The 115343-nt window shown below is 63.5% G+C and carries 84 protein-coding genes and 2 pseudogenes; 32 read left to right on the forward strand and 54 right to left on the reverse strand.

Features of this window, described 5'->3' with window-relative positions; translation table 11 throughout:
* Positions 1–310: 310 nt before the first annotated feature.
* The 13 genes and pseudogenes from BXU09_RS18390 to nagZ all read right to left on the reverse strand — a co-directional run bounded on the left by BXU09_RS18390 (position 311) and on the right by nagZ (position 15984).
* Positions 311–1009 (reverse strand): hypothetical protein, encoded by a 699-nt coding sequence (locus tag BXU09_RS18390; RefSeq protein ID WP_078305784.1) that lies wholly within the window; start codon positions 1007–1009, stop codon positions 311–313.
* A gap of 519 nt (positions 1010–1528) precedes the next feature.
* Positions 1529–1945 carry an ROK family protein gene (locus BXU09_RS18395; protein WP_078305785.1) on the reverse strand — a complete coding sequence of 139 codons (417 nt, stop codon included), beginning with the start codon at positions 1943–1945 and terminating at the stop codon, positions 1529–1531.
* Between the two features lie 72 nt (positions 1946–2017).
* The gene (locus BXU09_RS18400; protein ID WP_078305786.1) at positions 2018–2701 is read right to left on the reverse strand and encodes an N-acetylmannosamine-6-phosphate 2-epimerase; all 684 of its coding nucleotides are present in this window, start codon (positions 2699–2701) and stop codon (positions 2018–2020) included.
* Between the two features lie 216 nt (positions 2702–2917).
* Positions 2918–3430, reverse strand: a complete 513-nt coding sequence (locus tag BXU09_RS18405) for a substrate-binding domain-containing protein (RefSeq protein WP_168174675.1) — start codon at positions 3428–3430, stop codon at positions 2918–2920.
* A 509-nt stretch (positions 3431–3939) separates the two neighbouring features.
* On the reverse strand, positions 3940–4311 hold the full coding sequence (locus BXU09_RS22035; protein WP_346417606.1) for an FAD-dependent oxidoreductase: 372 nt from the start codon (positions 4309–4311) through the stop codon (positions 3940–3942).
* A gap of 10 nt (positions 4312–4321) precedes the next feature.
* Positions 4322–5533 (reverse strand): annotated as a pseudogene (locus BXU09_RS18420) (FAD-dependent oxidoreductase); the annotation flags it as partial.
* A complete protein-coding gene (locus BXU09_RS18425) occupies positions 5530–6207 on the reverse strand; it encodes a carbohydrate ABC transporter permease (RefSeq protein WP_205684187.1) in 678 nt (225 codons plus the stop codon). The gene BXU09_RS18425 and the pseudogene BXU09_RS18420, both read right to left, overlap by 4 nt.
* A 158-nt stretch (positions 6208–6365) precedes the next feature.
* Entirely contained in the window at positions 6366–7241 is an 876-nt protein-coding gene (locus BXU09_RS18430) for a sugar ABC transporter permease (protein WP_240501501.1), read from the reverse strand.
* Positions 7238–8467, reverse strand: coding sequence for a sugar ABC transporter substrate-binding protein (locus BXU09_RS18435; RefSeq protein WP_240501503.1), 1230 nt, complete (start codon positions 8465–8467; stop codon positions 7238–7240). Before BXU09_RS18435 ends, BXU09_RS18430 begins: the two co-directional genes overlap by 4 nt.
* Positions 8468–9166: 699 nt before the next feature.
* Positions 9167–9664: a glycosyl hydrolase-related protein gene (locus tag BXU09_RS20600; RefSeq protein WP_144012388.1), complete on the reverse strand. Its 498-nt coding sequence runs from the start codon at positions 9662–9664 to the stop codon at positions 9167–9169.
* Between the two features lie 17 nt (positions 9665–9681).
* Positions 9682–12390 (reverse strand): glycoside hydrolase family 38 C-terminal domain-containing protein, encoded by a 2709-nt coding sequence (locus BXU09_RS18440; protein WP_144012389.1) that lies wholly within the window; start codon positions 12388–12390, stop codon positions 9682–9684.
* A gap of 429 nt (positions 12391–12819) precedes the next feature.
* Positions 12820–14208, reverse strand: coding sequence for a hypothetical protein (locus BXU09_RS18445; protein ID WP_144012390.1), 1389 nt, complete (start codon positions 14206–14208; stop codon positions 12820–12822).
* A 285-nt stretch (positions 14209–14493) separates the two neighbouring features.
* Positions 14494–15984 (reverse strand): beta-N-acetylhexosaminidase, encoded by a 1491-nt coding sequence (gene nagZ / locus BXU09_RS18450; RefSeq protein WP_240501504.1) that lies wholly within the window; start codon positions 15982–15984, stop codon positions 14494–14496.
* Between the two features lie 165 nt (positions 15985–16149).
* On the opposite strand from nagZ, the gene BXU09_RS18455 reads away from it, so the two are divergent.
* The 11 genes from BXU09_RS18455 (at position 16150) to BXU09_RS18505 (ending at position 29587) form a co-directional block, all read left to right on the forward strand.
* Entirely contained in the window at positions 16150–16860 is a 711-nt protein-coding gene (locus tag BXU09_RS18455) for a putative N-acetylmannosamine-6-phosphate 2-epimerase (protein WP_240501505.1), read from the forward strand.
* The gene (locus tag BXU09_RS18460; protein ID WP_078305791.1) at positions 16857–17708 is read left to right on the forward strand and encodes a MurR/RpiR family transcriptional regulator; all 852 of its coding nucleotides are present in this window, start codon (positions 16857–16859) and stop codon (positions 17706–17708) included. The genes BXU09_RS18455 and BXU09_RS18460 overlap by 4 nt, the downstream gene beginning before the upstream one ends.
* A 213-nt stretch (positions 17709–17921) precedes the next feature.
* Positions 17922–19157, forward strand: a complete 1236-nt coding sequence (locus BXU09_RS18465) for a sugar ABC transporter substrate-binding protein (RefSeq protein ID WP_078305792.1) — start codon at positions 17922–17924, stop codon at positions 19155–19157.
* 79 nt (positions 19158–19236) lie between these two features.
* Positions 19237–21303, forward strand: a complete 2067-nt coding sequence (locus tag BXU09_RS18470; protein ID WP_240501507.1) for a beta-N-acetylhexosaminidase — start codon at positions 19237–19239, stop codon at positions 21301–21303.
* A 23-nt stretch (positions 21304–21326) separates the two neighbouring features.
* Positions 21327–22235 (forward strand): sugar ABC transporter permease, encoded by a 909-nt coding sequence (locus tag BXU09_RS18475; protein ID WP_078305885.1) that lies wholly within the window; start codon positions 21327–21329, stop codon positions 22233–22235.
* 204 nt (positions 22236–22439) lie between these two features.
* On the forward strand, positions 22440–23321 hold the full coding sequence (locus tag BXU09_RS18480) for a carbohydrate ABC transporter permease (protein ID WP_078305793.1): 882 nt from the start codon (positions 22440–22442) through the stop codon (positions 23319–23321).
* A complete protein-coding gene (locus BXU09_RS18485) occupies positions 23321–24688 on the forward strand; it encodes an FAD-dependent oxidoreductase (protein ID WP_078305794.1) in 1368 nt (455 codons plus the stop codon). Before BXU09_RS18480 ends, BXU09_RS18485 begins: the two co-directional genes overlap by 1 nt.
* A complete protein-coding gene (locus BXU09_RS18490) occupies positions 24685–25488 on the forward strand; it encodes an alpha/beta hydrolase (RefSeq protein ID WP_078305795.1) in 804 nt (267 codons plus the stop codon). The genes BXU09_RS18485 and BXU09_RS18490 overlap by 4 nt, the downstream gene beginning before the upstream one ends.
* Complete coding sequence (locus BXU09_RS18495) at positions 25473–26954, forward strand: DUF4127 family protein (RefSeq protein ID WP_078305796.1); 1482 nt, start codon at positions 25473–25475, stop codon at positions 26952–26954. The genes BXU09_RS18490 and BXU09_RS18495 overlap by 16 nt, the downstream gene beginning before the upstream one ends.
* Entirely contained in the window at positions 26951–27556 is a 606-nt protein-coding gene (locus tag BXU09_RS18500) for an ROK family protein (RefSeq protein ID WP_168174676.1), read from the forward strand. The genes BXU09_RS18495 and BXU09_RS18500 overlap by 4 nt, the downstream gene beginning before the upstream one ends.
* A gap of 1443 nt (positions 27557–28999) precedes the next feature.
* Positions 29000–29587, forward strand: coding sequence for an SMI1/KNR4 family protein (locus tag BXU09_RS18505; RefSeq protein ID WP_168174677.1), 588 nt, complete (start codon positions 29000–29002; stop codon positions 29585–29587).
* Positions 29588–29616: 29 nt separating this feature from the next.
* Here BXU09_RS18505 and BXU09_RS18510 read toward each other — a convergent pair whose 3' ends face one another.
* Complete coding sequence (locus tag BXU09_RS18510) at positions 29617–30357, reverse strand: DNA/RNA non-specific endonuclease (RefSeq protein ID WP_078305799.1); 741 nt, start codon at positions 30355–30357, stop codon at positions 29617–29619.
* A 365-nt stretch (positions 30358–30722) separates the two neighbouring features.
* On the opposite strand from BXU09_RS18510, the gene BXU09_RS18515 reads away from it, so the two are divergent.
* Entirely contained in the window at positions 30723–32642 is a 1920-nt protein-coding gene (locus tag BXU09_RS18515) for a hypothetical protein (protein ID WP_078305800.1), read from the forward strand.
* Entirely contained in the window at positions 32639–33103 is a 465-nt protein-coding gene (locus BXU09_RS18520) for a hypothetical protein (RefSeq protein ID WP_078305801.1), read from the forward strand. Before BXU09_RS18515 ends, BXU09_RS18520 begins: the two co-directional genes overlap by 4 nt.
* Before the next feature lie 58 nt (positions 33104–33161).
* Here the strand turns inward: BXU09_RS18520 and BXU09_RS18525 are convergent, their stop codons facing one another.
* Complete coding sequence (locus tag BXU09_RS18525; RefSeq protein ID WP_078305802.1) at positions 33162–34394, reverse strand: DUF790 family protein; 1233 nt, start codon at positions 34392–34394, stop codon at positions 33162–33164.
* Complete coding sequence (locus tag BXU09_RS18530) at positions 34381–35787, reverse strand: DEAD/DEAH box helicase family protein (RefSeq protein ID WP_078305803.1); 1407 nt, start codon at positions 35785–35787, stop codon at positions 34381–34383. Before BXU09_RS18530 ends, BXU09_RS18525 begins: the two co-directional genes overlap by 14 nt.
* Before the next feature lie 123 nt (positions 35788–35910).
* Between BXU09_RS18530 and BXU09_RS18535 the strand changes: the two genes are divergently transcribed.
* Positions 35911–36780, forward strand: a complete 870-nt coding sequence (locus BXU09_RS18535) for an HNH endonuclease (protein WP_078305804.1) — start codon at positions 35911–35913, stop codon at positions 36778–36780.
* A gap of 251 nt (positions 36781–37031) precedes the next feature.
* On the opposite strand, the gene BXU09_RS18540 is transcribed toward BXU09_RS18535, so the two are convergent.
* From BXU09_RS18540 to BXU09_RS20610, 3 genes are all read right to left on the reverse strand, one after another.
* Complete coding sequence (locus BXU09_RS18540; protein ID WP_078305805.1) at positions 37032–39881, reverse strand: S8 family serine peptidase; 2850 nt, start codon at positions 39879–39881, stop codon at positions 37032–37034.
* A 239-nt stretch (positions 39882–40120) separates the two neighbouring features.
* Complete coding sequence (locus BXU09_RS18545) at positions 40121–41134, reverse strand: MvdC/MvdD family ATP grasp protein (RefSeq protein ID WP_205684188.1); 1014 nt, start codon at positions 41132–41134, stop codon at positions 40121–40123.
* A complete protein-coding gene (locus BXU09_RS20610) occupies positions 41131–41751 on the reverse strand; it encodes a hypothetical protein (protein WP_144012392.1) in 621 nt (206 codons plus the stop codon). Before BXU09_RS20610 ends, BXU09_RS18545 begins: the two co-directional genes overlap by 4 nt.
* A 294-nt stretch (positions 41752–42045) precedes the next feature.
* On the opposite strand from BXU09_RS20610, the gene BXU09_RS18550 reads away from it, so the two are divergent.
* Positions 42046–43965 (forward strand): bacterial transcriptional activator domain-containing protein, encoded by a 1920-nt coding sequence (locus BXU09_RS18550; RefSeq protein ID WP_078305806.1) that lies wholly within the window; start codon positions 42046–42048, stop codon positions 43963–43965.
* 228 nt (positions 43966–44193) lie between these two features.
* Here BXU09_RS18550 and BXU09_RS18555 read toward each other — a convergent pair whose 3' ends face one another.
* Entirely contained in the window at positions 44194–44646 is a 453-nt protein-coding gene (locus BXU09_RS18555) for a recombinase family protein (RefSeq protein WP_078305807.1), read from the reverse strand.
* A 466-nt stretch (positions 44647–45112) separates the two neighbouring features.
* On the opposite strand from BXU09_RS18555, the gene BXU09_RS18560 reads away from it, so the two are divergent.
* A complete protein-coding gene (locus tag BXU09_RS18560; protein ID WP_078305808.1) occupies positions 45113–45358 on the forward strand; it encodes a hypothetical protein in 246 nt (81 codons plus the stop codon).
* A 312-nt stretch (positions 45359–45670) separates the two neighbouring features.
* On the opposite strand, the gene BXU09_RS18565 is transcribed toward BXU09_RS18560, so the two are convergent.
* The 6 genes from BXU09_RS18565 to BXU09_RS20615 form a co-directional block, all read right to left on the reverse strand.
* Complete coding sequence (locus tag BXU09_RS18565) at positions 45671–46276, reverse strand: transposase (protein WP_078305809.1); 606 nt, start codon at positions 46274–46276, stop codon at positions 45671–45673.
* A gap of 93 nt (positions 46277–46369) precedes the next feature.
* Positions 46370–47167: a transposase gene (locus tag BXU09_RS18570; protein WP_144012394.1), complete on the reverse strand. Its 798-nt coding sequence runs from the start codon at positions 47165–47167 to the stop codon at positions 46370–46372.
* 344 nt (positions 47168–47511) lie between these two features.
* Positions 47512–48033 carry a transposase gene (locus tag BXU09_RS21745; RefSeq protein WP_276205856.1) on the reverse strand — a complete coding sequence of 174 codons (522 nt, stop codon included), beginning with the start codon at positions 48031–48033 and terminating at the stop codon, positions 47512–47514.
* 69 nt (positions 48034–48102) lie between these two features.
* The gene (locus BXU09_RS21750) at positions 48103–48321 is read right to left on the reverse strand and encodes a hypothetical protein (protein ID WP_240501509.1); all 219 of its coding nucleotides are present in this window, start codon (positions 48319–48321) and stop codon (positions 48103–48105) included.
* Positions 48322–48612: 291 nt separating this feature from the next.
* Positions 48613–49044: a hypothetical protein gene (locus BXU09_RS18580; protein ID WP_144012395.1), complete on the reverse strand. Its 432-nt coding sequence runs from the start codon at positions 49042–49044 to the stop codon at positions 48613–48615.
* A 23-nt stretch (positions 49045–49067) separates the two neighbouring features.
* On the reverse strand, positions 49068–50735 hold the full coding sequence (locus tag BXU09_RS20615; protein WP_144012396.1) for a hypothetical protein: 1668 nt from the start codon (positions 50733–50735) through the stop codon (positions 49068–49070).
* Between the two features lie 805 nt (positions 50736–51540).
* On the opposite strand from BXU09_RS20615, the gene BXU09_RS18585 reads away from it, so the two are divergent.
* Together BXU09_RS18585 and BXU09_RS18590 are read left to right on the forward strand one after the other, a co-directional pair.
* Positions 51541–51780 carry a hypothetical protein gene (locus tag BXU09_RS18585; protein WP_078305812.1) on the forward strand — a complete coding sequence of 80 codons (240 nt, stop codon included), beginning with the start codon at positions 51541–51543 and terminating at the stop codon, positions 51778–51780.
* 38 nt (positions 51781–51818) lie between these two features.
* The gene (locus BXU09_RS18590) at positions 51819–53393 is read left to right on the forward strand and encodes a HEAT repeat domain-containing protein (protein WP_078305813.1); all 1575 of its coding nucleotides are present in this window, start codon (positions 51819–51821) and stop codon (positions 53391–53393) included.
* Between the two features lie 344 nt (positions 53394–53737).
* Here the strand turns inward: BXU09_RS18590 and BXU09_RS18595 are convergent, their stop codons facing one another.
* The gene (locus BXU09_RS18595) at positions 53738–54424 is read right to left on the reverse strand and encodes a recombinase family protein (protein WP_078305814.1); all 687 of its coding nucleotides are present in this window, start codon (positions 54422–54424) and stop codon (positions 53738–53740) included.
* Between the two features lie 262 nt (positions 54425–54686).
* Positions 54687–55091: a hypothetical protein gene (locus tag BXU09_RS20620; protein ID WP_144012397.1), complete on the reverse strand. Its 405-nt coding sequence runs from the start codon at positions 55089–55091 to the stop codon at positions 54687–54689.
* Positions 55092–55128: 37 nt separating this feature from the next.
* Between BXU09_RS20620 and BXU09_RS18600 the strand changes: the two genes are divergently transcribed.
* From BXU09_RS18600 to BXU09_RS18610, 3 genes are all read left to right on the forward strand, one after another.
* A complete protein-coding gene (locus BXU09_RS18600; RefSeq protein WP_078305815.1) occupies positions 55129–55968 on the forward strand; it encodes an IS5 family transposase in 840 nt (279 codons plus the stop codon).
* 200 nt (positions 55969–56168) lie between these two features.
* Entirely contained in the window at positions 56169–57005 is an 837-nt protein-coding gene (locus BXU09_RS18605) for an alpha/beta fold hydrolase (protein ID WP_078305816.1), read from the forward strand.
* A 302-nt stretch (positions 57006–57307) separates the two neighbouring features.
* Complete coding sequence (locus BXU09_RS18610) at positions 57308–57508, forward strand: hypothetical protein (protein ID WP_078305817.1); 201 nt, start codon at positions 57308–57310, stop codon at positions 57506–57508.
* A 54-nt stretch (positions 57509–57562) separates the two neighbouring features.
* Here BXU09_RS18610 and BXU09_RS18615 read toward each other — a convergent pair whose 3' ends face one another.
* The 5 genes from BXU09_RS18615 to BXU09_RS18635 form a co-directional block, all read right to left on the reverse strand.
* Complete coding sequence (locus BXU09_RS18615) at positions 57563–57964, reverse strand: HIT domain-containing protein (protein WP_078305818.1); 402 nt, start codon at positions 57962–57964, stop codon at positions 57563–57565.
* Positions 57965–58149: 185 nt separating this feature from the next.
* Positions 58150–59271: an HNH endonuclease signature motif containing protein gene (locus BXU09_RS18620; RefSeq protein ID WP_144012398.1), complete on the reverse strand. Its 1122-nt coding sequence runs from the start codon at positions 59269–59271 to the stop codon at positions 58150–58152.
* Between the two features lie 89 nt (positions 59272–59360).
* The gene (locus tag BXU09_RS18625) at positions 59361–61556 is read right to left on the reverse strand and encodes a nuclease-related domain-containing DEAD/DEAH box helicase (RefSeq protein ID WP_078305820.1); all 2196 of its coding nucleotides are present in this window, start codon (positions 61554–61556) and stop codon (positions 59361–59363) included.
* Positions 61557–61782: 226 nt separating this feature from the next.
* Positions 61783–62460 (reverse strand): metallophosphatase domain-containing protein, encoded by a 678-nt coding sequence (locus tag BXU09_RS18630; RefSeq protein WP_078305821.1) that lies wholly within the window; start codon positions 62458–62460, stop codon positions 61783–61785.
* Positions 62461–62680: 220 nt separating this feature from the next.
* Positions 62681–64465: a thiol-activated cytolysin family protein gene (locus BXU09_RS18635; RefSeq protein ID WP_078305822.1), complete on the reverse strand. Its 1785-nt coding sequence runs from the start codon at positions 64463–64465 to the stop codon at positions 62681–62683.
* Positions 64466–64782: 317 nt separating this feature from the next.
* Here BXU09_RS18635 and BXU09_RS18640 point away from each other — a divergent pair, with 317 nt between their 5' ends.
* The 3 genes from BXU09_RS18640 to BXU09_RS18650 all read left to right on the forward strand — a co-directional run bounded on the left by BXU09_RS18640 (position 64783) and on the right by BXU09_RS18650 (position 68784).
* Entirely contained in the window at positions 64783–67617 is a 2835-nt protein-coding gene (locus tag BXU09_RS18640) for a BTAD domain-containing putative transcriptional regulator (protein WP_078305823.1), read from the forward strand.
* Positions 67618–67906: 289 nt separating this feature from the next.
* Positions 67907–68443 (forward strand): hypothetical protein, encoded by a 537-nt coding sequence (locus BXU09_RS18645; protein ID WP_078305824.1) that lies wholly within the window; start codon positions 67907–67909, stop codon positions 68441–68443.
* Positions 68437–68784, forward strand: a complete 348-nt coding sequence (locus BXU09_RS18650; RefSeq protein ID WP_144012399.1) for a hypothetical protein — start codon at positions 68437–68439, stop codon at positions 68782–68784. The genes BXU09_RS18645 and BXU09_RS18650 overlap by 7 nt, the downstream gene beginning before the upstream one ends.
* Positions 68785–69148: 364 nt before the next feature.
* Here BXU09_RS18650 and BXU09_RS18655 read toward each other — a convergent pair whose 3' ends face one another.
* From BXU09_RS18655 to BXU09_RS18680, 6 genes are all read right to left on the reverse strand, one after another.
* Entirely contained in the window at positions 69149–71068 is a 1920-nt protein-coding gene (locus BXU09_RS18655) for a hypothetical protein (protein ID WP_078305826.1), read from the reverse strand.
* A gap of 1 nt (position 71069) precedes the next feature.
* Positions 71070–71573 carry a hypothetical protein gene (locus tag BXU09_RS18660; RefSeq protein WP_078305827.1) on the reverse strand — a complete coding sequence of 168 codons (504 nt, stop codon included), beginning with the start codon at positions 71571–71573 and terminating at the stop codon, positions 71070–71072.
* Positions 71574–71926: 353 nt separating this feature from the next.
* The gene (locus BXU09_RS18665) at positions 71927–72982 is read right to left on the reverse strand and encodes a UvrD-helicase domain-containing protein (RefSeq protein WP_078305828.1); all 1056 of its coding nucleotides are present in this window, start codon (positions 72980–72982) and stop codon (positions 71927–71929) included.
* Between the two features lie 2194 nt (positions 72983–75176).
* Entirely contained in the window at positions 75177–76493 is a 1317-nt protein-coding gene (locus BXU09_RS18670) for a hypothetical protein (RefSeq protein WP_078305829.1), read from the reverse strand.
* Positions 76494–76559: 66 nt separating this feature from the next.
* On the reverse strand, positions 76560–77207 hold the full coding sequence (locus tag BXU09_RS18675; protein ID WP_078305830.1) for a hypothetical protein: 648 nt from the start codon (positions 77205–77207) through the stop codon (positions 76560–76562).
* Positions 77208–77599: 392 nt separating this feature from the next.
* On the reverse strand, positions 77600–78235 hold the full coding sequence (locus tag BXU09_RS18680) for a hypothetical protein (RefSeq protein ID WP_078305831.1): 636 nt from the start codon (positions 78233–78235) through the stop codon (positions 77600–77602).
* A gap of 3014 nt (positions 78236–81249) precedes the next feature.
* On the opposite strand from BXU09_RS18680, the gene BXU09_RS18685 reads away from it, so the two are divergent.
* The 7 genes from BXU09_RS18685 to BXU09_RS20635 all read left to right on the forward strand — a co-directional run bounded on the left by BXU09_RS18685 (position 81250) and on the right by BXU09_RS20635 (position 88854).
* Positions 81250–81759: a hypothetical protein gene (locus tag BXU09_RS18685; RefSeq protein ID WP_078305832.1), complete on the forward strand. Its 510-nt coding sequence runs from the start codon at positions 81250–81252 to the stop codon at positions 81757–81759.
* Positions 81756–82463, forward strand: a complete 708-nt coding sequence (locus tag BXU09_RS18690; RefSeq protein WP_078305833.1) for a hypothetical protein — start codon at positions 81756–81758, stop codon at positions 82461–82463. The genes BXU09_RS18685 and BXU09_RS18690 overlap by 4 nt, the downstream gene beginning before the upstream one ends.
* A 360-nt stretch (positions 82464–82823) precedes the next feature.
* Positions 82824–83483, forward strand: coding sequence for a ParA family protein (locus tag BXU09_RS18695; RefSeq protein ID WP_168174679.1), 660 nt, complete (start codon positions 82824–82826; stop codon positions 83481–83483).
* Complete coding sequence (locus BXU09_RS18700; RefSeq protein ID WP_078305835.1) at positions 83480–83830, forward strand: hypothetical protein; 351 nt, start codon at positions 83480–83482, stop codon at positions 83828–83830. Before BXU09_RS18695 ends, BXU09_RS18700 begins: the two co-directional genes overlap by 4 nt.
* A gap of 464 nt (positions 83831–84294) precedes the next feature.
* Positions 84295–85263 (forward strand): hypothetical protein, encoded by a 969-nt coding sequence (locus BXU09_RS20625; RefSeq protein WP_144012400.1) that lies wholly within the window; start codon positions 84295–84297, stop codon positions 85261–85263.
* Positions 85173–85961, forward strand: a complete 789-nt coding sequence (locus tag BXU09_RS20630; RefSeq protein WP_144012401.1) for a hypothetical protein — start codon at positions 85173–85175, stop codon at positions 85959–85961. Before BXU09_RS20625 ends, BXU09_RS20630 begins: the two co-directional genes overlap by 91 nt.
* A complete protein-coding gene (locus BXU09_RS20635; RefSeq protein ID WP_144012402.1) occupies positions 85945–88854 on the forward strand; it encodes a hypothetical protein in 2910 nt (969 codons plus the stop codon). Before BXU09_RS20630 ends, BXU09_RS20635 begins: the two co-directional genes overlap by 17 nt.
* A 141-nt stretch (positions 88855–88995) precedes the next feature.
* On the opposite strand, the gene BXU09_RS18720 is transcribed toward BXU09_RS20635, so the two are convergent.
* The 6 genes from BXU09_RS18720 to BXU09_RS18745 form a co-directional block, all read right to left on the reverse strand.
* A complete protein-coding gene (locus tag BXU09_RS18720; RefSeq protein WP_078305839.1) occupies positions 88996–90981 on the reverse strand; it encodes a DUF6884 domain-containing protein in 1986 nt (661 codons plus the stop codon).
* 2 nt (positions 90982–90983) lie between these two features.
* A complete protein-coding gene (gene queC, locus BXU09_RS18725) occupies positions 90984–91688 on the reverse strand; it encodes a 7-cyano-7-deazaguanine synthase QueC (protein WP_078305840.1) in 705 nt (234 codons plus the stop codon).
* A 125-nt stretch (positions 91689–91813) separates the two neighbouring features.
* A complete protein-coding gene (locus BXU09_RS18730) occupies positions 91814–92506 on the reverse strand; it encodes a 7-carboxy-7-deazaguanine synthase QueE (protein WP_078305841.1) in 693 nt (230 codons plus the stop codon).
* A gap of 141 nt (positions 92507–92647) precedes the next feature.
* The gene (locus BXU09_RS18735; RefSeq protein ID WP_078305842.1) at positions 92648–93058 is read right to left on the reverse strand and encodes a 6-carboxytetrahydropterin synthase; all 411 of its coding nucleotides are present in this window, start codon (positions 93056–93058) and stop codon (positions 92648–92650) included.
* Positions 93058–93693 carry a queuosine precursor transporter gene (locus BXU09_RS18740; RefSeq protein ID WP_078305843.1) on the reverse strand — a complete coding sequence of 212 codons (636 nt, stop codon included), beginning with the start codon at positions 93691–93693 and terminating at the stop codon, positions 93058–93060. Before BXU09_RS18740 ends, BXU09_RS18735 begins: the two co-directional genes overlap by 1 nt.
* 522 nt (positions 93694–94215) lie before the next feature.
* Positions 94216–95109, reverse strand: coding sequence for a tRNA-guanine transglycosylase (locus BXU09_RS18745; RefSeq protein WP_078305844.1), 894 nt, complete (start codon positions 95107–95109; stop codon positions 94216–94218).
* Between the two features lie 808 nt (positions 95110–95917).
* Between BXU09_RS18745 and BXU09_RS18750 the strand changes: the two are divergent.
* Positions 95918–96108 (forward strand): annotated as a pseudogene (locus BXU09_RS18750) (transposase); the annotation flags it as partial.
* Positions 96109–96179: 71 nt separating this feature from the next.
* Here BXU09_RS18750 and BXU09_RS20640 read toward each other — a convergent pair.
* The 9 genes from BXU09_RS20640 to dpdE form a co-directional block, all read right to left on the reverse strand.
* A complete protein-coding gene (locus BXU09_RS20640) occupies positions 96180–96770 on the reverse strand; it encodes a hypothetical protein (RefSeq protein WP_144012403.1) in 591 nt (196 codons plus the stop codon).
* Positions 96767–98830 carry a 3'-5' exonuclease gene (locus BXU09_RS18755; RefSeq protein ID WP_078305845.1) on the reverse strand — a complete coding sequence of 688 codons (2064 nt, stop codon included), beginning with the start codon at positions 98828–98830 and terminating at the stop codon, positions 96767–96769. The genes BXU09_RS20640 and BXU09_RS18755 overlap by 4 nt, the downstream gene beginning before the upstream one ends.
* 10 nt (positions 98831–98840) lie before the next feature.
* A complete protein-coding gene (locus tag BXU09_RS18760; RefSeq protein WP_078305846.1) occupies positions 98841–99641 on the reverse strand; it encodes a hypothetical protein in 801 nt (266 codons plus the stop codon).
* Complete coding sequence (locus BXU09_RS18765) at positions 99638–104938, reverse strand: DEAD/DEAH box helicase (RefSeq protein ID WP_078305847.1); 5301 nt, start codon at positions 104936–104938, stop codon at positions 99638–99640. Before BXU09_RS18765 ends, BXU09_RS18760 begins: the two co-directional genes overlap by 4 nt.
* 73 nt (positions 104939–105011) lie before the next feature.
* Positions 105012–105716 carry a hypothetical protein gene (locus BXU09_RS18770; protein WP_078305848.1) on the reverse strand — a complete coding sequence of 235 codons (705 nt, stop codon included), beginning with the start codon at positions 105714–105716 and terminating at the stop codon, positions 105012–105014.
* Positions 105713–108745 (reverse strand): protein DpdH, encoded by a 3033-nt coding sequence (gene dpdH / locus BXU09_RS18775; RefSeq protein ID WP_144012404.1) that lies wholly within the window; start codon positions 108743–108745, stop codon positions 105713–105715. The genes BXU09_RS18770 and dpdH overlap by 4 nt, the downstream gene beginning before the upstream one ends.
* Positions 108742–109515, reverse strand: coding sequence for a hypothetical protein (locus tag BXU09_RS18780; RefSeq protein ID WP_078305850.1), 774 nt, complete (start codon positions 109513–109515; stop codon positions 108742–108744). The genes dpdH and BXU09_RS18780 overlap by 4 nt, the downstream gene beginning before the upstream one ends.
* A 10-nt stretch (positions 109516–109525) precedes the next feature.
* Complete coding sequence (gene dpdF, locus BXU09_RS18785) at positions 109526–112030, reverse strand: protein DpdF (RefSeq protein ID WP_078305851.1); 2505 nt, start codon at positions 112028–112030, stop codon at positions 109526–109528.
* Positions 112027–115131, reverse strand: coding sequence for a protein DpdE (gene dpdE, locus BXU09_RS18790; protein WP_168174680.1), 3105 nt, complete (start codon positions 115129–115131; stop codon positions 112027–112029). The genes dpdF and dpdE overlap by 4 nt, the downstream gene beginning before the upstream one ends.
* Positions 115132–115343 lie beyond the last annotated feature (212 nt).

Below are 115343 nucleotides of genomic sequence, written 5' to 3' on the forward strand. Positions count from 1 at the left end.
CCTGGACGGCCGGTTCGGTGACGTTCAACGTCCGCTGGCAGGACGGCTGCTTCCGAGTGATCGGGTATGACCGGTCCATGGTGCACCGCGCGACCCTGGACAGCGAGACGGTCAGCGTCAACTTCCTGACGGGCCGGATGCAGGTCGTCCTGGACAACGCCGGCGCCGAGCCGAATACCAACCGTGTGGAGCGCTGGTCGGCGTACCCCGGGCAGCGGCGGGTGTGTGTGCAGGACGTGACGCGGCCTGGAGTTCCGGCGCGACCTCCCCTGAAGTCCGGGTCACCCGGCGCGATGAACCGCTGGACTGCTCATGCCCAGGGAGGGGATGAATCCCCTCCCACTTCCCCTGCCCCTGTGATCTCGACCCACCAACCTGGTTCCGGCCGGTCCCACTGCTCGAGCTGCACCCGGTAGGCCTGCACATCCATCCCCGGAGCTGGCGGTCCGAGCGTCACGTCCTGCGTGGGTCCCAGCGGCGCCCAGTCACCCTCTTCCCACCGCCACACCGTACCCGGCCACCGCACGCGGTAATGACCCGGCCAGTCCGGTCGTTCCTTAAGTGCCTCCGGCTGCAGGCGCCACAGTCCCAGGCGCCAGGGGTACCGGGCGGAGTAATCGTCCATGAGCCGCTGACGCTCCTGGCGTTCGAGGCGCTCGCGTTCCCGCCGGGCCGCTTTCTGCCGCCGGTACGCGGCCGGGTCGGCGGGCGCGAGGGTCCCGCGGTCACGGGGCAACCCCCGCCTCCTGCGAACGCCGCGCGGCAGACGAACGGCAGGCGGCTCGTCCGGTTTGAGGCGCCCGCGTTCCCGCCAGACCATCCAGATGATCCGGATCAGCACGGACCCCAGCGCGGTCACCAGGATCCAGAGCTCTCCCTGGAGGAGTCCGGCGCGGTGGAGGCCGATGATCGCGGCGAAACATCCTGCAACGATCAGCAGTAACGCGGCCGGGGGCCTGACGGGCACCTTCTTCCCGGCAGGCAGGTCGGTGGTGGCGCGGGGGCCCATGCCCTGACTGTAGAGCTCAGTCTGCCTGGAGGTGAGCGACGATGACGCAGGAGTGACCGTGGACTCATGGGGCGTCCTGCTGGTCATCGTGTTTCTGCTCTGCGGTGAGCGAATCTTGAAAACTTGCCGGTGTGCAGAGTTCGAAGGTACCGTCACGGACCTGGATACTTTTCCTTGTGTACTGCGAAAAGCGCGGCGCCAACGAGACCGGCGTCTGCCCGTGATGGGCCCGTTGGATGTCTGGAGTTCCCGAATTGCCGAAAGCAGCTGAGAGGAATGCCTGGGTGTACTTGCGTAGACCCACACTTCCCCCAAGGCAAATGGTATCCAGGCCTATCAGGCAATGGGCATCCCACAACCGGTCAGCCAGAGCTGACAGCGGGGCATGCAGGAGAGCCTGAGCCCGCGGATCGTTCCTTTCTGCCTCATCGAACAGAGCCTCTACTCCTGAGAAACCGGCAGAGTGCGCCACACCGTTGAGGGCACTGCCAGACGCACTGAGTTCCAGAGCCGCGCCATTTATTCCTCGAGTGAATCCCAGTCCAATGTCCCGCCCACCGGCGGGTCATGCAACTGGCCTCTCAGAACCAGGCCGCTACCGATACCAGTTGAGACCGTCACAAACATGAAGTTGCGATCAACCAACGCTCCTCGGGCTTGCCATTCTCCCAGGGTGGCAGCTCGGGCGTCGTTGAGAACATGAACGGGGATGCCGAGTGCCCGTTCCAGACTCTGAGCAACAGGCACGGCCGTCCATCCCGGCATGGTGGTTTGATTGACGGCCGTCACGCGTCCGGCCTCAACACGTCCAGTACACGCAACACCCAGCGGGACACGAGCCGCCGGCTTTAACTGCTCCACCAGGTCAATCAGCCGGGAAATCACTGCGTCCGGGCCATCTTTCGCACAGGTGGGCATCTGTATGCGCCGCTGCACAGCGCCTCATGAAGAAGGGCGGCCCGGGTGGTGGTGCCGCCAAGATCCACTGCCAGCCGCAGACCCGATCCTTCAGTCATGGAGGGCCTTGGTGAACCAACTGGTGATGACGTCCGGCCTGGTGATGGCGGACCCAACGACCACGAAGACGGCTCCCTGCCGCCGAGCCTGGGTAGCCTCTGCAGGACTGTGCAGCCGACCCTCAGCAACGAATGGCACTTCTGCTTCTCGCAACTCGTTCATCAGTGTCCAGTCCGGGCCGCCGAGTTGACGACTGTACGGCGTGTATCCACTCAGTGTCGTACTGACGATGTCTGCACCAAGTGCCATTGCCGCCTGGGCTTCCTCCAGTGTGCTGATGTCTGCCATGACCAGAGCGCCAGCCTCATGGACAGCAGCAAAAATGCCCTGAAGCGGTTCTGGGCGCGGCCGGAGCGTTGCGTCCAGTGCGACGATCTCGCAACCCAGTTTGGCGAGATGAACAGCTTCCTCAGCCGTCGGAGTGATGTAGACGCTGGTGTCCTCCCGGTCGGTTTTTGTCAGACCGATAAGGGGCAGATCCGTCACGGCCCGCACTGCCTGCACATCAGCGAAACCTTGAATGCGCAGCCCTGCCGCGCCGCCGTGTTGAGCCGCTAGAGCCAAGCGGCTGATAATGAAAGGCTCGCGCAAGGGACTGCCTGGATGAGCCTGACACGACACCACCAGGCCCCCGCGTAGGCGTTCGAGAAGAGGATGAAGGGATTGATTGCCCATATAACGGCCTCCGAAAGGCAAAGAGGGATGCGACAGGACGGTATGGAGTGGTGCCTGAGGTGGCGCGGGGTCACCACTCCACACCGATTACTCTCCGTCTCCCCTGTGTCACTCCAAATCGTTCAGTCAGGTTCGATCTTTTTCCAGACGACCTCATCGGCTATGGCTTCCGAGCCACCTCCACGCCGTTCCACGGACTTCCTGGCAAAAGAGCAGTCATATGACACGCGGGGCAGGTCCCAGGCTGATCCCTTCGTGGATCGCGCAGCGAAATATGGCGTTCTGTACAGGGTCGTTTCCCAATAGACGCAACAGCACTTCGACGGCGCCGCGCCCCATCTCTACGCGGGGAACACGCAGGCGGGTCCAGTGCGGATCATCCGGTTGGCCAGTGATCGCATCGCCCAGTACGGCACTGGAGAAGTCATCAGGGGAGCGGAATCCTCCCTGCATTGCTGTGGCATCCAGGGCGCGCATCAGGGCGTCGTTCTCTACCAGAAATCCCGTCACGCCCTGGGTAAGCACCTCGCGTAGAAATGCGTCATTCACTTGTTCCGGCAGAAGACGCAAGACCGGCGCCGCGCTTCCAGCTACGGCCCGGAACCCCTGTTCGCGATCAGCAGCCGATTCGGTACGCTCCTGTCGCCCTAAGTACATCAGCTGCCGATGTCCCAGGCTCAAAAAGCGCTGAGTCATTTCCTGGGTCGCTTCCGTGTAATTTGCTGTCACGTGTGGAAGATCTGCGCCTGGCAGTTCGCGTCGACCGACGAACACCAGCGGGTGGCCGCCGCGGAGCGCTTCAACCAGATCCTGGCGTTCCTGCTCGCCAGGGTCACCCAGCAGGAGGGTGCCGTCCGTGAGGAGAGGCGGGTGCGGCTCGCCTCCGACAATCGACGTCTGCTCCCAGTGCTGCTGGTATGCAGCAGGAGGTCCTGGCCCTGCCGGGACGCCTCTTCTTCAATGCCTTCCAGGAAAGGCGCGTAGAAGTCACGGTACTTCCCGGGAAGACAGCTTCATAGGTGAATACACCGATCAGCGAACTGCGGCACCCACCAATCTCCGGGCAGCAGCATTGGGGACGTACCCCAATTCCTTGATGGTCTGCAGGACTCGGGCCCGCGTATCCGGGTTGATTCGCGTGCCTGTGGTGTGGCCGTTCAGGACTTGCGATACGACAGTCTGGGAAACCCCTGCGAGTCGGGCGATTTCTTTCTGTGTGGGACGTTGAGGCATGGGATTTAAAAACCTGGAGACGGTGTCAGGCGATAGGAGTCCGGCCAGGCGAGTGGTAAGCCCAGTTGAACCAGTCGTTCCTGGAAAGCGGGGAGATCCTGTTCACGTACGGCGGAAGGAGGCAGGTCGCGTTCCAGACAGTGGGCGGCGAGTGCGCCCGCCGCTTCCCCGACGTTCCATTCCACTGGATGCAGGCGGTAGCATCCGTTGGTAATGTGCGTGACTCCTAACGTCTTGCCGGCAGCAATCAGGTTGTTGACGCGGACAGGGATCAGGGCGCCCAGAGGAATCTGGAAGGGCCAGCTGGCCACATCCACGTACCCGCGTCCAACCTGTGGAGGGATGCAGATCAATGCGGTACTGTCCGACGCCCACACTATCTGCGAAGACTTCTGCTCCTTGCATGGCGCCGCGGGCCTCCACCCCGATCATCGTCTCTGTGACTGTGAACAGTGCCCGGATGCGACGGGCTTCCCTGACGTATGGCCGTAAGGCTAAACCGTGAGTGAGTTCAGTGCCAGTCAGGTCACCCCGGAGCCGTAGGCCTGGGTAACCTTGTCCTCCGTCGTGACGGGGAGCTTCCGTCTGCATCCAGTACAGCAGCGCAAGACTTAAATTTTTTCCGGCTTCCAGGTGACGGGCCTTTTCTACCGCATCGACGCCGACAAGAGGTCCCAGCCAGTAGTCATTCTGCGGCCAGTTCACCAGCGTGACATCTGGCGTCTCCTGTGTGTAATGTCGGTTCGTGACGATACGGCGGTAGTGCCAGAAGTCACCCTTGTGAGCCACCTCACGCGGATCACCGAACAGATCGCGGTAGATCGGTGTCCCGGTAATCGGATGCGGGTAAGTCCAGGACAGTTGCGGAGCGGGCCAGAAGGGAGCCTGATAATCCCGCCAGAAATCGTAATGTTCTGGCCGGTCAATCGTGTGGTCTTCTCCCTCCTGGTGATCCATCGCAAAACACCACGTAAAGGCCTGCTGGTTGAGGGGTTGCGCAGACTCTAGGGCGTGGGGCTCCCCGGTCTCCCCTTGGCTTTCGGCACCAATGACGCTTTCTGCTCCGCTGAGCTCAGTCAGCTCTCCCAGTTCAGTGGCGTCCAGAACGTACTGGGCCTGCACGATATGCTGGACGCCCGAGATGTGCTGGAAAGTGACAGCGCGGATCACGTCTCCATCCAGTTCTACCTGAACGGGGGCCGTGTCCGTCCAAAGACGCAGCTGGCGCGACGTCCGGTAGGGGGCGAGCATACTTTCCAGAACCTGGAGGGCCACACGAGGTTCGTGGCACAGCCGGCCGACGTTTCCTGCACCAGGATTGAGATAGGGATCGGCTGCCGCCTGTGGGGTGGCGTACACGTGCTCCCGGTAATGCTGCCGAATCCGGCGGCGAAACTCGGCGTAGGTGGCGGTGGCGCCATAGTCCTCGATCCAGATTGCTTCATCTGGTGGAACGGCCTGGCTGGTGAGCTGCCCTCCAATCCAGGGAGATTCCTCCGTGAGAATGACACGGTGCCCCAGGCGCAGGGCCGCAAGAGCAGCGGCCACACCGCCGACGCCTCCACCGACGATCAGGATGGGCGTGAAGTGCTCGGTCATCCTTTTGTCCCGCTCGCCGCGAGGCTTTCAATGAAGGTACGCTGGGCCATCAGGAAGGCCAGCAGGACGGGCAGTGCCACCAGGACACTGGCGGCCAGTGTGAGATTCCAGTACGTGCCGCCCAGTGGGTCGGTGAATCGTTGCAGGGCCAGGGGCAGGGTCATGCGCGCCTCGTCGTTCAGGTAGATCAGGGGATTGAAGTAATCGTTCCAGGAATTCAGCACTGCGAAAATAGTGACCGTCGCCAGGGCTGGCCGGGACAGAGGCAGTGTGATGTACCAGAAGACGCCCAGCGTTCCTAGCCCATCAATGCGTCCAGCCTCATCGAGTTCGCGTGGCAGCGTAATGAAGTGCTGGCGCATCAGGAAGACGCAGAGGGCACCAGTGGCACTGAAGACCTGCAGCAGAATGATAGGGACAAGGGAGTTGGAGAGTTGAAGTGCCCGGAACGCAATGAACTGTGGGATCGCGGTGAGTTCAGCCGGAATCATCATTGCGGCGAGCGTGAACACGAAGGCAAGATTCCGCCCTGGAAAGCGCAGGCGCGCGAACGCGTACCCGGCCGTCGCAGACAGGATGAGGGTAACCGGGACGGTAATAGCGACCGTCAGTAGGCTGTTGAGATACTGACGTGCAAATGGGTAGTCTCCGAAGACGCGAGCGAAGTTGGTCAAACCTGCATCGAGATTCAGACCGAATGGATTACGAAGATCCCTGGGCTGACTTCACGCTGGAGAGGAACATCCACAGGATCGGGGCGACAAATGGAAGACAGACGATGACCAGTAATACGTAAAGCAGAACTGACCAGGGGGTACGCGAGGGGGGAAGGTTACTCCTCATAGAACACCAGTGCCCGGCGCATCCGCCACTGCAACAGCGTCAGCAGCAGTACGACGACGAAGAGAATGGCTGCCAGGGCGGAAGCGTAGCCGAACTCGAAAAAAGTGAAGCCCTGCTTGAACATGTACACGATCAGGGTGGTGGTCGCACTGGCGGGACCTCCCCCAGTGAGAACCCAGATAGGCGTGAAGACTTTCAAAGCACCGATCACGGTCACCAGAAAGACCAGAAAGAGAGTGGGGGAGATCATTGGAAGGGTGATGTAGCGGTAGACCTGCCAGGGGCTGGCCCCATCCAGGTGAGCGGCCTCCCGCTGCTCGGGGGGCACTCCCTGTAAGGCGCTCAAGAAGATCACCGTGTTCAGTCCCACTGCCTTGAGCACTTCAATCACAATGACCGTACCCAGCGCCGTTTGGGGTGCGAGGAGCAGGTTGGCATTCTCGAAACCCATTCCCTGGAGCGTACCGTTGATCGGTCCCTGCGGTTGGAGCAGGAACTTCCAGATCAGAGACCAGGCGACAATGGGCATCACCACCGGGGAGAACACCATGGATCGGAAGGCAGCGATGCCTGGCAGGCGAACATTCAGCAGGCTGGCCAGGGCGAGCGCCACCCCGATGTTCAGCAGCACGATTCCCACGGTGAAGAAGGCGGTCACGGTGAGGCTCCCCCGGAACTCCAGATCATCCGCGAGACGCATGTAATTGCTCAGCCCGCTCATCCGGGGTGGGTCCAGCAGTGACCAGCTGGTCAGGGACATCCACAGGACTGCGACCAGAGGAGCGATGATGAACGCGAGCATGCCCAGCACGTAGGGCAGGGAGAGCAGCAGGCCCGCCCGAGCCTCACGGCGGGCGAGCGTCACAGCCGGTCAACCGTGCGGCAGGTGGTGTCCAGGATCGACCGGAGGTCCGCGCCGGGCTGAAACACCCGGTCCAGACTGCTGGTAATCACATCATTGGCTTTCAGCCAGTCGGTGGTTGTCTGAAGCACTCGTGCCGAGGCAATCTGACTGGTCAGTGCGGTTTTCAGCATCGAAGCTGGTATCGCGGGGTTGCTGCCCAGATAAGCGCTGCTCTTCAGGATGCTCTGCCGGGGCGGGGGGAAGAACTTCGCTGTGCGGTTCATGTTTTCCCGTGATGCAAGAAACTGCAGGAAGGCAAGCGCTTCGGCCTGGTTACGACCTTTGCTGAACGCGACATACCCAGCCTGACCCAACTGGCTTATGCGTCCCGTTGGACCCTTGGGAAGGGGGGCGACACCCCATTTGAACTTGGCGTCTTTCAGCTGCCCAGCGTAACTGACGTTGTCGTAGTACATACCCAGCTTCCCGCCCTCGAAGCTCGTCTGATCTCCGGGACGCGGCATGCTGCCGTCCTTGAACATCATCTCCTGCATCAGGTTGAAAGCGCGCAGGCTACCGGCGGAGTTCAGATTGCACTTCTGATTGCTGTCGTACACGCCACCACCGTGCGACCACAGTACGGCCAGCAGTCCGCCTGCCCAGGCCTTGGGATCGACTCGCATGACCCGTGCGCCGGAACTGCCCGTTTTGGTTTTGATGGCCAGTGCCGACTTCTGGAAGGCGGCATAGTCCCACTGCCCCCGGGCGTACTGGGCCAGAGGGTCCGTGATCTTGGCCTGTGCAAAGAGGTCCTTATTATAAAACAGCACAAGTGGCGAGTTGGAGAAGGGGAGGCCGTAGAGATTGCCATTACGCTTCCAGAGACTCAGCGAAGACGTCGTGAAGTCCGAAAGCCCGAAAGCAGCCACCTTGCCCAGTGAAGCCACATTGACAAGGTTGCCAGACGCGATAAATGTCGGTACGTCGCGTTCAGAGAGCCATCCGACATCGGGGGCGTCACCAGAAGCAATTTGCACAGCCAGCTTACGGCTGTAATCCGCAAACGGCGTGACTTCTATCCGGACATCCACATTGGTTTTGGCTGTGTATTCCCGCGCAAGCTGCTGCAGGAGGGCCAGGCCATCGCCGCCGGCCCAGGTGCTGAAGCGCAGTTCAGTCGCCTGCGCGGAAGATGCCACGGCGAGCATCGAAGCGAGAAAAGTGTACAGGGCGGGACGGCGCATCATGAACCTCCTGAAGTAATACGTATTGGCTTGCTCCGAAGCGTATGGGTACAGATCGGCCTTGTCAAGCGGTCAGCCCTGCGGACAGACTTCGGTCTCAGCTCGGGGTGGGCACGGGAACCCCAAAACGCCATTTCCCAAATGCCCCTCTGACCTCAGTGCCCGATACTTTCCCGTGGGGCTTGAAGAATTTCAGTTGACACGCGAGAACATGGCGCGTCCCCCTCCTCCGCCAAGCTAACCCGCTGCTTCACCGCGCATTTTCCGGAGTTCCGCCATGGTCAGGTCGAGGTGCTCTCCTTCATGGTCCTCGCCCTCCTTGGCGGCAAGGACATCCGGCAGGCAATATTGACCAGCAGTTCGCTCGGTCCTCGGTGATCATGGCTCCTCAGACACTTCCAAGGCGGGGTGCCTCAAACCTCGCTCGAGAAGCGCGTCAGCCGCACATCAAGTAGAAGTTCGCCTAATACGGACTCCGATTGAACGGCTCTGCAAGCCGTTCAATCGGAGCGGAGCGAGAAGGAGAGAAACGCCCCTCCGGACGTGGAGCTGGCAACCCGGGGATGTTCCGGGTTGTCAGCGAAACAGACGGCAGTCCGTATAATCATCCGCGCGAGGGTTACTCTGCGCCCTGAGCGACGACTTCAGCACTGCGCTGGGCGAGCCACTTTTTGCGATCCACACTGGCCTTTGGCCTGCTCCTCAAGAAGGACAAACTTGCACGCGCCCGGGCCGAATCTCAACTTCGTCCCGTTCACGCTTTGGGGTCAGGCCATTCCTGCCTGTAGAGAAATGCAACCTCAGCGTCACGACCTCATAGGGCCGCAGATCGAGGATGACCGTTTCACCAGTGAGGGTGAGCGGCCGCGGCGCTTCCTCCAGCAAGTTCACGCATTCGGCTCCCCTCAGTCCCGCGATTTCGAGTCGGGCTTCCCCGCGCGCTCCATGCGGCTCGTAGAGCCGCATGATCAGGGCGCCGTCCTCCTCCGCCTTCTTGAGGGCACCCAGGGCTACCGGCAGGCCCGAACCGCTCACCCAGCCTCCAGTCGGAACTGGGCCAGAAGCGGGAACCGCCACCAGCGGGCTGTTCAGGTCAAAGGCCTCACGCACGGTGCCGGCCTCGTTCCAGCGCCCCACGTGGGGGAACAGCGCGTAGCTGAATTCGTGCTCGCCCTCGTCGGCGGTGGGATCGGGGTACATCGGACCGCGCAGCAGGGTCAGCGCCAGGGTCCCCCCAGCGCCGAGTGCCCGTATTTGCTGTCGTTGAGCAGAGAGACGCCGTAGCCGCTCTCCCCCAGGTCGGCCCAGCGGTGCCCGGCGACCTCGAATCGCGCCGCGTCGCCGGGGGAGTTGCGGTGGGTGGGGCGGGAAACGGCGCCGAAAGCCGTCTCGAACCAGGCTTCGTGGGTGCGTATCTTCAGTTCAAAGACCGCCTTGACCAGTGTGCGGCGCTCGTGCCACTCGGCGCGGGTGTGGATCTCAATCCGGCGCGAGTCGGCACGCAGGCGGTAGGTTTGCGTGAGGCGCGATTCGCGCCAGCGCCGGGTGACCCGTAAGGCAGCGCGTAGAGGTCCGGCCTCGATCAATTCCAGGGTCTCCACCCCGCCGATCTCCTCGCCCTCGCCCTCGATGCTGGGTGCCACGTCCCAGGCGTCGTACTCGCGGGGCAGGTCGAAGTGGGCGATCAGGCGGTTGCCGCGACCCTCCAGGACCTCGCGCCGCTCCTGCTTGTCGTAGATCCGGTGCAGGGTGCCGTCCGTGCCGATCAGCACTTCCAACAGGGTGTTTCCCAGGATCCAGCCGTCTGCCGTCTCGCGCGTCTGCACGCGGGCGGACACAGGGGGGGTGTCGCCCGGTTCGGCGCGCAGTTCCAGCAGACTCAGGGCGGACACGTCGCGCCCCGGGGCGTGGACCAGCAGACCGCCCTCCACCGGCTGGGCGGGCAGCGGCTGGCCGTCCGCATCATGGACGGCACCGGACGCGCCGGGAAGCAGCACACTCAGCGGCCGGTCATGCAACGCGGAGTTGGCGATGGCCCAGCGGCCCACATGGTTCTCCCCCGCCGTCAGTGCCCGCACCGCCGCGTCTCGGAGGCCCGCAGCGCGAGTGACGACCTCCTCCAGTTCGGCTCTGGCGACCACGTTGACCTCGCGGATGCTGGAGCCGGGCAGGATGTCGTGGAACTGGTTGAGCAGGGTGTTTTTCCAGATCGCCTCCAGCTCGGCGGCGGGATAGGCATGCCCCGCCAGGTGGGCCAGGCTGGCGAAGGCCTCGGCTTCCAGAAGGCGGGCCTCCGCTGCGCGGTTCAGCCACTTGAGCCGTGCCTGCGAGGTCAGGACGCCCCGGTGGAACTCCAGATAGAGCTCGCCCACCCAGACCGGCAGGCCTTCGCGGGGCAGGGACGCAAAGAAGTCGTCCACCCGGCTCATTCGCAGCCGCGGAAGCGCCGGGAAGTCGCGCAGCCGGGCATACAGCTCCAGATGCTCGCTCGCCGGGCCACCGCCACCGTCGCCGTGCCCGAACGTGAAGAGGCTCTCGGGCTCACGGATCTCCTCCCCGCCCATCCAGAGCGGGAGGGCCTGACCCTGAAACTGCCGCCAGGTGCCCAGCAGGTCAAGCGGCTCGACCAGACCGTTGTAGGCCCGCCCCGCCGGGTTGTAGAAGGTATGCGCCCGCACCCGGCTGCCGTCGAGGCCTTCCCACTCGAACAGGTCGTATGGAAAGACGGTCGTCTCGTTCCAGTTGAGCTTGGTGGTGAAAAAGCCCCCGATGCCCGCCTGGAGGAGCAGTTGCGGTAGCGCCGAGGTAAAGCCGAAGGTGTCGGGGAGCCAGGCCACCGTGCTGGCATGCCCGAATCTGGCCTTGAAGTAGCGCTGACCGTACAGCAGTTGCCGCGCCAGCGACTCTCCGCCCGTCATCTGACAGTCGGGTTCCACCCACATGCCCCCGACCGGCTCGAAGCGGCCCTCCCGTGCGCGGGCCTGCAGGGCCTGAAGAAGGGCCGGGTCGTCCTCTTCCAGCCAGGCGAAGACCTGCGCGGAGGACTGACCGAACAGCAACTCCGGGTAACGGTCCATCAACTCCAGCAGGGTGTGGAAGGTCCGGCGCAGTTTGCGGCGCGTCTCGGCGACCGGCCACAGCCAGGCAAGGTCGATATGCGCGTGTCCGCTGAGGGCCAGGCGGCCGCTGGGAGGGTAGAGCGCCCGCACCCGGTCGAGATGTCCTGCCAGGGCCACGCGCGCCCGCTCGATGCCCGCGACGATTTCCGGGGGAAGCGGCTGGGGCGCAGGCAAGTCCGGCAGGCGGTCCCACACGTCGCCTGCGTGGCTGCGTCCCGCCGAGCCGTGGGAGATCCGGGCCAGATATCCAGAGGTGCCCGAGGGCCACTCGAGGTCCGCGAGCGCGGCCTCGGCGGCGGCCAGCAGATGCGGGACAACCTCGTGGACGTTTCCGGGCGTCCCCTCGCGCGGGCTGCGTCCCGTCTGGAGGCCGCCCAGTACCCGCGCGGCCTCCAGCACGGCGGTGAGGTCGAGCAGCAGGCCCTGGACCGCCGCCTCGGGCGCGACGAGGTGGGCACGGGTCAGGCGCGGGGCGGGGTTCGGGGTGCCGAACAGTCCCTTGGGCACCGCCTCGATCTCGACCCGGACCTTTTCGCCGCCCATGGCGCACCCGGCCACCCGGAAGGCGCGGTGGTACTCGTTCAGCCCGCCGGTCAGCGTTTGTGTCAGGGCGCTGCTGGTGATCTGCACGAAGCCCTCGCCGCCCACGTCGAGTTCGAGTTCCACCATCCGGCCCGCGAAGCTGGCAGGCACCTGAAATTCGGCTGCGAACCGCACCGGGCCGCCCGCAACCGATTGATCCACCTGCGGCCAGGGGTCACCGAGCCGCAGCAGCGTGGGGGAGCGCCGGGTGCTGTGAAAGTCCACCCCTCCACAGGCCACTCGCGGGCCATCCGCCAGGCGGCGAAATCGTCGCGGCGCTTCTCGAGGAGTTGCAGGCGCTGGGCGAGGGTCAAGGACATGTGGAACACCTTGGTCTGGTGAGCGGCGCAGTGGGCCGGGCAGAGAGCGAACCGGTGAACAGCTGAGGCATCAGGCTCCTGTGGCAAGTCGCAGTGAGGGCCGCCTCCCGGTCGGAGCGGGGAGGCGGGAAGGCAGAACCGGTCTGAGCGTGGGGAAGGGACGGCGCAACAGAGGGACGGCGCACCCCCCGCGTCATCTCATACGGATTCCGTTTGTTTCGCCAACACTCCGGAACTTCACCGGATTGCCGGCTCCACGTCCGGAACCCGCCCCGCTCCCACTCGCTTCGCTCCGATTGAATGGGCTTTGCAGCCCATTCAATCGGAGTCCGTATCAGCGCGGATCCGTACAGGTCAGCCTGACGATCACCGGCTGGGCGCGGTACAGCAGGTCCCCCTTCTGCGCCCCGGGCAGCGCGCTCGGTACTGAGCCGTCGTAAGTCTCTCCCACGGCGTACAGCAGGTTCGTGGCGCGTTCCTCCGTTCCGGCCTGGCTGCCGCACACGGCGTCCAGGCGCGTGGTGTGCTGCTCCCCGACGGCCAGAACGCCGCTCTCGGACTTGACCGTGTGCTCACGTCCCAGCGGCGTGAGCGCGTAATGCACGAAGGACTCGGGTACGCCCTGGTTGGCGAACGCCAGGGTGGAACGGACCGTCTGCCGCACCGGGGCCGTCAGATCGAAGGTGCTGCCTGAAGGCAGGGCGAGCGCGGCGCGCTCCCGCAGCTTGATGCTGGCGCGGATGTTCGGCAGGGCGCTGTCAGGGGTCACCGTGACGATATCGGCGGGCTGGGCGCAGGCACTCCACAACATGCCCGGGGCGAGGGGACGACGCCAGGGCTTCCCGGAGGCCCCTTCCAGCTGACCCACGACCAGTTCACGCCACGACGATCCCCGGAAGGCGTAATTGCCGCTGAGCAGGCGGAAGTCTCCCCGGCCGGGAAAGGCGATGGTGGTCATGACCTTGAACACCTGATCCTCGCCTGCGGTTTTCCAGCCGATCGCCTCCTCATGGAGGATCTCGCGGGTGGCAAAGCCGCTGTCCCCGACCAGTACCACGCCTTTCGGCGTGACGCGGAACTTCAGCCAGGAACCGGAAATCTCCAGACGCAGGGCGCCGTCATGGGGAATGCTCATCCGCATCGAGGCGCTCTGGTTGCCCGACAGGCGATAGACATACTGGAAGCCGTCCTCGCCGTTCTCACGGGCAATATTCTTCTGTTTGCCCTCGACATTGATGACGGGAATCCACGCTCCGTCCTGGACGGCGTAGATTCCGGCGTCGGCGGCGCGACCCTGGCGCGGCTGGCCCCCCAGGTACAGGTAGGGAAACACCGTATTGGTCGCGCGGATGTCCGGCATGAAGGCGGTACCCTCAATGAAGTTCACCGGGCCTGTGCGGGCCGGATCGGTCTGAAAGCGGGAATAGGCTCCGCTCATCTCGTTGCGGCAACGCAGGAAGACGCCATCCGAGGCGTGCCCGGGAGGTGTGGCGGCGCTCTGGGTGCCGAGCGGGCCGAAGACGTCCGGGTCGATTCCGATGGACGGCAGTGGCGCGGCACCCTCACTGAGGTCAAGCGCGTCTTGGCTGGGTTCTTCCGCTCCGGTGGACTGCGTGCCGAGCGTCCCCGCCGGGTGCACGGCAGACTGAGGTGCAGAGGAGAGGTGGCCGCAGGCGGTCAGGAGAAGCGCGGAGGCGGCGAGCAGGCTGAGTCGGTTACGCATGATGACCTTTCCAGGCGCGCCAGGGATGGACGTGCCCCCACCAGGGAGGTGGACTGCTGTGAGGGTGGTGTGCCGAGAGGGCCTTTCGTTGCCGGGTGCCCCGCAGTCGATGGACGCCAGTCACGCAGAGGGGTGTCCTGCTGGAGGCCTGATGCCTGCGGGCTTCTGGCGGTCAGTCGGCTTCTGGAGGGTCACGGGTGTGCCCCTGGGTGAAAGCCGTCGGTGGTTGAGGGGAGGCCGGGAAGCGGCCGACGACCCCACCCCCGCCGGGGCATCCAGTCACCTTCACCGGGCCACCTGACCCAGTGGCACGGGTAATTCACCGTCCGCGGTGGTCTCTCCAGCCAGACAGCGCTGCAGGGCGTCCAGGGCCTCCGGGCGAAAGCCGTAGGTGATCAGTGCGGGCGCATTCACGTCCAGCGCCGCGTACGGATTCCACAGCGCCAGGTGAAGGTCAGGCGTCGCCCCGCGCCAGGCGGGGTGCCGGTGGCGGGCCGTGGTGGCCAGGATCACGGTTCGTCCACGGGCCCGCAGGGCCTGCCAGTCGAGGGGAGCCGGGTCGGTGACGAGCAGGGTCTCGACCTCGTACAGCCCTCCTAGGCGCCGCGCAAGGTCCTGACCACTGACGCCCGCTTCCATCACGTTCTCGCCGGGCACCTCGGCCACGGCGACCAGAGTGACGCCCGCTCCCCGGGGAGGCAGGACCGGATCGCGGTAGCGCGTGAGCCCGCGCGCCCACGCGTCTCCCAGCAGGGAGGCGTCCGCGGTCCGCTGCGGGGGTAGGTACGCCCTGGAGCGGCTGGGGTACTGGCGGGCCAGCGAGTCCAGTCGGGCGAGTTTGTCTGCCACGTCCGGCACCCGTCCGGCGGCGATCGCCTCTTCCACCGCCTGCAGGGTTTCTTCCTGCGCCGAGCGCCGTCCCAGGGCCATCACCATGTCGGCCCCGGCCAGCAGCGCCAGCACGGCCGCCTCGCCGCGCCCGTAGTGGTCGTCGATAGCCTTCATTCCCATCGAGTCGGTGATCACCACGCCGCCGTAGCCCCAGTCGTCCCGTAGCAGCCCGGTCAGCAGCGCGGGGGAGAGCGTCGCAGGCAGGTCCGGATCCAGCGCCGGGTAGACGATATGTGCCGTCATGACGGCGGGCACCTCGGCCTCCCGGAAGGCCCGGCGGAAGGGGACGAACTCGCCCACCTCCAGTTCGGCGCGTCCCTTGGCCACCCGGGGCAGCGCGAGGTGGCTGTCCAGGACGGTGTCCCCGTGGCCCGGGAAATGCTTGACGCAGCCTGCCACGCCCTCCGAGAGCGAACCCTCCAGCCAGGCGAGGGCCAGCTCGGTCACCCGGTCGGGGTCCGACCCGAAGGCGCGGTCCCCAATGACGGGGTTGTGCGGATTCACGTTGAGGTCCAGTACCGGCGCGAAGTTCCAGTTGATTCCCACGGCGGCCAGGGGTCGCGCAACCGCCGCGCCGACCTCGCGGGCCAGGGTGGGGTCGCCGGCCGCCCCCAGGCTCAGGGCGCTGGGGGCGGCCGGCCAGAACGGCGTGCGGAAGACGCCGCCGCCCTCCTGGTCGATGGCGATCAGCGCTCCAGCACCCATCACGTCGCGCAGGTCCGCCACCAGCCGGGCGAGCTGCGGCTCGCTCTCGACGTTCTTGCGAAACAGGCAGACCGCCCGGATCCGGTGGCGGCGCAGATGTTCGCGGGTGTCGGCGTCGAGGTCGGGGCCAGGAATATCGACCATCAGCAGCGGGCCGGCCTGGGGAGCATGTTCGGGCATGGGTCTCCTTTGGAACAAAGTTCCAGTTTGGGCATTGATTGACAGCGGTTTGCTCCAAGAGTAGTCTTATTCCAACTTCACAGTCAATCCTGGAATTTTTCTCCAACCGCGCTGCTCGCTCACCGCGCGGCCATCCAGTTCGCCCGCCTCGCCAAAGGAGTCTCCGTGATTCATCCCCGCCTTGCCCGGAGTGTGCTCGACCGGCTGCACTCGCAACTCATCGTGTCGGTGCAGGCCGATGACGGCAGCCCGCTGCGGGATTCGCGCATCATCGCCGCCCTGGCCTGCGCCGCCGAACTGGGCGGGGCCGCCGGACTGCGCGTCCGCTCGGCCGAGGACGTGCGGGCCGTGCAGAGCGTGAGTGCCTTGCCCCTGATCGGCCTGACGAAGACGTGGCGCGATGACACCGACGTCTACATCACGCCGACCCCGGCGGAGGCTGAGCAGCTGGCCGGACTCGGCTGCGCGATGGTGGCCTTCGACGCGACCCGGCGCCCCCGGCCACACAGCGTTCCCGAACTGATTGGTGCCATCCAGGCGGCAGGAGCGCTGGCGCTGGCAGACGTGGCCACCCTGGCGGAAGCGGCCGCGGCCTTGCACGCGGGGGCCGATCTGGTGAGCACGGCCCTGTCGGGCTATACCCCCGACAGCCCGCAGCAGGAGGCTCCCGATTTCGAGCTGATGCAGGGACTGCACGCCGCCGGCATCCCCTTCCTGGCCGAAGGGCGCCTGAAAACTCCTGCCGACGCCGTGCGCGCCCTGGAACTCGGCGCGCACGCGGTCGTCGTGGGGTCCGCCATCACCCGGCCCGACGACGTCACCCGTTGGTTCACGGCGGCCCTGCGGGACGCTGCCGGGCAGGTGGCCACCCGATGATCGAGGACCGGACGCGGATCACCGGGGCGCTCAGCCGCCTGCGGGCGCAGATAGAGTTGCTGACCCCGGCCCAGCAACGCGCAGCGGCCTATACACTCGAACACCCCGGCGAGGTGATCTACCAGACGGTGACCGAGCTGGCCGAGGCGAGCGGCACCGGAGTGGCGACCGTGATGCGCCTGTGCCGTGACCTGGGCTTCGCCGGCTTTCAGGAATTCAAGCTGGCCCTGGCCGCCGATCTGGCCAGCGTGCAGGGTCCGGTGGACGCCCCCAGCGGCACGCCCGAAAGCCTGATCGCGCACGCCGTCCGCACCTGCTCGCGGGTGCTGGAGGATACCAGCAAGGTGCTCGACCCCCGCGAGCTGGAGCGCGCCCTGAACGCGCTGGCAGGGGCGCCCTGCATTCTGCTCACTGGTCAGGGGGCCAGCGGGGTCACGGCCCTGGACTTCGCCTACAAGCTGCTGCGCCTCGGCCTGAACGCGGCGGCCCTGACGGATCCGCACCTGGCGTCCATGCGCGCCGCCGTCCTGCCACCCGGCTCGGTGGCAGTCGGAATCACCCGCTCGGGCAGCACCGTCGACACCGTGCACGTGCTGCGCCAGGCCCGGGAGCGTGGGGCCTTCGTCGTCGCCATCACCCACCGCGCCCGCAGCCCGGTCACCGAATACGCCGGTTGCACCCTGCACACCGCCTCGCCCGAAGATCCCCTGGGCGGCGGGGCGGTTGCCAGCAAGGTTGGACAGCTGCTGGTGCTCGAGGCCCTCTACACCGGCCTCCATGCCCGGATTCCGGGTGCACAGGAAGCGGTCAGGGCAACCGCTTCTGCCGTTGTGGACAAGAGCTACTAGCGCCCAGAGGAGGACCCGTCATGACCCTGCTCTTTACCTGCTCCGAAAGTGTCCAGCCTCCCCGACACCAACCTGCGGCCTTTCCTCCCGGCACACTCCGCGAAGGCCAGAATGTGACGAACCCATAAATTCAGCCCACCGGGACGCCACGTGCGCCACGCCCGCCTCGTCACGGTTCACCCAAAGCTCTCTCGCCGAAAGGACCCCTCAACCATGCGCAAACAAATTCTGCTGACCGCTGCCCTGCTCGGCCTCTCCACCGCCGCTGCCCAGAAGACCCAGGTGGAGTTCTGGACCATCTCGCTGGCGCCCCTCTTCAACGACGAGATGGAGCGCCTCGCCACCCAGTTCGAGCAGCAGAACCCGAACGTGGACGTGAAATGGGTGGACGTACCCGCCAACGCCATCGAGCAGAAACTGCTGGCCGCCGTCGCCGCCGGTCGCCCGCCCGCCGTGGTCAACCTCAACGCCGACATGATCGTGAAGCTCCAGCAGCAGGGGGCGCTTGAAACCATGAACGGCGTGGGCCAGACGGTCCTGAACACCTACTTCAAGGGCGCGCTGAACACCTTCACGGTGGACGGCAAGGTCTACGGCCTGCCGTGGTACTGGTCACCCAAGGTCGTGGCCTACAACACCGACCTGTTCCGGAAAGCCGGACTCGACCCCAACAATCCGCCGCGCACCATGCAGACCCTGATCGCCGCCGCCAAGCAGATCAAGGACAAGACCGGCATGTACGGCTTCGTGCCCAACATCAACAACCTCGGCTTCCTGTACATGTTCCAGGAAGCGGGCCTGCCGATCCTCTCCAAAGACGGCAAGAAGGCGGTGTTCAACTCACCCCAGCACGTGCGGATGGTGCAGCAGTACGCGGACCTGTACAAGAAAGGCTACATCCCGGAAGACACCATGCGCCGGGGCTTCACGGCCGCGACCGAGCTCTACGGCGCGGGCAAGCTGGGGATGCTCATCACTGGACCGCAGTTCATCCTGCGGGTGGAAAACGACAACAAGACCGTCTACGGTCTGACCAAGGTCGGCCCCTACCCGCTCGACCTGGCCGGCAACGTGATTCACACCCCGCTGATGGCGATGAGCATGCCCAAGGGCGTGCAGAACCGGGACGTGGCCCTCAAACTCGCGAGCTTCCTGACCAACGACGCCAGCCAGCTCGCCTTTTCCAAGGTCACCAAGACGACCTTCCCCTCCACCCAGAAATCCTCGCGTGACGCCTACTTCCAGAAGGCCGGGGCGAGCGCCGTGGAACAGGGGCGCCTCCAGGCAGCCAGGCAGTTGCGCCGCGCCCAGGACCTCACGGTCGTCGTGCCCGACGCCTCCAAGCTGTTCAAGGCCTTCAAGGACAACATGGAGGCTGCGATGGCAGGGACCAAGAGCGCCAAGGAAGCCCTGGACGACGCCGTGAAAGTCTGGAACGCCAGCCTGTAACGCACGCAGCCAGCCAGCGAGCGGGCAGGCCTCTGTCCCCCGCTGGCTTTTCCACGCTGCTCTCTCCAGGAGGTCCCCGTTGCATCCATTCCTGACCCTCACCCTCACGGCCACGCTGTATGGCGCCCCGAGCGCCCTGGCGCTGCCGCTCAAACCCGTCCCCGACGCCTTCCATGCGCTGCCGCTCAAACCCGTCCCCGACGCCTTCCATGCGCTGCCGCCCGCCCAGATCATTCCGGTGCCACAGCGGGCGCAGTATCCGCAGGGCACCTTGCCACTCGCGGGCCTCACGCTGGAAGTGCGCGGCACTGCATACGAACTCCAGGCCGCCGCACGCGACCTGCAAACCGAGTGGATGACCCGCCTGAACACGGCGCTGCCACTGGCGAGCGGCGCGGCGGGCCGCATCGTCATCGGTACCCGCCATGACGCCCGACTGGCGGAGCTCGCGCGGGACAAGGGACTCTTCACCGATCGCCCCGAAGGCTACGCGCTGTGGGTGGACAGCGGTGGAGCAACGGTGGTGGGGGCTGATGCCAGAGGGGCTTACTACGGCGCGCAGACACTGCGGCAGCTGCTGACCCCCACCGGAATCCGCTTCGCGCAGGTCAACGACTTTCCGCAGCTCTCCCAGCGCATGGCGATGCTGTACCTCGACCAGTACAGCAAGGGGATCAACGACGCGCTGATTCCGCTGCTGGCCGGACTGAAGTACAACTCGGTGCTGGTGATGAGCAACTACGTCCAGTGGGACGCCGCCCGGCAGGGCGGCTTCGCGCACCCTGGCGGGGCCAGCAAGGCCGAGGCGGCGCGCATCGCGGACCTCGCCCGCAGCTATGGCCTGGAGCCGATCCCCCTGATCGAGACGCTGGGGCACACCGGGTGGCTCTTTCACGGCGGGGCCAACAGGGACCTGATGCAGGACCCGCAGAGTCAGAACCCATTCGCCTACGACACGCTCAATCCGCGTACCTACGACGTGGTGCTGCCCATCCTGACGGAGGCCGTGAAGACCTTCGGGGCCCGGCGGGTGCATATCGGGCACGACGAGGTCCGCAACCGCGACCGGTTCCCAGCCCGTGAGAACGGCAAGGCGCAGGGCTTCGTGAAGCTCTTTACCGACGACACGCTGCGGCTCTACCACCACCTGAAGTCGCTGGGGGCCGGAACCATGATCTGGCACGATGTGGCCTTCGCCGACGCCTTCCGGGAGCAGATTCCAGCGGCATTGCCGAAGGACATCGAGGTGATGTACTGGGCTTACAACCCGGCTGCCGACTATCCACTGCTCGCGGACATCAAGCGGGCGGGATTCAGCACCTACGCGGCAGGCTGGCGCGACCCGATGAACCCCGAAAGCTTCGCCCGGAGCGCAGCCCGCTCGGAGGTGACAGGCTACGTGCAGACGCGCTGGAGCGGCTATTTCGGCAACCCCAGCATCTGGGACGGGCAGGCCGACCAGGGGGTGGCCTACGTGCGCGGAGCCGCGAGCGCCTGGAATCCCGCCGCTCCACCCGTGCAGAACCCAGCCGCGCGCTACCGCGACCTGTACCGGGGCTCGAGCTACACACCCCAGCACGGGCAACTCGTGAACCTCACCAGCGTGGTCACCCGACCCCTGGCCGACCGTGACGAGACAGGATGGATTCAGAAAGGGCCCGGCACCGACCTCTCGGCGCTCCCGTCCGGCGAAGTGAAGATCGGCGCCTACAGGTTCCTGATCTCAGGCGCGGTCATGACCAGAGGCAGCCGCGCCGCCGTGGGCCAGTTGCCCGAGCGGGTCAGTCTGCCGATCGGAGCGAAAGCAGACGGGATCGCCTTTCTGCACACGACCGGATGGCCCCATCCCACGGATCGCGAGCCAGTCGGCCGCTATGAGATCGAGTTCGCAGACGGCACGCGGCAGGTCCAGCCGCTGGAATACGGCCGCCATATCCGCGCCTGGACCGAGCCGCTGGTCACCAGCATGGTGCAGGCCCCGGCATGGTTCGGCAAGACGAAGGACGGACTGGACGTGTCCCTGGGAGTACTCGAGTGGCGCAATCCGGCGCCGGGCAAGGTCATCAAACAGGTCACGCTGGTCAGCGAGGGCAGGGGCGCCAATCCCACCCTGCTGGGCCTGACACTGTTGGGGGGAACAAGGTGAGTCTACAAAAGAGTTCCGGAGAGCTGCGGCCGGCCGCTCCGCGCCAGCGCGGCACCAGCTGGCGGGTGGGCGCCCGCACCACCCTGATTGCCTACGCCTTCTTGCTGCCCTTCCTGGTGCTGCTGGTCCTCTACAGCTTCTGGCCGGTCGTGTTCGGCACCTACCTGGCCTTTACCGAGTACAACATCATCTCCCCGCCCCGGTGGGTGGGGCTGGAGAACTTCCGCGAACTCGCCGGGGACGAGCAGTTCTGGAGCGGCGTGCGGAGCAGCCTGATCTACCTGCTGGTGGTCCCGGTCATTCAGCTGCTCTCCATCGCGGTGGCGATGCTGGTCAACCGTGACCTGCCGGGCATCGGTCTTTTCCGCACGGCGTACTACGTGCCTGTGGTGACCAGCTTCGCCATCGTCGGGCTGATGTGGACCTGGATGTACCAGCAGGACGGCCCGGTCAATTTCGTGCTGACCCGCCTGGGCCTGATGGACCAGCCGCACTCGCTGCTGAACAACCCCGCGACCGCGCTGCTGGCGGTGATGTTCGTGACGCTCTGGAAGGGCATCGGCTACTACATGGTGCTGTACCTGGCGGGTCTCCAGGGCATTCCCCGCGAACTGGAGGAGGCCGCCGTGATCGACGGTGCCAACCGCCTTCAGGTGTTCTGGCACATCACGCTGCCGGGCCTGCGCCCGATCATCCTGGTGTGTAGCGTGCTGTCCACCATCAGCGCGATCAAGGTCTTCGAGGAGATCTTCGTGATGACCCAGGGCGGCCCGGCAGGCTCCACCTACACGGCCATGTACTACGTCTACACCAAGGCCTTCCAGGACTTTCAGTACGGACAGGCGGCGGCAGCGGGGCTGGTGGTCGCCGCGATCAGCCTGGTCTTCGGCCTGATCAACTTCCGCCTGACGCGCGGCGGCAAGGCCCTGTGATGCGGTTTCCGTCTGTTTCGCTGACAGATCGAAAGGGCGCCGGGTTGTCAGCTCCACGTCCGGAAACCGCCCTGCTCCCACTCTGCGGGGCAGCTCTGCGAGTCGCATCCGCTCGGATTGAAGGGTCTTTGCAGCCCCTTCCACCGGAGTCCGTATGAGTCTGGATTCTGTGACGCCCTCCTCTCCCTTCCGAGGTTTCCTGACATGACGACCCTGCCCCCCCCTCCCGTGACAGCCCAGCAGCTGCGGGCGCGGCGCCGCGCCCGTGGACTGCTCAGCAAGGTACTCACCTACGCCCTGCTGCTGATGATCGCGGTGGTCACCGTGTACCCCTTCTACTGGACCCTGATCACCTCCTTCGAGACGACCGGCGCGATCTACACCCCCAAATTGCTGCCCAGCGGCTTTACCTGGAGCAACTATCAAGCCGTGTTCGAGAACGCGCCCATGCTGCGCTGGGTTCTGAACAGCGTGATCATCTGCTTTTTCGGGGTGGGAGGCAGCGTGATCCTGGCGACGCTGGCCGCCTACCCGCTGGCGCGGATGCGCTTTCCGGGCCGCGACTTCATCTTCTACGCCATCCTGGCCGTGCTGGTGCTGCCCAACGAGGCCGGCCTGATCGTCAACTACATCACGACGGTCAAGCTGGGGTTGCTCCAGAGCGTGCCCGGCGAGTACGCCGCGATCGTGCTGCCCGGCCTCGCCAGCGTGATCGGCCTGTTTCTGCTGCGGCAGGCCTACCTCTCGATTCCGCAGGAGTTGATCGAGGCGGCGCGCATCGATGGCGCCTCGGAACTCACCATCTGGCGGCGGGTGATGATTCCGCTGGCCCTGCCGACCATCGCGGCCTTCGCGCTGCTCGACTTCGTGGCGACCTGGAACTCGTTCCTGTGGGCCAGGATCATCCTCAACGACCGCGAGCTGTACCCGCTGGCGGCCGGGCTGCTTGAACTCAACGGCCTGTTCAGCACCAATACCCGCGCGGTTGCGGCGGGCACGGTCCTCACCATCATCCCGATCCTGCTGATCTTCCTGTTCGCCCAGCGCTACTTCATGCGCGGCATCGAGGGCGCGGTGAAGGGCTGATGGGGCTGGAGTACAGGGCGTCTGAACGGCGCTGGGACGTGATCGTCGCGGGCGGCGGCACCAGCGGGGCCATCGCGGGCATCGCCAGCGCGCGGGCGGGTGCCAGCACATTGATCGTCGAGGCGTTCGGCTCGCTGGGCGGCACAGGCACGAACGCGCAGGTCACGCCCCTGATGCGGAACGTCTCGGCAGGCGTGAGCCTGAACCAGGGCCTGACCGAGGACCTCAAGGCGCGGCTGATCGCCCGGGGGGACGGGGCAGTGGACACCAGCGGCAACGACAACTGGTTCAATCCCGAGGGCATGAAGCTCGTGCTGGAGCAGATGGCGGTGGAAGCGGGCGCAGAACTGCTCTACCACACCCATGTCGTGGCACCCGTCCTGGACGGAGAGAACGTGCGCGGGCTGGTGGTCCACAACAAGGGCGGGCTGGTCGAGCTTCCGGCCAAGGTGGTCATTGACGCGACCGGGGACGCCGACGTGGCCGTGGCGGCGGGTGCCCCCTTCCAGGCGGGCGGCGAGGACGGCCTGCACCAGGCGATGAGCCTGCGCTTCACCCTGGCGGGCGTGGACCTGGAGCGGCTCTGCGCCTTTCTGGCCGGGCAGGGGCAGCCCCAGGAGAGCCCCCGTTTCCTGCACTTCTGGATGGTCTGGGGGAAGAACTCGTCCCTGGAGCCGCTGTTTCGGCAGGCTGTGGAGGACGGCGTCCTGCTGGAGCGCGACGGCGACTACTTCCAGGGCTTCAGCGTGCCGGGGCGCCCCGGCGAGATCAGCTTCAACTGCCCCCGGCTGGCCGCCGACCTCAACGACGGCGCCGACCCCTGGCAACTGAGCGCGGCGCAGGTGGACGGCAAGGCGGCCACCGAGCGACTGCTGGTCTTCTGCCGCCGTTACCTGCCCGGCTGCGAGGCCAGCTTTCTGGGCAGCTACGCTCCGATGGTGGGCATCCGCGAGACGCGGCGGATCGTCGGGGACTACGTGCTGACGCTGGAGGACATCCTCGACTGCCGCACCTTCAATGACGCCGTGTGCCGCAACCACTACCCGGTGGACATCCACTCGCCGCGCGGAAAAAAGCTCTACCACGAGCGCGAGGGTCAGTCGCCCTACTTCCGTCCGGACGCCTTCCACGAGATTCCCTACCGGGCGCTGATCCCGCTGGGCCTGCGGAACGTGCTGGTGCCCGGCCGCTGCGCCAGCGCCACGTTCGAGGCGCAGAGCGCGATCCGCGTGCAACAGAATTGCCACTCGATGGGTGAGGCGGCGGGGCTGGCGGCGGCCTGGGCGGCGCGTACCTGCGGCGACGTGCGCGGGGTGGATGGGGTGGAGTTGCGCGCCGCCCTGAAAGCACAGGGCGCCAATCTATGAACCGACCGCCCTATGCGACGCCCCTGGTCGGTGAAACGCCTTACGCGGTCGAGCGCCGGGTGCTGGCCGGGATTCCCTGTCTGATCGAGCGCCCGCTGGGACAGGTACTCGGCCTGGCCCTCGTGTACCACGGGGTCACCGCGAGCAAGGAGGGCAACCTCGGCATCTTCACGCCGCTGGTGGGGGCAGGCTGGGCGGTCGTCCTGCCTGACGCGGTGGGGCACGGCGAACGGCGGGAAGCGACGTTGACGGCTGAGGTGCTGGGTCACCGCAACTTTGTGCGCCTGTGCGCCGCCCGGACCGCGCTGGAGGCCCCTGAGCTGATCGGCGCGCTGTACGCCGAGTTCGGTGAGCTCCCCACCGCCGCCATCGGCATCTCGATGGGGGGGTATGTCGCCCACTCCCTCGCGCAGCGCGAGAAACGTGTCGGGCAGGTGGTCGTCATCTCCAGCGGGGGCATCTGGCAGGAGGACGAGGTCACGGCGCCACTGGCCCGCGAATTTATGGAGGCGCATCGCCCGGTGCGGCAGGCCTGCCTGGCGCCTCCCACCCGCCTGCTGCTGCTGCACGGCGAGGCCGATGGAGTCTTTCCCCCGCACGATCTGCAAGCCACCGCCACCGCCTACCGCGCGGCCTACGAGCAGGCTGGTCAGATTGATCTCTTCGCGGCCCGGATTTTCCCGGAAGCGGGGCACTTCACCACGCCCGGTATGCGCGACGCGGCGGTCTCCTGGCTGACCGACCCTGCCACGCCCTCTCCCATTCCTTCAAAGTCCCGGCAACCATGCGAATCCTACTGATCCCTCCCGATGTACGCCCGCAGACTCTCGCCCACCCCGTCCAGCTCGCGCAGATGGCGGGCGCCGAGATCCGGGTACCGCCACCGGCGGCGTTGCCGCGACTGAACGAACCCGGTGATACCGCGCTCCTCGGTTCCTGGCTGCGGCGGGAGGCCCCGCAGGCGGACGCCCTGATCGTGTGCCTGGAAACCCTGACCCTGGGCGGCATGATTCCGGCCCGCCGGGTCTCGGACCCCCTGGAAGACGTGCTGAAGCGGCTGGGGACGCTGGAGGAGGCCCGGCGCCTGAACCCAGGGCTGCGGATCCTGGCTTTCGGAGTGATCGTCCGGGTGGCGCACGACAATGACCCGCTGGAGGAAAAGCCGTATTACGGCGAGTGGGGCCGTGAGCTGCGCGCCTACAGCGCAGCCTTCGACCGCCACGACCGCCACGGCGAAGCCGACCTGCCTGCCCTGGAGGCGGCCATGGCGAGCCTTCCGGCGGAGATCCTGCGCGACTGGGTCAGTACCCGTGAGCGCAACCGCACGCTGCACCTCGCGGCTCTGGACAGCGTGCGCGCGGGCGTGATCGAGCATCTGTGCCTGACGCTGGACGACACCACGCCCTACGGCCTGGCCGCCCACGACCGCCGCCTGCTGGAGGCGCGGGCAGACGAGTTGAACATCTGGCCACAGGTGGACATTTACCCCGGTGCGGACGAGGTGCCGGTCACGCTGCTGACGCGGCTGCTGCGTGACGGTGTGCCGCGCGTGTACGTGCAGTACTCCGGCCCGCTCGGGGCCGCCGCCGGCCTGCTCTACGAGGACCGCCGGGCCGGGGAACTCGTGCAGGCGCACATGCGCGCGTCCGGCTGTGTCCAGGTCGACCACCGTGCGGAGGCCGACTTCATCCTCGCCGTCAACACTCCAGGAGAACGGCAGGCGAATGTGCAGCCGGACTACGCGACGGTGGACACCACGGCCCGACACCTCCCGGCGTTCGTGGACTTCCTGCGTGACGCTCTGGCCCGGGGCGAGCGGGTGAGTCTGGCCGATATCGCCTACCCCAATGGCGCCGAGAGGCGGCTCTGGCGGCTGATGCAGGGTCTGCCTCTGGCGCGGCTGAGTGGCTACGCGGCATGGAACACGGCGGGCAATACCCTGGGCAGCGCCGTCTCGATGGGTGCGTTGCCCGTGCGTGACGAGCGTGCCCGCATCGAGGCACTCTATTCCCGGCTGGTCGACGACGCGCTGTACCAGGCTGAGGTCCGCGCCCAGGTTCGCGCCGGGTTGACCGACCCCAGCCCCTTTGATCTGGGCGAGCAACTTCCGCTTGCCAACGAGCGGATGGCCGAGCTGATGGGGCCACCCATGCAGGTGTTGTGGGACCGCGAGTTCTCGGGACTCGGCTACCGCCTGCGGCCCGGTCCTCCCCATCTGGCCTGGCCCCGACTGTTTACCGGCGTCTTTCCACTGGAAGTAGAGTGAGCACCACGCCCTTAGAGACAGGACGACCCGGTCTGGCGGTAGATATCGGCGGCACTACCACGCGCGTGGCCCGGTTGCGAGGAGAGCGCCTGGTTGACCGACGCGAAATGCCCACCGATGCCCACAGTGGGCCGGACGACCTGCTGCGGCGCCTGCTCGCGCTGATGACTGATCTCGGCCTGCCAGAGTCCGGGGAGGCCCTCGGGGTGGCCTGTACGGGCCGCGTGCATTCGGGGCGTGTCACGGCGGTCAACCAGGCGACCATGCCCGGCTGGACGGACCTGCCGCTGCAAGACCGACTGGAGCAGGCCCTGCACATTCCCGTTCATGTGCTCAACGACGCGAAGGCCGCGGCTCTGGCCGAGTGGAACGCCCGGCCGGAGGACCAGAACGGAAACTTCATGTTCGTCACGGTCTCCACCGGCATCGGCAGTGGCCTCGTGCTGGGGGGGCGACTGCACGAGGCGCCAGGCGGACAGGATGTAGGACTGGGCTTCACCGCGGGGCCGGACGGCGAGCCGCTTGGAATACGGGGCGTCGGGCACGGCGCTGCGGCGGGTAGCCCACGCAGGTGGCTACCCGAACGCCGCCGCGCTGTTTGACGCGGCCGAAAGCGGCTCGGGTGCGGCGCAGCGCCTGCTGGAGCCGGCACTTTCGACCCTGGCTGAACGAATCCGGGACGCTCACTGCCTGCTGGGGCTGAACGTGGTCCGCCTGGGCGGCAGCGTCGGTCTGCGCGAATACACGCGTGCGTTTCTGCAATCGGCACTGCAAAGCTCCTCAGCTCCGGCCATCCAGGCAGCGGTCTACGGACCCGACGCAGGCCTGCTCGGGGCCGCGCTATACACGCAGGACCGGTTTCGCTGAGGCGGCCTAGCGACCCCCGATCTTTTCATCCACAGCATCGGCAGAGCCGGTCTGCACGCTCCTGATCTCCCCATGCGGCCAGAGAACGCAAGAGTTTCCACGTCGCTATGGATGTCGTGTCATACGGATTCCGTTTGTTTCGCCAACAATCCGGAACTTCACCGGATTGCCGGCTCCACGTCCGGAACCCGTTTCTCTCCTTCTCGCATCCGCTCGGATTGAACGGGCTTTGCAGCCCATTCAATCGGAGTCCGTATCACGCGGCCTCAAGCAGGTTGCGTTCTGTTTCAACCCGGTCAGAACGTACTGTTCCGGATTCTGAGCTGCCTGATGTTGTGCACCTCGCCACGTCATTCCCGGCACTTCCCGCCGCACCCGTAACTTCAGACTGTGATGTGAGCAGCGTTGAGTGGGGGGTCGGTTCAGTGTGATTTGCCGACGCGAACGCGCACTTGATGAAGCAGTGGAGTCGGTAGGCGGGAACTGTGTCCAGGACAGGCATACCCGTGCGGCCTGGGGCCGGGCGAATTTCAGATCTGCCGGTGACACTTTACGGGGTTTTTCCGAAAAACGACGTGCTGCACAGAGAATGACCGGGCCGCCTGATGATTGATCATCTTTTTTCTTTGAAACAAGAGTTTCCACGCCTGTTGGAGTCGTGTGCCACACGACGTCATGGGGGCGCGGAGAAGGAGAAACGTCGGTCAGCACGCCATTTTCTCCGTTGCGTCTTGGAGAGAATTTTTAGCCGTGACAAGCCCTTCTCAGCCTGAACAGCCTGGAGACAAGCATCGGGCGGTCGAACAACGAGAAGGCGAGAGACGCCGGATGTCGTGTGGCGCGGGGCGAAGGGAATAGGTCCGCGCAGAATGCTGTGCTGACCGATAAAAATCCGTGTAGGGCCGTGATCGGCAGCGTTCTGGAGGGTATCGCGTGCCGCCTGGAAACTCTTGTTTGAAAAGAAAATCATTCAATGGACCACTTGCGAAAGTCCCGCTGACTTCGGAACCCGCGCCGGAGTTGCTCGTTGCAGATAACGACAACGGAGAGGCCAAGCGACCTGAACACCCACTTTCGCAGCAGGTCTATTGAGGGACGTGGCCGACCGTTGCGACAGGAGCTGCACGGGCGCGACTCGCCTGACATTCCCTGGCTGATCGGCCCGTAGGCTGGGCGGCGTGAGTCTCTCCGCGTTCGTTCAGGCACTCGACCAGTGCCTCCCCGTCCTCCGCGCGTCCCTGCGGGGACCGGCCGCCCCCGGCGACCTTCAGGCACTCCCACCCATCCTGGGCACGCCCCTGCCGCCTGGCGTGCAGGACCTGTACGGCACCGTCGACGGCCAGGACCCGCAGCGGCCCGGCGTGCTGTTCGGCCTGACGTGGCTGCCCGCCCGGAAGGCCGCGCAGGAGCACGCCACCTGGATGGAACTCGCCGCGGACGACACCAGCCTGCTGAGCGAACCGGCCGGGGCGATCCGGGCCGTCACGTTCCACCCGGCGTGGCTCCCGCTCGCCACGGACGGCAGCGGGAACGGCCTGGCCACCGACCTCGCGCCGGGCGAGACCGGCGCAGCCGGGCAGGTCATCACGTACGGCCCGGACGAGACCACGCGCCGGGTGGTCTCACCGGACGTGCAGGCGTTCTTCGGCTGGGCCGCGCAGGCCGTGACGCAGGGCGACCTGCGCCTGGATGGGGACGCCGTCACCTACCGGGGGCAGGGATCGTTCCTGGACGCCCTGGGGACCCTGCCGCTGCCCCTGCAGTGACAGGGGGGTCCGGCGGGCTCCCCCGCGCCTTACACGCAGCCTTTGCTGATCAGCCAGCTCACGATCTGCTGGCGGTACGCCGTGCCGTTCGCTCCGCCGTAAGGGGCGTTGTCGAAGGTGCGGGTCATCACCTCGCCGTTCAGCTTGAGTTCGATCGTCCAGCTGCCCGGCGTGTTCGTGCCTGTGTTCGGGTAGGTGACGCGGGCGAGGTACGTGAGGCTGCTCTTCGTCAGGGGGCTGCATTTCGCCGTCTGGTTCTCGATCTGCGCGTAGTTCCCCCGGTTGAAGTTCTGTTCCTGCGGGGCCATGTTGGCCCGGCGGCCCCACCCGCCGAGCTGGCTGCCCACGAGGTGCCCGCCGTCGTACCCGTCCAGGTTGTCGAGGTTCCCCACCGTGCCCTGGCAGGTGGTGTCGCGCGCGGCGGCCGTGATGGGCGGCAGGTACCGGTACGCGCTGCGGGGACGCCCGGAACTGTCGATGTAGTAGTACCCGCCGCCGATGGCGTGCCAGGTGTTCAGGTCACTGCCACTGAAGCGCACCGGGCAGCCGTCGGCGAGCTGCGCCTGCAGCTCGCTGTGGGAGCGGAAGCCCATGCCGTACTGCGCGAAGAACGCCTGGGCCTGGTCGTGCGTCAGGTCGCGGGTGGCTTCGCTCAGGGCGACCTCCCCGCCGACCGCCTGGATCAGGGCGTCGTAGGGATCAGCGGCCGGTGTGGGAGCGGCGGTGCAGGCGACCAGCAGGGCCGGGATCAGCAGCAGGGCATATTTCATGACGGTTCTCAGATAATCACCTGAATGTGATCATGGTGTCAATTCATGCGTGCAGCGGCGGGGCCGACACTGCATTGAGGCGCTCACCGCGGCTGGTGCCACGTCGGACGCAAGCAACCACGGCGCCAGGGGGGCCGGGCGTCCCTCCGCAGCGGCGCCCCGCCTGGGATGCCCGCGCAGTTGGCCGTCCGGTCATTTTCGTCACCCGCGTCCTTACCCACGCTGTACCCTGCCTGTAAGGAGACGCCATGCAACAAGCGCTCAGGCCCCGTCCTACAGCCTCCACACGAACTCCACCGACCCCCGCCCCCCCTGGTGCGGGTAGAACGCCGGGTACCACGCTGCCGCCTGTCGTACTCGCCGAGGTGCAGCGGGCGGCCCTCAAGGTCAAAAGCCTCGCCGGGAAACCCGCGGAGGTCGCCGCTTACCTGAACACGTGGATCCAGGCGAACACCAGACGACTCATCCGTGACCGCACCGTCAAATCCAATCTCGGCGAAGTCGGCGACGCCATCCCCGACTGGGCCGACCAGCTCAGCAACTCAGTGGCGAAAGGACTGCTGGGTCCGGGCGCCGCGCAGGACCTGACCCTGGGCACCACCAGACAGATGTCCCGCACCCACCACGGCCTGGAGTTCGTGACCATCGGCAATCTCAGCGGGGCGTACCAGGCGCAGGACACCATCGGCTCCGCCACGACCCACGAAGTCGCGGTTCTCAGAGGCATTCTGGCCGCCATCCCCGTGCGTGAACGCGCCGCCGTCGCTGCGGCCTACGCCAAACTCAACGGCGGCAAGACCCTCAGCGCCACCCTGGGCGAACGCATCCGGGATCCCAACCTCCGCGCGCCCCTCATGGCCCTGATCCCGCCCCCGGTGAGCGACGCCACCCTGACCCACGACGCCTTCCTTGAGCAACTGGCCGTCGGTCTCGTGTACAGCAATCAACCGGCCGATGAGATGAACGCCGATACGCTGGACGAGCGCCGGCACAGCAACCCCGCCGCCCTCCTCACGCACTTCGGTTTCAAGGCCGGTCCCCTCGTCCGGGGCCGCTGGGGCTTCCAGATGCGTGTGTTCCTGCCCATCCCGGGCAAAGCGAAATGGCCGCACCCGATCGTGGCGTTCCGCGGCACCGAAGGCGTGCAGCTGGATGTCAAGGGCGACGCCGCGGCGAAGAAAGCCGCCGCCGCGAAAGACAAGACCGACCAGATCGTCCGCGACGCCCGCTCCCTGGCCGTCGAGGGATCCGTCGACACGGTGATCGGGGACGCCAGTCCCACACAGATCGGGTGGCTCCAGGTCCAACCCAACCTGAAGCTCATCGATGCGAACCTCAGTCGCCTCACCGGCAAGGCAGTTTCCACCGGGCACAGTCTGGGAGGAGGAATTGCTCAGCTCGTGACCGCGCTGCGGCCGGCCCACTTCTCGTCGGTGGTGACGTTTCAGGCCCCCGGCATCGACGCCGCCGAGGTGCAGAAGGTGCGGCAGTACAACGCCGGCGCTGGACAGGGGGCGCCCATCACGGCCCGTCATTACCGCGTGGACGGCGACATCGTCCCCACCGCCGGGGAGCAGGCACTGGACGGGCAGATCTACTACTTCGACCGCTCCAGCCGCCCCGCCGGCAGCCGGGTCCCCTTCCAGTCCAGCGTTGCCGAGAACGTCCAGGCCGGTCACGTCACGCCGATGCTCAGCACGTACATCCGGGGATCGAAGCCCGTTCACCCAGACCTGCAGGTCCTTGCCACGCAGGGCCTCAGGGACGAAGCGACCCTGCAACCCGGCAAGGACAAGCGGGACGTACAGACGACGTTCTCCGGGTCTTACTCGGCGGCACGGGATCCACGGATCAATACGGAAGCGAACCGGAAACTCGCCACCGGTAAGCTGCATCTCATGCCGGGCGAAGACCCCTTTGAGGCGGTCATCTACGCGAACATCGCGTATAACACGCTCCTCTCCCACATCGAAGCCGTCGCCGGCGATCGGAACGTCAAGACGTACGAGGCCTTCAAGCAACGGTGCGCGGCCATCCTGAACAGTACTGGTCCGTTGCCGCTCGATCCAGACGACGTCAGTCTGGCCAGCCTGCTGAAACTCGACCATTACGAAGACGATTACGATTCGACGCCGATGCCCACGCCATACGGAATGCCCGTGTACCAGAAGAAGGCCATGCCGATCGTGACCTACCTGGAGAGCGGCGTGAAGATTCCGCAGCGGGTGGCGGATCAGGTACGGGTACAGCTGCGAGAGATCTGGACTGCCTGGAGGGGCCAGTGAAGCGCGTCATGCTGGCCGGCACCTTCTGCCTCCTCGTGGCCGCCTGCCGACCGGCACCGACCACGGACGTCCACACCAAAGGAGCGGCCATGAGCCCCGATCAAGTCAACCAGACCATCCTCACGCGCCTGCAGGCCCCGGACTTCAAGGAAGTGGACGGCGGCAAGATCTACGGCCTGCAGGGTGGACACTCCCGGCTCTTCGTGACGGCCCTGCCCCGAGACGAGGTCGTCGAGCTCCTCTCCAGCCTGCTGGACGGTCAGGTGACGTCGCAGCCATGGGCGGAGGATTACGGGCAGGTGCACGGCTCGTTCGCGGTGAAGAGCGATCCCAGGTGGGTGCTGGGGTTGGCCGCGAGTGAGATCGCCCCGAAAAAAGAGGACTATGCCGTGTTCCCGGACCTCTTGAAGCAGTACACGACCGAAGTGCTGTACGCCGCGCCCACCATCGACGAACCCTGAAGCTCCGGTGCAACCGAGGGCGGGGCCTGGCACGCGACTGATGTGACCGGGCCCTTCTTCAGGGCCGCGTGACGGCGTACTTCTCCGCCAGTGCCAGCACGTCTTTGGGGTTCAGCACGCCCTTGAACCAGATCAGCCGCTCCCCGAAATCGCCCGGGTCCACGCCCGCCCGCTCCAGGTTCAGGCGCTCCGAGACGCACACGATCACGTCCGTCCGCCCCGCTTTGCGCAGCAGGTCGAACTTCTTACGCAGGTACTCCGGCCGCCAGTAGCCCACGATCTCCACCAGCACACTCCGGTCGCCGTTGACGAGGCGGAAGTCCGGGAGAATCACGCCCCCCGGCACCGGCACCAGGTCCACCTCGCGTTCGAGGGTCCAGGGCGTGTCGAGTTTCGCGAAGCGCTCCGAGAAGCCACCCTCCAGCGCGCTGTCGTACTCCGGGGGAGGCGCGTAGTGACTCACGTACCCGTCCTCGCTCGTCACCTGGAACGACCACTCCGTGTCCCCCGGATCCACCCACGCGAGATCCTTCCTGGGCTTCAAGGTCGCGCTCAGGTCCCATTTCGTCACGTGCAGCAGCGCCGGCAGCAACTTCGCCATGCCCAGCCCATACCGGGTCGTGGGTGAGAACAGGCTCGCCGGGCCATCCAGCGTCAGGGAGAACCCGTACGACGCGTCCCCCTCCACCGTCGCCATCAGCCCGAAGAACTTCAGGTACTTCAGGAGCTGCCTGTAGCGCGCCGGTTCGTTCCGGCGCGCGGTGATCACCAGCTCCGTCGCCCGGTACAGCTGACCCTGCGCCTGCGCCAGGTCGTAGCGGTGAATGAGTTCCAGCGACGCGGGCGGCTCGAACGCCACCAGCGTCTGCTGATCCGGCAGGTCCGCGTACAGCGAGGCCTGCAGGGCCTCGCCGGACACCTCCCCCTCCGTGCTCAGGGACCGCGCCGCCTGCTCCAGGACCGCCGCCGCATGGCGCCGGCTCGGCACGACCTCCTGCGCGAGCGTGAACACCCGCTCCCGCGCCAGGACCGGGTCCACGCCGCTCCCCGCCTCGAACGTCCCCATGTTGGAGAGCAGGTGCGCCAGGCCACGCAGCACCTTGAAATCCTGCCGGCCGGTCTCCAGCGTGCGGAGGTCCTCGTCCAGTTCGAAGCGGCGCTTCCCGACGTTCGCCTCGAAGGTCGCGATCAGCGTCCCGGCCAGCGTGAGGTTCAGGGTAGTGGGCTTCAGGCGGCGGGGCTCCACGAGCCCCGCCTTCACCCGGAACAGCAGCAGGTCATTCGGGAGCATTCAGGTCCTCGAAGCTGGCTGGTCGTCCCTGACCCTGGCCGGGTTGCCACTGCCCGCGGCGCTGCTGACTGACGCGCTCCTCGCTCGTCCCTTCCGTGATCACCTCGTACAGCACCGCCACCTTCCCCTCCGCCCGGCGCAGGATCCGCCCCAGCCGCTGAATGTGCTCCCGTTCCGTCGCGGTCCCTGACAGCACCACCGCCACGCTCGCCTCGGGGACATCTACGCCCTCGTTCAGCACCCGACTCGCCACCAGGATCCGGTACTCGCCACCGCGGAACCGCTCCAGCAGGGCGTGGCGCTCCTTGATGGGGGTCTTGTGCGTGATCGCCGGGATCAGGAACTCCCGGCTGACGCGGTACACGGTGGCGTTGTCATCCGTGAAGATCAGCGTCCGGTCCCGCGGGTGGTTCGCGAGGATCTCCTCGAGCACCCGCAGTTTCCCCTCGGTGCCGTACGCCATGGATTTCGCTTCCCGGTGGGCCAACATGGCCCGCCGCCCGTGCGGCGTGCCACTCGCCAGGATGAACTTCTTCCAGCCGTCCAGCGACACCAGCCGGATGCCGTTCAGCCGCAGGAAGTCGTTGCGCAGCGCGATCAACTCCGCGTACTTCTGTTGTTCGTTCGGACTGAGCCGCACGCGGATCACGACCTCGCGGTACGCGGCGAGCGTGTCCCCCGCGAGGTCGCCCGGGGCGACCTCGTACACCACCGGCCCGACCAGCCGGTCGAGATCCCGCTCCCGCCCGTCACTGCGTTTCGGCGTGGCCGTCAACCCCAGGCGGTACGGGGCGAGACCCATCTCCGCGATCACCCGCGTGAAATCACTGGGCAGGTGGTGCGCCTCGTCGAAGATCTGCAGGGCGTACCGCCCCGCCAGGGACTCCGCGTGAATCGCGGCGGAATCGTAGGTACTCACCAGCAGCGGCGCCTCGTCGTGACTGCCGCCGCCCAGCAGGCCGACCGGGGTGTCCGGGAACGCCGCGAGCAGGCCCGCGTACCACTGGTGCAGCAGGTCCAGGGTGGGCACGCAGATCAGGGCGCTGCGGGGCGTGTCCCGCAGCGCCAGCTGCGCGACCAGGGTCTTCCCGGCGCCGGTGGGGAGGACGACCACGCCGCGGCGACCGGCGCGTTTCCAGGCGTTCAGGGCGCGCGTCTGATGCGCGTACGGCGTGACCTCCCGCGCGAAGCCCAGGACCAGCGGCTCGAACGCCGCGGCACTGTCCTTGAAGGGAACCCCGGCGGCGCGCATGGTTTCGACCACGTCGCGGTAGGCGTGCCCGGGGGCCCGCCAGGACTGACTGCGGTCATCCCAGGTGAAGTGGTCACGGACGGACGCGGGTGCGTCCGTCATGACGAGCGTGCCCCGGTCGAGGCGCAGGGTGGGCGGCATCCCGCGCATCCTAGCGGGCCAGAAGGGGGCCCTTGGTGCGTGGACGCTCAATGCCCAATGCCGGCAGGTGCGGTCCCCCGTGCGCTGCTCCCCGGGTAACCTGGCCGCAGAGGAGCGACCCCCATGCATTACGTGATCCTGGTCTCCCAGGCCGGTCAGCAGACGTACGACGACAGCGAACGCCACTACACCTACCCCGCCCGCTACAACGCCGCCCTGGCCCCTCTGATGGCGGGGGAGCCGACCGTGGTGATCCTGTACGAGTCCCGCCGCGCCGGGAGTGGCCGGGGCCTGCAGGCGTACATCGGGTGGACGGTCGTCACGCGCCCGCCGGAACCGGCGGGCCAGGGCCTGTGGGTGCTCACGTACGACAGTCCCGTCGTGCCGCTGCCCCGCCCCGTGAAGCAGGAGGAGGGCGGCGTGGTGATGGAGGCGTGGCTGGGCGCGTTCCCGCTCCGGGAACGCGGCGTCCGTCAGAACGGTCTCTCCATCCGGCCGGTCACGGAAGCGGATGCCGCGCGGATCTTCGCGGCCGCCGGACTGCTGGGCCTGACCCCGAGCGCCGCGTGGACCACCTCGGACGGGGAGGACGCGGAGCGCCGCCGGGTGCTGGTGGAGCGGGCGGTGCGGGACCGGTCGTTCCGGGCGCAGGTACTGGCCGCGTACCGCTGGCGGTGCGCCGTGACGGGCTGGCAGGCCCCGGTGGACCTGAGCGGGGCGCTACTGGACGCCGCGCACCTGCGGAGCGTGGCGTCGGGTGGATCGGATCACGTGCACAACGGGGTGGCGCTCACGCCGACCGTGCACCGCCTGCTGGACAGCGGGTTGATCCGCGTGACGTTCGAGGAGGGACAGTGGCGCACGCGACACGGGCCGGAGTTCGGGCGACTGGACCTGACCGGCAGTGGGGGAAGTCGGCTGGTGATCGAGGACCGCGCGCCGCTGTGGCTGCCCCCGGACCCCCGGCTGCAACCCCGGCCACTGCTGGGCTGAACCAGTGGGACCAAGGGTTCAGGGTGGCAGTACGACCCTGAGACTGCTGGTCAGGTCATACGGACTCCGTCTCTTTCGCTGATAACCCGGAGAGACGTTTCTCTCCCACTCGCTTCGCTCGGATTGAAGGGTCTTTGCAACCCTTTCAATCCGAGTCCATCAGATCCTCTACTCAAAAGTGTTCAAGCTTTGGGGTCAGGCTACCGGGGACGCTTTCTCATGATTTCTGTCAGGTGGTCAAGTGAAGAGTATCAACTTTTTCCATCCTTACGAGGCGGGTTCGCCTTCATCGGTCTGGTTGAGTGCGCTTTAACAACGTTGGCGGCAGGAACAGGTACTGGCAACGCAGGTCCGGTCACCCCTGGATACGGCTTCAATACTGCCGACATGATTTGATCAAGTTGGACCAGTAGGGCTCGCAGTCTCGCAGCACTGCGCGGCTGATTTCCTTGGCATATGAGTGCAGCTGCCAGTCCACTGATCTGGGGGGCCGCCATACTGGTGCCGTCCATGGCCGCTACCCCTTGTCCAAGCGGTGGATTCGTACCGAGAGGAGCAGCCATGCATGATAGGACGGCCACACCCGGGGCGAGGTAGCGCACCTCCGGACCGTAATTACTGAAGCTTGCGCGGTAGACTCCGTGAGCCTGGACAACTGGAGGCTCAGCGCCAGCATGGAGCGAGCTCGCGGGGTATGTGCCTCTCACTCCAAGCGCACCGACAGCTACCGTTTCAGGTAGTTTCGCCGGATAGTTCACAACTGGCAGACCGTCGTTACCGGACGCCGCCACCACCAACGTGCCCATAGCTGCGGCTTCTACACAGGCTTCTTGGATTACGTTCGAGGATTGACTTGAACCCAACGACAGGTTGATCACATCGCAGCCTTGACTCACCGCCCAGCGAATTGCACGGGCGATGTCATAGCTTGAGGCGCCACCTGCCTGTCCGCCGGGCAGAGCATCAAAGACCCGAGCAGCGTACAGTTCAGCCTGTGGTGCATGTCCGAGCACTTGATTCATGGCTGCAATCACGCCCGCCACGTGTGTGCCGTGCCCGTCAACGTCCAAAGCCGAGCTCTCCGAGTCACTCTTACCATTCAGAAACCAACGGGCCTGCGTAACATTCAGGGCGTTGTGAGACACGCCTGTATCCACCACGGCCACTTTCACGCCACTTCCGTCACATAAATTCACTCCGCTGCGGATCCAATCGGTGCTCCAGTCGCGTCCACTTCCTCCAGGGAGGTTCAGGGGTTGCAGTTGCACTGCGACAGGTAAGGCGGGTAATTTCTGGGCATAGAACCCACTGCGGGGTAGGATGTAGACCGGTCCTAAAGTTGTGCCGACTGGTACATTGAATGTTGCCACACCCTGTGCATCAGTCAAACTCGTGAAGGCTGTACCGCCTGGCGTGAATGCCACCACCTTCACGCCAGCGATGGCAATTGACTGGTTATCCGTGACCGTGAGCATCACCGCGTTCAGCGCTTGGCCATATGGAACGTTCTGTACCTTGAATTTCGGTACCAGCGGTGAGCGAGACAGGAAGTGAGGGATATCCTCTTCTAGGTCGACGCTGCTGAATTGGGTGCGCAGTTCACTTGCCTCGGCCTCGGTCAGGCTCAGCAAAGCTGCCTGCTGTCCCACATGCATCAGCCGGTTCTCACGACTGGTCTGCGCAACTAGATCTGTGAAACCCGGGCCGGGCAGACCACCCATCAACGCGAAGTCACGATTGACTGCCACATACCGTTTCTTGGCTGCAACCATCCCGTCATCCAGCTGGGCGCGATCCATTTGCTCCCCATCGGGAGTGAGCACTGCCGGATTCTGCACCTGCACCTGGGCGAGATCCATTTGCTCCCCATTGGTAGGGAGCACCGCCGGATTCGGTACCTGCACCTGTGCAATCAGCCAGTTATGGTCAGAGTCCAGTGAGCCATGAGTCCAATCGCCACCATTGTGCCAGACAGTGCGTCCAGTGCTCTGTGCGAAGTAGCCCTGCACGAGAGGATGCGACGCCGGGTGTGGCAGGTGGTGCCGCCGCAGTCCCACAAGTGGCGTGTCAGCTTCCGCCTCGCAGACGCCGGACACGAAGTACAGCACCGAGTGGGGGTACAGCCAGCCGAGTGCAGCACGGATAGGCTCCGGCACGTCCGGAGCGTGTAGCAACGTGTCGCGCTGCTCCAGAGCGTCATCCAGTCCTAGGAGCCGCACCTCACCGAGACGTTCGGCGTGTCTGTTCAGCATTCGCGCCACGCGGTCATGGGTGCTGGCCGGCGCGATCAGCGCGACATCGAAGGTGATGTTCAGTTCCATGCGGGCTGCAAGTTCAATCAGCTCAATCACGTGTTCACTGCCGGCACTGTGGCCCACCAGCAGGGGCCGCGCCGCGCCGTCGTTCAGGCGTGTGAGCAGCTGCCCGTATGGCCCCTCTTCTTGTGCAGCGTCAGCCGCTTCGTTCTTCATGATCGTCCATGTAGCCGCGCACAGGTCACCCACGCCGAAAACGCGTAGGGCCTCTTCGACCAATGTGGCATGCAGACCGTGGCCACGTCCGCTGCGCAGCCGCTTTAGCGTGGCACCTGCCACTTTAATCGCCTGTGTGACCAACCCCGCCCACCAAACGGCTGGCCAGACAGTCGGCACCACTAATGCTGTCAGCACTTCTGAGTCGGTATGCAGGACCGCCAACTCAGAGTCCTGTGCGATGAGGGCTGCCAGCACGGCGTACTCCTCATCGTCGATGGCAGGTCCTCCGAGCGCAACGAGGCCGGGCTCGGTCACTAGATGTTCGTACTTCGCAAGAGGTGGAGATGCCGACAGTTGCGCTTCGACCTCTTCAAGCGGCACCAGCGCTGCCTCACCAAAAGGTGCACCGGCCAATGCAAACGGGCCACCCAACCGGGACACCACGAATTGAGCTAGGCGGGCCAGTAATCGCCGGAACGCTGGGTCCTGACCGAAGTCAGCCACATTGTTGACCAGCACCGTTTTCAAATCCGAGCCCCAGCCAAAGAAGATCGGGAAGCCACCCGCATCTCGGTACACTGGTGCCAGACTTAGCGCCATGGTCTGCGCGGCTTCGTACGACACCATCCCCCGTGAAAATGCACCACTGGCCGTGCTTTGAGATCACTCAGATCCCATTGCTGCATCAGCGTGTTGAAGTCATCTTCCTGATCGGCCAGCCATTGGCCGTTTGCGATTTGCAACACTGGCATACTTTTCTCCTTGTCCAGCCCTTTTCGCGTTACGTGTCCATTGCTGCTCATCGCGCGTCTGCATACCTCGTCTTGGCATCCGAACCGCTCTTCGGAAGAACAGGCCCGTGTCGGCTAGCAAGATCCGCCTGGAGCCGACGCGGCGACTCTTGAGTAAGGGTTGATGTGCTCTGAGCGGTTCGTACCGTTCGCCATGGACTCGAGCTGATCGGCCACAGCCTGACTGATGGGCAGCCCGGTCAGTGATTCGACGAACAGCCACTGCCCAGCCGGGTTGACCTCGAGAAACACGTATTCGCCTGTCTCCGTACGCCGCATGTCGATCGCGCCGTATACCAGTCCGAGCCGTTTCTGCAATGCCAGCAATCTCTTCTCAACTGATTCAGGCAGGGTGACGCTTCTGACGTTGGCTTCCCCGATGACCATTCGCATGTCGACCGGGTAGGACGTGCTGCGTGCGTCCAGTTCGGCGGTGTAGAACTTTTCGCCGACATGAATGATTCTCAGATCGACACCAGGCACATAGTCCTGGAAGATGACGGGAGCTAGGCGGACACTCTCCAGGTGATCAAGGTCTGAGGCTTCCACGAGGCGCGTCTCCCGCCAGGCGTCTGCCATCGCAATGAACGCTTTGAAGACGGTCTGGCAACCCGAGGAACGGTGGATGAACTTCCGCGCGTGATCAGGATCGGTCGTCACCAGGGTGTCTGGTACGACCAGGCCCACCTGCCGTGCCACCGTCCACTGGAGTGGTTTATGGTGTGCGGCGTTGTCGGCAGCGCGCGGATTCATCCATAGGCAGTCCAGCGAATCCAGCATTCCGTCGACAGCCTCGTTCGTCTCGCTCAGGACGAATGCAGCGGCATTGGGATCGGTGACGGCCGGATCGACGGATGGATGTCTGACCCGGCGCCACCAGGCCGCCCGAACGCCCTGCAGATCGAACGTACCGTCAGGCGTCGAAATCACCGCCCAGGTTCCCTCGGAAGAGTTCCATGTGCAGCTCAGACCAGTGCGACCGGGAAAATCTGCGAGATCAATGCGGAGGACATCCAGGCCGCGTTTTTCGAGACGTGCGACGACGTCATCGGTATGCTCCTCGCCTGGGTAGGAGATGGCCAGAATCACTGCTCGCCTGCCTGTCCCATCATGACCATCTCCAGGGCAGAGACGGCAGCGGCATACGCTTCAAGCAGCTGACGCTGTCTGAGGGCCGCCTGAGCGATTTCACTCTCGAGTTGCCTGATGTGTTCCTGAAGCTCAGCCATTTGCGCTGCGGCTTCCGCAGCCTGAGCTTCCTGGGCTGAAGGGGACGCCGCGGCGAACGCCCGACTGGGAGTTGCGAGAACGAACGGCATACTTCCCTGTCCCTGCATGCCAGCAGGATCTAACCACCATGGTATGTCAGGCCAGCGAACGTCAGCCATCGGGGGCTTGCGAGGGTCGAATATGGAATCCTTCCGTATTTCCTTCCAATAGTCTTTGATCGTATCCTTGACTGGCTCCTTTCTTGGATCCTTCCAAGAGTCTTTGGTGGGTTCTTTTCTTGCATCTTTGATGGGGTCCTTCCTGGGATCCTTGAAAATCTTGTCGGAAGCCGGATCTTTGATGGGGTCCTTTGGAAGGTCCTTCAATGGAATCTTGCCCAGATCTTTCAGAGGATTTTTAGAGGCCTTCTTTTCCTCGTTCTGCGACTGCTCGTCTGCGGTTTCGCCCTGCTGATCAGGCTTTTCTGCATCCGACATGCTTCTCCTCCCTCTACGCATTTCGCGAACGCCCTGGATGGCTGCGGCGAATGTGAGGCCCCTCCTGACCTCACTCCCTGCTAACCGCCGATCCCCCCAGAGCCTGTGGATGGATCCGCTAGGGCGAACTGAGCGAGGGTGCACAGGACTAGCGCGAGGTGGTACCGCCAATTACGATACGAGAGCATTCCTTCCCCCTTTCGTGATGCCGCCAGGATGTGGTCCAACGCGTCTGATCAGCGGTCGTCACGCCGTCGAGCGTAGGTCGAGGCCGCTTAGGGCCCGGAGATTCGGATGAGCGAACCGCTTAGAATTCCGTCGTCGACACACAGTCCGGTCCTGCACGCCCTGCTGGATGGGGAGTTTGAAGAAGGTCTGCAGCTACGCAAAGCGATGCCATCCACCGGAACCTGGGACGATGTATGGCTGGCGCTGTGCCTCATGCACCTGGGCCGACGGGCAGAGGCGCTCGGCATTCTTCTGAAGCTCCGTGCGGCTGGCCTCGAGGACGCCGCGCCTGTCGCCGCGATCGCATACCGCTTCGAGGGCAGCCTGGAGATGGCGGCGGAGCTGCTGGCCGATCTGGATGCCTGGCGGTTGACGTCATTCGGGGAGGCGGTCGCGTGGCGTGAGCGGAGCATGTTGGCCTTCGCATCGGGTCGTCTGACGGAAGCGCTGGCCGCCGCACAGCGTGCCTGGCGCATGGCCGTCATCGACGAGACCGCCAGTCTCTTTCTGCCAGGCTTCGCATCGGCCCTCGCCCTGGTCCTGAGCACGCTGGGACAGGATCACGCAGCCAGCAGCTACATCCGTCAGGCGCTCCCACTCGGGTCCGTGGCGCAGCGGGCCCCTCTCCTGTGGACACTGGCCGGCTGCCTGGCCCGGGCCGGGGACTTCGCTGGGGCGCAGGAGGCGCTCAACCAGTTGCAGGCGTCGCCTCTGAGCCCCCAGGCGCAACCCCTGCTGGCCTACCACCGTGGTGTTTTCGCTCGTCTCCAGGGGGTACCGGAAGAAGCGGTCGCCGCCTTCGGTCAGGCCGCAGCACTCGCCCGGCAATCTGGCCAGCTCGAAACGGAGGTGTATGCAGCCGCCTCTCTCTCCGTCATCGCGGCCGAACAGGGAAACGTCGCGGACGCGCGCGTGCACCTGTCAAGGGCACGCCACCGTGCCGTGGGTTCCCGGGCTGAGGCTCTCTGTGACCTGCAGGCGGCGGCACTCCAGGCCAGTGAGGACCATCCGGGGGCGATCGATCAGCTGCGGAGCTGCGCCAGTCGCCTCACGGAGCTCGGTCTGCGACGTGAGGTCGGGGAAGCGTGGATCGTCATTGCCGACACCCACGCACGCCAGGGAGAGGAGACAGCGGCCCTGGCGGCCTTCAAATCGGCTGCTGAGGCGCGTGCCGCCCTGGGGGCGAACGTGACCCTCGCGGCATCGGTGGACGCGCGCCCGGCCCTGCGCCGCCTCCTGGTCAGTCAGGCTGCTCAGGGCACGCTGGGAAGCCTGGTCACCCTGTGGGAGGACCTCCAGCAGTTGCAGCGGTCTCGTCCTGAGGCACTGGTGCTCACGACCCTGGGTGGGTACGGGTTACGACTGGGTGAGTTGCCAGTCAAACTCAACGTGGGCCTGAGACGCGCCGTCGAGCTGCTCGCCTACCTGCTGCTGAGGAAGGAAGCGACGCTGGAACAGTTGCAGACGTACGTGTTCGAGCAGTGCGCTCCCCAGGCGGCGCGGGATTACCTGCATGTGGCGCGACATGGGCTGACACGGGCCGTTCCGGGCCTTCAGCTGCCCTTCGACCGGGACCGTGGTGTCTACCGGGTGATCCTGACGGGACGACCACTCCACTGGGATGTCGCGCTGGTCCGGGCAGCCCTGCAGGAAGGTACCCCTGGCGGCGTCACGTGCGCAGCCGAACTTCTGGCCGGACCGTTTCTCCCCTGGTCGGCAGCCACGTGGGCCGCGGAAGAGAGGGCGGAGCTGGAATGGGAGTTGCAGCGCGTGGGCGTGCGTGTCGCGCGTGACCTGCAGGCGCGCGGTCAGTCCGGCAAGTCGGAACGCATGCTCCGCGCCCTGGTGCGCGTCCATCCGACCGAGTTGACTTTGCATGAGCTGCTCGCTCAGGCGGTGCAGGCGTCACAGGGGAGCGATGCGGCTGAGTTGGAGAAGAAGCATAGCCAGCATGTCCTGGCGCGCGAACTCGACGATCCGGTATGAACACGTCCCGATGGAAAAGAGGCCGGATGAACTGAAAGCGTTTCTGCTGTCGAGGCGAAGCTCGGCTTCGGCTGCCGAGAAGTGGTTCGCCGGTCACGTTAGGGGATTCGGTGCCCTCAGGCCAGTTGGGCAGATCCGCGTTATCTGCGCGGCGCTCCAGGACGATGTCGGTGTCGGCGTCCATGTCGTTCAGGTGCTGTTCTTCCCAGTGCAGTTGGCACGCCTCTGTCATGCCACAGTCTCCCCCAGATGCGGAACGGCGCTCAGATGACCGTCCTTCATTGGCGCTGCACCGCTCTTGATGGGCGTGCGGAGTTGGTCGGCGAGCGTATTTGCCGAGCTTGAGCCCCGGGCCTTGTGGGCGGCGAGGGCTGCCTTTGTGTGGGCAGAGATCCACTGCGCTACCCGCTCGGCGACGGCCGCCATGACGTGGATGGTGAGGTTGTCGGCTTCGGGCATGTCGACGGCGAGGAAACGGGCGAGACGGTCGAGCCTGGCGATGAGAAGGACGCCACCGATGCGGCGGGCGCGGTTGAGAGCGGCCTCCAGTTGTGGCCGTCGGCGTTTCCGTGTGCCAGTTTCGGTCTCGGTGAATTCGAGGACGAGTTCGAGGTCCTTCTCAATGGTGACAAGAAGGACGCCCGGCCAGAGAACCTGCTCGTTCTGCAGGCCGATGAGCACATCTGGGTGGAATGGCTGCTCCGGCGCTGGCGTCAGGGCCAGCCCTTTCTTCTGCAGGATGCCATTCCCGAAAACCTGAAAACCTGTTTTCCTGCATGAATGGGGGAACGGCTGACTGAATATGGCAGCTGAGAGTGCGGGCAGCCGCGCTCACGAGGTTTAGGGCGGCCAGAAGGTACTTCCTGGCTCACCGGTCCGGGACGGACCAGATTCGCCGACCAGACGTCAGGCGTGCGGCTGGAGTGAGACGCCCACACTGCCCAACCCACTGAGGAAGGAGTGGACCGTCAGTTACCGGAGTCTGCATGCGCCAGTCGAAGTTTTTACCTGAGCGTGTCCAGGGGGAGGCGGTGACGTATCTACGGCACCAGCTGCAGCCCAGGAGCGCTACCTTACGCCGGGCTGCGGGAGCGCGGCCTCCCGGGCATACCGGGCGTGCTGGGGCTTGAAGACGTCCAGCAGGGATATGGAGGGCGATATGGGTACAGGTAAGGGCACCGGCAAGGGCGGCGCGCGCCCCAACAGCGGGCCAGCGACCGCCATCCCAACGGGAACGGGCAGCAAAGAGAAAATCACCGTTAACATCGGCAGCGACCAGCTCGACCGGCTGCGCGCCCTGCACCCCAAACTTGCGGAAGCCACGCCCCAGGACCTGGTGCGGGCCGCTGTCTGGCTGGCCCTCGGGGAGGATCTCGACCGGCTCACTTCCTGAAGTGCCTAGCGCGTCCCGGTCGCCGGGGTTGCCGCTACGGCCTGTTCCTGGCGGGGAGGATGCTTGGCCACCCTGGCATGGGAGCACCCACACGCCGCATGGGGGCACCCATGCCCAACTGCCCCGGCGGTTCACGCACAATGGGCCGGTCCTCATGTCCACGACTTCGCGTTGTAGCCTCAATCGACTTTGTTGGCGAATTCGAAACCTGCTGTTCGGCGGGGCGGATCATCGTGACTCGGCAACGAGAAATGCGGAGTATGGAAGCTCTCACCTGAATTCGCCAACAAAGTCTGGACTTTGTTGGCGAATTCAGGCAACGGGACGCAGAGCAGCAAACTGAGAGAGTCGATCTTTCCAGCGCGGCTTTTCCAAGATCCAGTCGACTACGCGGACCAAATTGATCGCCGCCCCAATACAGGCGTGCTGAAGGCTAGTTTTCTTCAATCCCCGATATCGTGCCCGCCGCAGGCCGAAGGCCCTGACCCCCTGTGACATGGTCGCTTCTATCCCTGCCCGGCGCTGGTACAGCCCCTGCCAAGTTCCGTTGGATTCCAGTGTGCGTGCGAGATTCAAGGCTTCCTGTACTGCCTGCGGCTGGAAGGTGAGGATCCGGAGTGCACCCCTGGTGCACTTCTCTTTCAGTTCACAGGTTTTGCAGCTCTTCTTGGCAAATTTGGCGTAGATGGTCGGCGTGCCATACGGCCCAGGGCGCTCAACCCAGGAACTGGTCTGGGCCCCATTGGGGCAGGTCACGACCTGCCCGTCCCAATCCACCCGGAAGGCCGTGAAGTCGAAGGCTCCTTCGGTCTTGGCTTGCCAGCTCTTGTCCCGGCGGGCAGGGCCGATCAGATCAATCCCGAATGTCGCATGGGACGTGGCCAGCAGTTCAGCATCCACGTACCCGGAGTCGACTATTGATAACGGCGTAAATCCGCATCACCTGTACTGACATGCAAGGCGTCCTGGCCAGCGTCCTTCCAGCACAGGAGAGTGATGAGCAATGTCAACTTACGCCGGTATCAATAAGTGCTCGTCCGGCAACAAGTTTTTGTCGGAAAGGGCTTGATGGAGTACAGCAGTCATACTGACATCGGGGACCGTCGCCAGAGTGGTGTCGACATGGGTGATCAGATGGGGTCGCTCGTTGTCGCAGGTCTCCGAGAGATGAACCCGGTAGCCGATCCAGTTGGAACCTGCTTTGTTCCCGCACCGTGTATCTGTGTCATACGGCGATTCGAATCGCTCTGCCGCAGGCAGCAGCTCCGCACCAGGCAGCCAGGAGGCTTTGCCATCAACTTCTTTGAAGTGATGCGCCCATGCCAAACGGAGGGTGTGGACCGAGGACAGAGCGCACATCGTCAGGCACTGTTCGTCGCTGTCCAGAGCGGCCAGAAGCTTGAACCCGTCAGTACCTACCTGTTCAGCGTAAGCCTGCCGTGCTGCTTGCCCTTTGGGCAAGCGCGTGTCTTCGATTCGGTGGCCGTAGCGGGTGAACCATTCAAATGCAGCCACCTGCTGAATCCATTCCGGGAACTGTGCGGTGAGTTGATTCAACGCGGCCCGCATCGTTTCCCCGACCAATTCAGTGCGGTTGAGCAGGCGAATGGCCGCCAGAACATGGGTCGAGTCGCTGCGCTGCTGGCCATGCGCTTTGACCAGCCCTTGCTCCCTGAAGCGCTCCAGCATGGTGTTCACGAGCAGTGTTTCTGCGTTCCCATTGACCAGCCGACGTCGGAATTCGCTGAGTACGGAGAAGTCGAAGCCGGTGTCCGTCAATTCCAGGTTCAGCAGGTACTTGAGATCAATACGGGCACGAACCTAGTCGGCCATCCGGCGATCAGTCAGGTTCTCTGCGAACTGTACGAGGGTCACGAGAGCGAGCTGACTGGGGGAAAACGCGGGTTGTCCCCGACGCGGGTAGAGCTGAACGAAGTCTTGGTCGGTGAAGAGCGAACCGAACTCATCCCGAAATCGCAGGTATGGATTCCCTTTGCGAAAGGCAGCGCGAGCGACACGAGCCGTTTCGGCGGGAACCTCACTGACAGATTTTGGTTGTAGGCTCATGGCTCAGTGTGAACCCGAGTCATGAATTTGACGATCCCCGAATTCGCCAACAAAGCCGAATGTTATTAACCTCGGGTGCTAGGGGTTCAGTAGCCTCCGAAATAGAGGCCCAAGTTGTGGGCGGCGATCTTGCGACACACGTGTGCCCGAATGGATCTCTCCGAATTCAACTGTGGCAACATCAAGTGAAAAGAACGATCCAGACGTGAAAAAACAGTCTCGATCGTTTTCCTCACCCATCGCATCGCCCCCCACCAGTGGCGTGGCTTCTTGAAGTTTTTCTTCGGCTGGGCATACACGCCACAGCCCTGGTACCCTCGATCGCCCAGGACCAACGCCGCTTCCTGGGGATCCAAGAGCGCCCGTGCCACGGGTGGGTCTCCCTCTCTCCCAGGGACAATAGCAAAGCGCACGAGCATGCCGTGATCGACGATCACGGCATGCAGCTTGAACCCGTAGAAGAAGCCGGTTCTGCCGTATCCACCGTGTCCGCCGCGGCCACTCGTCGCGGTGGTCATGCTCCTTGGCCGTTTGTGTCGGGCTCCAACGCAGTACACGAGCGGTTTGCTGTCGATGACATAGACGGTGTCGTCATCGAAGTGGGGCAATCGGAGCGCGAGGTCGGCATAGATCCGCTCAAGGTTCAGTTGGATGCGGAGATACCGGGAGCGATCGGGTCAGGAGGGAAAGAGGAAGGTGTAGGTGACGCGTACCTGAGCGAACCACTGCTGTGCCGAGGGCTGGTGGAGGAGTTCACCGACGAGTGCGATGGTCATGAGCTCGGCGTAACTGGCCTTCTGGTTGGGTTCGTCGGGTAATGTGAACAGGCCGCTGCGGGCAGCGGCCTTGAGGTAGTCGTCGACGTAGACGTAAATGATCGTGAAGAGGTCGGTCACAGTAGACTGGTGCAGCGGAAGTTCTTTGGTAGGCATACCGGAGCTTCCGCTTTTTCTGTCTCGTCGCCAACCCCTAGCACCCGAGGTTATTACCCGTACGAGGATGTGAAACGACGCGCGTTTAACCGGCTGTTCGCCTCGCGAATGATGGCCAATCTGGGTTTGTCACAGCGATTCGTTGAATTGGAGGAACATCCGTCCAGGCCGCTGGATCTTGGCGTTAAAGCCGCTTGAACCTGTCCGCACTATTGATGAGGTACCTTCCTTCATGCCTTTCGAGGCGTTTGATCCTCAGTGTAAGCGTCTCGAAGCATGCCACAGCGCCGTTGCAGCAGCGACAAGCGCAATGCCACCGAGCGCCGCTGGAAGGAGGGCGAGCGTTCCCCCGAATCCACCCAGCGTGCTCCACAAAGTCAGGAGTGCAGCCGTCACCAGGGCAGCAAGGCCGTGTTGTGTCCAGGCCGTGCGGCCAAATGCGCTGAGCAACGCCGCTGGGAACAAGGTCAGGAGGCCCAGGCGGAGGAAGTCTGGCCACGTGGCTTCTATGTTGCGCCACAAGGCCTGAGGACTGTACCACGCCTCATTCAAACGGAACGCTTCGCCATACCGAAGGGCGAGCAGGACCAACAAGAAGACGATGACGCTACTCAATGTGTACGTCAGCGCCCGGCGCAGTGCTAGGGGGACGTCTTGTATGGATGATTGCCTCATGACCTGTTCCATGTCGTCACTGTAGTTCGCCACCCTTATTCTTTCGTGACACCCAGACCGGTCAGCACCTTCCGGGCACCATCCATGAAGGGTGTGTTCGTCGGATTTTTATGATCGCCGGCGTAAACCAGGCCAGCGGCACTCGCCCCGTCCGTCCACTGGGCGCCTGCCGTCGCGTTCAAACCCAGAAAGACGTCACAGAAGGCCTTCAGCTCGACCGCAGGCTTATTCTGATCACTCGAGACGAAGATCAGACGATTGTTTCCGAAACCGAAGGCGGTATTGAACTTCGCTTCTCCATTGGGATCTAGGAGTGAGCTGCACCCACCATCACGAATGATGGATGTCGATGACGCTGCCTGATTGAAGGTAAACGTCGGATCACCGTAGCTGGTTGTCCCCGCTGGCTTGATCAGGATTCGAGCCTTCAGTCCAGTGCCATCCTCCTGAGCAAAGGAGACAGCGGCTTCGCCTTTATCGCTCTGGGTGTATTTGAGGGAGTTCTGAATGCGCAGAGTAAAATCCGGCGTTCCGTTTTGCGTGCCGAAGTTCAAGCCCTCCGTGCCGGTCCATGCTGGACCATTGATGGCAACAAATGCCCTCATCGCGGTGGCGTGGTCTTTGATATTCCGGAGGTAGAAGTAGTTTCGGCCATCGGATTTGGTTTGATAGAAATCTCCAAGGCCAATTCTAAACTTGTAGAGTGGCTTGGTCATATCAACGATTACAACGTGGACATACGGAGCGATGTTTAGACAATCTGTGGTGTACAGACTCCCTGATGAAGCGATGCGTGCTTTATATGTTTCCAAATTCGCTCGAAGCGCGTTGAAGCATTGACTGGTATCGGTTGCCTGCGCACTCACCACTTGAGGCAACGCCTCCGCCGTCCCGTCCTCAAACTGCATAAAAGGTTTGTTGGTCGTGATGCTCAGATTCTGAAGGGATGTCAGCGTCGCGGTGAAGGCGCCATTTTCGTAGCGTGCATCAGGCACCGGCTGTCCACCGGACGTCAAGACGTAATCTGAGACCTTCAGTCCTTTTGGCAACCGGTCTATGCTGAAGGGCACGCGAACCTTCAGTGGTGAGCGAAATGTCACTGGAGAGCCAAAAACAACGCGTCCTGCTGGCTCTGTCGTGGGCCGATCGGCGACCCCCATGATGGCGGCGTCTTTCAAGGCACCTTTCGGGACAGTGAGGGTTAAACCGCTCTCAAAGGTGAACGTCGAGCTGCCAGTGGTGGTGAGGCCAGCAACGAGCGTACTGTCGCCAGGCACAACGCCTGAGGCCAGGTAGGCGGGCACCAGATCACCTCCCGCGTTCAGGGTACCGAGTGGCTTGGCGAGGGACAGAAAGATTTCCTGGCGAGCCCCAGCGACCACCGAGACAGGTGTGTCGAGGGTCAGGGCTGTGGCTTGAATGCCTGCGTCGGTGCTAGGAACGAGCAAGTTGACGCGGTTGTATGTGCCCGCTGGAACGATCACATCTGCGACAAGTGCAGCCCCTTGCTTGTTCCACCGATATGGGTCAATCAGACCAGGACCGGTCAAACGGTAGCAGCCCGTCGCCCCACAGAGCTCAATGGCTTCTACATACAAAGGCGTCAAAGACTGGGCCTGAAGACCGGCTTCAAGTTGAAGGTTGATCCGGACGCGCGCATCGGCGGCGCCATAGGTGCCGTCACTGCTGTAAGGAGAGGCCACCTGTACGGTGGTGCTACTGATTTAGGGGACTTGGGAGCAGGACGCCAGACAAGCTGACACCAGTACGAACGCTGAAAATTTTTTCATTAGATTCTCCAGAAGACAAGAAATTGGCTCGGAGGCTTGTTAAGCCTGAGCAGGTTCATACTGCCAACAGAATTTCTGCTGTGTTGCCTCATTTGACGAAAAAAAGAATTTCGTGATCGATCAATGAACTTTGGAATTCTACCCCGTTTAGGGCTCGCGCTATGAACGTTTCAATCGCTCCCACAGGGCAAAAAATGGAGACGGTATGGCTAGATACCGTCTTTGGGCCGAGGAGAGCGAGATCGGGAAAGTCATTTTTGGCCACCGACCAGGGGGCCTCTGTGTCGCCGTGTAGTCCGGCACGGGCACCGTTGGGAACGACGGGCCGATGCACCCCGTGGGGCATAGGTCATACGCGTTGTAGCCTCAATCGACTTTGTTGGCGAATTCGAAACCTGCTGTTCGGCGGAGCGGATCATCGTGACTCGGCAACGAGAAATGCGGAGTATGGAAGCTCTCACCTGAATTCGCCAACAGAGTCCTCAATCGCCCGGAAACCCCTTTTAAGGGCTTAATTGCCGTCCCAGTCGTCATCTACGTGGGTAGGTTAGGGCATTTCAGAGATCGGTGGAGAAGTTCGCACTTTCGATCTGACTTTGTTGGCGAATTCGAGACCTGTTGTTCTGAGGGGCGGATCATCGCGACTCGACAACGAGAAATGCGGGGTCTGGGAGCCGTCACCTGAATTCGCCAACAGAGTCGATTGAGGCTAGAACGCGTGGCCCGGCCACGCACGGACCTGTGGGGCAACCTCACCGACCGGACGGGCGTGCAGCACCTGAGCGTCGCGCCCGCGCGGCGTCCCAACGGCACCCGCTTCTGCGCCCTGGGGCAGTTGCGCCGCGTGGACCCTTCCGAGCAGCTGGTCATCCTGCGGACGTTCAAGAACGGCTCGCACGGCCACACCCTGAGCCTGCGCTTCCGCGCGACCAAGACCGTCCTGCGGGGCATCGACTGAGCTGCAGTGCGCTCCACTGGCCAGTAGAGTCGGGTGTCATGTCTTCCCTCTCCTCAGACCTGCTCGACATGTTCCGCACGACATGGCGCCAGATGTGGGCCGACCATCCGGACGGCCTGCCCGCTGACGTCATGGACGCCACCAAGGCGGCCCTGACAGCCCAGTTCGAACCGATGCTCCTCGGACAGCCAGAACAGGTCCTCACGGCCCTCCAGTTCGCTGCAGGCGAAGGTGGCACAGAGTACGACGTCACCTATGAATTCCCGACGATCCTCCTGGATGTGTTGACGCGGATCGATCACGACGGGCAGGTACTCATGACCGTTGCTGGCGACCAGGCGCAGCCATGGTTCCTTCGACGCGCGGCCATTCAGGAACTGGGGACCCGGACCCGATCAGACCTCATTCCCCTGCTGCGTCAAGTGCTCACCGACGATGACACCGAGGGCGAGGTCCGGACGGCTGCGGTGTTCGCGCTGGTCGAGCAGAACGACCGCGACAGCCTGGATCTGATGCGCACCCTCGGCACGGAGGAGCCCTGGTTTGATGCCGCGGGCCCACTCCTGGAGGGGCGTGGACGACTGGGTGATCTCACGGCCACCCGCGACCTGATCACACTGGCAGCCGATCCCTGGCCCCACCGATCCACCCCAGGTCAGAACGGCTTAGCCTCCCTGGAAGCGCAGGTGGGCGGACTGGAACCCCTCGTGGAAGCCCTGCAGGGTGCGTCCGATCCGCACGGACCAGTCGTGCCCCGGGAATCGGAGAACACGACCCGCCTCCCTGACCTTCCGCTGGTGGACCGACTGCACCGTCTGGCGACCACAGATCCTGTGGCCCCCGTGCGGAACTGGGCGATAGCGCGCCTGGCTGAACTGGATCCCGCCCGGGCCGCCGAATGCCTACTCCTGGCGCTCAGCGATCCTGACTGGCTGGTGCTCAAAACGTCCAGTGACGCGCTGAGTGCCCTCACGCCTGCCCCGGTGGCCGAATTGCACGCGCGAGTGAATGACCCGGAGGTCGGCATCGACGAGCGGCGCTGGGCGGCTCGTACGCTGCTTCTGCTCGGAGAATCCGTTGACCTGAGCACACTGCCGGACGCGCAGGTCCCGCTGCCCTCTTCGGTACCAGGTGAGGTCCGGTCCGCGATCGTACGCGTCTATGCGCCGCTTTCGGAATCGGGGACGGACGTGCGCTGGCTGATGGAGGCGTTGATCCTCCCCCGCTGGAGTGAGGAGGAGGCCGCGGGCATTGTGGCTGAGCACGGGCGCGTGGTACAGGCACTTCGAATGGCCGGTGTCGTCGTCGGGGATCCCGTCGAGGCGGGTGACTGGCACCAGCAGGGTGGAGGAACGTATGTGGTGCTTCCCCTGGAGGGCGGGAATCTGAGCCTCAGCACGTTGGGACGCTTCGCAGCTGAGGACGATTGGAGCAGCGAGGGCACCCATTCGGCGGCGGTCCTCGAGCAGATCCGCCTGACGCTGGCATCGGTGGGCTGGCAGTGGCTGGATGAGACGATCAGATCGGTCGCGGTGCCGGGACTCCACGTGTACTCCTTCGGGAGGCGGGAGGCGCTTCATGTCGGGGAACTGCTGTTCTACTGGCAGGACTGACACGCAGAGTTGAGGTAGAGGGTCTTCGGAGTGACCTCAGTCGGATCAATGCCCCGGGCTCCTCGATAAACTCCTCACTCTGCAGCCCAGGGCATCAGGGCAGCGCGTGACTGGTCTGCTCCCCTGAAACTGCACGGCGTGAAGTAGAGAGTCAGACTCACCTGAGCCGAGTCTCCAGTCGAAAGTGTCCAAGCTTTAGAGCCAGGCCAGAAGAAGCTTTCGAGTGGATCAGCGGAGAGTCGGAGTTGCCAATTCCGACCATTGGGTAGTTCGAAAAAGAAGAAGGCGCCCCGGAGGCCGCCTTGATTTCTTTAATATAGAGCGGTATTCAGGGCAGGTCAACCCTATGCGGCCGGATCGGCGGCATCCTGTTTTTTCCTGTCCAGGACACGCTTAACCTGCACGGCACTCCAGGGGCCGCCCTGTCGCGTCCGGAACCCATGCGCGTCCAGCTGCGCCGCGACGGCTCGTAGGCTGAGCCCCTGAGCACGCAGGGCACCCGCATACGCCGCCACAGGTCGCATGTCAGCGACCGCCCGAGCCCTCGAAGTCGCGGCGCCCGCTAGGCGCGCTTCAACGGTGAGGTTCTCCGGCTTCCCCAGTGTCAAACCGCGAGCCTTCCGCGCCGCGAGGGCTGCTTTCGTGCGGGCGGAGATCAGCTGGGCTTCGCGCTCGGCGACGGCAGCCATGACGTGGATGGTGAGGTTGTCGGCTTCGGGCATGTCGACGGCGACGAAGCGGACGCCGGATTCCATGAGGCTGGCGACGACGGCGACGTTGCGGGCGAGGCGGTCGAGCTTGGCGATGAGGAGGACGCCGCCGATGCGGCGGGTGTGGTCGAGGGCGGCTTCGAATTGTGGGCGGCGGCGTTTGCGGGTGCCGGTTTCGATCTCGGTGAATTCGAGGACAACCTGAAGGTCCTTGCTCCGAGCATGTGACAGCACGGCGGCTTGTTGAGCTTCGAGACCCAAGCCGCTTTGGCCTTGTTTGGCGGTGGAGACGCGGTAGTAGGCGACAGCGGGGGTGGGCACGGCCTTATGTTACAGGACTCATCGGAGCGTTCAACAACTGTAACGGTACTGTATATGAGGCTGGGGAAATCGCCACGTCAACAACTGTCCGAACCATTAGACCTGCTGCGAAAGTCCCCTCCTGAACATGCGCGGGTACTCCTCTTGGCAGACGACAACAACGGAGAGGCGAGGTGGCTGAAAACTCACTTTTGCAGGAGGTCTATTGAAAAGCCATTGCTAATTAGCAAAAGATAGGCTGCTGAAAGCATTTTACGATTCACTATTTTTCCTGTGGATCAATATCTTGGTCGGCGAATAAACTTCCCGTTATTTGACGATAAGAATTGATCTCCCATTCAGTACTATCTATTCCTTCTATAATAATTAGGACGCTTCTTTTTTTTGCAGTAGTACGCGATCCTACTATTCTTATATCGATGAGGTCATCGATGCCTCTAGCAAAATCCATAAGATCACTCCAGTTTGTCTGATATCCCAAATTTTCTTTAATCACGAAATCCTCAAAATCAGTTATGGAACTACCTAAAAAACTTTTTGGGGGGGAAGCTATACCATAAAACTCCTCCATCCTCCAGTCCAGAGAGTCTCCATCTATTGATTCGAGCACATCAAGCAAGGATATTTTCCTTTTAGCTATCCACATTGAAAATTTATATTTTATCATTAGACCTCCTGCGAGAGTCCCCAGCTACGCTGCGTGAGTGAGCCACGACCGTCTAGAACGCCTCCGACAGCTAAACCGCACACGCTTCAAACGGCACACCGGGATCTACCCCGAAACCTTCGCCGAGATGGAACTCGTCCTGGACCAGCGAGAACGCTCCAAGAAAAAGTCCGGTCGACCTCCCGCCCTCAACGCGAGTGAACAGCTCCTTCTCACCCTCGAATTCTGGCGTGAATACCGTACCTTCGCCCACCTCGGCCATGACTGGAACATTCACGAAACCACCGTGCGGCGCACGGTGGAACGCGTCGAAACCGCCCTGATCCAGAGCGGAGAGTTCCGACTTCCTGGCCGCAAGAGCCTCAAACAGGAAGAGAACGTCTTCCAGATCATCGCCGTAGATGCCGCTGAAACCCCGTGTGAACGGCCCACCAGCCAACAACGCCGCTGGTACAGCGGCAAGAAGAAACGGCACACCCTCAAAACGCAGGTCGTGATCGACGTGTCCACACGCATGATCCTGTGCGTTGCCACCGCCTTCGGGTCCATGCATGACCTCACCCTGTTTCGGCAGTCAGGCGTCCAGATCCATCCAGAAACGGCGCTGATCGGGGATGCCGGCTACCAGGGCATTCGGCAGCATCACGGTCACTCGGTGACACCGCACAAAGCGACAAAGAAAGCGCCGCTGACCCCTGAACAGCGTCAACAGAACCGGGAACTGGCGTCGACCCGCCTGCGGGTCGAGCATGTCATCCGGTGTCTGAAGATTTTCCGCGTGCTGAAGGACATTTACCGTCACCGGGGGCGGCGCTTCTCTTTACGCGTCAATCTCATTGCAGCGGTGTGCAACCGCAGCGTTGCCGGTGTGGCGTGATTTTCGCAGGAGGTCTATTGGTAGTCAGGCCCAGGACGGTCACGCCATCGGTCGGCCGCGCCCACGCCCCCGGACGGACGCCACCGGCTGGTGCCGCGCCGTCCACCTTCTGCCGCCCACGAGCGCCCCGCCGGGCAAGACCCAAGAGGCCTTGGGGCAACCGGGTGCCGGGCTATACCGCACGCCCCGACAGTGGGAGGGTGACTGCATCCACACCCGCCCCCCGGCCCCCGTCCCAGGACGCTTCCGCACCTGCGCTCTTCCACGTCCGGCGCGGCCAGGGCAAGCCGCTGCTGCTCATCCACGGGCTGGGCAGTTCCTGGCAGACGTGGGCGCCGATCCTGCCCGGACTGGAAGCGCAGCGTGAGGTGATCGCCGTCGACCTGCCCGGCTTCGGCCACACGCCCCCGTTGCCCGGCGAGGTGAGTATCGCCACGCTCGCCGACGCGGTGACCGAGTTCCTGACGCGGGAGAACCTCCTGGGCATCGATGCCGTGGGCACCTCGATGGGGGCCCGGCTGGTGCTGGAACTCGCGCGGCGTGGGGGCGTCCTGGGCGCGGTGGTGTCGCTCGATCCCGGCGGGTTCTGGCAGGGCTGGGAACGGGCCTTCTTCTACAGCACGGTGGCGGCGTCCATCAAACTGATCCGCGCGCTCCAGCCGGTCATGCCCGCCCTGACGGCGTCGCCCGTCACCCGCAGCGCCCTGTTCGCCCAGTTCTCCTCGCATCCGTGGGCGCTAAGTCCGGAACTCACCCTGACCGAGATGAGGAGTTTCGCGGCCTCGCCGTCCACGGATGAACTGCTGCGGAACCTCGCGTATGGCGAGGCGCAGCAGGGCCTGCCCCGGGGCCGGCTGGCGCGCCCGCTGATGATCGGCTGGGGGCGCCTGGACCGGGTGTGCCTGCCGGTCCAGGCGTCGAGGGCTCAGGAGCTGTTTCCCGACGCCCGGCTGCATTGGTTCGACCACAGCGGCCACTTCCCGCATTGGGACATGCCTGCCCAGACGCTGCGCGTAATCCTGGACACCACCGCCTGACCCGGCCCCGGCCCGCGCCCGCGCCGTGCCAGCATCAGGGGTCACGCTAGAGTTGGAACCTTTTTCCCGCTAAGGAGTTCCCCTCTTCGTTTTCTCGCGTCACACACGGTCGTACCCCGGCGTGAACGATGGCGTCCAGCTGGGGTATACCCATTCCTGACAGCTCGGCTCTGCGCTCAGTACGGCACTCCGAGTGTCCAGTTGAAGTCCATTTCAGCTAAAACTGACACCTGTCAGGGCAGGTCTGAACGTCAACTTGACATGCTTGCACGCTTAGCGGGAATTTTCGTTCCAACTCTAGCGTGACCCCTTCTTGCCCGGATCCGAAGGACTGGTACCTGCTCGACCTCCTGATAACGTCTGAAGCGGACGCCATCGTGTCGAAGGACGCCCACCTGCGCCAGATGCGCACGAAGCTGGGTGTGCCCGTGTACGAGCCTAAGGAACTGATCCGGCTGGGCCTGCTGGGGTCAGGTGAGCGTGGGGACGGCCATGTCCGCTAGAACTGGGCCGCAACGGGCCTGACTGTCACGTGCTGAGCACGGCGGAGTACGTCGTCAAGTCCGGCGTCGGTTCTCTGCTCCTTTGAGGTGACTGCGGATCCCCCGGCCCGCCATCGGTTCATCCCGGAACCGCGGCATGACGTGAAAGTGGGCATGCATCACGTGCTGGCCCCCCACGACCCCCACGTTCCACCCGGCGTTGTAGCCGTCAGGGGCGAGGACGGCCTCCAGATGCGCCCTGGCCTGCAGGAGGAGATCCTGGGTGGCGGCCCATTCCTGTGGCGTGAGATCGAACACCGTGGGTCGGTGGGCTTTCGGGACGATGATCCCTGCCCCTTCCAGGGCGCCCGTCTCGCTGGGTTTGATGCTCAGGAGGCAGTGGTCGTTTTCTAGGACGAACGCGTCCCGGCGAAGCTCAGCAGGATCGCAGTAGGGGCAGGCGTGGTCGTCGCGCATTCACGGTCCAGGATAAGTGACGACCGGGCGGCACTCCGACGCACTGCAGGCGCCGTCGGAACACCCGGTGAAACGGAGTCCCGCGCTTCAGCAGCCGGGGCCCACCGGACGCACCCATCACCGGGTGGCCTCCACATTCACGGACGGTCCAAGCCTCTGTCCGGCGCCGGTCCCTTCGCCTTCGTTCAGTAGCGGGGCACGTTGCGGGCCTGGGCGACCGTTTCACCCAGTCGCACGACCTCCGCCGCAAGTTCCGGCGCGGGCAGGGTGCGCCCGAAGCGTCCCTGCACGTCCCGCTGCAGGCTGCCGGAGAGGCCCGACGAGCCTCCGTACGCCGCGTACGTCCGCGCCAGGATGGGCACAGCCTCCTGGAGACGCGCCGACGCAGGAATGCGGGCGCGCTTCACGTGCATGTTGTGCTGCGGATCGCTCGGCACCAGGTTCCACAGCTCGTTGATGGGATGCACCGATACCGGAATCAGGTGGTCGAGATCGAACGCCTCCGTGCTCAGTGGCCGGGCCGTCCACGGGCAGGTGAAGGGACGCCCTTCCAGCATCAGGAGCCGCACCTGATTGCGTTCCCAGGTCAGCGGCACCCGCCCTTCCGGCGTCTCGGTCAGCAGCGTGAATACCTCCCCGCGTGTCACTCGTGGCGTCTGCTCCACCCGCTCCACGAACAGGCTCCACTGCTGCAGGCACAGCGCTTCCACCCACAGCGACAGGTCCAGCAGCGCCTGCCACAACGCGGCGGGCACGACGAACGCCGGTTCGTGCGGTGACGATCCCGGCAGTGGCGTCCCTGACAGGGACGCCACCGGCGCAGGTACACCGAACAGCCCGTGCGCGCCGCCCGGCCCGGCGTACCGCACGGGCTGCCGGACCGCGTGCGCGATCACCGTCAGGGTCTGCCGGGTCAGTGCGAGCAGCTCCGGGCTGAGTTCCCCGCGGTCCGCTCGGTACGCCGCGAGCAGCAGCGCCCCGTCCGCCGGGTGGCTGCGGGTGTACGGCAGGTCCTCCCAGGTGCGCCGCAGCTGGGTCAGAGCGGGCCGGAAACTGAGGTCCTGACGGCGCACGCCGTCCCGGACGGGACGGCTCCCCTGCATGACCTCCCGCTCGCCCACGAACGGCCAGTACGACACCAGCCAGCGCTGCGCCACGCGGCGCAGCGGCACGATCACGTCCCGGTCCGGCAGAAATGGGTGTTCCATCGCGAGATCGTTGAGCGCGCGGACGAGCGCGAACTTGTACGTGTTCGTCTTGGCCTCGTGCCTCAGCAGCGTGCCCAGCAGTTCGCGCCCGTCAGGCACGGTCGACCCGCTCCGCGTGGGACAGCCCGTCACGCCGGCCACTCAGCACGCCCAGGGTGGTGTGGGCGTCCTGGACCGGTCTGGCGCACTCAGTTGCGGACGTCATCGAGTTGCCGCCGGGGCTGCCGGTACGTGAAGCGCAGCTCCGGCCCGCTCTCGAGCACCCGGCGGATCTCGTCCGCCAGCGGCGTGCCGTCCATCCCACACCCGCTGAGGTGCACCCAGCCGCGACTGCGGCTGATCCCCACGAACAGCTGGTTCCGCAGGCGGATGACGTCCTCGCGCGCCGCGACCCGGTCCACGCCGACGACGTACACCACGTCCGCCTCGTTCCCCTTGGCCTGCATGACCGGCGAGACCGTCACCGCCCCGTCGCGCCAGAACCCGTTCGAGTCCGTGTCCGGCCACTTCTGCCGCGGGACGTTCACGTCCTTGTTGCCGGGCAGGTACACGCTGACGTTCACGGAGCGCAGGGCCTTGAACACGTCCTCCTGCAGGGTGTACGGCTCCCAGTCCAGGCCCGGCACGACGATCAGAACCTGCCGGCTCGGGCGCAGCCCGTGCGGACCGAGGTCCGCCTGAACGCGGTCGATCAGGGCCAGGAGTTCCGCCCGGCGGGTCGGGTACGTCTCGAATGTCACCAGCGGCTCGTCCGTGAAGCCGGGGAGGGGATTGGGGGAGTTCTCGGGCGAGCGGGTCAGGGTCACCTCGCTGCCGCTGCGGAACTGACCCTCGACGTCGTACCCGATGGACTGCCAGTCAGCGCGGTTCGTCAGCCCGGCCAGCATGCCCCCTTCCCGCAGCAGACCCATCCCGAGGGCGTGCGCGGCCAGCAGCACCGGGCCCGGCGTCCGGTAGCAGCGGTTCATCACCTCGCTCTTCCGGATGCCGCCCCGGTACGACACGCCCGGCCCGAAGATCGCCGCGCCCTGATCACCGAACAGTTCCCGGGTGTTCGGGATGGTCAGCGTATCCAGGCTCTGCGCCTCATCGTACGCCCAGATCAGCCGCCGCGCTTCCGGTTCCCCGGTGTCCAGCAGGGCGTCCCGCGCGACGGGGCGCAGGCTCTGGTACGCCATCCAGTAGAACGCCTGCTTCTCCTCGAAGTTCAGGGCCGCCTCCTCGTGCACGAGGTCCTGGCCCTCGTCGATCAGCACCGCGTCGAACACCTGCAGGGACCGCTGCGTGAGCTGCGCGTCGAGCAGCAGGGCCCGGCAGGCGAACAGCAGTTTGCTGGTCGGACTGCCGGGCGGCGTGCGGTCCACGGTGAGCGGCGTGACGCCCACCTGCGACGCCAGCGTGCGGTAGAAGCCCGGCTGGTCCTTGCTGCCCCAGGCGTGCAGGATCCGCAGGCGGTGCCCGGCGGTCTGCAGGGACTGCTCGCCGCCGCTGGCCTGCCGCAGCCAGTGGTCGACCTGCGCGCGGATCTGGTCGTACAGGCTCCGCGAGAAGAACACCAGCGCGACGTTCCAGTCCGGGTGACGCAGGTGCATGGTCGCGGCCTTCTGCGCGAGCAGGACCGTCTTCCCACTCCCGGCGATCCCGCGGATGCGCTGCGGGCCGGGTGGGATGGTCTTGGCGATCAGTTCCTGCTGCAGGTCGAAGGCATGCAGGTGACGCGCGCTGCGCGTCACCAGGTCCGCCCGCCGGACCGGTGCGGGCGTCGCGGCAGGAGCGGGAGGCCGGATCACGCGTTTCGGGACGTTCCCACTGGTCCCCAGGGCGCTGCGCAGGGCCGCCCAAGCCGCGTCGTCGAGTGGCTGCCCGTACCGCACGGGCGGAGTCCGTTCCAGCGCGGCGCGCAGCCGCGCGGGGGTCAGCTCGTCCGCGAACAGCATCGGCACGTCGCTCAGCAGGTGCCCGAACCGCCCGTCCCACGCCTCCCGCGTGATCAGCGGGAGCGCCACGAGGGCCCGCGTGGCGAGTTGCGCGAGGTCGCCCCGGCGGACGGCCAGTTCACCGAGCAGCTGGGCCTGCTTGCGGGCCTGCTCGTACGGGTTGAGGTGCGTCTTCCCGTAGTACGGCCGGGCGAGGTCCCAGCGGTACCCGCTCACACCCGCGATCATGTCCAGCGGGAGGCTCTTGACCTCGATCACGACCAGCCCGAGCTCCGGATCGGCGATCAGGATGTCCGGTTCCCGCACCGTCTCGCGCGTCACGAGGGGGTAGCGCCAGAATCCCAGGACGTCCTCACCGGCGTACGCGGCCTTGACGGCCTCGAAGACCCGCCGCTCCCCTTCCTCTCCTGGACCTCCGAAGGCCTCCGTCACCACGAAATCGGCCATAGGGCCGCAGGATACCGCGCGCCCCGGTCCGATCAGGCCGCAGATGCGCCGGGGAGTGGAGATGACCGGAGCGGACAGGTGGTGTGCCGTTGATGCACTGGCTCACTGCCTCGTTTCCCGAACCACAGGAGATGCCCGATTGCCCCGCGATCCGATTCTCTCCTCGAAACCGCCCGGGCGGTGGGGCCCTATCGATGGGGACGCCGGACCACCTGCTGAGCCGCGTTCAGGAGAGGGTCACGCTGACGGGCTGGTTCGCGGGCCGATACTGCCCGTCGAGGATAGAGGCATTGACGAACGTCGTGCCCGGCAGGCTCAGCGCGTCGGTCCCGTAACCCTCATGAATGTGACCGCAGACGAACAGGCGCGGCCTGACGCGCTCCACCACCTCCCGGAGTTGAGGGCAGCCGACGTGCGCGGCGGGACCGAAACGGCTGGCGGGAACGCGGTCATGAATGCCTTGCACCGGACCGTGGGTGACCAGCACGTCAACCGACGCTGGAATCTTTGCCCAGTGGGCGGCGAGGTCACTCCCGGGGCGGCGGTTGAAGGCCCAGTCATGGAACCAGGGTGTGATGGGTGAACCCCAGAAACGCAGACCGCCGATCTCGGCCCCCGAGTCGTTCAGGTAGGTGACGTTCCGGGGCACGAGGGCCACGAACGCTTCCGGATCCCGCTCGGCCAGGAAATCGTGGTTCCCGGCAATCACGACCGCGCCGTGCGTGAAGCGCTGCGCCAGTGTGCCCAGCCAGCTCAGCGCGGCGGCACACTCGGCGGGGCGACCCTGGCTGGTCAGGTCGCTGGCATGGATCAGCAGGTCACCCTCGGGGAGCTTGAGGCGACGGCCGGTGGTGAACAGTTCGCCCTGCTGGCTGTGGGTGTCGCTGATACAGACGATCTTCATGACGCGGCCTCCTGCGGTAGGGTTCCTGTGAAGGTCCCTGGTCGGTGGTGTTGACCGGGTTGGGTCCGCTGACCCGCCTCGATCGACAGGCCTGCCACCGTTGTCCCGCGGCCATCATCGGGCACGGCGCCCGGCGCTGCACAAGCGAATCACGGAATGCCCCCTGAGTGGGGGCATTCCGTGACCGACGGTGATCGCCTGACACCTGTCGCTAGTGGTTTTACCGACGCTCGACCAGTCCGTTATTGCTGTTGACTGTGAGATAGCCAATGTTCTTCGAGTGGCATGTGCCGCACTCCTCTTCAGAAACCATGTTTCCGAGTTCCTGTCCGTCCACAATCGGGGTGACCTTGGTATCGCGCCGGGAGGTGCCAAACATGCCGTACTTGTCGATCTCGCTGTAGATGGTGATCTCATCGCCCCGTCGGCTGAGGAACGGGGTGGCGTCAATGACCCGCACCACACCATCGTCGGTGACGGAAGCGATTTCGGTGGTGTTCGTCTCGCCGTACCGTTTGAGCATGATTTTGGTGTTGCCCTTGCGGTTTTCAACCTTGAACTGAATGCGGGCAGGTGAGCCGGTGCAGGAGCGCTGCACGTATTTGAGGGTACTGCTCAAGGCGACGGGATTGTTGTCCCAGCGTTTCAGCGCGAAACTGATGGGCTTGAGCGTGTTCAGGGGGAGCTCCTCTTTCTCGAAGTAGGTTTTCCAGCCCTCCCCCTTCATGGCCTCGCGCTGAATGCTGTAGGGGCCGCCGATGGCGTGGACTTCCACGGAGCTGTTGTCGATGATCCGCTTGTAATGGGCGCTCATGTCGACGCTTCCGTTCACGGGCTTGCCATCCTGGAACTTCATGTTCAGCGCTGCCTTGAGCTCGTTGACGTCCTTGCTTGATCTGTAGCGGGCCACCAGGGCGCGGCCGTAGGAGACGCTCTTGATGAAAGTAGGCAGGTTATCGGTGCTGACCTCGTTGCGCATTCCCAGACCCTCGAGGTCCGCCGCCGAGAGCGTCGAGTTGAAGAGGGTGTTGACGGGCCGGCCGTTCTCTGTCACCGCGACGTTAAAGAGCGTCTGGTAGAACACGACGTACACGCTGCTCTCGTTGGCGTTGTGGCTGGTATCCAGGGTTGCCTGCGCCGTCGTGCCGAAGCCGCTGAAGTTCAGTTTGGTCTTCGTGCTCAGTTCGCGCAGGCTGGACGCTTCCTCTACCTTGAAGTACACGGTGGACGGGTCCGTTCCACCCCAGGCGGTCTGCGTATCCCGCATCAGTTCACCGATGGCGGTGTACACCGAGCCTGAATCCGGCGTGATCCCGGTCCGCTGCATGAAGGCCGTGTCGCTTTCGAGGGTGAGGGGTTTGCGTTTATCCGTGGAGAGCGGAATGCTCACCATCGCTCCCACACCGCCGGACAGCTTGCCCCCCTGGTAGAGGGCGCCTGGCCAGATGGTGCTGGGAATCTCTTCCAGGGACGAGATGGCCGGATCGTTGGCTCCCGTGAAGGTCTGGATCGTCGGGCTGCAGGGATCGCTGGGGTTGATGATGGGATCCGGGGGCGGCGTCACTGCCCAGACGGAGGGAGAGCCCAGGAACAGCCGATCCACGAAGTCCTGCGGATTGCTGGCGCCGACCGGGTATGTTCCCTGAGCCTGCAGGGGCGACTGCTGGAGGGCCTGCTGCGCCCGGTAGGCCACGGCCGCTTCGCTGTACGGACTCGCGGCTTCGGCGAGGCTGAGGTTCAGGCGCTGCGCTTTTTCCACCAGGCTGTCCCAGGAGCGCAGCGTGATGGGCGCGGCTGCGGGCTGAGGATCAGGCTCGGGTTCAGGCTCACCGCAGCTTTGCGCCCGAACGGTCTGGCTGGCGCTCTGCATGAGGTACGGTTCGCAGGGCACGAGGTACTGGGGTTTGGAGACGGAAGGCGCGGCGGGCGCCTGGCTGGAATTGCAGGCAGACAGGGCGAGACCGAGGGTGACGGACAGGGCGAGCAGTGCGGGACGCTTGTTCATGGGAGCTCCTGGTGCGGGGATGAGAGGACGAACCTGCTGAAGTCAGAACTGTCGTGACTGAGACGGGCCTCCGGGTCAGACGCAGGGGAGGATCTTGAGGTTCAAGCGGTCTATGCCAGGTCGCGTTCAGGGAGCGGCCACGCATCCGATGGGCACGTTCAGGAGTTCCGCAGGGGACGTTCCGGTGGGTGCCGACCTGATCCGGTTTGAACTGAGCAGAGTGTGCGTTCGCACCGGGGAACAGCGGGAGAACGGCCCTGATTCCCTTGCTGTTTCCCGCTCCGAGGTCGCGGGCTGGTTTAGAATGGGGGCACGTCATGACGTCTTTCCTGATTCCGCGCCCTGGCCGCTTCGAGGTCACGCGGCCCACGCTGCTGGCGCGTCTGGCAGAGCCGCTGAACGCTCAGGTGATCCTGCTGGCCGCCCCATCCGGGTACGGAAAGTCGACGCTGCTGGCCCAGTACGCCCGGAGTACACCGCGCGCGACTGTGTGGTGCCGCCTGACGGAAACGCACACCCATCCGCTGGACGTGGCCGTCTTGATCGCGCGCGCCGCCGAACGCCACCTCGGGGCGCAGCCGCACCTCCTCGAACCAGATCCACGCACGCCTGAATCCGCGTTGATCGAGACGCTCGCTCAGGCGTTCCTGAATGCGAGCGTCAACCTGGATGTGATCGTTGACCCGGTGGACGATGACCGCGTGGCCCAGTGGTTGATTCAGCTGGCGCTCGCGCTCGGCGAGGGTCACCGCGTGCTGATCAGCCGGTACAGTGCCGATGGTCTCCGTCTGGCCCGCGCCGTCGCAGACGGGCAGGCCGTTATTCTGGATGCCACTGACCTGCGCCTGGACGAGGCAGAAACGAAGAGCCTGCTGGAGGCGAGGGGCGTCACGCTGGACGAAGAGTTACTGGAGCGGCTGCAGGGGTGGCCGGCCGGTCTGGCCCTGTCGGCCGCCGGTTCGCAGCGGCACGTCAGCACAGAAGATCTGGTCCGGGATTCCCTGGACAGCCTGCCTCCGGACGTGCAGCGGGCCCTGCCGGAGGTCTCGGTGCTGGATGTCTGGAGTGAGGATGACGCCCGGCAGGTTGGCGCGCACCTGCCGGACGGATGGCTGGCCGACGTGCAGCGCTCGGGATTGCCCCTCCTGCCTCTGGGACAGCAGCACTTCCAGCCGCACCGTTTGCTGCGTGACCTGCTGGAGCAGGACCTGCGGCGCCACCCCGATCGCTGGAAGGCCCTCACGCTGGCGGCGGCCAGGCTGGCCGAGCACCGGGGTGAACGGCGCCGGGCCGCCCGGCTGTACGCGTCGGTGCAGGCCACCGCGGAGTTCCTGCGCCTGGCGGTACCTCTCGCCAGCGAATTCCGCAGTCGCGGTGAGCATCCGCTGACCCGGCAGTTGCTGGAACTCGTACCGACCGCGGAACTCCCCTCGGATCAGCGCGCGCGCCTCGCGTGGGCCATGATCGAAACGGGAGATTCTGCGCGGGGCGAGGCGATCCTGCACGCCCTGAGGCAGGGAAATCAGTTGCAGCCGTCCGGCTTCGCCTCGCTCGCGATGCTGGCTGGACGCCGGGGCGATCCGGACCTTCAGGAGCAGTATGCCCGCGAAGGGCTCGCGCTCCTGAAACCCGGGGAGGTGGAACCGGCGCTGCTGTGGCCCCTCGCGTACGCCAGCGTGAAACGCGGCCGCCTCCCGGTGGCAAGTGAAGCGGCAGACACCCTGATGTCCTGGGCGCGTCAACAGGGTGATCAGGTACGTCTGGCGGAAGCGTGGCAGTTGCAGGCGGTGCGCTACCGCGCAGCCCACGATCCGGACAGGCTCGCGCAGGCGCTGCGCGAAGCGCGGCGAATCTACGATCAGCTGGGTTGGACGGCGCGCGCCGCGATGATCTCCCTGGATGAGGCGGAACTGGCCGCGCAGGCCGGTGACATACCGGAACTGAGACGCTCGCTCTCCCGCGTCCCCACGAACCTCGAGCGCGACCTGCACCTCCTGCACGCCCGGACGGGACTGCTCAGGGGAACCCTGGCCTGGTGGGACGCGGACTTCTCCCTCGGGCTCGCGGCACTCGACCGTGCCGACCGGCACGCCGTGTCCGGGCAGCTGCGTCAACAGCAGGAGGACCTGCTCCTCCGGAGGGCTGACCTGCTCCTCGCGCAGGGTGACGTGGACGCGGCGCTTCGTCTGCTCGATACCTTCTCGACCAGTGACCCGCAGCGGGCGGCGTACCAGGTCCTGATGAAGGCACTCATCACGGGCGGGCCGCCCCCCGGTGAGCGGCTGACCGACGCCGGTCTCGCCTTGCGTACCCAGGGACTGCTGGCCCGGCATGACCCCCGCCTGAGTCGGGAGGTGCAGGCCCACCCTCTCTGGCCTCTGCTGCCTCTCGCCGAGCGGCAGCCCCTCACGCCAGCGGCCGCAGACGTGACCGTCACGCGGACCGAACCTCCGACGGTGCGGCTGCAGGTCACCACCCTGGGAGACCTGGCGGCGCGCGTGAACGGGGTCACCGTACCGGTCGCCCTGGCCAAATCCCGTGAACTGCTCGTGTGGCTGGCCCTGCACGCCTCCGGTACCCGCGACGAGATCGTGACGGCCCTCTGGGACGGGTCCGCCGAGGAACGACACGTGGAGTACTTCAAGGTCGCTGTCCGGCGACTGCGCGGCGCCCTGAAAAACGCACTCGGTACCGACGTCGATCCTCTGCCTTACCGTGAAGGTCGCTACCGACTGGACACCACGTTCCGGGTGGAGGTGGACGCCCGACTGGATCCATCCCCATCCCTCACCACCCAGGAGCTCGCCCGGCAGTTCCAGGCGTTCACGCAGCCCTTTATGCCTGGCAGCGACAGCGAGTGGATTGAAGATCTCCGGGCGCAGTGCCAGCAGCGGGCCATCACGCTAGGCCTGGCCCTCGCCGCCGCCTCTGAAGCCGACGCCCCTACCGTGTACCGCCAGGTCCTGCACCTCGATCCCTGGAATGACCCCGCGCACCAGGGCCTCATTCATTCCCTGCTCGACACCGACCGGCAGGCCGAGGCCGAACACGCACTCCGTGCGTACCGCCGCCTCCTTCAGGATGAATTCGGAACGGCGCCCCCACCGGCATTCCTGCTTCGTCTCCAGCGCCGCGGCCTGCCCAGCGCTTGACCGCCGGCCCCAGAGACGCCGTCAGGGTGACCAGCAGGGTCACCCGACCATCAACCCTGCTCGCAGAGCCGCTCAGGCGGCAGGAGTATGAAAGCCCCGGCAGCGGTTTCTAGGTTCGCCCCGGAGCCAGCAGGACGCCCCAGGACTCTCCATCCACCTGCTGGCTCTTCGGGTCCCCGCCCCGAGCAATTACCCTGCCGTGTTAGTTGAGCAGTCAGCACCGGGGTTCCCTGCCCGACCGGCAGCCCGATTCCCCGGCAGTTCCCCGGCGCGGTTGCAGACTGACGGCATGTCCCGCTCCCTGACCTGCCTGCTCATCGCCGCCATTTCCCTCGTCTCCTGCGGCTCTGTCACTCCATCTGCCCCCGCGACGTTAAAACCACTCGAAGACTGCCCGTCCTGCGGCCTGCTGCCCATCACGGTCAGCGTGAACGAATTCTGGGGCTGGTCCAGCGAGCAGCAGGCGCCACAAATCTGGAACTACGGCGCTGAGCGCCAGAGGGAGCACAGACGCGAGGTGTTCGTGCTGCCTACCGCTGACGTCGCGTTCACGAACGCGGGGCAGGTGTGGATGGACCGCCCACTGGGGTGCCTGAACACGTTCAATCCCTTCGAACTGGATGCCGTCACTGCCCCCATCCTGCGCGTCACCGCTGCGGTCGCCGCGGCCTCTCTCACGGACCGCCGCGCAGCGGACAGCCTCTGCCTGAATACGTTCGGCCCCGGTTGGACGGCACTCACCAGCGCGGGCAGCGAACTGCTCACCGAGCAGGCAGGTTTCTGGGTGACCGGCTCCCGCCCGGTCGAGGAGGGGATCGCGTGGTAGTGGATTTCGCCGACGCCCACTGGCCGCACCTTCAGCAGACCGTGACACGCCTGCTGGACGACATGCGGACCGTCGTGACCACCCAGCCACTGACGAGCACGTGGACACCGGACCAGGTCACGCAGGCGCAGGCACTTCTCGAGGATCTGGGCGGTGACTGGCACGCCCACCGGATCCGTCAGGGCACCCTGACGCATCTGTCTGAGCTGAGCGGCGCCATGACCGTCGCCGGCTGCACGGTGATGCGGGCGAACATCGAGGCCATCCGAGGCCACCTGCTCCTGATTCTGGAGGACACAGCGGCTGCCCTTCACAGCAAGGGCACGGACCTCCTGACCTGAGAGGGCTAGGTCAACAGGCGCACGAGGATCTCGCCCGCCTGCACCTCATCCCGGGCCCATACCCTGAGCCTGACGGACGCGTCACGGTCACGCCCAGCTGACCCTGCCGGCAGGCCTGACGGAAGGGACCGCCCGGCTGCCCCTACTGCTCGCCGTTGACGGGTGATCCGGCGCGGCCTGTACGTCCAGACTGTCTACGCCCATTGGCAGCCGTTCTGGAAGTCATCGGAACACTTCTACGGGAGTTGGTGAGATCGCTCAGCGGGAGTTCAGCCCACCTGCGTGACGGCATCAACAGGCTGATGCCGTCATATACAAACTTCCCAGAAACTGCCGGATGCTGAGCCTCTGGCTACCGACCTGTTCAGGCCTCGTGAGCGGAAATGTGCTCCTTGTCGGGGAAGCACAGACTGAGCCCACTCTCCCCACCGGCGATGAGGCCCCAAGCATCTTCGAGAAATTGGAGAGCGGTGATTCTGCCAGCACTGGCGGGGAAGAGATTCAGAAGATGTCCGTCCTCCGTTTCCCAGATGCCGACCATTCCGTTGGCGAAGCCGACAGCCAGCATCTCACCTTCGGGACTGAACGAGACACGGTCCGCGTAACGGCCACTGAATTCGAAGCGGTGTAACTCCAAGCCCGTCTCGACAGACCATAGGCGCGCCGTCCGATCCTCCGACGCAGATAGCAGAAACCGTCCGTCCGGGCTGAACGTGACGTCGTTGCACCAGCCATCGTGCCTGAAGGTACGGACCTTCTTACCTTTCGGCAGGCTCAGAAGGTGGATCTCGTTGTCCAGGGAGGCGAGGGCCAGCAGTTGCCCGCCGGGATGGAGAGCGAATCTACGGACGTTCTGATCAGGTGTGCTCCAGCTCCACAGCGTGTCGCCGTCATCGGTGTCGATCAGCATGACCTGATGTTCGCCGACGACGAGCAGGTGGTCGTCGGAGATGAACTGCGTGCCGATGACCGAGACACCGTCCAGCTCCAGCTCACTGTGAATGATGGTTTCCTCCTGCAGGTCTTCCAGAATCAGCAGAGGGCTCCTGCCACGGGCGCAGCAGTACAGGTCATCGGTGGGATGTGCCTCCAGATGCTTGATGTCACCGGCATAGAAGTCCAGGGTGACCGCTTCGAGTTGCTCGTCATCCATGGGCCAGAGGGCCAGCTGCCGTCCCGTGTTGGCCAGGATGGATCCATCGGGCGTATAAAGGGCGCTGTTCACGCGTTCATCCGTGAGTTCTACCACCAGAATGTCGTCGAACCACGTTGCGTCATCGTGGTCTGACTCCTGAACGGTTCGGGCTGGAACTTGAGGCGAGGACTGTGCTGGCGGCGCGGCCGATGTCGACGGTTGAGCAGTCTTGTCGGGATACTGCGCGGGTTCGAGGACGTTGATTTTCAGCAGTGCTGAAACGCTCTGGGCCAGAAGAAGGGCCTGCTCGAACTGTGAGTCACTGAGCGTTCCTTGCCGCTCCTGCTGTTCGCACAGGGCGACGGCCTGATCCAGGCGAAACCGTGTGCGCTCCAGGACGCTGTGCAATTCACGCATCCGGCTGATCACGGCCTGCTGAAGGGCCATACGCAGGGACACCTGCGCGCGGAATTCCTTGACTCCCGCTTCGAATTCATGCGCGGCTGTCAGGGCCTGTTCGCCCTTCTTGGCGACCGTGAAGCCAGCGACGACCAGGGCAGGTGCCGCAGCCAAACCGCCGAGGACGACGGTCCCGAGTGCCATGCCGCCGCCCCCGGCTGCCAGTGAACCTCCCCCCAGCCAGGCCAGGGTGGCGTTGGTTGCAGCTGCGCCGGAGAGTCCACTGATTGCCGTGCCGGTGCTGGCGGCGCCGACTGTGCCGACCAGTACTCCGGCTCCTTGCGCCGCGCCGATGCCAACGCTGCCGGCTGTCATGGCAGCGTTGGTCAGGTTCAGGACCAAGTGAGCTGTCTGTTTAATCTCTTTGAAGCTGGCTTCCGGCATGTGAAACCTGACTGCGAACTCCTTGTCAGTCAGGTTCATGCGGGCCTCCTGTCGCTCGTACAGCTGCGCGAACCGGACCAGTGAGACGGTCTGGACATTCTGCCGGTGTTCCGCGAAATGCGCGGCGACCGCGCTGAAGTGCGCATCCGAGGCGTCCATGTGGCGTTTCGTTGCTTCACCCAGCTGCTTGGCTCGCTCCGCAATAGTTTTGGCATCGCCGAAGTGACCGACACCCTGGCCCAGTTTCCGAAGTCCCGCGGTGCCGGCCAAGCCCGCGCCGGCCAGGAGGAGGAGGGGTAACGGCATCTCAGAGCTCCATGACAAACCCGGACGTTCGGGTCAGGTGCCGGATTTCCGCGAGGCTCTTGAACGGCGAAGACTGCGCCAGAGTGACGAGGGCGTCGAGGGTGGCACTCATACCCTGCGTATCACCCTCACGCTGTGCGTGATCGAGGACCCGGAAGAGCCGATCGAACTGAACTTTCCGTTCGTCGAAGGCCTTGTCCATGTACACGGTAATGGCCTCGCGCGCCAATTCCAATTCAGTCAGATCGCGTGACAGATCAGCGGCGATCTGCGCGCGCTTTGTGGTTTCCTGCTCTCTGGTCTGGTAGTAGTCGACCACGCTCTTGACGACCTGCGCCGTGACAGCGACAGGCGTTGCTGTGCTGCCTGTGGAGTTCATGGCTTTGCCGAGTTTGTGCGATGTGGTGGCGGTCTCGATCAAACCTGTATCCCGGCAGTGCTGGAAGAGTCGCTGGGCTCTGGTCTTGATGTCGTTGGTGAGGGCTTCAGAGTGCGAGTGAGTCATGGGGGCTCCCGGTTGACGCGAAGGATGCGACATTGTCCAGGGCCAGTTCTGACTTAACAGTCACATGGCCTCGTAGCTAAGGTCTTCATGTTTCATGCTTTCCCTGTAAGCGGCGTCCATACCGGCCTATGCACGACAGCAGGTCCACGTCCGCCTCCACCGCCCGGCGCAGCACCTTGCCCCACAGGCCCGACTCGTAGTGATACGGACTCGGATTGAATGGGCTGCAAAGCCCGTTCAATCCGAGCGGATGCGAGCAGGAGAGAAACGGGTTCTGGACGTGGCGCCAGCAATCCGGTGAAGTTCCGGATTGTTGGCGAAACAAACGGAATCCGTATGAGTCTGCAGCAGGCTCATGCCGTACTCGTGCAGGCGACCCTTTCCGTCATGCGCCGCACCTCACCGTCCGCCGCGCCGGGCGCCGCCTCGATGCCGTCACTGAACGCCGAGGCCAACTCCACGTGCGAGGCCGGGCAGCGGAACGTCACGGTCAGCGGGAGGGTCACCGCGTCGAACACCTGCGCCGCCCGGTCGAGTCCGCCCCGGTCCGCGCCGCTGAACCCGTAGATCGCCTGGGAGTCATCACCCACGAACACCACGCGCCCCCGGCGACCCACGACGTGCCGGACCAGCCGGTGCTGAAGGCGGGAGAAGTCCTGCGCTTCATCCACGAGTGCCACGTCCAGGGACTCGAAGCCGTACCCCAACTTCAGCGGGAGGTACAGCATGTCGTCGTAATCGAAGTGACCCCGCTCGCGGAAATCTGCGAGCGCCCGGTCCTGCACCGCCCGCACCGCACCGACCACGTCCAGGCTGTCCGGGAATTCGAACTCCTGCTCCGCCGCGAGAGAGAGGACGGCCTCGGCCGAGTTGGCGATGTGCACCATCGACAGACGCACCAGGGTCATCAGGGATTTCGCCACGCCGCGCGAGTACACGCCCGCTTCCTTGAGAACCGACTTCACGATGTTCAGTCGCTTCCACTCCACGAAGGTCGCCTGCACCGGGCAGTGCTCCTTCACGAGTCGCCGACCGAACGCATGGAAGGTGGACACCTGCACGTCCCTCGGGAGGGCGCCGCGTAACTCCTGCGCGATCGACCGGTTGAGTGCGAACGCCCCGACATCCAACCCGCCCGGCAACACCTGCGCGACCGTCCGCAGGACCGTCGACTTCCCACTCCCCGCCGTCGCGACGACCATCACGTTCCGCGCCGAATTGACGACGTGATGAATGACGTTGAGTTGCTGCGGCGTGAACCGACCCAGCGCCACGCGGACCTGCTCCGCGTCCACCCCCGGACGAAGTGAGCGAACCACGGCGCCCGGATCGAACGTCACCCCACCCAACACGCCCGCGTGAATGTCACCCACCCCGAACAGCGCTCCCGGTTCCACGATTCCTGTCATGCCCCCCCCCGGCCGCGCGAAGCGCGGTGACTGGTCGGGTGATCTTCCACGTCCCCCCGCTCCGCCGCAGAGCCCATGCCAGGAACGCACGTTCCTCAGTTCCGCCGCAGACCCCAGAGCAGACCACCCGCCTTGCCCCCCCAGGTCACCCGCGCCACCGGACACCAACCGCCCACCGCAGACCTCACCCGGAAGTGCCCGCCGCTCACACCACCCGCCGCGCCGCGCCGACCCCCACACCCACCCGCGCCGCACCCCGGAAGACCCACGTACCCCACTGCGAGAGCTCCTGCCAAAGCACCCCACAGACCCGGCCAGGACGGGGCAAGATGACCTGCCAGCGCCCAGGAGGCCCAGAAGTTCCCAGGTACCCTTACTCTCCGAGAGATTCAGGCTTTATACGAGAAGATGGGAGGGTAGCCGCCCCGCCCCTCAATCTAATGTCTTAAAACAGGGTGGGTAGGGCATCTAATATACGAGCGTGGGGATTGGCCGGTCCTGGCACAGATGGGCCGGAAGTGCCCTGGTCACCCGTGTTCCCAACCCGCGATCTGGCACGTTCCGACGCCTAACCCAGGGAGGTCGTCAGACGATTGGCCGAGTCCGGAATGCGCCTTCGGAGGACGTGTCGGACTACTCCGGCTGACCTCGTTCCGGTCTCCTGCCGCGCCGTCATCTGCGGGTGTCCGAGCAACCTGAACCACTCCGCTGCGACGCCGGATCAAAGCGCGCTGGATCAGGTCAGTCTGGGCAACGTATCTATCCTGAATGTGCAGGTTCACAGGTGTCCGTCCAGGGTCACTCATCCCCGTATCCCGAACCACTATCTGGCACCCCTGACTGTCGAGAACACAACGTCGGCACACGCAGGTTTGCCGAGGGTAGAAGGCACCTTCGAGGAACGTTCCGGATCACTCTGACGCACGCCTGATAGTGCTGTTCCGACGCCGGGTGTTGCCGCTGTTTTCGTGGGTCGCGCGGACCTCGAATCCGCACGTCCGAAACCCTGCATTTCAGACCTCTGATTGGCTTCTTCGCCGTCCTGTCTGCGCGTGTACCCAGAACGTTCTGCGCTCCGTATTCCGGAGTCGTTTCACGCAGATTGACCAAGGGTAGAACGCACTTCCGGGGAACGCGCCGCATCACTCTGACGCTCGCCGGATCTATGGTTCCGAAGCCGGGTGTCGCCGTTGTTTTCGTGAGTCGTGCCGACTCTGAATCCGCACGTTTACCACCCTGCATTCCTGATACCTGAATCTTTCCAGAACCAGGCTGTCAGCTGTCACGACGGGCGTGGCTGCCGAGTGGATGATCCGGGTGCCGGATTGACTGCCCTGCACTGGCAGATGCGCGCCTCCGTGGGGACACGCATCGTCTGCCTTGGTAGTTGCTTTGGTAGTGGTCACGGTACGCCCAGCGACCACCCCGGAGAGGTCATCATTCGCCACGCGGGGGCATTCCATGTCTGGACGAAATCGAGTGCCTGACCCTCTCGCCGTCCGCGCGGAACATCAGCGTTGATCGTTACGCCATATGTCCATCGTCAGGGCAGGTGGCACGCCCAGAACTGGACAGCTCAGGCGACTGTGAACCCGCCTGGACGGCACGCCCAGACTCCCCAACGGGTGAGCGGAGCAGCTGCACATCCGGCGCACGTCATGACGGTTCAGCGGCCCCCCGATCTCGCCGCGTAGGGGACCGCAACAATCAACCGGAACGGTCCATGAGCGACCGCTCCGATGGTGTGCCCACCCTGACCAGGGTCGCAGTGTGACGGTGCGTCCGGGGCGAGTGGAGCAGGTGAAGATCAGGCTCGTTTCCGACTCGCTTCGCACGCCGAAGTTGAGCCGGCCGATCACGTTCATCCGGGTCTGGTTGACCTCGTCCATTGAGCCGCCGCGACTGCCGGAGATGAACACGTCCTCTGGTTCTCTGAATTGCCGATACAGCCCAGCGCGGTCGGCGTCAATGCACAGCTGCTCTGGCCGTTCGGTGCGCCTGTCAAACCCGAACTCCAGGAGAACCGAGCAGACCAGTCCCGCTGCCAGAAATCAGGGTGGCGACCAGGGGTGCATGGACGGGGAATGTGATGGGCTCATGGGGTCTGCACCCCTTCTGTCGGAAGGGCGCAACAGAAGCCCGGAGGCGCGATCTGCACCTCCGGGCAGGACGGTCTGACAGGCGCTCCAGGTGATCAAGGAGACGGGAGGGCACGCCACCACTCGCTCAGGATGACCTGCCCCTTGAGGCCTTCTTCCTCCCGCATGATCTTCTCGATGGTCGGGACGCGGTTGTGATTGGCCGTTCCCCAGATGGTCTGCAGGTAGTCTTGCTGCCCGAAACTTTCGAACTTCGACTGCACGTGTTCCAGCTTGTAACTGCCGCTGTCGTACTCGAATGCGATGGGTCCGTAGGGGCTCTGGAACACCGCGTCCGGATCATCCCGCGCGACGCGCTTGCGAGTATTCACCATGAATTTCTCGTCGGCCGGGACGTTCATGATGCGGCGCATCTCGCCTGTTCCGGCGTAATGGGCGAGGACGTTATCGTCCACGCGCTGAAGGGCCGCGCCTATAAGGTAGAAGCGCGTCTTGATTTCCAGGCTGACGCGACCGTGGACGGGACGCATGATCGCCTCGACGTACCGGACGTTCTTCAGGTCGTTCGGTGACAGGAAGTAGTGCCGGCGCAGCTGCTCGGCACTGATGACGCGGTCCACCTGGAGGTCTGTTTTGAACTGCTCGATGCGGTCGGCGCGGCGCTCTCCCAGGAGGGTGAGCGTCTGCTCCGGGAACAGGCCAGGGTGCTTCCGGACGAACATGTCCCGGATGATGGGCGTGAGGGCGGGACCGGCGTACTCTTCGGAACTGCCCGGGTTGAAGGTGGTGAGCTGGGCGCGCTCACCGCTGCCGCCGCCGGGCAGGTACGAGATGACGGTGAGCATGGAAGCGTGCGTCTGCGCCAGACCCTGCCCGCGGGACGGAGAAGGCGTGAACAGGATCACGCGGAACCGGTGGGCGAGCGCGGAGGATTTCAGGCGTGTGACGAGACGCTCGGTGGTGGTTCGGCTGAGGCCTCCGCCGGTGATGGCACCGCCGACAAGCGCGGCGCCCTGGGGGGTGATCATCGGGGACAGGTTCAGATTCCCGATGAACGGTTTCAGGACTGCTCTGGTGTCGTCGTCTACCGGGAGGTACCCGTAGTCCTCCATGCACAGGCGCAGGTACGCCCGGTCGAGGTGGCGCTGCGGCGCGACGTTCGTTCCCGCGGCGTTCCGGAAGAGCACCTGACGGCCGGTGAGGGAGAGCAGGTGCAGCGTGCCGATCACGGTTCGGACAGACACGAGAACACCCGCTTTGAGGAGGTCCTGGTACCTCGGGCAACGCAGGCGGGCTTCCCGTTCCGTCCACGCACCCTCGTAGTCGTAAAGGTCTTCGAGTGCCTTGCGCTCGTCGGGCGTGAAGGCCAGCGAGACGCTGAGCCGGTTGATGGCGGCGGGGATTTTTCCCATGGGTCTGACTCCTCATGGCGCGCGGGAGGCCTCACAGGGACCTCCCGCGTACCTCGTTGACGGTGGTTACTTGCTGGTCGTGGGCGTATCTTTGGGGGCCTTCTCCGACCTGGCAGTTCCGGACTTCTGATCGGCTTTCGAGCTGGTGTTTGACGTGGCTTTCCGCTTGGGTTTCGGCTTGGGTTTGCGGGCGGATGCGGCGGCCGTGACGGTGCGTTCCGGCAGATTCTGCGTGGCCGCCATGCGGCGGATCGCAGCCAGTCGCGCGAAGTCCAGTTCACCCTTCATGATCTGCTCCTCGGTGACCTGCACAGGGCCGCCGCCACGGATCAGGGCGTAGGTACTTTCAGTGGTCTGCTGAGCCAGCCAGGCGTGAACCTGCGGCGTGTCCAGAATCAGTTCCTCATGGCCTTCGAAATCGAGTTCCTCGCCGTTCGCGTCGACGTACGGGAGGCTGAATTCTTCGATGATCGTGGCGGCCTGAATGACGCCTTCGTGAATGGCGCGGCTGAACTCCGTGATGGGTTTCAGGCGCTGCTGGGTGGGGATGGCGCCGAGCAGCTCACTCCAGCGGACGAGCGTAGGCGTGACAGGCGGCGGAGCGTCACCGGACGCGGGGCTGGGTGGCGCGCCGAGTTGATCGAGTGCGGACGCGATCTCGCCGGGCTGGAAGTCTGGGCCGGTGGGGGGTTCCTGGAGAGGGGTATGGGACATAGTGGTGACCTCCTTTGACGTTTGGGAGCCATCTGGCGCCTTGGTCTCAGTGTGTGTGCACGTTGGGTTTATGAGTTCTAAGTTAAGATTTTTATAACACCACGCCCAATTGGGAATCCCCTATTCAGGCCACCTCATCAGACAGGCGACGTCACGTGCAGGACAACCTAAAACCCTCCGCCAGCGCCGGGCAAATGCACCTCGTACGGATTCCGTTTGTTTCGCCAACAATCCGGAACTTCACCGGATTGCCGGCTTCACTTCCGGAACCCGTTTTTCTCCCACTCGCTTCGCTCGGATTGGACGGGCTTTGCAGCCCATTCAATCGGAGTCGGTATCAGACAAGCGTTGCAGCCGCTATTGGTCACAGACACACAGCGAACCGGTCAGGATCAGTCGTCCGCCACCTGCTGGGGGGTGAAGGTGTACTTGACGTGGCTGGTGCTGAACTTCGCGATTCTCATGCTCTCGCCACTGTCGAGGTAGACGGTCGGGCCGTCGATACGCTCAATGCGGACCAGGGTGCCGCTCGCCTTGTGCCGCCAGATCTTCCCGGCCGCCAGGGCGCCCTCGGCCTCGATGGCCGCGTCGACCGGCGCGTCCGCCTGGACCGGGGCGGGGCGGGCACCTTCATTCTTCACGTCGTACGCGTGACCCAGGGCCGGCTGCGGGGTCGGGGATCTCTGGCCGGAGAGGGCCTCGGCCGTGAAGGCCTTGCCGAGCAGGCGGTCCAGGGCGTAGTACCCGGCGTTCGGCATGCCGCCGGGAATGCGGGGGGCGTCGTGCGACGCGGCCTTCGCGGCGCGGTCCAGTTCGGCGTCCGTCAGGCGGGGCAGCAGATGGCGGTGCGTGCCGGGCAGGGCCAGCTGCTCACGCAGGTGCCCGAGGCGCTTGGCGCTGCTGGCCTGCATCAGGGCCCGCAGGACCTTCAGGCCCTCCGGATCCCGGGGGGGCCGCGCCTGCAGGTCCGCGAGTGGAATGGGTTCCAGAGCCAGGATCGCCCAGCCCTGGGCACCGGGGTTTTCCACAGGGGCCGCGGCGGCCGGCGGAACATCTTCAACACCTTCGGCTGTGCCTGATTCCCCGCCTTCCATGCCAGACCCGACCAGTTGATCCAGGAGCAGGTCCTCGCCCTCTTCGGCGTCCGTGTCTTCAGGCAGGCCTTCAGTGGTTCCGCCGTCAGGCGAAAAGTCATCATCCTGCGCCCTGACTGACTCAATCCAGTCAGGAATGATGGATGATTTTTTCTCTGTCTGAATCTCTGTCGGCTTCTCGGCAGGCATCTGTGCTGGAGTCTCTGTATATGTAATTGTCAAATCGGTAATTCCGTTATTACCGTCCCGGTAATCCGGTCTTTGACCGTTTGGTAATTCCGTTATTACCCTTTTGGTAGTTTGGTTATTATCAAAAGAGTAATAACCAGCTGCTCCGACTCCAGTTTCGCCGGCAGAGTTGGCCAGTTGAGCATCAACCTCATCAGAGGCTCTGGCGGCCTCATCAACCTGCGCTTTGCGACGGTTCCCAGAGGTGGGCTTGCTGCCCTTCTTGTGGATCAGTTCGCGCCTCGCTTTTGGCCTCACTCGGCCCGCTTGGCGTTCTTGCAGCGGCATCTGAAGTATCTGCTTCCACAATTCAGCGAATCGGTCCTCATTAATGCTGAAGTGGACGGTGGGGACCCCCGCATATTTTTTGATTTTGAGCGTCACGATACCAAGGCTCTCCAAAGTCCGACGAGCACCAACCGCCTCCTTAGCTGTCAAACGGATCTCGGACCACCAAGCCTTGTCAGATTTCGCCAGCCAGAGCCGCCCCTCGTGCGATATCGTCAATCGGGTGTCATTGTCACCCCGATTCTTCCGGGGCAGCCGCCAATACATTATCTGGCTGAGCATCAATCCGGCTTTAAGGTCGCCCGCCATGTCGACGTAAAGCCTCTTAAAATCGATAGCATCATTCGTTGTGCGCTCCCAAGCTACGTAGGCTTGGAAGTCGGCAGTTGGTTCTATCGTGCTCACAGTTTGTTCCCTGGTGTGTGGCGGGTGGCAGCATCCACTGGTTCTGTGTTGAGCAGTGCCAGCAGAGTGCGTAGCCGAAGCAGCCGCCAGCTGCTATGTGAGCGGTCATGTATGTGACGAGCCCCCACCGGACGGGGTTCTACATGGTTATTCGCGGGCTCTGCTTTTTGCGTGAAGGACCACTCCATAAGTTCAGAAAGTGCCGAAAAGCAAATCGTCAAAAATCTCGTCTGGGTGCGGAATAACGACATACGTATATGGTTGTGTGCGATTGGGTTTCAAGACAATTCTGAGTCAAGTAGGCTATAAAATTCCGTCCCTAAATATCGGACAGCTCCTGGCTCACATTGTCTTTTCCTCCGACTCTGCCTGCAAATCCAGGAGACAGGCCGCAATGCGGCTGATCTCACTGACGCGGCTCACATGAGATCCCGTCAACCACATGGGCCAGTCTTTTCAATCAGGCCGGTCAATAAAGAATGTGCCGACTATATCCCGAAACCGTAGATACGGATTGCCCCTCTGCAGGGGAACGCGAGTAGCACAGACCGGTTAGCCAAGAAAAACACTGACAGATTGTGAGCATAGACTCGCGGCTCAGTGTGAATCTGGGCCATGAAGTTGACAATCTCCAAATTTGTCAACGAACTCGATGGAAGCAGCAATACTCGTCAGTACCCACGTGACGCCAAACGGACGGGTTTCCCACGCCTCACGGGCAGCCGCCAACAAGTTGTTCAGCCGGCTGGCGTCTGATCTGCTTCTGCCGCATTCAACGGCATCTGTGTTCCCGAATATCTCTTCTTAACTTCCTCCCTTCAAGAAAAGAAAGTGCAGAGATGCCGACAGTCGAGTCAGGTAGGTTCCTGAACTCTGACATGTGGGCAGAGCAGATCAGAAAGGGTGCGGTTCAGGTGTGCTGATGGGTTTCCAAGTCAAGCGATTCCGGAAGAGCAGTCTCCGCGAGTCCTTCCTGCTGACTTTCGAGAAGCCGATCAGTGTCAGTCTGCGGAACTTCTCGTAGCCACTGCATCTGTTTGCGATTGGCGTGGTCGTGGCAGCTCATCAGATACGGTCGTGACCGCGTTTGTCGGTACATGTTGCTTCACATGAGTGCCCCAAACAGCGCAATCCGAAATCGTGTTTTTTAACGAATAGGAACTTTTTTGGGCTCTTTTTCTGCAGATTCCGGTGAAAAATCGCGAAAACGCTGTTCTGGCGGGCCTTCTAGGGCCACCTGACAGGAAGGATAGGAAAGGGGCTGCGGGATCCGTGGTGTGCAGGAGGGGTGCGGTTCAGGTGTGCTGATGGGTTTCCAAGTCAAGCGATTCCGGAAGAGCAGTCTCCGCGGGCCCTTCCCGCTGACTTTCGGGAAGCCGGTCAGTGTCAGTCTGCGGAACTTCTCGTAGCCACTGCATCTGTTTGCGATTCGCGCGGTCGTGGCAGCTCATCAGATACGATCGTGACCGCGTTTGTCAGTACATGATGCCTCACATGAGTGCCCCAAACAGCGCAATCCGAAGTCGTGTTTTTCGACAAAGATGCACTTTTTTGGGCTCTTTTTCTGCGAATTCCGGTGAAAAATCGCGAAAACGCTGTTCTGGCGGGTCTTCTAGGGCGGCCTTACAGGAAGGCCAGGAAGGGGGCGGCGGGAACTGTGGGGGGGTCTTGGGTGCTGCTTAAGGAAAAGATTGAGTTGACACTAATATTCCTTAGTGTGAAATTTATCTCCTATGGACGGTCAGTTCGCTGCTGAGCCGGCACCCATCCACCGGACTGGAAACGCCTCACCTGAGATGGGCTCCCTTCCGTCCCAGTCAGGTTCGCAGTCCGCTCCACGTCCGAATTGCAGGTCCCACGGGGCCGGCTACAGCGTAAGCAGGATCTCAGCAATCCGTACCCCCATCAGGGGTTTTCCCGAACGAGTGGCATGAGCACTTCACCGGGTGCCGGTCCTCTCTCACCACATTGCCTCCAGATCTTCCATTCGCTGTTCGCGATTCGCGAACAGCGAATATACTGAGACCATGCTCAAACCCCAGGATCTTCTGATTCTCCTCAAGCTCCTTCAGTCGGGGTATACCTCGCACGCGCAGCTTTCAGGAAGCCTGGGCATGAGCTCGTCCGAAGTGCACGCCGGACTCAAACGACTCAAGCAGTCCCGACTCGTCAAGAGCGACGTCTCCCCCATCCGGTCAGCCGTCCGTGAGGTTCTCCGGTACGGTGTCCCCTATTTCCTCCCCGCCGTGCGGGGCGAACTCACCCGCGGCATGCCGACCGCCTACGCCGCGCCACCACTGAACGCCCATATCGCTCAGGGCAGCGACCCGCCCCCCATCTGGCCCGACCCTGAAGGCACCGTCCGTGGTCAAGCCCTGGCCCCCCTCTACCGCTCGGTGCCCTTCGCCGCCCGTCAGGACCCAGCACTCTACGAATGGCTCGCGCTGGTCGATGCCCTGCGGAGCGGAAGCACCCGCGAACGCCAGTTGGCCGGCAAGCTTCTGGACGAGCGCCTGCAGATCCCGGTCGTGTCATGAGCAGCGCAGCGAACATTGAGCGGCTCACCGAGACTGTGCGCCGCCTCGGTCCACTCGCGCAGCAGATGGTCTTCGTCGGCGGCAGTACCACCGCCCTCTTCATCACCGACGCCGCAGCCGCTGACGTGCGCGAAACCCTGGATATCGACGCCATCGTCAAGATCACCCGGGCCGGGTACAACCGGTTGACCGAGTCACTGAACGGGCAGGGCTTCTTCGAGGACACGACTGAAGGCGCACCGATCTGCCGGTTCCGCAACGGCGATCTGATCCTCGATGTGATGCCAACCGACGAGCAGGTGCTGGGCTTCAGTAACCCCTGGTACCTCCCCGCGATGGAGCACGCCGAGACCCTGAACCTGGCGGACGGTCTCCAGGTGCGAACCATCACGGCCCCCTATTTCCTCGCTACCAAACTGGTGGCCTTCGAGGGCCGCGGTGAGGGTGAGTACGGCCTCAGCCATGACATCAGCGACGTCGTCTCTGTCCTTGATGGGCGGCCTGAAGTGGTCGACGAGGTCAGGCAGAGTGACCGTGAGCTCAAGGCGTTTCTGGCTCAGGCGGCCCGCGAACTGCTGGTGACCCCCGCATTTACGGACACCATCTCCTATCACCTGCTGCCCGACCCGGCGAGTCAAGCCCGGGAAGGGCTGATCTTGAAGCGTCTGGAACTTCTTGCAGCAGCCGATCAGCAGGATTCCTGAAAGCTCCTGGGACGCTTCGGGCAACCGCACACCGATGAGGTTGCTGAGCCGTAAGTGCCCTGAGCCCTGATCATCCTGGAATGTTGGGATGAACAAGAGTTGCTCTACATTCAAGTCAGCCATGACCTGCTGGGAGTCCACGTCACATCCAAGGCCAGCCGTACCGGGATCTGGTGTCCAGAACGGCGTGGAAGGGGTTCGGATCAGCAATCCATCAGACAGGAAAGTGAACTTGATTTCGCTCATGACAGAAATCCAGAGGGAAATCATTCTTTCATGCCTACTTTCATGATGCATTGAAAGATAACTTTCAAGCCTGATTGTTGTCTTTCCGTCTGTTGAGACGGCATGATGGCAGGCATGTCAGCCAGAATGTCTCCTGTCGTGATCAGCGCCGTCATGAAGAAGGGCGGTGCCGGGAAAACCTCGACCATCGTGCCCCTGGCCAGTTTCGCTGCGCAGTCCGGGGCCCGCGTGGCCCTGATCGACATGGACAGCACGCCGAGCGCCCATCAGTGGTTCACGGCGGCTGAACTGGGCAGCGAGACGTTCGCCTGTGACCGCATCACGGCGGACGAGCTCGATCCGCTGCTGCGGGATATCCGGGAGAGCAGCGCCTTTGATTTCGTGTTCATCGACACGCCCCCCGGGGATAAGCACGGCATCGTGCAGGCCATGAGTGAGAGTGACCTGGTGCTGATGCCCCTGCACATCGGGTCAGGGGACGTACCCCAGTTGGTCGAGACGTACCACCTGATGCGCCTGCCACTGCGGGCCAATCCGAAGTTGCATCACCTGATCGTCGTGAACCACGCAGGGACGATGCCAGCGGTGACGCGCGACACGATCAGTGCCATCCAGACTGAACTGCCGGACGCACAGATCGCGGCCGCCACCATTCCGTACAGCAAGCAGTACGCCCTGGCAAAAGGCAACCGCCCGGACCGCGTGAAGTGGTGGCATTACGACAAGTTGTGGAAGGAGATTCAGACCCTGCTGCCGCAGGAGGTGCCCGCATGAGCAGCATCCGCAAGATGATGGGGCAGGCCGAACCGCAACCGGAAACCCCTCCGCTGCGCACGGCGCCCCAGACACCAGAGCTGAAAGAACAGCCCACACCACCCATCACTGAAGGGCCGCGCCGGTTGAACCTGCCGCCAGTCGCCCCGCCCGAAGAACGCAAGCCGCTGAGCACCCGCGTGAAACCCAGCTTGAAAAAGGCGCTGGAGGACTACACCAAAGAGATCCGGGACGCGGGGTTCAACGTCACGCAGGAGATGGTACTGGACGTGCTTCTACGTGAGTTGCGGGACAGTGAGGGGTTACGAGAGAAGGTGGCTGCGGTCCTCGTCGCTGAGCAGAAGTGACCAGAGGAGAGGAGGCCCGCCCTTGTCGCCCTTCCCGGTCAATCTTGTCTTAACCAGAGTAGATTTCGTCGGGTACTGAGGAACCGGAGACTACAACTACCCGTTTCCGCGTAACAGATCTTGCATGGATAGCTTAAGTGCAGTAGTCAGTCGCAGGAGAGTTGTGAACTGCGGGTCGTACTGCGCACTTTCGATTTTGCTGATGTGGCTTCGCGAGAGGTTGGCACGGGCGGCAAGTTCTTCCTGACTGTATCCAGAGTTTTGACGTGCCTGCCGGATCTGAGCCGCCATCCACTCCAACGCCTGTTGTTCATGGGCTTGGTAGGTTCGAGGTGTGCGGGCCATTCCACCTACAGTGCAAGAGTTGATCTGACTGTGCCACCTATTATAATATGCATATTATAATAGGTGGCGTGCAGGTGTGACGAATGTTTGGGTAGATCAGGACCAGTCAGGAGGGAAGAGTGAAGTATTTTTGCGGCTACACCCCATGGGACTTCCCAATCGCGCAACTTGACCCCTACGCTCACATGCTCGTCTCGCCGACCACCTATTCGCCAACGTACAGGTACGACTTCCACCCGCCACAGGAGGTCATGCTCGATAGTGGCGCCTTCCATCACGGTCGGCGTAACACGCATCGTCACCGCCTGCGCACCTTGCATGATCAACTCAAAATTGCCGAACAGTACCCAGGGAGCACGGTCACTCTTGCCCACAGTGATGTGCTCTTGCGGCCAGAGGTTGATCCACGCCGGAGTATTCATGAAACCCTCGTGAATGCCGAGTGGTTCATGCGGCAGGACCTGCCGAGTGGGTACCGACGAATGACTGTCGCTCAAGCACGCACTCCTGACGAGATGTACCTCGTGGTTTCTCAACTGGCTCAATTTGAGCCTGAATTGATCGGTATAGGTGGTCTCGCGAATCTCCACCGTACCCACCGCAAACTCCTTCCATTTATGCTCGAAGGAGCGGTGGAGGCCGCCGGCGACCTTCCCCTCCACGCACTCGGCGTCACTGCACAGCACATTCTCCAACGGCTACGCATCAACAACATCTACAGTTGCGACTCTGCCACTGCCATCTGGTGCGCCATCTATGGCAGCGTTGTCTATGCCCGTCCATACCGCCGTTACCGTCTGATCAGCGAGAAATCCAGCAGGCCCGAATCTCCACAGGAAACAGGCTACTACAGCAGTCTGACTCGCCCTCTCGCCTGCACATGTCCAGTGTGCCGAACAGTTCCAGAAGAGTTACTAGGCAGTGACTCGCGCGCTAAATACGCCCGTTACATTCACAACTACTATCACATCAAGCTTGAGATCGAGGGAGAGGGAGAATGGCAGGCAGTTTACTCATCGGCCGAATACCAGTCCGTTATGACGACCTTTCTCTCCTCCAGGAGCTCATCGAACAGCACCCAGGCATAACGTTTAAAGCACTCAAGGAGACTTTAACGCCACACTGGACGTACTACCTGTCAAGCTCGGCCAGTCTGCTCAAAGAAACCCTGAGCTTTGGCACAACACTGGGCCTCTTCGCTTCAAGCGCTGAACGGTCATGGGATGACCGCACCTTCAGCACTCCCTATGAATCGAAGCATCTTCGTGCCACGATTCTTCATCTCCTGTCCGCGCAATCAGACACCTCCCAGCGGGCCTTTCGTGGAGTTCATGACGAATTGATCGACCAGGGGCATGTCCACACGGATATTTCCAGCATCCTCGAATGCATGGAGACTGGGCCCTATGGTCAGGTCTTCCGCTGGAACGATACGAAAGTCAACTTCTGGAGTCAGTTCATGCACGACCTGGGTCTGGTCATCCGGCTTCCACCGGAACGGGTGGTCCTGAGTCCGACCAGCTCTCTCCTTCAAGAACTGCTGCCTGCACAGGGCGGCCCCGTTCGCCCGTTGTTGGAAACGTGGCACCGCGATTATTACGCCGTCTTCACGCGTCTAGGCGAGGTTCACGAAGGACTTGCACGGGCTCTCCTGCGACTGGAACAACAAGGACACATGACATTCACGTACGCGAGTGACGCCGTCGGCAGTGTGCTGTTATGCGGCCGTCGCATCAGTCACTGGACTCACGCCGCCGCCGGAGGCACCCATGTGGATTCCCTTTGATCCTGCCGACGTTGCTCAGGTCTTCACCACCGAATCCCGTCAGAAGCACGAGCGAATCTTCACGCTAACACACACAAGCATGAACCGAATTCTCGTCTCGCACAACCGCGTCGGTCTTTCCAATGGCCAGTTTGTCGGTGAGCATGCAGTACTCGATCTGATTCAACAGTCTGCTCCGCTGGATAGCAATCGCGTCTGGTTCATCGTGGGAGAAACAGGCAGTGGCAAGTCTGAACTCTGCCAGTGGTTGGAGTACCAGTTGCGTGAACGGCACCTACCCCTGCACATCTCCAGGCGGCAAGCAAATCTCACCGGCATTCTCGATGTGCTGCACACCCATTTACCGTCCGGCCTTCAGGGGCAGACGACTGACCTGCCGCAGGACGTGTTGACGGATCACCTTCGCCTGCACCTCATGCTACGCGCCCACCGGGAAGGCCGCGGCCTGGGGTACGTCGAGCAGTTGCTGCCCTTTCTCCCTGACCTCGCCCGGCGGCTCTATCAACCGCTGGCTTCGTTTGAATTGCCACCCCACCTGCCTCCTGCACCCGCAGATGTTCCTTTCACGGCCTGGTTGTTCAGCGCCGTTCGCGAAGTCTTGGGTCTCCAGTCACTCGAACCCACCCTGCGTGCACTGGCCGAACATACCGCCCAACTCGGGAAACGTCCGGTCCTTTTGCTGGAAGACATCACCACTCTCGGCTTCTTACGTGACGATCTCCTCGACTACATTTTTGATCTCTCCGCTCCAGGGTTCGACGCGGTCATCGGGCTGACCAGCGGTTTTGAAGATACCCACCTTCACCGCGACGGAGACCTTTCAGAGATGGCGTATGTCCGTGACCGTCTCAGTGCCCGGTTCCAGTTATCGCACAAGAGTGGAGAAACGTTTTTCCTGAACCAACCTCAAGATCTCCATGATCTGGTCCGGCGCTACCTGGGCTGTCTGCCGGCTCAGTCGGGCGGATCTTCGCCCGCGTTTTCAGGCCTGTACCCGTTTTCACCCACCATGCTCGACCGTCTATACACACATCTGGTCGAAAGTGGTAACCCGCGTCAAACGCCACGGAATCTACTCGACGCTGTTATCAAACCTTCCCTGTGTCTGAATGAACCACCCCACGTCACTCTGTTCCGGGCACACCCTTATTTGCGCACGCCCAGCGTTACCTTTTACCATCAAGACATTCCACCGGAACTCCAAGGACTGCTGTACTGGCATGGTGAGGTCCGGGACGGAAGTGTTCACGTTCCGGACGATGTGGCGCAGGCATTCGGTTATGATTCTGTTCCTCCGGTTCCCTGTTTTCCCAATCCCACAGGATCAACGTGGCTCTTCGGAAAGACGGCGGATGATCCAACAGATCTGTGGAAAGAAGCCATCCGTGAACTGCAAGCCTGGCAATCTGCGGGTGCTCCCTTTCCCAAACGCCAGTATCTCAAGCGCGGGATTGAACGACTTCTCCGGGCCCTGCTGGATCCGCGCCCTATCCAGCATCCCCGTCTGAATGCGCTCAGCGCAGATCCTTTAGAGTACACGCGCGGAGGCGATCACCTCCCTATTTACTTACCCGAGAGCGGTGACGTGCGTCCTGAGCATTGGCCGAGCCTGCACTTCCCCCGCACTCTTCCGCCCCAACTGCTTGAAGAATGCCTCACCTATGCGTTCTCCGCCAATCGCCATGTAGAATGCTTTGCCGATCTGGGACATACGCGACAGGTTCTCGAAGATGTTGTCTCCGATTTCCGGAGTGACGTGCGCGATCAGATCGGACGTCTCACCGGACAATCATGGTCGAGGATGGTCTTTGGTCTCTGGTGGCTCTGTCAACATGTCTGCCAGGGCCATCCCCTGCAGATGAACGGCGGGGATGGCAAACGCGCCCTTTTGCAGTATGATCTCGCCCCAAAAGAACTGCGAACGGCCTGGTCGGATGAGCGTCGCCACCGCGTGTTACACCGCACTCACCAGGAACTTCGGGCGAATCGTGATCACTACCGGGGCTTATTTGTGAGCCTCTTCCATCACAGAGACGACCTGATGGACCCCGTGCTCTATGAACAGGAGTGCCGACAGTTCGATCCCAGTCTGTTCATGGATACCCTGGCCACGCTTTCACTCTCACGCCTCTCGGCGGCGCCCTACCGGCAACGGGGCAGTAAGCTCTCGTTGACGCAACTCCTCCAACCCGCCGTGGAATACGCCGCAGCCCTCAAGGCATACGTCCTTCAAGACGAAGACCGTCTCCAGTGGACGGCCGTGGAACGCAGCCTTGAACACGCCATTCAACAGGCAGATGAATTGGACCTAGCCTGCAGACGTATTGAGCGTCTGGCTCATCAGGCCGGATGGACCATCACTGCCCCGCCGACCAGTCACACGTGGCGGTCCGGCGAGTGGGCAGGTGTCCTGCGTCAGTCCCAGCAGGCCAGTCGCGACTTCAAGAACCATCCTCCGATTGTGCAGATCACGGTGGCGCGCACGTGGCGGGAACGCCTGGAACAAATAGAACCGATCCAGTGGATGAACGCTGTTAAGGTGTTCCGAGACAGCGCTGAACGCATTCACCAGGAGAGGCACCCCGTTGAACAACTGCCCACACGACAGACGCATCATTCGAGTGACGTTCACCTGAATGATCTGGAAGATCTCGCCAGTACGCTGGCGGCGGCCGCGGACGCCGCCGACACCTTGCCACAGCATGTTGCCGAGCAGACGGCCCGTTCGATCCGTCGCCTGCAGGCGACGCAGACTCAGAGCATTGAAGCCGTCCTGGGCCGTCATGGCATTCACGCACCCGTGCAGATGGCGCGGCAGTCACGGGAGGCCAGTCTGGTTCTTCTGAGTGACCTGCTGGAATGCATGGTGGACCTCATGGACTGCCCACCGTGAGCAACACCAGGGATGGCTCAGTACGTCGAAGCTAACATTGCGAGGTTCCGGCAAAGCGCCGGAACCTCTCCATTCCCGCTCCAACGTACTTTTTCTGCTGCGCGCTCCGCGCGGTTTATCTACAAGATAAACGCAGTGTACTTAATTCAGGAGGCGTTCCATGGGCCGCTCCAGGTTGTCCCGTCGTTCCCGGGCAGCCTCATAGCGGTCTCGTTTAACGAGGAGGCTTTCATCGCCGGCAAGGATACGGGCCTGCACGTCCTGGAGTGCCCGGAGGTACATGTTGATGTTATGAACGGCGCGGCCCATGTTCGCTTCGTTGCCACCGTTGTAGGGACGGCCACTCGGGTCGCGTAATGTTCCACCCTGTGCCCGGGTGTCCCACCCTTCGGCGCGCATGGCAGAGCACGCAGGACAGTGGCAGGGCGGTAACTCATCGCTTCCAGGAACGTTCTCAACAATCCGGTACTTTTTGAGGAGGTTGGGGTCTTCCGGGACGTACTGAAGGAAGGATCCGGCCGTGAAGGCAGACATATACATGCTGGAACCGTCAAAGGAGTCAACACCCAGATGTGTGAGCGTGGCAGCCCATTTGATACTGGAAACCCCCAGGACGTGAATATACAGATCCGGCACCTGGGCCCGGTACTGTAAGGCGTCTTCAACGCACCGGTAAACAAAGTACGGATCACGACTTGATTTCAGGGCGAGACTGCCCAGGGCGATGTGCCGGTACCCGAGATCCAGGTAATGCTCCATCATTTCGTGCCGTTGCTCGAAGGACCCGTGGGTGACGGCCATGAGACGGTGCGCACCGGCGAGGGGCTTCATGGCTCTTGCGAACTGATAGGAGATTTCAATTTTTTCGCGCGCAACCTGCGGACTGTCGAGACCGTCAAGGATCATCATATCCGGGGAGACGATAATGTCACGTCCTTCCCGGGCCCCTGCATCCTCAAACAGTTTCATGGTGCCCTCTGGCGTCAGGGGTCCGTTGCGTTTTTTCAGGATGGGGTATGGCTCTGCCTTGTAACTCCAGGCGCCGCAATCGTAGATATTGCCCTCATCAGTTTGTGGCAAGGGATCACTGTTAGGGTTGTGATACGCCAGAGAGGTCAAGTACCCCCTGGGATCCGTTTCAATAAAGTTCCAGATGCGTTCCATCTTGGGGGTTGGCAACGGCGCCCCTGCGTGATCCTGTGTCAGTTTGAGCTTGTCACGGTTGTTAATCACCACTGTGAATCGTGCCCGCGGAGGCACCGCGAGTTCATGCTGGGCTTTCGGGTAAAACGCTTCACTGCTCAAGTTCAGAGGGTTGAAGCCCAGTCCGGTGCGGTGAATGCTGGGACCTGTGGTGACCGGCATGGGAGGCACTGAAGCTTCTACCTCAGCCTCTGACATGAGCGTTGGTGCCGTGCGGGCCGCCTGCCAGGTTTCCAGATAGGTGATGGCGCTCTGAGGATCGGCGTGCCAATCGTGCAGCACTTCTGGATGTTCTGCGACGGCCCGCGCGAGTTGATGAAACAAGAAGCCTTTCAGGCCAACCATACCGTATCCGAAGCGACGTGCATCCTTATTGACCAGAGGGAGAACAGCCTGCTTGGCGGCATGCTCGGGAAGAATGGCGGCACTCCCGCCACTGGCCAGAAAAATGAAGCTTTGATCTGGACGACTCTGCAGTGGGAGAAGGGCCGACTTCAGATAATTCTCGCCGAGCAGGAAAATGACAATATCATAAGACTTTATTCTTGCATTCAGGGCCTCGTGGATGCCCAGCTGCTTACTCCAGTCTAAGACTTCCCGGCTTTTTAATTCGTTGAAAGACGTTTCGTAGGGGGCAATAAATTTATACTGATCGATTAAGCCATAACCGGCTGAGATGATTTCCAGCCGACTGACAACACCTTTGATCTTCGAGAGAATATCAAAAGCTCGGGAGACCTGTTGGTGCTGCGCACCCGTGTATAAGCGCTTGGCTGAAGTTCGGTACTCCGCCAACTCTTGCTCACGAGCCCGAAGGTGATCTCCTCCCTTGCGGAAATCCTCTATCACAAGTTGATTTGGCGGTTTGTATAGCTTTGCGCCCGTACAAGAACTGATGACTAACAAGCTTGGGTACTTGGGCATACTTACTCTTGTATACCGTCCTGCGCCTGGGCGTAGCGGGTGGCGAGGTCCGGGCGGCCCGCCTCGATCAGCGCCTTATCGCGGATGCGGCATGAATCGCACACCCCGCACGGCTCCTCGCCCCCCTGGTAGCAACTCCAGGTCACGTCGATCGGCACGCCCACCGCCAGCGCCTCGCGCACGATGTCCGCCTTCGTCATCTCCGCCAGCGGCGCTGTCAGTACCGCCCCGCGCCCCTCCAGGCCCGCCTTCGTCGCCAGGTCCGCCAGCGTCTGGTACGCCGAGAGATACTCCGGCCGGCAGTCCGGGTACCCGCTGTAATCCACCGCGTTGATCCCCAGGAACACCCGCTCCGCGTCGATCGCCTCGGCCAGACTCAGACCCACGGCAATAAAGACCGTGTTGCGCCCCGGCACGTACGTCGGCGGAATCACGCCGTCCTCCGTCCCGTCCGTCGGCACGGCCATCGACTCGTCCGTCAGGGCACTCCCCCCGAACGACCCGATATTGATGTCGATCACCCGGTGCACGGCTCCGAAGTGCGCCGCGACCGTCGCTGCCCGCTCCAGTTCCACCGTGTGCCGCTGCCCGTACCGGAACGACAACGCCGTACACGCATACCCGTCCCGCGTCGCCATGCCCAGCACCGTGCTCGAATCCAGCCCGCCCGACAGCAGCACCACTGCCCTCTTATTCTGATTTGTCATGTTGATTCTCCGAGGTTAATAGTGAATGGAAGGCTCTGAAGGCCTCTCCCTTCGGGAGAGGCCTGTTCTACACCTGAACAACTAAGTCCTGCCTGAGAGATCACTCTCACTGCACCAACAGCCTTTCAGTACCCAAGTTCCGCGTTCCCACCGAGGGGGATGAGGCGCTTGTCACTGTGCGCGTCGAGGTCGTCGGCGCGGTACAGCTTGTGCATCTGGTACCCGGCCCGCAGGCGCGGGTTCTCCTTCACCGCCTGCGTGATGCCGTTCAGCACAGTCAGATCCCGCTCGCGGGCCCGGCTCCACTCCGGGTGCAGCCAGATCACCGCCCCGTCCGGCAGGCCGGTCAGGGTGTCCAGGCCCGCCTGAATATCACCGGGTTCGTGGACGATGATCTTCACCTCGTCCGCGAGTACCACGACTTCCGGCAGCGGGGGCTGCCCGAACGGTTTGGGCGACAGCGTCACCCAGTCCAGTTCACCCCGCAGCGGTGCGATCCCGCTCGTCTCGATGTGCACCCGGCGGCCCAGCGCGTGCAGGGCGTCCGTCAGGGGCGCGAGGTCGAACAGGATCGGCTCGCCCCCCGTGACCACCACCACCGCGCCCTCTGGACTCTCGGCCCGCACCACATCGGCCAGTTCATCGGCACTCATGAGGGTCACGCCGTCCGGGCGGTAGTCGCGGTGCCACGTGCCGGCACTGTCGCACCAGGGGCAGGCCTGCGGGCAGCCGTACAGGCGGATGAAGTACGCCGCGCGGCCCAGGTGAACCCCCTCGCCCTGCCAGGTGTAGAACCGCTCGTACACCGGGTACTTCATTGTTGCTCCGCTGGAATGGTTCGCCAGAACCGTTCCAGTCGAGCGGATGTGAGAAGGAGCCCAGCGGATTCCGGGCGTGGAATTTGGACCTCGATGGGGTGCCGAGGTGCAAATGGAACAGACGGAATCCGGTTCACGCCCTCACTCCCAGTACTCGCAGGAGCTGTCGGGTGTCTCCCAGAGCGTCACGTGCAGGCGCAGGTCTGCGCCGTCGTCCCCGTCGGGCAGGTCGGCGCGCACGCGCTTCATGGTGTGGCGGTGAATGTACGCGGCGACGACCTCGGCGGTCGTGTCGTCCCCGAGTTCCGGGATGTCGTTCAGGTATGCGTGGTCCAGGCCGCCGGCGTCCACGTCCTTCTTCGCCCATTTGAGGGTCTTGAAGTCCGCGACCATGATGGCCCGCTTGACGTGCGCACTCGGGCGGAGTTTCTCACTGGTGAGTTCCAGCCGGACGCGGTACGTGTGCCCGTGCAGTCTCCCGCACGGCCCGTCGTAGCCGGTGATCACATGTGCCGAATCGAACGTGAACTCCGAACTCAGTTTCCAAGGCATCAGCGGACTCCTGCGGGTGCGGTGGTGAGGGCGGGCTCCTGCGGCTCACTGACCTGGGTTCGCACCCAGCGAACCAGGGGAATAAGCAGAAGGCTGATCAGCATCTTCAGGATGATCTGCCCGAGCATCAGGTTCAGCAGGGGCGCGCCGGTCCCGGCAAAGGCCAGCGTGATGAACACGATGGTATCCAGGGTGGTGCTCACGGCGTTCGACGCGATGACCTGCACGGTGACCCCACGGTGACGCAGACGCTCGAAGATCAGGGCGTCGAGGGCCGTGCTGATCAGGTACGCGGCCAGGCTCGCCAGGACCACGCGGACCGTGGAACCGAAGACCACCTGATAGGCGTCGTCCTGGAAGAATCCGGGTTTCGGAAGGGCATTGACGAGTAGACCGTAGGCGGCGAGCAGCGCGTTGGCGGCGAAACCGCCCCACAGGACCGCCTTGGCGGCCGTCCAGCCCCCCGCGGTGTGGATGGCGTCCCTAAGGGTGAAGGTCAGGGAGTACAGGAAGATCGCGCCGGGAAAGACCAGGGAGCCGAGCTGCACGAGGCGACCGGCGGTGACGTTACTGACGAGTTCCGCGCCGATGTAGACGGAGATCAGGATGGTCAGCAGGGTGGTGCGTTGAGTCATGGGAAACCTTTCGGGTGAAGCGACTCCAGCGCGCGTGGGACGATCCGGCCCGAATCGCCACGGGCCCCTCCAGCAGGAAGGGGAGTGACGAGAGGGCGGCGGATCCCAGGGGCCGGGAAGCCGGAGAGATCAGAGCAGCGTGACGACGCGGCCGTGATGTTGATGTGCACACGTCAGTCGGGTGCCTGCCACCGTTCAACGGTGTGCAGGTCAGTCGGGGCTGACGTCGGGCGGAGCGTTCGTGGTCGCTCTAGCCGGTGGGTCCCTGAGGGGGGCAGCGCCCGGGCGCGAAACCGTCTCGTTTCGTGGCGGGGCGAGGTCCTGCGGGACCGTCAGGTGGGGCGCCGTGCGCCTCCCACCTGGAAGGAGGGGAGATCCAGGATACGCCGGAGTACTTGTTCATGGGAGCTCCTTGGGACCTGTGCGGCATTACAGGCCCGGGGGGTGGGCGCAGTCTGCGCCTGGCAGAGTCTTGCACATCCCTTCTGCCTGCGGGTAAGAACCCCCGGCAGGGTGAGGGGCTCACCGCTGCAAGGTGCGGGTGGTGAGCGTGCTGAAGCGGGCAGTGGGGAGTGGGAGGGACGCGCCGATGGCCGCCGCGAGGTTGCACAGGGCCAGGTGAACGCGTTCGTGCGGGGTGAGGTGGGCGTGCCGGACCTGCGGGGCCGAGTAGAGACGGCCGTCCGCGGCGTACTTCACGTAGGAACTGGAATCCACGCTGTCCACGCCGAGCCGCGAGACCCGCCCGACGTGGTCCGGGTGGCCGATCCCGAAGGCGTGGATGGGCAGGTCACCAGCTGCGGCGCGGACAGCCCGGATCACGTCGTCCACCATGTCTGGTTGGGACATGCGTAGGACGAGCCCCCCGATGGCGACTCCTTCGAATCCAGCCTCCCGGTACTCCTGCGCGAGCTCCGCGGCGGCCTGCGCGTCCCAGCCCTGCACGACCCCGTACAGGGGCAGGTCGGTGCGGCGGCGGTTGTGCAGGGCCCACAGCGCGTTGGCGCGCGTCAGGGCGTGATAGCGCCGGGCGTCGCGGGTGGGCAGACCGGGGGGAATGAGCAGGTCCAGGGTGAAGCCGACGTCCGCGACGCGTTCCTGCAGTTCCAGGACGCTGCTGGGTGTTATGCGCCGACCCTGGCAGTCGATCACGCCGAGTCCCGCGCGGGTGCGGGTCACGGTGGCGGCCGTGAAGACACTGGCGAACCCGCCGGAGTCCACGAGCAACGGCACGCTCAGGTCCGGCGCTTCCCGCGCGTCTTGCAGGAAGAACGCGCTGACCATGACCGCGGGTGCGAGCCGGGGCAGGTAGGGGCGGATCAGGTCGTCGAGGGGGTACTTCTCGCCGAAGGTCGTGACGGGCACGAACGCGGGGAAGTGCAGGGGGCCTTTGCGAGTGTTCAGGGTGCGGGTCATGCGTTCATCCAGAGGTGCTCGAAGGACCAGTCGGGGGACGGGTCGTGGTTCAGGGCGGTGAGGTCGGCGAGCGCACGGCTACCCTGACGCGGTCATTGCTCGTTCAGGCCAAAGAACGCCTCGCTGATCCTCATAGACTGGTCCTGTTCACGGATGGTTTTCTGTCTTCTGACATCTTTCAGTTTTAAGCCGTATGCTGGCGAGTGCCGTCCCAGACGAATAAAATCCGTTCCATTTCTCTTTCCAGCTCAAAAAGCCGCACCCAGCCGACACATTTCATCCTGACCTGACCAGCCAGTGCACCCCAGTCGGGCCAAGAGGTCTCCTCTTGGTCCGACGCTGTTTGGTCAAGGTGCTCAACATGGCAGAGGAAGAAGCAGGCCACACTCAGGCAGAGATAGCGTAATACGGACTCCGATTGAATGGGCTGCAAAGCCCGTTCAATCCGAGCGAAGCGAGTGGGAGCAAAACGGGTTCCGGACGTGGAGCCGGCAATCCGGTGAAGTCCCGGATTGTCGGCGAAACAAACGGAATCCGTATCATTCGTCGTTGGGCTACCGAACACCGGATGAGTGGGCCAAGGAGGCCAGTGGCCGGCCTGCCGTCCCCATGTGCGGGCAGGACACCGCACATGCGGCCGTCATCCCGACCACTGGGTGAAAAAGGGAAGACGACTGTGTACGCTCGTTCTTGAATCGAGTCTCTACTCGAAAGTGTCCAAGCTTTGGGGTCAGGCCATACCCCTGAATAGAGGTCATTCGGAAATTGAGTGACAGGGGGCCGCACAGATTGGCGGCCCCCTCTGCCGATGCGGCTGAGCGATGCCCAATGGGCCGTCCTTGCACTTCTCATTCCACCCACCACCACCCGCGGTCGGCCACGCCCGTTCTGATCGCGAGGTCCTCGAAGGTATCCTCTGGGTTCTTCGCACGGGAGCGCAATGGGCTGCCCTGCCAAACCCCACCCAAGACCACCTTCCACGACCGGTTCCAGGAGTGGGTGCTGATGATGAACCCTGCTCTTGAGCCGGGTCTCTACTCGAAACTGTCCAAACTTTGGGGCCAGCCCAATTAGACAGGTGGATGTAAAAGTCGCCGGGCCCGATCCATGGCTTGAACCAAAGGGTCTTGGTCACCGTGGCGCCGAAGCCACGGACCGGTTGGTCCGTGCGCGCCTTTCAATGCCTGAAGCCACAGAGTGCCGAGATAGTGCACAAGGACATGATCCAGATCCTCTGAAGGCGGTGCGGCGCTTATGAGCGAAGCAGATAGGCCTGAAGACTGATCCACCGGAGGCATAAATTCTTGCTCTGCGTCGTGCAGTAGAGTAAGACCTTGGTCTACAGCAGTTCCACGTTTCTCTGGAACTTCACCATGAGGCGGCAAGTGCACTTCCTGGACCCCCTGGGCGCTACGGTCTTCATACAGTCGGCTCAGCAGTTTGAGCGCGTCACGCACATCTACAGGTTTGGTACTGCACTGCACCACGGTCCAGGGCCCCAGTTGCCGTTCCTCAACTCCCGCCGCCAAGACGAAGGTCAGGCCCAGAGTGACTTCAGGGTAGGCCACAGGCAACGTCCCCACGTCGGCGTGTGTGAAGTTGTACTCCGCTTCAGGCAGGGAGGCCATCTGCAACCGGCCAGCAAGTTCAAGAGCGTTCATAGCCCTTCCCGGATATCAACGCCACTGAGTTCTCGTAGTAACGGGGTCGCCTGTCCCTCTGTAGCGAGGAGGTACAACAACTCACCGCTACGGGTCATACCAACGTAGAAACGCATCCGCTCGCGTTCCATGAGAATGTCTTGCTCCTCACGCTCAGTTTCCGACCCCAAGGCGCCAAGGTGCTCAGCGTCTAAACCAACCAGCATGACCACAGGAAATTCCAAGCCTTTAGCAGTATGAATCGTCATCACTTTGACGCTTTCGCGCAGAACGTCCAGATCCTCCAGGACTGGATCCCAGTGGTCAGTGGGGATACCTTGCTTGGACAGGGCGTACGCGTATTCTTGGGCGAGCCCTTCCGTAGTGGCGATCACAGCAATATCACGCAAGCGTAAGAGGTTTTCTTCGCGAAATCGCGTGATTTCCTCAATGACGAAGCGTTTGATCTGGTGCTCCTCAACGAAGCGCATTAATATGGGACGTGGGCCACTGCGCTTAACTGACGCCATATCTATTAACTCACCGTGTTCCTTGAGATGCACATTTCGGGAGGCCAGATCAGCGGCGGTACGCACCACTTCGCGGGTATTGCGGTAATTGATTTTCAGCGCATACGAACGCCCCCGGACATCGAGGCCTACCTGCTTCCATGAAAACCCACGCGAGTACAAGCTCTGCGCGGCGTCTCCTAACACCAGGACGGTTTTGTGCTCAGTGCCTTGGCCCCGTGTGAGACGCTGCAACACCCGCAGTTCCAAGGGCGTGAGATCTTGCGCCTCGTCAACAATGACGTCGTCTACCACTTCGAGTTCGGGATGGTCAAGCAGGAGGCGGTACAGGCGGGTGACCGCGTCCCCCCAGTCCATCAGGCCGCGTGCCTGCAAGTGAGCGTTGTAGGCACTTAGTACTTCCCAGACCACAGCGCGGGACAGTGGACTGAGTGCCTGCTTGCGCCCGTACCGAGGCGCTTGACGGTAAGCATCCATGTCCGGAAGCCCGAAGCCTTTTATCACTCGCTGAATTTCAGCGTAGAAGAACTCTGGAGCGCGCGCGAGCACCGCGGAGTGCCGCTGAGTTCTCACCTCATTGATCGCCTGCCGAATGAACTGCAGCGCCTGGTCGCGGTCCACGAGAGGCTGCTGGACTCCTGCCGCGTCCAGCATGCGCAGAGCCCATTGCCGGTAATCCTCAATGCGGAGGGTGGCTGGCAAGGTACCAGTCACTTCTTGCACCAGACTTCGGGTGACGCGTTGCAGTACGGGATTGTAAGTAATGAACAGTACCTGCCGTCCTGCCTGTGCGAGCCGGACAGCGCGGTGAATGCCTACGGTCGTCTTTCCACTGCCGGCCACACCTTTAAGCAGTGTGGCTCCAGTATGAATTCGGTTCACATGCTGTAGTTGCTCCTCGGCGAGCTCCAATAGAAGGTCCTGGATGCTGCCACGGGTGTACGCCTCCAGTTGCTCCAAAGACGCACGTTTGAATACACGGAAGGGATCCGCTAGGGGCTCGGCCGGGTCCGTCGCGAGCGCCAGAATCCACTCTTGGGTTTGTGCGGGCAGTCCGGGAAGTTTCAGGGCATCATCCAGGGTAGGCGCATCACGTAATGCGCGGGCTAATAGCGCGGGCGCTCCCAACAGCCGCAATTGATGCACAGTAAAGGCGCGCAGGGGAAAATCCGCGTCGCTTGGAGGATGGTTCCATGTGGTGGGCACCTGGAAGTCTGCCGTTTGTGGTGTGGCTGTGGCCTGCGGTTCAAGTTCCCAACTCAGAAGGTCCTGGGTTCCAATATCCCGGGCGGTCAGTCGGTCGAAAACACTGTGAGGCACCACCCGCAGCAGCATGGGTTCACGGTTGCGTCCCCACTGGAAGAGCATGCGCCAGTTGTCATTCACCCGGCAATACCAGGCGTCCATCAATTCCAGGCGGCGCACCTGCAGGCCGGTGGCCTGCGGATGCGTCAGAAGGGTTTTCACCGTACTGATGATGGCCGGCTGCATCGGCAACGCCGCGTTATGTTTCAGATCATCCAGGAAACGGGGGCTCACAAGCATCGTCATGATTTGACCTCTACCGGTAGAAACCTGCTAGGGCATCCAGCAGGGGTTTGAATGCCGCTTCGTTGGCAACAGTCGGGTGATTGGCCAGGGCGAAGAAGTCGGCACTAGGTAAGGTGCGTTTCTTCGGAACCATGTCGCGATCCGTGAGGTCATACTGGTTACGTCGCCAACTGTGGGCCAGGAATTCTTCGGCCGCTGCTCTAAGCCCATCAAGAGGCTCATCGCTGCGTACCTCCGCGACCAACTCTGCGTTGTAGGCGAGGCCGCCGTTCGTGAAATTGGCACTGCCGAATAAAGCCCCCGACGGCAACCAAAGCAACTTGGCGTGTAGGGCGTCCCGGTACGACACCTGCGCGCCAAGTTGCGCCAGTTCCTCTGCGAACAGCACGGTGTCCGCGTGATTCAGAAATTCGCGTTTCAGCTCTGTACTGCGTTCCCTCAGGCCGCGCAGCACTTCATCCTGCAGGTCGAAGTCCATATCCTCGTTCGCCTGCACGCGCCGCACCTGCTCCGCCGTGAGTTGGTACTCCGCCAGGGCAGGTAAGGTCACCAGTTCATGCGGAGGTTTCACAATCACATGAATCAAGTGCTTCTGACCAAGCAGGCGCAGCAGGTCTTTCAGGGTGACGCTCTCCCGGTGTGTCCCGAAGACACTCCGGTACGGGCCCAACGACCGAATGTCGAACTCGACGTTTTTCAGCCACGGCGTAATCAGCCACACGTCACTCGGCGCGCAATCAAGCGCTTCAAGCATCAGGCGCACCATCTGGTTCTTCAGGCGGTCGGTCCGATCGGTTGCGTGGAAAATCACAGCGCTTCCTGCCGGTACAACACAGTGCGCAAGGTTAGGTGCTCCGGATCAAACACGCGTCCCTGCTGCTGCAGCCCAGCCCTTGCAAAGGCGCGCACCAGTTGGTCACTGAGGTGGCCCTGATGCTCGTGCAGGACGAACCCTCCATGAGTGTCGGCCAGACGAACGACCTCCGCCACATCCAGATCCTCACCGCGAACGGTGATGGGCGCGGTCAGCACCTCGTGAGCGCGTTTAAGCAGCGTCCGCGACACGTTGTGGCGGGTTACGTCGATGTGGCCTTGGTCGCAGGACCCTGCCAAGCAAGCCGGGCAGGCATCCACGCAGGTAGACAGCGACCAACTTTCCACCTGGGCAAGGAAGCGGTCGTCGGCCGTCATCTCCTCCTCGCCCTCCTCTTCAACCAACACCTGTTGGAAATGCGTGCGGTACACCTGCAAGAGCCGCTTCAGGTGAGGTAGGTTCCGGTCCTCTTTCAAAAGGGTCAGGGCGTACCCGGCGAGTTCCTGCGGCAAAGGCGTCCGGTGGAACCGGGCACTGAGCTCCGACTCCAGATCCAGCAGTTCCAGCAGCACATCGAGGTGCGCAAAGCGTTCCCCATTTACGTGCACCTCAGAGGTCAGCACGGTCGCCAGGTGCATCAGTTCAGGACTGTCGTCCCGCAACAGGCCGTCTGTCGCTTGAACCAGTGCGCGGCGCAGTCCGTCATCTTTCCGTTCGTGCGCGGGCAAGGCCAGCAACACCTGCACCTCGTGCGCAATGGGGGTGCGACGATTCGGTGCGAGCACTGCTTTAACGAACTGCTGCTCTTCCGCCACGGGGCACTCGAGGGTATAGCGCCACCAAGCGGTGACGTGATGGCCTGTGCGCTCGCCTGCGGGATGTTCACCCATGACCCGCGCGGCTGCGCGGGTGCTGCCCGCGCCATCCTGATTTCGCTCGTACACGTAGAACGCATGGTCCTGAGGGTCGTGTCCATGCGTGATATGCAACTGTGTGCCGGAGCCAATCTGGTGATGGTCGGCGCTGCCCTGCATCATAAACATGTTCCGTACCGCGTGCTTCAGCGAGTGAACGAGCGTGTCACGGACGTACGCACTGACCTGCGCTTTGTTCTGAATGCGGGCGAACAACCGCCGCAGTTTCTCGTACGCCCGGTCGTCTTGCCACGTGACCCTGGCCTGCTCCAGGAAGTCCGGGTGGAGCGTGCGGTGGTCTGCCCAGTACCGCTGCGCGCCCCGCACCAGTGTCTGCCACCCGTCAGGATCCCGCAGAGCTGCTAGGAATTCCGGCCCGCTTTGCCCCTGCGCCCGTGCTTCTGCACGCATGGTGCACAACACGTCCGCCATCCGGCGTTGCGTGAAGGTGTTCAAGCCGTCTTCGACGCCTTCTGCCCACGGCTCACTTTTAAGGAGGTAGCGCAAGAACTGGTCCTGCAAATGCACTTGCGTGCGGACGTCGGCCCACTGCTGCTGCGCGATTGCCTGCACCGCCTGACTGAGTACCTGCGGATCGTACGGCACGCGAAGCCCTTCGGTGCATAAGTCGTACCCGTACAGTAGCGGCTCGCCGTCATGCTCACTCACGTACCGCACCAGGTTGTGACCCCGGCCCGCCTGCGGGTCTTCACCTTGAGGGTGGCGTTTGTGTAACACAATCGTCGCTTCCGCCCCGTACTGCACTTCCCATGCAGCCAAACGCGAGCGCTGCCCGTCCTGCTCGCCGTAGTAATACTCCAGTGGTTGCACCAGGCTGCCGAACAAGGGCGGCACCGGGACGCGCAACCTCGCCTCACCTAACGGGTGCACGGCCGAGAAAGACAACGGATAACTGTTGCTGTCAGGGGACACCACCCGCCATCCGTCCTCGAGCAGGGCTTGTTGAGCCTGTGCGGTAGCCTCTTCCCTCAACTGCCTCAACTCCACACTGCCGTCCGGACGTTTCCGGCCGTACGCCTGGGCCCCTTGCACTGGTGATTTGGGGTTGTTGGGGTCGAGCCGGCCAAATGACCACAACTCCAGATACCGCAGGCGGTAAAACCGCTTTGGCATCTCCCCATACAGGCGACGCACGCCAAGGGGCATGTACTGCTCGAAGGCGTCTCCCAGGCCACTGGCGGTTGGAAGGTCTTTGATCAGGGCCGGCTTGAATGGTCCATATCCTCCCCCTTCCCGTTTCTTATATCGCTCCATCGCCATGGCGTTTTGTACGATCACACCGTTGACCCGTACGGTCGGGGACCGCCAGTGCAGCAGGTGCGACGTGCCGTACCGCCTGGTGACGCGCCCAGCACCAAATTCGCTGAATGTGAGGGCAACGTCCTCCTTGACAAAGTTCCAGTCCATATCTGCCCTTGGCGGAGGCACCATCACCTGCACGACCGGCAGGTTGACACTGCTGAACAGGTTCTCCGGGATGTCCGGGCACAGTTGCAGCAGACTTACTGGCCGGGTTCGAGTGGGCCGGTCTGCCCGGTGACGCACCTCCGGATCCAGCAGGGTCGCCTGGAACCACTCCCACAACGCTTGCCACGTACGGTACCCCTCCTGCTGCCGTAAGGTCGCTGCAATTACCCGTTCGTATCCATTCGTGATGAAGGGGTAGCGGGCGTCCAGGCGGGTCAACTCGCCAAAAATGGCGTCCAGGTGGTTCTGCAGCGGTGTGCCGACTGGCAGGGCATACCAGAGCCGGCCCGTCCGCTGGGTCAGTTCATCAAAGAGCAGGGCCACCGCATGGAAACGCTGAATAAAGTCATTCTCCGGATTCAGCGCTGGTTCGTAATCGGCCGGATCGGTGAGGGCTTCAGGATTTTGGAAGTAAAATGCGTCGCGGTAACTGCTGCGACTGAGCGTCACGGCTGTAATCGGCCGGTCGCTCAGATCCCGGCCTGCCCGGCCCTTTTTCTGAACAAACGAAGCGATGTTACTCGGGGCATGATGCTGCATGACGAACTGGATACTGGGGTCGTCATAACCTACCTCCAGACTGGTTGTGGCAAAGATGATGTCGCGGTTGAGCACCCGGCCGTCTTGGCCACCGCCGCTGAACACTGGATGGTCTGCCGAGGTTAGTGCCGTTGGCGCGGCGCCCACCCGAGTACGGCCTTCGTTGAACTGATGTGGATCCTGCGCTTCAAAGTACCAGTACTCCCCGTCCCGGAAAGCGGCACTGGCCTGCACGTCACCGGCAGGGGTCCTGAGACGAAGTGCTGCCAGATTCAACCGGCTCTCCGCGTCTCGGAACTCCACTGTCAGCTTCTTCAATTTCGAGATGCTGTCCTGGAAGATCAAGGTCCGGTGCTTGGCCGGCGTCTGTCCCTCGGCCGGACGGCGCACCATGTTGTGCGCGATGGTCATGATGGTCTGAATAGCCGCTGACGCGTCTCCAATCACTTTGCCGCGCGAGAACGATTCCGGACGAATAAACAGAAAGTAGTCGCGGCCCTGCGCAGGATCGTAATCCTCCGGTTGCGGTTCGATGGCGCTCACGCGGTATTCCGGCACCCCGGTCAGCTTCGACCAGAACTGGCCAGGGCGACCAATCGTTGCACTCATACCGATCAGCAGGGGCGTCCTCCAGGTGGTAGCCTCATCCGCCGTGCCGCGGGCATAGCCGTACATGGCATTGTCAATTCGGTATTTCAGTCGGCGCAGCAAAGCCGCGATCTGCGATCCATGAATACCGCTGTACAGGTGAATTTCGTCCATTACGACTGCGCGCGGCGGGTGAAACGCCGGCCGCTCAGACCACTGGCGCGGCAATCCGAACACGCCTAACGCTTTCGGGTCCATCATCCAGCGGTGCAGCATCTCCGTCGTGATGATCAGTAGGTCAGGCGGCGCCTGCAGCACTGACTCCCGGGTGGCCTGGAACGTGTCGAGTTGCCAGCCCCCCACGTCGAACCCTCCGTCTGAGGTCAAGGTGGCGCGGCCATCGGCCTGCACCTGCGCCAGCACTGGGGAACCGCCTGAGCCTGTGAAGTACGGCACCACATGCCGTTGCCCGTCCTCACTTCGGTCCCAGTGCCACTTGCGCTCGTTGTTCGGACCGCTGCCCTGCAGATCTCCCAGGGTCCCCGGCGTGTTGCCGAACACCATTCCCACACTCAATGGCCGCAGGCCCAGGCCCTGGCCGGCCGGTCCGCGCATGGCACGATTGACGTGCGCCACATACTCACACAAGCGCTCCAACTGGTTCTTGGCGAGGTTCTGACGGGGGTAGACCAGCATGACTTTGACGCCCCGACGGTCATCCCGGATGATTTCCTCCAGCAGACCCGTGAGCAAGGGCAGCAGGGCCGCCTCCGTCTTGCCACTGCCGGTGTTTCCCGTGATGACGAACGCCCCACCGGTCTGCGTGAAGTAAGCGTCGGTCAGTTCCGTGAAGCTGCGCGCCTGAACGTTCGTGACGTCCACCTGGTCCAGAGGACGCCCCAGCGCACTCGAAAAGCCTTCCCCCAGCAGGCGTGTGGCTGCCCGCACCTTCCGTCCACGGTGGGTGCCCTGCACTCCGTCCAGCACCTCGCGGAAGCGCGTCTCCCGCCGGAGCCGTTCGCGGTCCTTAAACCGCACGCGCAGGCTCTGCACCAGATAAGGGGCTTGCGCTTCGTCCCCGTCCCGGAAGCGCTGCTTCACATTCTTCAGCAGGCGCACCATTTCACTGATGCGCGACCGGTATAGTCCGCTCCTGGGTTCTACCACGTACCGTTTGGCCACTAGGGAGGCCAGCAGGCCTGGAATCGCCGAATCACCCAACTGGGCCCGCACTTCCTCACTCTGAGCTACCTCCTGAGCGGTGGTATACGTCTCATAAAGCCCAAAATTGATGCGCCGCTCCTCGATATTTTCCAGTGCGTTCAGCACCCTCACTTCATCAGCGGTCAACCCTTTCCCGGATGCGCCCGTGGCGGGCACCTCCTCCCCTAAGGCCTGAACCTGCCGTACTCCCGGAGCCGCGGTGGAGGGAGCCGCCCCAGCGCCCAACCGCACTTCCCCTTTGGCTTCGTGGATCTGCCCTGAGGCGTGCAGAGGAAGCAGGACCGCCAGGAGAGCGTCCCGGGTATACACCCGGTCAAGGAGGCCACGGTTCACCGGAAGCAGGGTGAGGACGTTCGCTTCATTGAGTTTCAGGCGGACACTCGGAGAGAAGCCCTTCAACGTCTTCTGGTCATACCCTTCTAACAGCGGATCATCCGCCAGTTCAGTTCGCAAAGCGTGTACAGCAAGACCAGTTAATCTCGCCGCCTCAGACAGGAAAATCGAGCGGAACTTGGCGTCCCGGATGGCAGTAGCAAGCATGTGACGAGACGCATCAGTAAGCACAAAAGACCTCAACAGCGAAAGAAATGAGTGAGAACGGCAGCTTCGCGGTTTATTGCAGGCGAACCGTGAAGGCTGGCAGGAACCCGTGCTCCTGAAGCCAAGCCCACACCTCTGGGGTGAGGGCCGCGAGGTTGGCCTGGCCTTGAACCACGGCCTGTAAAAACGTCACCACGCCGGGCGGCAGGTGGGTGCCCACCAGGTCGGCTCCCAACCGGTCATACTCTGTAGCCAAGCCTTTGGCTTTGTGCGCCTGTTCCGCTGTGACCGGGAAAGTGCGCCGGAGTTGATCGTGCAGTTGGTACACCTGCCGCAGGGCGCTCGCCGCCGGCGCCAGGCCCGCCTGGCGCTCAAATACCGCCAGGACTGGCGCCGGTACCGGCGGTTCGATGCTGGCGAGGTAGGTCTCCCAGGCCTCGCGGGCCGCGAAGGTCAAGTCGTCACTGGCCTTCTTGACGTTCCGCAGGGCCACCGAAAAATCGTTCTTAATCAGCGTTCCTGCGTCGACCTGCGCGCCTCTATGAACGAAAGCCACATTCCGCAACGCCGCGTCAACACTGGCTGGTAACGCCTCATTCGCCACCAGGCCGGCGGCCCGGAGCGTGCTCCACGCGAGTGAAGCGCCCTGCACCTGCCCCTTGACCGCCTGGAGTTGCTCCTGACGCGTCGTGTATTGCCGGATGCTCTCCTGCACGTCCGTGAGCTTGTGCAGGTCTTCGGCACTTTCCTTGAGCGCCTGGGCACGTTCCAACATCATGCGGGTTCTCCTTGGGTTTGAACGCCCGACAAGGTCTCTTCGATGGACCGCAGGTCTTTCAATAAGATCTGCGCCACTTGAACCGCGCTGGCGTCCGGGGTGGCGATGGACGCGCGCTGACGGGCGTACCGCAGGCTGTCATCCAGGACCTGGTTCAACTGCTTGACCACCTCTTCACTGCGCGCCGCGTCAGCCCAGGCAAAACTGGCCGCCGTGGTAAGGCGCCGCTCCAGGTCGGCGGCGTCGACGAGGCGCCGCGCGGCCTTGAGCAGACTGAGCAGGGGCAGGCGGTTAAACTGGCGCAGCAGTTGTGCCACCCCTTCTGGCGCCATGCTGCGCGGCAGTTGCAGCACGCCCGCTTCGCCCGCCGCGCGGAACGCTTCGTTCAAGGCAACAGCCGTCTCACTCAGTTGGTCGGCGCTGCCCAGGATCGATAGCACCTCCTGTTGCCAGCGGTCCGCTTCTTGCTGCGCCGAGACGCTGGCCGCCCGCCAGGCTTCAAACAGAGTGTTCCGGTCCTCGGCCAGGCCCAGCCGGTCATGCTCGGGAGGCTGCGCCCGAACAGCCGCCTGTTTTGCCGTGCTTTCAATCTGTTGTAGCAGCAGGGCCGCGTTGACCAGCCGCGCGGCGCCCCCTTTGCGGACGCCAGCAAATACCAGCAGTTGCCGGGCGGCTTTCGGATGCAGTCGGCGCACCTGTTCAAGTTGACGGCGCCAATCCAATGGCGCTTCAGCCGGCACTTCCGGCACAGTCTGCAGCATCGCGCCTATGACCCTCGGGTCTCGGTCTCCCACTTTGATGCGGCCAAGCGCGACGGCGCTCCAGTACAGCGTTTCGACGGCCACTGGCAGCACCGACGGGCGCGGACCAGTGGGGGACAATTCCACCCGGACGTACTGCGTCCACAGTTCCACTGCTTCCCGGAATCGCCACGCTGCATCGGGAATCTCGCTCGGCCACCGTCCCGTCTCCTTGAAGGTGTAATACGCACCCAGCGCCACCGCCACGTCCACCGGGCTCTGGCCTGGCAGGGGCAGGTTGAGCCGAACCGCTTCACGGCCCAGATTGAAGTTGTTCGTCTGCCCTTCGAAATAGATGCTCTCGGCAGACCACACACCATCGTCTTTCAGCGCAACCTCATGCAGGTTCTCCGCTTCGAAAACGGCAAAATCACTGATTGCCTCATGAGCGAGTCGGCGCAGCTCCCGGGTGTGGGTTTGCGTAAGCGGCCGTCCACTCGCCCAGTTCTGCAGCGCCTGCAACAACGCAGGTGTGGCCGCTTTCTTTCGCTTTTTGTCGTCCGGGTCATCGGGCGTTCCTATAAGCGGGCCGTCAAGCAGTGGCGGCGCCTCCCCTACCTGGGGAATCTGGAATGCGGCGTGCAGGCCTTCGGGTAGATTCTGCAACCGGGGCGGCACAGGACCCCACAGCCGCATCACCGCTTCGATACGGTCGGCTTCCTCGGCGTCGATTTGCAACTCTTCCAGGCGGGCTTTGTCGCCCAGAGGCAGTGACGCTACGGTGACAGCCTTGCCATAGGTGTCTTGCACAGCCGGTGAAGGGAAGGCCGCATCTGGCAGTCGCTCCTGGGCGTCGCGCAACACATCACGCATGCCGCGCAGGAGGCCGCGGGGATTGAAGCCTTCCGGATTTTCGTGGTCCCCCACGATGTCAATCAGCCGGTTGTTAAACGGATACAGGCCTACCGGTCCCTCAGTTCCCGGGACCTCAAGCGCCCCGAAGGACGAATGACACGTGGGCCTTACTGGGCAGGTGTGGCAGCGGCTGGCCACCGCCTGACCTTTCCGCAATTGCGGAACCAAAGCTTGCAGTTCTACTTCTCCCCAACGCGCCGCATTGAGATACGAGGCCATCAGGTGAGGCCTGGCTTGGAGAACAGCGTTGGCATCTTCGATATCAAGGTCGACCACGAAGCTGAGGCGTGTGTGAACCGTGTCCATCTGCCGGAAATAACCGCTGGTCACGGCGAACGCGGCGCGAATGGAACACAGGTCACGCTGATCGTCATCAATCAATGCTTCAAGCAGGGGCGCCTGAATCCCTTGCAGCAGGGCAAAATCCTCAATCAGCAGGATCAGTTCACGGCCTTGAACTTTGAGGGCCGAGCGAACATCCCGCATCAGTTTCAGGAGGTCTTCCCCACCCAGTTGATAGACCCGTTGAAGAGCAGGAGCCAGAAAGTGGTTCAGGGTGGCCACCGCCTGCTCCCGCAGCACGGGGTTGGCCACCAGTTGCTGGTAAAACTGCCGGACTTTCATGCCGGCCTGCGTGACATCTTTCAGGTTCAGTGGTAGGTCGGCTGCGGTAATAGCAAAGGCCTGCACTTTATCGTCTGTGCGGCCCTGCAGGGCCTCCCGTACGAACCGGTCGACCACACTGCCAGGAGCGTCGAGCGCTTTGCGAACGATGTCCTCAAGCAGAAAGGATGGCAAGTGCGTCTTGAGGTATGTCAGGTGACCCGCACTCAGGACCGTCCCCGAGGGTGTGGTGATCCGGTCACCCACACTCAGATTCTGGGCATGAAACGCCAGGTTGGTCAGCAGGTTCCAGCGTGCCGCCTCCACGGTCAGCCCTTCGGTCGCGCCTTGCAACCGCGCCCGGAACGCCTGGAATTCACTGCCTTCGAGATCCCGGAGAATCAGATCGATGACGTCTTTCAGGGTGGTGCGGTGCTTGGGGATACTGACCAACCGACGCGTGTCTGACGGCTCGATCTGGGTTTCGAGCCAGCGGATCAGGTGGGACTTACCGGTTCCCGAGGAGCCTATGACCGGCACCAGCAGCGACGGCCGCCGGGGGTCGAGAAATTCGTCCCGAAATGCGGTTTCGCTGTATGCGGTGTAGGTGGGATTGAGATAACTGCTGCGCCGGCGCAGCAGGACTGGCTGGTGTGTAGCGAGAAACACGCCCTCTTCAGGATGCGCGGCCACCACGGTAATCACTTCGTCCAGTGCGCGGGGATCCCAGCACACGGCGCCTGGCAGGGCAGTGGGCAACAGCACCGTCATGCGCTGACCTGGCTACTGCGGACATGCGAGAACAACCGAGGAAGGCCCGGGACAGTCAGGCTGAGTTTCTCCGTATCCGCATGGTGTTCAAACTGCAACCGTTTGCGGCGCTCAAGCACCACCAGGGCGAAGCTCGCACTGCTGGGCAGTCGGTCATGTTGGGGGTCGGGGAACATGGGTAGGACCTCTTGGACGCGGGCATAAAAGGCTGACGCAGTCATTTCCTGTTCAGGACGTAAGGTCGGCCACTCTTCAAGCAAGGCCGCCGATGGATCGGGCATCAGATACCCGGCCTGCTCACGCCCCAAGCCAAGGTAGACCACCCAGCGCCGGAAATTGACGAACTGCGTGTCATTTGAGATGAAGGTGGTGAGTTCTGTTCCGGTTTTTTGGTGGTCGTCCCAGGTGCGCTCGGCTGGCACTTCAAATGCGTCTTGCGACAGCAGCCACCGGGCCGCGTCTACAAATTTCGGCTGGGACGCCACTGCGCCCTGCCGGACCTGGCGGCGGTAGTCGGTGGCGCTGTGAAGTTTGATGGCCACTTGCCACGTGTCACCTTCGCGGCAAATCAAGCCGAAATCCTGCGCTTTGTTGAGCGCGGCACGCAGCACGGATGACCCTTCGGCCGTGAGTCTGTCTGGCACAGTGACTTGTGCCTGAGGGGCGAGCCACTGGGTGAGTTCATCATCACCGCAGGGGCGGAGGCACAGCAGGTCGTACACGGCCTGAATGGCCTGCGGGAATGCGTCGGGATCCATAAGTATCGACATGGTTGGCCTTTCAGTGGGCCGCGCGGATAAAGCGGGCCGAGAAGTGCGACAGAGGCTCGCCCCCGTCGGTGATGGTGTGATGCGGCAGATGCAAAATCAGTCGGGGGGTCTCGCTGGGTTCCAGCCAACTGTCTGGAAGTGAGTCCCGCTCGCTGGGGGCCAACAGGACACTGGCCAGTGGCGGCGTGAACAGTAGCAGATCGCTGCGCTCCACCAGCAAGGGGCGAAGGGCGTGCAGTTGCAGGTCCCTCAGTTGAGTGGGGTGCAGTGTCCGGTCGGGGTCGATCAATACTTGGACACCACGTGATATCAGGCGGCGGAGCCACTGCTGACGTTGCCCTTCATCCCGCACTTCGATCATGGTGACCCGCCCTGGAGACATCAGGTCACCGAGATCAGCAGGCGGCGCCTGCCAGTGCACCACCACCGGGTGCGGATCCACCCCTGGATCCGGAAGGCGGCGTTCCGATCGGCAGACCGGGCACCCACCGCACGCAGGTTGCGGGTAGATGGCGTCCAGGGGGAAAGCCTCGGAAGCGTGCACCTGATAGACGTCACACAGCACCTCACTCACCTCCCGTTCTCCTTTCAGCACTTGCTCAAGCAGGCGGAGGCTGCGTCTTGCTTCGCGCTGCGCTTCTTTGCGCACCGGTTCAACCCGCGCCTCCCAGGTGCTGTCTTCAAGGTGGAAAGGATCAAGAATTTCTACCCAGTGTGACCGGTGGTGTTCGTCCCAGGCCCGCTGGTGCAGGCGCTCATCGTCCTTAGGTCCTCTACGCGGTGGGGGCATGTGTTGAAGCCGGATCAGACCCGCGCGCGCCATGAGGTTGAGGGTGTTGACATTCCACATCCGGCTGCGCTCGTTCGTCCGGGTCAGGTCAGCAGGATTCAAATCCATGTCGACGCGGAAGACTCCGAACGTGAGCTGCTGGGCGGCCTGGAACATCCGGCGCCAGCGCTGCAACCCACGCTCGACCGTGATGACCTGACGTTCCGCCATGCGGGCTGCGTCGTCCCAGTCCTGGGGCGCGGTCAGAGTCAGAGCCAGTGAAGTGCGGCCGTCGCGTCCTCCTCGGCCAACCTCTTGGTAGTACCGGTCCGCGCTTTCCGGCACGCAAGCATGAATGACAGCACGGACATGGGCCTGATCGATGCCCACACCGAACGCGGCGGTGCCGACCACCACGTCGAGTTCAGCGGCGCGCCATCCACGGACCACCTGAACGCGTTCCTCGGTGGAGCATTCGCCGTGCAGCAACCCCACCCGGGACAACCCCAATTCAGTCAGTGCGGCATGTAGAGCTTTGGCGTCCCTGACCCGCGTGGTGTAGACCACGACGGGTTTAGGCGCGTGCAGCACGGCCTCCAGTACTGCGGCGCGCCGTTCTTCTGCGCTGGGGAGGGCCGCCGACCAGTACTCGATTTCAGGCCGCAGTTTCACCGCTGCGATGACGTCGCAAGGGCCTGGCTGGCCGAACAGCCCCCTGAGGGTGTGTAGATCCGCGTCCGTCAGCGTCGCCGTGAGCAGCATCGTCACCAGTCGGTGCTCCGGGGGGGCCGCGTCCAGCAAGGCCCGGCGCAAGCCGGCAATCGTCTGGAATTCTGGGCGGAAGTCAGCGCCCCACTGGGTGGCCAGGTGCGCCTCGTCAAGCGTGAGGTACGCCAACTGCCCCGCTTCCGCCGAGCGGTACATGGCCCCGGACAAACTCGAGACGAGTTGCTCGGGGGAGGTGATGATGATCCCCTGCGTTCCGCTCTGAATCCGCTCCAGATAGGCTTGCCGCTGCGCCGCAGTCAGTCCCCCATGGAAGGCCAGGACTGCTGGTAGTTCGATATTGGCCGTGAGGGCCAACGCCTGAAGAGCACGTTCCTGATCCAGCGCCAGGGCAACAGTCGGGACCACCATGACGCTGAGGCGCCCCTGACGCACCGCACTCAGTGCGGGTACGTGCGCCACGGCACTCTTGCCGGTTCCCGTGGGTAACACCGTGATAATGGTGGCTCCTGGCGCGGCAAACCACACGGCCCGCAGCGCCTGCTGCTGACCGGCACTGCTGTAAGCGCCAAATCCAGTAATCTCCTCGAACAAAGGATCGGCTGGAATCTGCACAGGTTCCCCGCGCCGATGCTGAGCCATCGCCTGTGCGGTGGGATCGGCCCCGCCAGCGAAAGGGGGGGTCCACGGTTCGGCACGCACCACCATATGGAGCTCCTGGCGCGCCCTGACGGTCACCCCACACGCCTGCCAGTACGCTTCGTCCGGCCACGCTGACGTGGGATGCGGCACCGCGAGATCCACGGCTTGCCCTGACCGCTCGGTTTCACGGCGGAGAATCTGACGGGTCAGGGTTGCCACATCCAGGCTGCCGCGGCCCGCCGGGTGGCCCTCCCGGTGAGCGTGGCGGGCCGCCTGCTGCCAACGTTGGTACACCGGATCCTCAAATTGAACGTCTGCCCAGGTGCCCCGCAGGAGGCCGTCCTGCAGCGCTACGAACGCTTGGCTGACAGACGTCACAGTTGGTCTCTGAAGGGCGTGTGAGTCGACAGCACCACGGCGCCGACCGAGTCCAGGTGCAGGCACGGGGTCCGCACGCCTTTGAGCAGGGCGTCAAGAAGTTCGGTTTCCACTGCCAGGCCCCGGTCTGTCACGTCAGCCCGGCCTGACCGGTGACGGGAGCGCAACTGCTCCAGCCGTTCGTGCAACCGAGACTCGGCCGTCTGGGCTGCCTGTTCCAGGTGCTTGGTCAGTTGTTCCTCCGTGCGGAGCCGGCCTTCAGCAACGCGCTCAACTTCATCGCAGGCCCGCAGCCATTCCCCCTGCGGCATCAGTTCCGTGAGCGCCCAGAGGCGTTGCGGGTTCAGGTTGTGGTCTACGGCGCCTTCGTAGCACTGGTATGACGGACTGACCATGGCCTGCACGTGGCCCGGAAGCACTTTCCCGAAACGGTCCACGTAAATGGTGCGGGTACAGGGCCGCAGCAGGCTGTCAAGTTGCCGGCGCAGAACCTTCATGTCCAGGTTTTCGCGTTCGGCCAGGTTCTGAACGGGCCTCAGGTCGCCCTCGATCACGTAATGAAACGCGAACACGACCGTGGGGTCTTCCACCCAGGCGGGATGCGCGCGCCAGAAGGCGTAAGCCCGGCCACGGTCATCCCAGCTGAAATACTCAGTCAGGGCGTCAACGAACGGCTCCCCGGCGCGCAGCAGATGGTGCCGGTGAAGTTGGGCTTCACGCCGGGAGAAGGTGCTGGGGCGGTTTTGCACGTGTTTGAAAGTCTGGGCAATCCGCTCCCAGGGCACCAGGGTCTTGTGTGGCACAAAGCTGAACTGGACACTCGAGTCGGTGTAGGTTGCCCGGAACAGCAGGGCCTTGGTCACCCAACAGGTGAAAATCCGCTCGAATCCCTGCGCTTCAGCGTCACCGAGGTCGTCCATCATCTGCGCGAGTTCTTGATTGGCTTCCGGTTGGATCGCGTCCAGCATTTCGCTCATGTCCAGACGATCAAGTTCTTCACGGATCCGCTCAGGAAGGGTTTGGGCCCAGGTCCGCAGGGCTGGGGCGCCGCCGAGCACGGCCTGCACTTCTTCGGTGCGTAAACTGTCAATCAGAAACTGCAGACTCGCCACCGAGCGGTCGTAGATGCCCAGGCCCTGAGCCATCACTTCGGTGTGGGCTTTCAGGACCTCTGGCCACGAGTCATGCTGCAGCACGTAAGACACAATGGGTTTCCCCCGCCCATAGCGATCCAGGCGGCCGAGGCGCTGCTCAAGGCGGTTGGGATTCAGGGGAACATCCAGGTGGACCAGCACGTCCCCGCACTGTAGATTGAGGCCTTCCTCGCCACTCTGATCGACCACAAGCACCTGGCATTGCCTGGACTGCTGAAAGCGGCGCACCGCGTCCGGTTCATCCAGGAAGTTGGCCACTCGCGTGTCTCCCAGCACGTGTTTCAAGGCTTTGCCAATGGCGCGTACGGTAGAAGGAAGGCTGGCAAACACCACGATTTTTCCGGCTTCTGTGCGGATGAGTTGCTCTACGGTTCGATTGATTTCAGATGTGAGCCCGTCGGGATTGATGGCCTTCAGCCTCGTGAGCATCAGGGTCAACGCTTCACGTTCGGCAGTCCCCGCTGGGAAGGAGCGGTGTTGCAAGCGGGAGGTGGCGGCGTCGCGCCAGGCGGCAGGACCGGCACTGGCTGCTTCCCACATGACCGATAAGAAAGACGCCGCCTGTTCGAAAGGCAGCTCACCGCGTTCGTGAGCTTCTGCGAGCGCTTCTCGCCAGGTGTCAAATGCTTCCCAGGCACTTCGGGCGTCCTGCTGCGGCACATCGATCATTTGGCCGAGCGTCCGGCCGCGCACCAGGTGTTCAGCGTGCGCCGCGCGCCGATGGCGCAGCATCCGGCGGTGCAGCCGGTACGTCTCGCTCAGATGCGTGCGCAGGGCGCCAATGAGCTTATGGCGGTCAGCGACTTCGGTCTCAGATACCCCCATCAGTTCGCTGATCAGGTCACTCGCCCGCGCATCATCAGGGAACAAACTCAGCACTTCATCCAGTGTCGGCTGAAGTACTTCAGCCGGCACTTCAGGCTGAAGAGCAAAGAACAGCATCCCGATGCGCTCGCGTTCTCGAACACGAGTTTCAAATGCGTCCCGGTCGGCCAGTCGGTACACGCCCGGGTCCAGCAGGTTCAGCATGCCGAGGTAGGCGTCTTGATCGCTGGAGGCTGGGGTGGCCGACAGGAGCAGGAGGCGTGGCGAGGCGTGGACCCAGCGGGCCAGCGTTTGAAACTGCTCTTGGGACGTCGCCGCGCCAAAGGCGCCTTCAGCAAGGTGGTGCGCTTCATCAATCACCACGAAGTCGCTCGGCGGTAAGGCGGCCGTGCCGTGCGCCAGCACGTGCACATGTGCTTGGGGAAAGTCATGCAGGAAGAAGCGGTGGTGCAGTTCTTGCTGCCACTGCTCCTGAAGGTGTGCAGGAACGAGAAAGGCGACACGGCCCTGCGGATGGTCAATCAGAAACTGCCGGACGATCACCCCCGCCTCAATGGTTTTCCCCAGACCGACTTCGTCCGCGAGCAGATAACGTTGAACCGGGTCATGAAGCACGCGGCGGATCACGTCCACTTGGTGGTCGCGCAGGTCAACAGCACTCGACAGTAGAGCCGTGATGCCACGGGAAGCCCCACGTTGTTCTGTGAGGGCCTGAACAAGCGGCCAACGTTCATTGAAAAAGAAGGGGGTTTCGTGCCCGTGAAGCTTCAGAACCTCAACCGGTTGCACCTCGCCTGCTGAGCGCAGGTACACGTCGTGCTCCGGAATTTCGCGCGCTTTATCGTTGGGGAAGCGAATGTAGAAGGCTTCGAGAGGATCCTCCCGGTAAGCGCCAATTCGCCCCATCTGCCATTGTCCTTCGTTGCGGATGTATACACGATTCTGAGGCCAAGGAGTGAACGGTTCGAGCTCGTTGAGTGGAGCCTCAAATGGCCGGCGCTTGGCTACCGACACGAAGTAGTCAATCGACGCGGTCGCCCCTTGCACTGCTGTCACTTTTGCTGTGCCTAAGTCGGCTTGAGTCTTCCAGGTAACCAATTGACCGACCCGAATACTTGTCATGACCACTCCTTGGCACATGGAAAATCCGTAATGCCATTAATGCTGTTTAGGTAGTGTAAACGGGGTGAGCGTCATCTAGTGACGCACTTGAGGGGTCGGCAGTTGATACAACATCAACTGACCCCTCGGTTGTATAGACATGAGAAGAATCGGGCTTCCAGACGACGTAATGATCGGTTGGAACGAATGCTCCATGAGATCCAGCAGGACAT

Origin of the sequence: Deinococcus sp. LM3, assembly GCF_002017875.1 — a bacterium.
In the GTDB taxonomy this organism is placed as follows: domain Bacteria; phylum Deinococcota; class Deinococci; order Deinococcales; family Deinococcaceae; genus Deinococcus.

Bases quoted from the DNA above. Each gene is read 5' to 3' on its own strand.
- BXU09_RS18635 (WP_078305822.1), bottom strand. From the start codon at position 64,465: ATGAACAAGCGTCCCGCACTGCTCGCCCTGTCCGTCACCCTCGGTCTC.
- BXU09_RS18730 (WP_078305841.1), bottom strand. From the start codon at position 92,506: ATGAAGTACCCGGTGTACGAGCGGTTCTACACCTGGCAGGGCGAGGGG.
- queC (WP_078305840.1), bottom strand. From the start codon at position 91,688: ATGACAAATCAGAATAAGAGGGCAGTGGTGCTGCTGTCGGGCGGGCTG.
- BXU09_RS18735 (WP_078305842.1), bottom strand. From the start codon at position 93,058: ATGCCTTGGAAACTGAGTTCGGAGTTCACGTTCGATTCGGCACATGTG.
- BXU09_RS18660 (WP_078305827.1), bottom strand. From the start codon at position 71,573: ATGACTCACTCGCACTCTGAAGCCCTCACCAACGACATCAAGACCAGA.
- BXU09_RS20630 (WP_144012401.1), top strand. From the start codon at position 85,173: ATGGCAGGCAGTTTACTCATCGGCCGAATACCAGTCCGTTATGACGAC.
- BXU09_RS18645 (WP_078305824.1), top strand. From the start codon at position 67,907: ATGTCCCGCTCCCTGACCTGCCTGCTCATCGCCGCCATTTCCCTCGTC.
- BXU09_RS18535 (WP_078305804.1), top strand. From the start codon at position 35,911: ATGCATTACGTGATCCTGGTCTCCCAGGCCGGTCAGCAGACGTACGAC.
- BXU09_RS18445 (WP_144012390.1), bottom strand. From the start codon at position 14,208: ATGCGTAACCGACTCAGCCTGCTCGCCGCCTCCGCGCTTCTCCTGACC.
- BXU09_RS18630 (WP_078305821.1), bottom strand. From the start codon at position 62,460: ATGAAGATCGTCTGTATCAGCGACACCCACAGCCAGCAGGGCGAACTG.
- BXU09_RS18390 (WP_078305784.1), bottom strand. From the start codon at position 1,009: ATGGGCCCCCGCGCCACCACCGACCTGCCTGCCGGGAAGAAGGTGCCC.
- BXU09_RS18745 (WP_078305844.1), bottom strand. From the start codon at position 95,109: ATGACCCGCACCCTGAACACTCGCAAAGGCCCCCTGCACTTCCCCGCG.
- BXU09_RS18400 (WP_078305786.1), bottom strand. From the start codon at position 2,701: ATGGGCAATCAATCCCTTCATCCTCTTCTCGAACGCCTACGCGGGGGC.
- BXU09_RS18580 (WP_144012395.1), bottom strand. From the start codon at position 49,044: ATGGAACAGGTCATGAGGCAATCATCCATACAAGACGTCCCCCTAGCA.
- BXU09_RS18490 (WP_078305795.1), top strand. From the start codon at position 24,685: ATGAACCGACCGCCCTATGCGACGCCCCTGGTCGGTGAAACGCCTTAC.
- BXU09_RS18525 (WP_078305802.1), bottom strand. From the start codon at position 34,394: ATGCTCCCGAATGACCTGCTGCTGTTCCGGGTGAAGGCGGGGCTCGTG.
- BXU09_RS18530 (WP_078305803.1), bottom strand. From the start codon at position 35,787: ATGCCGCCCACCCTGCGCCTCGACCGGGGCACGCTCGTCATGACGGAC.
- BXU09_RS18465 (WP_078305792.1), top strand. From the start codon at position 17,922: ATGCGCAAACAAATTCTGCTGACCGCTGCCCTGCTCGGCCTCTCCACC.
- BXU09_RS18590 (WP_078305813.1), top strand. From the start codon at position 51,819: ATGTCTTCCCTCTCCTCAGACCTGCTCGACATGTTCCGCACGACATGG.
- BXU09_RS18615 (WP_078305818.1), bottom strand. From the start codon at position 57,964: ATGCGCGACGACCACGCCTGCCCCTACTGCGATCCTGCTGAGCTTCGC.
- BXU09_RS18435 (WP_240501503.1), bottom strand. From the start codon at position 8,467: ATGATGCGCCGTCCCGCCCTGTACACTTTTCTCGCTTCGATGCTCGCC.
- BXU09_RS18700 (WP_078305835.1), top strand. From the start codon at position 83,480: ATGAGCAGCATCCGCAAGATGATGGGGCAGGCCGAACCGCAACCGGAA.
- BXU09_RS18480 (WP_078305793.1), top strand. From the start codon at position 22,440: ATGACGACCCTGCCCCCCCCTCCCGTGACAGCCCAGCAGCTGCGGGCG.
- BXU09_RS18665 (WP_078305828.1), bottom strand. From the start codon at position 72,982: ATGACAGGAATCGTGGAACCGGGAGCGCTGTTCGGGGTGGGTGACATT.
- BXU09_RS18460 (WP_078305791.1), top strand. From the start codon at position 16,857: ATGATCGAGGACCGGACGCGGATCACCGGGGCGCTCAGCCGCCTGCGG.
- BXU09_RS20610 (WP_144012392.1), bottom strand. From the start codon at position 41,751: ATGTCGGATGCAGAAAAGCCTGATCAGCAGGGCGAAACCGCAGACGAG.
- BXU09_RS18755 (WP_078305845.1), bottom strand. From the start codon at position 98,830: ATGACGATGCTTGTGAGCCCCCGTTTCCTGGATGATCTGAAACATAAC.
- BXU09_RS18560 (WP_078305808.1), top strand. From the start codon at position 45,113: ATGGAGGGCGATATGGGTACAGGTAAGGGCACCGGCAAGGGCGGCGCG.
- BXU09_RS18740 (WP_078305843.1), bottom strand. From the start codon at position 93,693: ATGACTCAACGCACCACCCTGCTGACCATCCTGATCTCCGTCTACATC.
- BXU09_RS18495 (WP_078305796.1), top strand. From the start codon at position 25,473: ATGCGAATCCTACTGATCCCTCCCGATGTACGCCCGCAGACTCTCGCC.
- BXU09_RS18770 (WP_078305848.1), bottom strand. From the start codon at position 105,716: ATGATGTTGGAACGTGCCCAGGCGCTCAAGGAAAGTGCCGAAGACCTG.
- BXU09_RS20640 (WP_144012403.1), bottom strand. From the start codon at position 96,770: ATGAACGCTCTTGAACTTGCTGGCCGGTTGCAGATGGCCTCCCTGCCT.
- BXU09_RS20620 (WP_144012397.1), bottom strand. From the start codon at position 55,091: ATGATAAAATATAAATTTTCAATGTGGATAGCTAAAAGGAAAATATCC.
- dpdH (WP_144012404.1), bottom strand. From the start codon at position 108,745: ATGACGGTGCTGTTGCCCACTGCCCTGCCAGGCGCCGTGTGCTGGGAT.
- BXU09_RS20635 (WP_144012402.1), top strand. From the start codon at position 85,945: ATGTGGATTCCCTTTGATCCTGCCGACGTTGCTCAGGTCTTCACCACC.
- BXU09_RS18510 (WP_078305799.1), bottom strand. From the start codon at position 30,357: ATGAAATATGCCCTGCTGCTGATCCCGGCCCTGCTGGTCGCCTGCACC.
- BXU09_RS18655 (WP_078305826.1), bottom strand. From the start codon at position 71,068: ATGCCGTTACCCCTCCTCCTCCTGGCCGGCGCGGGCTTGGCCGGCACC.
- BXU09_RS18690 (WP_078305833.1), top strand. From the start codon at position 81,756: ATGAGCAGCGCAGCGAACATTGAGCGGCTCACCGAGACTGTGCGCCGC.
- dpdE (WP_168174680.1), bottom strand. From the start codon at position 115,131: ATGACAAGTATTCGGGTCGGTCAATTGGTTACCTGGAAGACTCAAGCC.
- BXU09_RS18765 (WP_078305847.1), bottom strand. From the start codon at position 104,938: ATGCTTGCTACTGCCATCCGGGACGCCAAGTTCCGCTCGATTTTCCTG.
- BXU09_RS18720 (WP_078305839.1), bottom strand. From the start codon at position 90,981: ATGCCCAAGTACCCAAGCTTGTTAGTCATCAGTTCTTGTACGGGCGCA.
- BXU09_RS18485 (WP_078305794.1), top strand. From the start codon at position 23,321: ATGGGGCTGGAGTACAGGGCGTCTGAACGGCGCTGGGACGTGATCGTC.
- BXU09_RS18780 (WP_078305850.1), bottom strand. From the start codon at position 109,515: ATGTCGATACTTATGGATCCCGACGCATTCCCGCAGGCCATTCAGGCC.
- nagZ (WP_240501504.1), bottom strand. From the start codon at position 15,984: ATGCCCGAACATGCTCCCCAGGCCGGCCCGCTGCTGATGGTCGATATT.
- BXU09_RS18670 (WP_078305829.1), bottom strand. From the start codon at position 76,493: ATGGGAAAAATCCCCGCCGCCATCAACCGGCTCAGCGTCTCGCTGGCC.
- BXU09_RS18695 (WP_168174679.1), top strand. From the start codon at position 82,824: ATGTCAGCCAGAATGTCTCCTGTCGTGATCAGCGCCGTCATGAAGAAG.
- BXU09_RS18640 (WP_078305823.1), top strand. From the start codon at position 64,783: ATGACGTCTTTCCTGATTCCGCGCCCTGGCCGCTTCGAGGTCACGCGG.
- BXU09_RS18550 (WP_078305806.1), top strand. From the start codon at position 42,046: ATGAGCGAACCGCTTAGAATTCCGTCGTCGACACACAGTCCGGTCCTG.
- BXU09_RS18675 (WP_078305830.1), bottom strand. From the start codon at position 77,207: ATGTCCCATACCCCTCTCCAGGAACCCCCCACCGGCCCAGACTTCCAG.
- BXU09_RS18540 (WP_078305805.1), bottom strand. From the start codon at position 39,881: ATGGTGTCGTACGAAGCCGCGCAGACCATGGCGCTAAGTCTGGCACCA.
- BXU09_RS20600 (WP_144012388.1), bottom strand. From the start codon at position 9,664: ATGTACCCCGATCCCACCGCCGACGAGGGCGAGCACGAATTCAGCTAC.
- BXU09_RS18685 (WP_078305832.1), top strand. From the start codon at position 81,250: ATGCTCAAACCCCAGGATCTTCTGATTCTCCTCAAGCTCCTTCAGTCG.
- BXU09_RS18625 (WP_078305820.1), bottom strand. From the start codon at position 61,556: ATGGCCGATTTCGTGGTGACGGAGGCCTTCGGAGGTCCAGGAGAGGAA.